Origin of the sequence: Exiguobacterium acetylicum, assembly GCF_019890935.1 — a bacterium.
Taxonomy (GTDB): Bacteria; Bacillota; Bacilli; order Exiguobacteriales; family Exiguobacteriaceae; genus Exiguobacterium_A; species Exiguobacterium_A abrahamii.
The window spans coordinates 2,330,275-2,445,617 of the sequence record NZ_CP082333.1; the positions used below are offsets into that span (position 1 = coordinate 2,330,275).

110 protein-coding genes, 1 riboswitch and 2 other annotated features (3 of these 113 cut by a window edge) are annotated in these 115,343 nt (G+C 46.8%); of the genes, 32 read left to right on the plus strand and 78 right to left on the minus strand.

Annotated elements, in window-relative coordinates; all coding sequences use genetic code 11:
• The 13 genes from K7G97_RS12165 to K7G97_RS12225 all read right to left on the minus strand — a co-directional run.
• Positions 1–904, minus strand: partial view of a glycoside hydrolase family protein gene (locus K7G97_RS12165; protein WP_223040677.1) — the 5' portion only. 302 nt of this gene lie to the left of the window's left edge; the window shows 904 of its 1,206 coding nt (coding positions 1–904); it begins with the start codon at positions 902–904; its stop codon lies off the left edge, out of view.
• A gap of 220 nt (positions 905–1,124) precedes the next feature.
• Entirely contained in the window at positions 1,125–3,065 is a 1,941-nt protein-coding gene (thrS, locus tag K7G97_RS12170) for a threonine--tRNA ligase (RefSeq protein WP_223040678.1), read from the minus strand.
• Between the two features lie 310 nt (positions 3,066–3,375).
• Positions 3,376–4,293, minus strand: coding sequence for a primosomal protein DnaI (gene dnaI / locus K7G97_RS12175; protein WP_023469020.1), 918 nt, complete (start codon positions 4,291–4,293; stop codon positions 3,376–3,378).
• 12 nt (positions 4,294–4,305) lie between these two features.
• On the minus strand, positions 4,306–5,667 hold the full coding sequence (locus K7G97_RS12180) for a replication initiation and membrane attachment family protein (RefSeq protein ID WP_223040679.1): 1,362 nt from the start codon (positions 5,665–5,667) through the stop codon (positions 4,306–4,308).
• A gap of 72 nt (positions 5,668–5,739) precedes the next feature.
• The gene (gene nrdR, locus K7G97_RS12185) at positions 5,740–6,216 is read right to left on the minus strand and encodes a transcriptional regulator NrdR (protein ID WP_023469022.1); all 477 of its coding nucleotides are present in this window, start codon (positions 6,214–6,216) and stop codon (positions 5,740–5,742) included.
• A gap of 13 nt (positions 6,217–6,229) precedes the next feature.
• Positions 6,230–6,598, minus strand: coding sequence for a hypothetical protein (locus K7G97_RS12190; RefSeq protein ID WP_023469023.1), 369 nt, complete (start codon positions 6,596–6,598; stop codon positions 6,230–6,232).
• A 107-nt stretch (positions 6,599–6,705) separates the two neighbouring features.
• Positions 6,706–7,092 carry an adenosylmethionine decarboxylase gene (speD, locus tag K7G97_RS12195; RefSeq protein ID WP_023469024.1) on the minus strand — a complete coding sequence of 129 codons (387 nt, stop codon included), beginning with the start codon at positions 7,090–7,092 and terminating at the stop codon, positions 6,706–6,708.
• Between the two features lie 258 nt (positions 7,093–7,350).
• The gene (locus K7G97_RS12200) at positions 7,351–8,394 is read right to left on the minus strand and encodes a glyceraldehyde-3-phosphate dehydrogenase (RefSeq protein ID WP_223040680.1); all 1,044 of its coding nucleotides are present in this window, start codon (positions 8,392–8,394) and stop codon (positions 7,351–7,353) included.
• A gap of 132 nt (positions 8,395–8,526) precedes the next feature.
• Positions 8,527–9,150 (minus strand): dephospho-CoA kinase, encoded by a 624-nt coding sequence (gene coaE, locus K7G97_RS12205; protein ID WP_262415751.1) that lies wholly within the window; start codon positions 9,148–9,150, stop codon positions 8,527–8,529.
• Positions 9,129–9,959, minus strand: a complete 831-nt coding sequence (gene mutM / locus K7G97_RS12210) for a DNA-formamidopyrimidine glycosylase (RefSeq protein ID WP_223040681.1) — start codon at positions 9,957–9,959, stop codon at positions 9,129–9,131. The genes coaE and mutM overlap by 22 nt, the downstream gene beginning before the upstream one ends.
• Positions 9,960–9,975: 16 nt before the next feature.
• Positions 9,976–12,573 carry a DNA polymerase I gene (polA, locus tag K7G97_RS12215; protein ID WP_223040682.1) on the minus strand — a complete coding sequence of 866 codons (2,598 nt, stop codon included), beginning with the start codon at positions 12,571–12,573 and terminating at the stop codon, positions 9,976–9,978.
• A gap of 212 nt (positions 12,574–12,785) precedes the next feature.
• Positions 12,786–14,519 (minus strand): two-component system histidine kinase PnpS, encoded by a 1,734-nt coding sequence (pnpS, locus tag K7G97_RS12220; RefSeq protein ID WP_223040683.1) that lies wholly within the window; start codon positions 14,517–14,519, stop codon positions 12,786–12,788.
• Positions 14,516–15,226 (minus strand): response regulator transcription factor, encoded by a 711-nt coding sequence (locus K7G97_RS12225; RefSeq protein ID WP_058265017.1) that lies wholly within the window; start codon positions 15,224–15,226, stop codon positions 14,516–14,518. The genes pnpS and K7G97_RS12225 overlap by 4 nt, the downstream gene beginning before the upstream one ends.
• Positions 15,227–15,446: 220 nt before the next feature.
• Here K7G97_RS12225 and K7G97_RS12230 point away from each other — a divergent pair, with 220 nt between their 5' ends.
• On the plus strand, positions 15,447–15,872 hold the full coding sequence (locus tag K7G97_RS12230) for a divergent PAP2 family protein (RefSeq protein ID WP_223040684.1): 426 nt from the start codon (positions 15,447–15,449) through the stop codon (positions 15,870–15,872).
• A 59-nt stretch (positions 15,873–15,931) separates the two neighbouring features.
• Here the strand turns inward: K7G97_RS12230 and K7G97_RS12235 are convergent, their stop codons facing one another.
• The 11 genes from K7G97_RS12235 to dnaE all read right to left on the minus strand — a co-directional run bounded on the left by K7G97_RS12235 (position 15,932) and on the right by dnaE (position 30,208).
• Positions 15,932–17,071: a zinc-dependent alcohol dehydrogenase gene (locus K7G97_RS12235; RefSeq protein ID WP_223040685.1), complete on the minus strand. Its 1,140-nt coding sequence runs from the start codon at positions 17,069–17,071 to the stop codon at positions 15,932–15,934.
• Between the two features lie 456 nt (positions 17,072–17,527).
• Positions 17,528–18,466 carry a malate dehydrogenase gene (mdh, locus tag K7G97_RS12240; protein ID WP_050677650.1) on the minus strand — a complete coding sequence of 313 codons (939 nt, stop codon included), beginning with the start codon at positions 18,464–18,466 and terminating at the stop codon, positions 17,528–17,530.
• Between the two features lie 22 nt (positions 18,467–18,488).
• On the minus strand, positions 18,489–19,763 hold the full coding sequence (gene icd / locus K7G97_RS12245) for an NADP-dependent isocitrate dehydrogenase (RefSeq protein ID WP_058703891.1): 1,275 nt from the start codon (positions 19,761–19,763) through the stop codon (positions 18,489–18,491).
• 71 nt (positions 19,764–19,834) lie between these two features.
• Complete coding sequence (gene citZ / locus K7G97_RS12250; protein WP_023469035.1) at positions 19,835–20,947, minus strand: citrate synthase; 1,113 nt, start codon at positions 20,945–20,947, stop codon at positions 19,835–19,837.
• 218 nt (positions 20,948–21,165) lie between these two features.
• Complete coding sequence (locus K7G97_RS12255; RefSeq protein WP_023469036.1) at positions 21,166–21,636, minus strand: DUF441 domain-containing protein; 471 nt, start codon at positions 21,634–21,636, stop codon at positions 21,166–21,168.
• Positions 21,637–21,694: 58 nt separating this feature from the next.
• Positions 21,695–23,443 (minus strand): pyruvate kinase, encoded by a 1,749-nt coding sequence (gene pyk, locus K7G97_RS12260; RefSeq protein WP_058264723.1) that lies wholly within the window; start codon positions 23,441–23,443, stop codon positions 21,695–21,697.
• Between the two features lie 65 nt (positions 23,444–23,508).
• Positions 23,509–24,477: a 6-phosphofructokinase gene (pfkA, locus tag K7G97_RS12265; protein ID WP_029342336.1), complete on the minus strand. Its 969-nt coding sequence runs from the start codon at positions 24,475–24,477 to the stop codon at positions 23,509–23,511.
• Positions 24,478–24,624: 147 nt separating this feature from the next.
• On the minus strand, positions 24,625–25,560 hold the full coding sequence (gene accA, locus K7G97_RS12270) for an acetyl-CoA carboxylase carboxyl transferase subunit alpha (protein WP_023469039.1): 936 nt from the start codon (positions 25,558–25,560) through the stop codon (positions 24,625–24,627).
• The gene (accD, locus tag K7G97_RS12275; RefSeq protein WP_023469040.1) at positions 25,547–26,407 is read right to left on the minus strand and encodes an acetyl-CoA carboxylase, carboxyltransferase subunit beta; all 861 of its coding nucleotides are present in this window, start codon (positions 26,405–26,407) and stop codon (positions 25,547–25,549) included. Before accD ends, accA begins: the two co-directional genes overlap by 14 nt.
• 21 nt (positions 26,408–26,428) lie before the next feature.
• The gene (locus K7G97_RS12280) at positions 26,429–26,947 is read right to left on the minus strand and encodes a FadR/GntR family transcriptional regulator (RefSeq protein ID WP_050677654.1); all 519 of its coding nucleotides are present in this window, start codon (positions 26,945–26,947) and stop codon (positions 26,429–26,431) included.
• Positions 26,948–27,049: 102 nt separating this feature from the next.
• Positions 27,050–30,208 (minus strand): DNA polymerase III subunit alpha, encoded by a 3,159-nt coding sequence (dnaE, locus tag K7G97_RS12285; protein WP_223040686.1) that lies wholly within the window; start codon positions 30,206–30,208, stop codon positions 27,050–27,052.
• Between the two features lie 146 nt (positions 30,209–30,354).
• On the opposite strand from dnaE, the gene K7G97_RS12290 reads away from it, so the two are divergent.
• Positions 30,355–30,549, plus strand: coding sequence for a YtzJ family protein (locus tag K7G97_RS12290; RefSeq protein WP_023469043.1), 195 nt, complete (start codon positions 30,355–30,357; stop codon positions 30,547–30,549).
• A 65-nt stretch (positions 30,550–30,614) separates the two neighbouring features.
• Here the strand turns inward: K7G97_RS12290 and K7G97_RS12295 are convergent, their stop codons facing one another.
• Positions 30,615–31,550 carry a DHH family phosphoesterase gene (locus K7G97_RS12295; RefSeq protein WP_223040687.1) on the minus strand — a complete coding sequence of 312 codons (936 nt, stop codon included), beginning with the start codon at positions 31,548–31,550 and terminating at the stop codon, positions 30,615–30,617.
• 63 nt (positions 31,551–31,613) lie between these two features.
• On the opposite strand from K7G97_RS12295, the gene K7G97_RS12300 reads away from it, so the two are divergent.
• Entirely contained in the window at positions 31,614–31,922 is a 309-nt protein-coding gene (locus tag K7G97_RS12300) for a YtpI family protein (protein ID WP_023469045.1), read from the plus strand.
• Between the two features lie 51 nt (positions 31,923–31,973).
• Here the strand turns inward: K7G97_RS12300 and K7G97_RS12305 are convergent, their stop codons facing one another.
• Complete coding sequence (locus tag K7G97_RS12305) at positions 31,974–33,284, minus strand: DRTGG domain-containing protein (RefSeq protein ID WP_023469046.1); 1,311 nt, start codon at positions 33,282–33,284, stop codon at positions 31,974–31,976.
• Positions 33,285–33,439: 155 nt separating this feature from the next.
• Between K7G97_RS12305 and K7G97_RS12310 the strand changes: the two genes are divergently transcribed.
• Complete coding sequence (locus tag K7G97_RS12310) at positions 33,440–34,543, plus strand: M24 family metallopeptidase (RefSeq protein WP_223040688.1); 1,104 nt, start codon at positions 33,440–33,442, stop codon at positions 34,541–34,543.
• Between the two features lie 254 nt (positions 34,544–34,797).
• On the opposite strand, the gene K7G97_RS12315 is transcribed toward K7G97_RS12310, so the two are convergent.
• On the minus strand, positions 34,798–35,523 hold the full coding sequence (locus tag K7G97_RS12315) for an SDR family oxidoreductase (RefSeq protein WP_223040689.1): 726 nt from the start codon (positions 35,521–35,523) through the stop codon (positions 34,798–34,800).
• 154 nt (positions 35,524–35,677) lie between these two features.
• Between K7G97_RS12315 and K7G97_RS12320 the strand changes: the two genes are divergently transcribed.
• Positions 35,678–36,115 (plus strand): universal stress protein, encoded by a 438-nt coding sequence (locus K7G97_RS12320; RefSeq protein WP_029342342.1) that lies wholly within the window; start codon positions 35,678–35,680, stop codon positions 36,113–36,115.
• Positions 36,116–36,223: 108 nt separating this feature from the next.
• Here the strand turns inward: K7G97_RS12320 and K7G97_RS12325 are convergent, their stop codons facing one another.
• The 4 genes from K7G97_RS12325 to tpx form a co-directional block, all read right to left on the minus strand.
• Positions 36,224–36,829 (minus strand): 3D domain-containing protein, encoded by a 606-nt coding sequence (locus K7G97_RS12325; RefSeq protein WP_050678579.1) that lies wholly within the window; start codon positions 36,827–36,829, stop codon positions 36,224–36,226.
• A gap of 305 nt (positions 36,830–37,134) precedes the next feature.
• Positions 37,135–38,346, minus strand: coding sequence for an acetate kinase (locus K7G97_RS12330; protein ID WP_023469051.1), 1,212 nt, complete (start codon positions 38,344–38,346; stop codon positions 37,135–37,137).
• 120 nt (positions 38,347–38,466) lie between these two features.
• Positions 38,467–39,375 (minus strand): class I SAM-dependent methyltransferase, encoded by a 909-nt coding sequence (locus K7G97_RS12335; protein ID WP_023469052.1) that lies wholly within the window; start codon positions 39,373–39,375, stop codon positions 38,467–38,469.
• Positions 39,376–39,475: 100 nt separating this feature from the next.
• Complete coding sequence (tpx, locus tag K7G97_RS12340; protein WP_035396538.1) at positions 39,476–39,967, minus strand: thiol peroxidase; 492 nt, start codon at positions 39,965–39,967, stop codon at positions 39,476–39,478.
• Between the two features lie 172 nt (positions 39,968–40,139).
• Here tpx and K7G97_RS12345 point away from each other — a divergent pair, with 172 nt between their 5' ends.
• Complete coding sequence (locus tag K7G97_RS12345; protein ID WP_223040690.1) at positions 40,140–40,955, plus strand: NAD kinase; 816 nt, start codon at positions 40,140–40,142, stop codon at positions 40,953–40,955.
• A 90-nt stretch (positions 40,956–41,045) separates the two neighbouring features.
• Positions 41,046–41,813, plus strand: coding sequence for a MerR family transcriptional regulator (locus tag K7G97_RS12350; RefSeq protein ID WP_223040691.1), 768 nt, complete (start codon positions 41,046–41,048; stop codon positions 41,811–41,813).
• Here K7G97_RS12350 and K7G97_RS12355 read toward each other — a convergent pair.
• A complete protein-coding gene (locus K7G97_RS12355; RefSeq protein WP_223040692.1) occupies positions 41,805–43,364 on the minus strand; it encodes an amidohydrolase in 1,560 nt (519 codons plus the stop codon). The two genes, K7G97_RS12350 and K7G97_RS12355, sit on opposite strands and share 9 nt — an antisense overlap.
• 67 nt (positions 43,365–43,431) lie before the next feature.
• On the minus strand, positions 43,432–45,138 hold the full coding sequence (gene ezrA / locus K7G97_RS12360; protein WP_223040693.1) for a septation ring formation regulator EzrA: 1,707 nt from the start codon (positions 45,136–45,138) through the stop codon (positions 43,432–43,434).
• A gap of 223 nt (positions 45,139–45,361) precedes the next feature.
• Between ezrA and K7G97_RS12365 the strand changes: the two genes are divergently transcribed.
• The 3 genes from K7G97_RS12365 (at position 45,362) to K7G97_RS12375 (ending at position 47,361) form a co-directional block, all read left to right on the plus strand.
• Complete coding sequence (locus tag K7G97_RS12365) at positions 45,362–45,847, plus strand: GAF domain-containing protein (protein WP_023469058.1); 486 nt, start codon at positions 45,362–45,364, stop codon at positions 45,845–45,847.
• Between the two features lie 233 nt (positions 45,848–46,080).
• The gene (gene rpsD, locus K7G97_RS12370) at positions 46,081–46,680 is read left to right on the plus strand and encodes a 30S ribosomal protein S4 (RefSeq protein WP_023469059.1); all 600 of its coding nucleotides are present in this window, start codon (positions 46,081–46,083) and stop codon (positions 46,678–46,680) included.
• A 153-nt stretch (positions 46,681–46,833) separates the two neighbouring features.
• Positions 46,834–47,361, plus strand: coding sequence for a biotin transporter BioY (locus K7G97_RS12375; RefSeq protein ID WP_058703902.1), 528 nt, complete (start codon positions 46,834–46,836; stop codon positions 47,359–47,361).
• 44 nt (positions 47,362–47,405) lie between these two features.
• On the opposite strand, the gene tyrS is transcribed toward K7G97_RS12375, so the two are convergent.
• Positions 47,406–48,653, minus strand: a complete 1,248-nt coding sequence (gene tyrS, locus K7G97_RS12380) for a tyrosine--tRNA ligase (protein ID WP_029342350.1) — start codon at positions 48,651–48,653, stop codon at positions 47,406–47,408.
• 56 nt (positions 48,654–48,709) lie between these two features.
• Positions 48,710–48,916 (minus strand) — a binding site (T-box leader).
• 148 nt (positions 48,917–49,064) lie between these two features.
• Here tyrS and K7G97_RS12385 point away from each other — a divergent pair.
• Positions 49,065–51,563, plus strand: coding sequence for a transglycosylase domain-containing protein (locus tag K7G97_RS12385; RefSeq protein ID WP_223040694.1), 2,499 nt, complete (start codon positions 49,065–49,067; stop codon positions 51,561–51,563).
• A 45-nt stretch (positions 51,564–51,608) separates the two neighbouring features.
• Here K7G97_RS12385 and acsA read toward each other — a convergent pair whose 3' ends face one another.
• The gene (gene acsA / locus K7G97_RS12390) at positions 51,609–53,312 is read right to left on the minus strand and encodes an acetate--CoA ligase (protein WP_047393518.1); all 1,704 of its coding nucleotides are present in this window, start codon (positions 53,310–53,312) and stop codon (positions 51,609–51,611) included.
• 146 nt (positions 53,313–53,458) lie between these two features.
• Here acsA and K7G97_RS12395 point away from each other — a divergent pair, with 146 nt between their 5' ends.
• From K7G97_RS12395 to K7G97_RS12410, 4 genes are all read left to right on the plus strand, one after another.
• A complete protein-coding gene (locus K7G97_RS12395) occupies positions 53,459–54,091 on the plus strand; it encodes a GNAT family N-acetyltransferase (protein ID WP_023469064.1) in 633 nt (210 codons plus the stop codon).
• Positions 54,092–54,109: 18 nt separating this feature from the next.
• A complete protein-coding gene (locus tag K7G97_RS12400; RefSeq protein WP_023469065.1) occupies positions 54,110–54,742 on the plus strand; it encodes an acetoin utilization AcuB family protein in 633 nt (210 codons plus the stop codon).
• A complete protein-coding gene (locus tag K7G97_RS12405; protein WP_223040695.1) occupies positions 54,739–55,932 on the plus strand; it encodes an acetoin utilization protein AcuC in 1,194 nt (397 codons plus the stop codon). The genes K7G97_RS12400 and K7G97_RS12405 overlap by 4 nt, the downstream gene beginning before the upstream one ends.
• Before the next feature lie 105 nt (positions 55,933–56,037).
• Positions 56,038–56,793: a maltotransferase domain-containing protein gene (locus tag K7G97_RS12410; protein ID WP_149427725.1), complete on the plus strand. Its 756-nt coding sequence runs from the start codon at positions 56,038–56,040 to the stop codon at positions 56,791–56,793.
• Between the two features lie 53 nt (positions 56,794–56,846).
• Here K7G97_RS12410 and ccpA read toward each other — a convergent pair whose 3' ends face one another.
• The 4 genes from ccpA to K7G97_RS12430 form a co-directional block, all read right to left on the minus strand.
• The gene (gene ccpA, locus K7G97_RS12415; RefSeq protein ID WP_023469068.1) at positions 56,847–57,857 is read right to left on the minus strand and encodes a catabolite control protein A; all 1,011 of its coding nucleotides are present in this window, start codon (positions 57,855–57,857) and stop codon (positions 56,847–56,849) included.
• 158 nt (positions 57,858–58,015) lie between these two features.
• On the minus strand, positions 58,016–59,101 hold the full coding sequence (locus K7G97_RS12420; protein ID WP_023469069.1) for a bifunctional 3-deoxy-7-phosphoheptulonate synthase/chorismate mutase: 1,086 nt from the start codon (positions 59,099–59,101) through the stop codon (positions 58,016–58,018).
• 199 nt (positions 59,102–59,300) lie between these two features.
• Positions 59,301–59,837 (minus strand): YtxH domain-containing protein, encoded by a 537-nt coding sequence (locus tag K7G97_RS12425; protein WP_087681250.1) that lies wholly within the window; start codon positions 59,835–59,837, stop codon positions 59,301–59,303.
• Positions 59,834–60,403: a DUF948 domain-containing protein gene (locus K7G97_RS12430; protein ID WP_029342359.1), complete on the minus strand. Its 570-nt coding sequence runs from the start codon at positions 60,401–60,403 to the stop codon at positions 59,834–59,836. Before K7G97_RS12430 ends, K7G97_RS12425 begins: the two co-directional genes overlap by 4 nt.
• Before the next feature lie 139 nt (positions 60,404–60,542).
• Between K7G97_RS12430 and K7G97_RS12435 the strand changes: the two genes are divergently transcribed.
• Positions 60,543–61,655, plus strand: a complete 1,113-nt coding sequence (locus tag K7G97_RS12435) for an aminopeptidase (protein ID WP_029342360.1) — start codon at positions 60,543–60,545, stop codon at positions 61,653–61,655.
• A 53-nt stretch (positions 61,656–61,708) separates the two neighbouring features.
• Here K7G97_RS12435 and K7G97_RS12440 read toward each other — a convergent pair whose 3' ends face one another.
• The 7 genes from K7G97_RS12440 to K7G97_RS12470 all read right to left on the minus strand — a co-directional run bounded on the left by K7G97_RS12440 (position 61,709) and on the right by K7G97_RS12470 (position 66,900).
• Positions 61,709–62,149: a Dps family protein gene (locus K7G97_RS12440; protein WP_023469073.1), complete on the minus strand. Its 441-nt coding sequence runs from the start codon at positions 62,147–62,149 to the stop codon at positions 61,709–61,711.
• A 92-nt stretch (positions 62,150–62,241) separates the two neighbouring features.
• Positions 62,242–62,757, minus strand: coding sequence for a DUF2179 domain-containing protein (locus tag K7G97_RS12445; RefSeq protein ID WP_023469074.1), 516 nt, complete (start codon positions 62,755–62,757; stop codon positions 62,242–62,244).
• Positions 62,758–62,929: 172 nt separating this feature from the next.
• On the minus strand, positions 62,930–64,225 hold the full coding sequence (murC, locus tag K7G97_RS12450) for a UDP-N-acetylmuramate--L-alanine ligase (RefSeq protein WP_023469075.1): 1,296 nt from the start codon (positions 64,223–64,225) through the stop codon (positions 62,930–62,932).
• A 78-nt stretch (positions 64,226–64,303) separates the two neighbouring features.
• Positions 64,304–65,041 (minus strand): hypothetical protein, encoded by a 738-nt coding sequence (locus K7G97_RS12455; RefSeq protein WP_223040696.1) that lies wholly within the window; start codon positions 65,039–65,041, stop codon positions 64,304–64,306.
• A gap of 37 nt (positions 65,042–65,078) precedes the next feature.
• Positions 65,079–65,687 (minus strand): YtpR family tRNA-binding protein, encoded by a 609-nt coding sequence (gene ytpR / locus K7G97_RS12460; protein WP_223040697.1) that lies wholly within the window; start codon positions 65,685–65,687, stop codon positions 65,079–65,081.
• 53 nt (positions 65,688–65,740) lie between these two features.
• Positions 65,741–66,538 carry a DUF1444 domain-containing protein gene (locus tag K7G97_RS12465; RefSeq protein ID WP_029342364.1) on the minus strand — a complete coding sequence of 266 codons (798 nt, stop codon included), beginning with the start codon at positions 66,536–66,538 and terminating at the stop codon, positions 65,741–65,743.
• Positions 66,539–66,591: 53 nt separating this feature from the next.
• Positions 66,592–66,900: a thioredoxin family protein gene (locus tag K7G97_RS12470; RefSeq protein ID WP_223040698.1), complete on the minus strand. Its 309-nt coding sequence runs from the start codon at positions 66,898–66,900 to the stop codon at positions 66,592–66,594.
• A gap of 126 nt (positions 66,901–67,026) precedes the next feature.
• On the opposite strand from K7G97_RS12470, the gene K7G97_RS12475 reads away from it, so the two are divergent.
• Complete coding sequence (locus K7G97_RS12475; protein ID WP_023469080.1) at positions 67,027–67,317, plus strand: hypothetical protein; 291 nt, start codon at positions 67,027–67,029, stop codon at positions 67,315–67,317.
• A gap of 83 nt (positions 67,318–67,400) precedes the next feature.
• Here K7G97_RS12475 and K7G97_RS12480 read toward each other — a convergent pair whose 3' ends face one another.
• Complete coding sequence (locus tag K7G97_RS12480) at positions 67,401–68,414, minus strand: PTS sugar transporter subunit IIC (RefSeq protein WP_223040699.1); 1,014 nt, start codon at positions 68,412–68,414, stop codon at positions 67,401–67,403.
• A gap of 157 nt (positions 68,415–68,571) precedes the next feature.
• Positions 68,572–69,642: a M42 family metallopeptidase gene (locus tag K7G97_RS12485; RefSeq protein WP_035396484.1), complete on the minus strand. Its 1,071-nt coding sequence runs from the start codon at positions 69,640–69,642 to the stop codon at positions 68,572–68,574.
• 119 nt (positions 69,643–69,761) lie between these two features.
• Between K7G97_RS12485 and K7G97_RS12490 the strand changes: the two genes are divergently transcribed.
• Both K7G97_RS12490 and K7G97_RS12495 read left to right on the plus strand, forming a co-directional pair.
• A complete protein-coding gene (locus tag K7G97_RS12490; RefSeq protein WP_012371126.1) occupies positions 69,762–70,064 on the plus strand; it encodes a PepSY domain-containing protein in 303 nt (100 codons plus the stop codon).
• A gap of 69 nt (positions 70,065–70,133) precedes the next feature.
• Positions 70,134–70,490 carry a DUF1304 domain-containing protein gene (locus tag K7G97_RS12495; RefSeq protein ID WP_195864603.1) on the plus strand — a complete coding sequence of 119 codons (357 nt, stop codon included), beginning with the start codon at positions 70,134–70,136 and terminating at the stop codon, positions 70,488–70,490.
• A gap of 40 nt (positions 70,491–70,530) precedes the next feature.
• Here the strand turns inward: K7G97_RS12495 and K7G97_RS12500 are convergent, their stop codons facing one another.
• Both K7G97_RS12500 and trmB read right to left on the minus strand, forming a co-directional pair.
• Entirely contained in the window at positions 70,531–71,046 is a 516-nt protein-coding gene (locus K7G97_RS12500; RefSeq protein WP_223040700.1) for a hypothetical protein, read from the minus strand.
• A gap of 116 nt (positions 71,047–71,162) precedes the next feature.
• Complete coding sequence (gene trmB, locus K7G97_RS12505; RefSeq protein ID WP_223040701.1) at positions 71,163–71,804, minus strand: tRNA (guanosine(46)-N7)-methyltransferase TrmB; 642 nt, start codon at positions 71,802–71,804, stop codon at positions 71,163–71,165.
• Positions 71,805–71,980: 176 nt separating this feature from the next.
• Here trmB and cydS point away from each other — a divergent pair, with 176 nt between their 5' ends.
• The 3 genes from cydS (at position 71,981) to budA (ending at position 74,661) form a co-directional block, all read left to right on the plus strand.
• The gene (gene cydS / locus K7G97_RS17625) at positions 71,981–72,082 is read left to right on the plus strand and encodes a cytochrome bd oxidase small subunit CydS family protein (RefSeq protein WP_023469087.1); all 102 of its coding nucleotides are present in this window, start codon (positions 71,981–71,983) and stop codon (positions 72,080–72,082) included.
• Between the two features lie 162 nt (positions 72,083–72,244).
• Positions 72,245–73,936: an acetolactate synthase AlsS gene (gene alsS, locus K7G97_RS12510; RefSeq protein ID WP_149427732.1), complete on the plus strand. Its 1,692-nt coding sequence runs from the start codon at positions 72,245–72,247 to the stop codon at positions 73,934–73,936.
• Positions 73,937–73,947: 11 nt separating this feature from the next.
• Entirely contained in the window at positions 73,948–74,661 is a 714-nt protein-coding gene (budA, locus tag K7G97_RS12515) for an acetolactate decarboxylase (RefSeq protein ID WP_195864600.1), read from the plus strand.
• Positions 74,662–74,700: 39 nt separating this feature from the next.
• Here budA and K7G97_RS12520 read toward each other — a convergent pair whose 3' ends face one another.
• From K7G97_RS12520 to pepV, 6 genes are read right to left on the minus strand one after another with little or no spacing between them, the layout of a single operon-like run.
• Positions 74,701–75,501 (minus strand): phosphotransferase family protein, encoded by an 801-nt coding sequence (locus tag K7G97_RS12520; protein ID WP_087681261.1) that lies wholly within the window; start codon positions 75,499–75,501, stop codon positions 74,701–74,703.
• A 51-nt stretch (positions 75,502–75,552) separates the two neighbouring features.
• Complete coding sequence (gene pulA, locus K7G97_RS12525; RefSeq protein ID WP_223040702.1) at positions 75,553–77,694, minus strand: type I pullulanase; 2,142 nt, start codon at positions 77,692–77,694, stop codon at positions 75,553–75,555.
• Positions 77,695–77,728: 34 nt separating this feature from the next.
• The gene (locus tag K7G97_RS12530) at positions 77,729–78,604 is read right to left on the minus strand and encodes a hypothetical protein (RefSeq protein ID WP_231925647.1); all 876 of its coding nucleotides are present in this window, start codon (positions 78,602–78,604) and stop codon (positions 77,729–77,731) included.
• 1 nt (position 78,605) lies between these two features.
• Positions 78,606–79,124, minus strand: coding sequence for an RNA 2',3'-cyclic phosphodiesterase (gene thpR / locus K7G97_RS12535; RefSeq protein WP_223040703.1), 519 nt, complete (start codon positions 79,122–79,124; stop codon positions 78,606–78,608).
• A gap of 8 nt (positions 79,125–79,132) precedes the next feature.
• The gene (locus K7G97_RS12540; protein WP_223040704.1) at positions 79,133–80,281 is read right to left on the minus strand and encodes an MFS transporter; all 1,149 of its coding nucleotides are present in this window, start codon (positions 80,279–80,281) and stop codon (positions 79,133–79,135) included.
• A 59-nt stretch (positions 80,282–80,340) separates the two neighbouring features.
• Positions 80,341–81,738, minus strand: a complete 1,398-nt coding sequence (gene pepV, locus K7G97_RS12545; protein ID WP_223040705.1) for a dipeptidase PepV — start codon at positions 81,736–81,738, stop codon at positions 80,341–80,343.
• A 321-nt stretch (positions 81,739–82,059) separates the two neighbouring features.
• On the opposite strand from pepV, the gene K7G97_RS12550 reads away from it, so the two are divergent.
• Positions 82,060–82,278 carry a DeoR family transcriptional regulator gene (locus tag K7G97_RS12550; RefSeq protein ID WP_023469095.1) on the plus strand — a complete coding sequence of 73 codons (219 nt, stop codon included), beginning with the start codon at positions 82,060–82,062 and terminating at the stop codon, positions 82,276–82,278.
• A gap of 108 nt (positions 82,279–82,386) precedes the next feature.
• A complete protein-coding gene (locus K7G97_RS12555) occupies positions 82,387–83,019 on the plus strand; it encodes an SDR family oxidoreductase (RefSeq protein ID WP_223040706.1) in 633 nt (210 codons plus the stop codon).
• 274 nt (positions 83,020–83,293) lie between these two features.
• Here K7G97_RS12555 and K7G97_RS12560 read toward each other — a convergent pair whose 3' ends face one another.
• Complete coding sequence (locus K7G97_RS12560) at positions 83,294–84,013, minus strand: pseudouridine synthase (RefSeq protein ID WP_064299482.1); 720 nt, start codon at positions 84,011–84,013, stop codon at positions 83,294–83,296.
• Positions 84,000–85,664 (minus strand): putative polysaccharide biosynthesis protein, encoded by a 1,665-nt coding sequence (locus K7G97_RS12565; RefSeq protein WP_223040707.1) that lies wholly within the window; start codon positions 85,662–85,664, stop codon positions 84,000–84,002. The genes K7G97_RS12560 and K7G97_RS12565 overlap by 14 nt, the downstream gene beginning before the upstream one ends.
• A 192-nt stretch (positions 85,665–85,856) precedes the next feature.
• Between K7G97_RS12565 and K7G97_RS12570 the strand changes: the two genes are divergently transcribed.
• Positions 85,857–87,128, plus strand: a complete 1,272-nt coding sequence (locus tag K7G97_RS12570; RefSeq protein ID WP_050678607.1) for a BaiN/RdsA family NAD(P)/FAD-dependent oxidoreductase — start codon at positions 85,857–85,859, stop codon at positions 87,126–87,128.
• Between the two features lie 59 nt (positions 87,129–87,187).
• Here K7G97_RS12570 and K7G97_RS12575 read toward each other — a convergent pair whose 3' ends face one another.
• From K7G97_RS12575 to K7G97_RS12595, 5 genes are all read right to left on the minus strand, one after another.
• Complete coding sequence (locus K7G97_RS12575; protein ID WP_149427738.1) at positions 87,188–88,165, minus strand: hypothetical protein; 978 nt, start codon at positions 88,163–88,165, stop codon at positions 87,188–87,190.
• Positions 88,166–88,296: 131 nt separating this feature from the next.
• Positions 88,297–90,702, minus strand: coding sequence for a leucine--tRNA ligase (gene leuS, locus K7G97_RS12580; RefSeq protein WP_029342384.1), 2,406 nt, complete (start codon positions 90,700–90,702; stop codon positions 88,297–88,299).
• 46 nt (positions 90,703–90,748) lie between these two features.
• Positions 90,749–90,971, minus strand: a binding site (T-box leader).
• 38 nt (positions 90,972–91,009) lie between these two features.
• Positions 91,010–91,654 carry an HAD family hydrolase gene (locus tag K7G97_RS12585; protein WP_223040708.1) on the minus strand — a complete coding sequence of 215 codons (645 nt, stop codon included), beginning with the start codon at positions 91,652–91,654 and terminating at the stop codon, positions 91,010–91,012.
• Positions 91,655–91,748: 94 nt separating this feature from the next.
• On the minus strand, positions 91,749–92,783 hold the full coding sequence (locus K7G97_RS12590) for a peptidoglycan bridge formation glycyltransferase FemA/FemB family protein (protein WP_223040709.1): 1,035 nt from the start codon (positions 92,781–92,783) through the stop codon (positions 91,749–91,751).
• 183 nt (positions 92,784–92,966) lie between these two features.
• A complete protein-coding gene (locus K7G97_RS12595) occupies positions 92,967–94,145 on the minus strand; it encodes an MDR family MFS transporter (RefSeq protein ID WP_023469104.1) in 1,179 nt (392 codons plus the stop codon).
• A 153-nt stretch (positions 94,146–94,298) separates the two neighbouring features.
• Here K7G97_RS12595 and K7G97_RS12600 point away from each other — a divergent pair, with 153 nt between their 5' ends.
• Positions 94,299–94,898, plus strand: a complete 600-nt coding sequence (locus K7G97_RS12600; RefSeq protein WP_255343803.1) for a tRNA 5-(aminomethyl)-2-thiouridylate-methyltransferase MnmM — start codon at positions 94,299–94,301, stop codon at positions 94,896–94,898.
• 51 nt (positions 94,899–94,949) lie between these two features.
• Here the strand turns inward: K7G97_RS12600 and K7G97_RS12605 are convergent, their stop codons facing one another.
• The 3 genes from K7G97_RS12605 to metK form a co-directional block, all read right to left on the minus strand.
• Positions 94,950–95,654: a serine aminopeptidase domain-containing protein gene (locus K7G97_RS12605; RefSeq protein ID WP_035396459.1), complete on the minus strand. Its 705-nt coding sequence runs from the start codon at positions 95,652–95,654 to the stop codon at positions 94,950–94,952.
• A 78-nt stretch (positions 95,655–95,732) separates the two neighbouring features.
• Complete coding sequence (locus K7G97_RS12610) at positions 95,733–96,221, minus strand: GNAT family N-acetyltransferase (RefSeq protein WP_069940898.1); 489 nt, start codon at positions 96,219–96,221, stop codon at positions 95,733–95,735.
• Positions 96,222–96,358: 137 nt separating this feature from the next.
• On the minus strand, positions 96,359–97,567 hold the full coding sequence (gene metK / locus K7G97_RS12615) for a methionine adenosyltransferase (protein WP_023469108.1): 1,209 nt from the start codon (positions 97,565–97,567) through the stop codon (positions 96,359–96,361).
• A 128-nt stretch (positions 97,568–97,695) separates the two neighbouring features.
• A riboswitch (SAM riboswitch) is annotated at positions 97,696–97,822 on the minus strand.
• A gap of 234 nt (positions 97,823–98,056) precedes the next feature.
• Here metK and pckA point away from each other — a divergent pair.
• Positions 98,057–99,625 (plus strand): phosphoenolpyruvate carboxykinase (ATP), encoded by a 1,569-nt coding sequence (pckA, locus tag K7G97_RS12620; protein WP_223040710.1) that lies wholly within the window; start codon positions 98,057–98,059, stop codon positions 99,623–99,625.
• A gap of 26 nt (positions 99,626–99,651) precedes the next feature.
• Here the strand turns inward: pckA and K7G97_RS12625 are convergent, their stop codons facing one another.
• The 9 genes from K7G97_RS12625 to K7G97_RS12665 form a co-directional block, all read right to left on the minus strand.
• The gene (locus tag K7G97_RS12625; protein ID WP_223040711.1) at positions 99,652–100,905 is read right to left on the minus strand and encodes an EAL and HDOD domain-containing protein; all 1,254 of its coding nucleotides are present in this window, start codon (positions 100,903–100,905) and stop codon (positions 99,652–99,654) included.
• Positions 100,906–101,079: 174 nt separating this feature from the next.
• Positions 101,080–101,835 carry an alpha/beta hydrolase family protein gene (locus K7G97_RS12630; RefSeq protein ID WP_223040712.1) on the minus strand — a complete coding sequence of 252 codons (756 nt, stop codon included), beginning with the start codon at positions 101,833–101,835 and terminating at the stop codon, positions 101,080–101,082.
• Complete coding sequence (ytkD, locus tag K7G97_RS12635) at positions 101,807–102,280, minus strand: RNA deprotection pyrophosphohydrolase (RefSeq protein WP_023469112.1); 474 nt, start codon at positions 102,278–102,280, stop codon at positions 101,807–101,809. Before ytkD ends, K7G97_RS12630 begins: the two co-directional genes overlap by 29 nt.
• Positions 102,281–102,452: 172 nt before the next feature.
• The gene (locus K7G97_RS12640) at positions 102,453–103,802 is read right to left on the minus strand and encodes a glucose-6-phosphate isomerase (protein WP_050678632.1); all 1,350 of its coding nucleotides are present in this window, start codon (positions 103,800–103,802) and stop codon (positions 102,453–102,455) included.
• Positions 103,803–103,915: 113 nt separating this feature from the next.
• Complete coding sequence (locus K7G97_RS12645; RefSeq protein ID WP_023469114.1) at positions 103,916–105,082, minus strand: iron-containing alcohol dehydrogenase; 1,167 nt, start codon at positions 105,080–105,082, stop codon at positions 103,916–103,918.
• A 137-nt stretch (positions 105,083–105,219) separates the two neighbouring features.
• Positions 105,220–105,612 carry a S1 domain-containing post-transcriptional regulator GSP13 gene (gene yugI, locus K7G97_RS12650; protein WP_012371159.1) on the minus strand — a complete coding sequence of 131 codons (393 nt, stop codon included), beginning with the start codon at positions 105,610–105,612 and terminating at the stop codon, positions 105,220–105,222.
• Between the two features lie 427 nt (positions 105,613–106,039).
• Positions 106,040–107,083 (minus strand): ribonucleotide-diphosphate reductase subunit beta, encoded by a 1,044-nt coding sequence (locus tag K7G97_RS12655; RefSeq protein WP_023469115.1) that lies wholly within the window; start codon positions 107,081–107,083, stop codon positions 106,040–106,042.
• Entirely contained in the window at positions 107,052–107,540 is a 489-nt protein-coding gene (locus K7G97_RS12660; RefSeq protein ID WP_023469116.1) for a flavodoxin domain-containing protein, read from the minus strand. The genes K7G97_RS12655 and K7G97_RS12660 overlap by 32 nt, the downstream gene beginning before the upstream one ends.
• An 18-nt stretch (positions 107,541–107,558) precedes the next feature.
• Positions 107,559–109,826 (minus strand): ribonucleoside-diphosphate reductase subunit alpha, encoded by a 2,268-nt coding sequence (locus K7G97_RS12665; RefSeq protein ID WP_023469117.1) that lies wholly within the window; start codon positions 109,824–109,826, stop codon positions 107,559–107,561.
• 456 nt (positions 109,827–110,282) lie between these two features.
• Here K7G97_RS12665 and K7G97_RS12670 point away from each other — a divergent pair, with 456 nt between their 5' ends.
• From K7G97_RS12670 to K7G97_RS12685, 4 genes are read left to right on the plus strand one after another with little or no spacing between them, the layout of a single operon-like run.
• Positions 110,283–110,522 (plus strand): NifU N-terminal domain-containing protein, encoded by a 240-nt coding sequence (locus K7G97_RS12670; RefSeq protein WP_023469118.1) that lies wholly within the window; start codon positions 110,283–110,285, stop codon positions 110,520–110,522.
• 56 nt (positions 110,523–110,578) lie between these two features.
• Positions 110,579–111,373 (plus strand): glycosyltransferase family 2 protein, encoded by a 795-nt coding sequence (locus K7G97_RS12675; protein WP_223040713.1) that lies wholly within the window; start codon positions 110,579–110,581, stop codon positions 111,371–111,373.
• Between the two features lie 4 nt (positions 111,374–111,377).
• Positions 111,378–111,875 carry an Lrp/AsnC family transcriptional regulator gene (locus K7G97_RS12680; protein ID WP_050678638.1) on the plus strand — a complete coding sequence of 166 codons (498 nt, stop codon included), beginning with the start codon at positions 111,378–111,380 and terminating at the stop codon, positions 111,873–111,875.
• Entirely contained in the window at positions 111,872–113,062 is a 1,191-nt protein-coding gene (locus tag K7G97_RS12685; protein WP_214858190.1) for an aminotransferase, read from the plus strand. Before K7G97_RS12680 ends, K7G97_RS12685 begins: the two co-directional genes overlap by 4 nt.
• A 42-nt stretch (positions 113,063–113,104) precedes the next feature.
• Here the strand turns inward: K7G97_RS12685 and K7G97_RS12690 are convergent, their stop codons facing one another.
• Both K7G97_RS12690 and K7G97_RS12695 read right to left on the minus strand, forming a co-directional pair.
• Positions 113,105–113,992, minus strand: coding sequence for a MazG nucleotide pyrophosphohydrolase domain-containing protein (locus tag K7G97_RS12690; protein ID WP_262415752.1), 888 nt, complete (start codon positions 113,990–113,992; stop codon positions 113,105–113,107).
• Positions 113,958–114,143 carry a hypothetical protein gene (locus tag K7G97_RS12695; protein WP_223040714.1) on the minus strand — a complete coding sequence of 62 codons (186 nt, stop codon included), beginning with the start codon at positions 114,141–114,143 and terminating at the stop codon, positions 113,958–113,960. The genes K7G97_RS12690 and K7G97_RS12695 overlap by 35 nt, the downstream gene beginning before the upstream one ends.
• A 93-nt stretch (positions 114,144–114,236) precedes the next feature.
• Between K7G97_RS12695 and ytvI the strand changes: the two genes are divergently transcribed.
• On the plus strand, positions 114,237–115,343 hold the 5' portion of the coding sequence (ytvI, locus tag K7G97_RS12700) for a sporulation integral membrane protein YtvI (RefSeq protein ID WP_087681281.1). Its footprint extends 18 nt past the window's final position; the window shows 1,107 of its 1,125 coding nt (coding positions 1–1,107); its start codon is at positions 114,237–114,239; its stop codon lies beyond the right edge, outside the window.
• A protein-coding gene (locus K7G97_RS12705) for a DUF429 domain-containing protein (RefSeq protein WP_223040715.1) crosses the window boundary here: on the minus strand, positions 115,341–115,343 show its 3' portion. 666 nt of this gene lie beyond the right edge of the window; 3 of the gene's 669 nt are visible here — the last part of the coding sequence; the start codon falls outside the window, past its right edge — the gene reads right to left on this strand; it ends in the stop codon at positions 115,341–115,343. The genes ytvI and K7G97_RS12705 overlap by 21 nt on opposite strands.

Consider the following 115,343-nt stretch of genomic DNA (forward strand, 5'->3'; position numbering starts at 1 on the left):
GGACCGTTGGATTCTTCCAGTTCATCATCGAAATCGCATAATCCTTTGTTCCATCAATCGTATTTTTTTCGATCCGCACATTCGTGTGTAATCGATTTTCTGTATATTGATGTGTGCCGATTGCCACGTTGATGTTACGGAACAAGTTATTGCGAATCGTGATATCTGCATTCGGAGTTCCATCTTGTTTCGACCACTTCCAATTGAATCCCTTTGTGATTGGGTCTGGTGTATCGAGATTAATCGATTCATTCGGACCTGTATTCGGTATCATGACGGCGTCGACGAATTTCATGTTTTCGATGACTGCCTTTTTCGTCGCATCAAGTTCCATTGCATGTGAACCCTTTTGATTCCGTACTGTGATGCCACCAATATACAAGTTTTGATTATGAGCAATAGCGAACGCTGAACCACGCGTATATCGATTCAAGTCGATTTGTGCATTCCCTTTTCCGATGATTTTAACGTTTTGTGAGCCATCATACTTTCCGACCTTTTTGTTCAAACGCAATACGGATGGAGCAACAAGATCAAATACACTGGTCGTTGAACTAATCTTCGTTGTTCCTGTCTCCGTCGTCTTCTTGATGATGACGCCATCTTCCAAGATCACCGTCGTATTGGACGGAATACCGACACGTAGTGGAGACAGATATGTTCCTTTCGTCAAGACGAGTGTCCCGCCACCCTCTTTTTCAAGGCGCTCCAAATAAGAGCGCATCGTATAATGGTTGCGCGTCTTTGCATTATAGGTCGTATATTTACGAATCGTCGGGTCAATCGCTTCTGTTTTTGGTGTGATGCGGTATGTCTTTTTAGTCGTCGCCGCATCCGCTTCACCCGGATGAATACCGATTACAAGTGCAGAGGCGATGAGAACAGCAAGAGTCGTCTGTTTCATTTTTTGTAACTTCCTTCCCATCCTTCAAAACATTCCATCCAATGAAGGTTTATTATAGCATTTATCCAATTAAAGGAAAAATAATTTTCGGTTATGTTGAATAGATTCAGCTGAATGATCTACCTTTGTCATCGGCATGCCGCTCCCTTCTTTTAAGTATCACATCACAAAAAAAAGTCCGCCCTACAGTAGCAGGACGAACTCTTTCATGAGGCTAGAATTATTTTGAACGGTTCGCGATTTCTTGTTCTAAATCAGCGACGAATTGTTCAAGTGATGCATTGCTTGAGTCTTTTGAACCGTAGCGACGAATGTTGACTTCGCGCGAGTCGACTTCTTTGTCACCTAAAACAAGCATGACTGGTACTTTGTTGACTTGTGCTTCACGAATCCGGTATCCGAGTTTCTCGTCACGGAAATCTGTTTCGACACGAATTCCTTTTTTCAGCAAGATCGCTTTGATTTCACGGGCATAGTCTTCATGCACTTTAGAAACCGGAATCAATTTCACCTGAACAGGTGCGAGCCATGTTGGGAAAGCGCCTTTGTATTCTTCGATCAAGTATGCAACGAATCGTTCCATCGTCGAAACGACACCTCGGTGTAAGACGACCGGACGGTGATCTTGTCCGTCATTTCCTTTGTACGTCAATTCGAATCGCTCTGGTAAGAGGAAGTCGAGTTGGACTGTCGAAAGCGTCTCATCTTTACCAAGTGCTGTCCGAACTTGAACGTCAAGCTTCGGTCCGTAGAAGGCAGCTTCGCCTTCTGCTTCGAAATATTCGAGTTCAAGCTCATCCATTGTTTCTTTCAACTCACGTTGCGCCATTTCCCAAATCGCATCGTTATCGAAGTACTTCTCTTTATCCGCTGGGTCACGGTACGAAAGACGGAATTTGTAATCCGTGATTCCGAAGTCAGCATAGACTTCTTGAATGAGGTGAACGATGGCTTTGAACTCATCTTTCATTTGGTCAGGACGGACGAACGTATGGCCATCGTTAAGGACCATGTAACGAACACGCTGAAGACCAGTCAAGGCACCAGACATCTCATAACGGTGCATACCACCAAGCTCCGCGACACGAAGCGGTAAATCACGGTACGAACGCGGTTCGTTCTTGTAGACCATCATGTGGTGTGGACAGTTCATCGGACGAAGAACGAGTTCTTCATTGTCCATCTCCATTTTCGGGAACATGTCATCTTGATAGTGATCCCAGTGACCCGATGTCTTGTATAGATCGACTGAACCGAGAACCGGTGTATAGACGTGCTCATATCCAAGTTCGAGTTCTTTATCGACGATATAACGTTCGACCGTCCGACGGATCGCTGCTCCTTTTGGTAGCCACATCGGGAGTCCTTGACCGACTTCTTGAGAAGTGAAGAACAAGCCAAGTTCCTTCCCGAGTTTACGGTGATCCCGCTCTTTCGCTTCAGCAAGGAAGTGGAGATGTTGTTTCAACTGATCTTTTGTCGCCCATGCTGTACCGTAAATCCGTTGTAACATCTTGTTTTTTGAATCCCCGCGCCAGTAAGCACCAGCAATGCTCATCAATTTGAAGACTTGTAGCTTCGCTGTTGCTGGAACGTGTGGTCCACGGCAGAGATCGAAGAATTCGCCTTGACGGTAAATCGTCAAATCCTGATCAGCAGGAATCGATTCGATCAATTCGACTTTCAACGGATCATTGAGTTCTTTATAGATTGCAAGTGCTTCGTCACGCGAAACGACTTCGCGTTCGATCGGCAAGTTCTCACCCGCAATTTTATTCATCATTTTCTCGATTTCTGGTAAGTCTTCTTCTGTCAGACGACGTTCCATATCGATGTCATAGTAGAAACCATTCTCGATTGTCGGTCCGATCCCAAGATGAATCGTTTCATCTGGATACAGACGTTTGATGGCTTGTGCCATCAAGTGAGCTGAAGAGTGACGAATCAAGTCGAGCCCTTCTTCTGAATCCGGCATGATCAATTCGATTGTGCCGTCCTCTTCGATTGGACGACGGTAATCGATTGCGTGCCCGTTTAGTTTGGCAGCAAATGCTTTTTTACGAAGTCCTGGGCTGATTGAAGCAGCAACTTCTTCTGCTGTCGTACCGACTGCGAATTCCTTTACGGCGCCATCTGGAAATGTAAGTGCGATGTTTGACATGACTGTTTCCCCCTTTAACAAAATAAAAAAGACTCATCCCTAAAAAGGGACGAGTCTTAATCTCGTGGTACCACCCTCGTTCCCGGACCAATGTTGGTTCGGCTCGAACACGCGTTAACGGGCGTGAGGCGCAAACGGATTAGCCCCGTTCGTGCTATGAGGGAGTAAAGATATGAATGATGCCATGAGAAGCTTCCACCATTCTTCTCTCGCTAGTTTGGTTCATTTCATACTTCATATCCTCAATCGTTGCATCGTCTATTGACGTGTCATTAGTATAACGAATCGGTCGCTTCCTTGACAAGGAAAATTAGTAGCGACGTCGATTTTCACCGAGGAACTCGATCGGTTGCGTCGTCGTCCGGATCCGCTCCATCAGTCGTGCGGCCTTTAACTTATCACCTTGATCGTTCGTAATCCCGAAATGGAGCTCAAGTTCATCATAAGATAAGTTCGAGCTGAACAATGTCGGCAGACGATGCATCATGCGGTATTGCAAAATGATTCCGAACAATTCATCCCTTACCCACGGACTGATCGATTCTGCACCGATATCGTCAATCAACAAGACTGGAATCGTTTGGAATCCTTCAAGGAACGTATCGAACGAGTCCGACCGGATCCGTCGTTTCGCTTCAGCAACGAATCCCGGGGCATGGACGAGAATCGTTGCAATCCGTTCTTTCTTCAGTGCATTCCCGATTGCAGCCAAGAGATACGTTTTCCCGACACCAAAGCTACCGTGCAGGTACAATCCCTTTACATGCTCTTTTGAGCGCAAATGATTGAGGAACTGCGACGCCGCACGTAAAGCGAGCTTCCGGTCCGTCGTCGACAAGTCGAAATCGCTGAAGTTCGCATCGCGCACTTCGTCCGGCAGGAACAGACTCTTGAATTTTTTCTCAAGTGCACGTTCATCTTCTCGGTCTTTGAGCGCTTGTGACTTCTCATACGAAACGACGATTTGTCCTTTTTCGACGTGCAGGATCGGCTGGTAGCCTTCGATGACGGCTTTACTTTCGATCAGTCGATTCCCATCCATCTGTTCCGCGTATTCGTTCAGTTTGAGCATGCCCCGCTCGATCATCCGTTGATCGATCTCTGGATGGGTCCGTAAGAACATGACGACCCCCGGATGAGACAACACCCGTTGTTGAATCGCTCGAACCGATTCTGCAACGTCCGGTCGACTTAATATTTTTTCGATAGATGATTGGATATGTTCCATGTCTCGACTCCTTTAGTTCCCCTTCAGTTCTCGTAAGATTCGTTCCATCTCTTCATCGTCTGGAACATCCGCTTCGAAACTCGCTTTTTTAGAGGCTTCATACTGTTGCTGTTTCGCCTTCTCTTCTTGCAACCACTTCGGGTTCGGACCGCCGTTCGTATTGCTGGTCCGTCCCCGACGTCCACCAACGGTCTGACGCGCTCGTTCTTGTTTTTGCTCCTGCTTCTTCGCAATCAAATCATCTTGCTCCTGCGTCTTCGCCAGTGCCTCGGATGCTGTCACGTACCCTTTCTGTTTCCAATCATCGACGATCGATAAGAGGAAGTTCTTACTGAAGCGATTGTCTTTTTTGACGACGAGCGCATAGTAGTAGGCGGCATTGACGATCCCAGACGACATCTCATAATCGATGATCAATTGTTGGATCAACTCTTCATCTCGCTCTGATAACGCTTTGACCTTCCGCAACTTCGCGACATAATGCTTCGGATGGCTGCTTTCCATCGTTTCCGTCGCTTCGACGTCTCCGACCTCGATCGTATCGAGTGAGGCGACCTTCGCTTTTTTCTCGCGGCTGAGTTTTTGTTTCGCTGACAACATCATCTGTTTGCAACGTTCTTGTTTCTCAGCATCGGTCATCGGCAAGTATGCTTCGTGACGGAAACGGGCGTTCAACAGTTCCGCCATCAATGCTTCATTCGACTGCGTGACGTACGCAAGCTTTACGAGCAGATGATCGATTGCCTTTGAATAAAACGAGCGTGGCAAAAAGCGATCGGTTTGACGTTTCATCTCTTCTAAATCAAACGAATAATCGAATTCATATACTGCTCGTTCCTGTTTCGCATAGGCCTTCGGCTGATGCGCGGAAGCAAGACCAGCTTTCACATCGAACACTTGATCAAACCGGACCGTCCGATCAACGATGTTCTTTGGAAGCGGTTCTGTCCGGAAACGATGCTGGAGGGAGCGGAACCGGATTTCACCGACACGGTAGAACAGCAGACTCGATAACACGCCGTCATTCAAGAAAGTGTTTGGCGCAAGCGGCACCCGGATTTGATAGATGTAGCGATACGCGGCTTGGCGCGCTTCGAACGTCCGAATCAAACCGATCCCTTCTAGCTTGAATAATTCTTCCTTGAACTCATCGACGGAAAAACCGAGTAGCGTTCCGAGTTCTGCATGGGAGATATATTGGGATTTTGTTTTTCCCGGAATCATCTCGCTCCAAAACGTTTGATAGAGTCCAAGTGCTTTGACACCAATGATCGGCTGGTACAAATAATATAAAGATTGATAGGCTTCACGGTCGACGACACCATTGCTCATCACTAAGCAAAGATCGGTACCGGAAAGTTCACGTTCTACCATCTGACTCGTCCTTTCTTTAGGGAGAAAAAGAGAGGTGCGCTGACCGGACAGACGACCTCTCTTATATCACGTTCAATTTTCACGGTCATTTTCTTGATGTCGCTCCATCAGCTCAGAGAGCTCTTGGAAGAAGACATTGATGTCCTTGAATTGTTTATAGACACTTGCAAAGCGGACGTATGCTACTTCATCGACGGAAGCTAATTCATTTAACACGAGACGTCCGACCTGCTCACTTGGAATCTCATGCTGAGCTGTCGCCCGCAATGCCTTTTCGACCCGACTGACGACTGTTTCTAGCTGTTCAATCGAAATCGGTCGTTTTTCACAGGCACGCACTAGTCCCCGCAAAATTTTATCACGATTGAACTCGTCGCGCGTTCCGTCTTTCTTTACGATGATTAAAGGGGTCTGTTCGACCATTTCGAAAGTCGTAAAGCGATAGCCGCAAGACTCACATTCACGTCTCCTCCGAATCGAACCGAAATCCTGGACCGGTCTTGAGTCCAGTACTTTTGTTCCGTTAAAATTACAGGCTGGACAGCGCATGCCGTACCTCCGTTCACGTGATTTCTTTTGTTCCAATCATTTTTAATCGGTATCCCGCATCAAGTGACGCATAGATGCGCTCGATGTGTTTTTCGAGATCAGGTCCGAGAAGACTTTCACGATGTAAGAATAGATCGACGGCCGTACGTCCGCCCGCCACCATGATGACGGTCGCGAGTCCGTCGACTTCTTTTAATGTAAAAGCGAGTTCTCCACGTTCCGCGTCAACACGACGTACCGTTCCGCCCTCTTGCTTTAAGATATTTTCTAAACCAGCAAACAACATCTCGACTGTTGCCGCATAGTAGTGTGTGCGTAAATTTTCGTTTTTATGTGTATCGGATGTCTCTAGCTGTTTTTGCAAGCGTTCCTTCAGTCCCATGGTCATCCTCTTTTCTTTGTTTCTTCTACTATTAAGAATAACAGACGTCAGACATATTAAAAAGCCCTCGTCTGAACGACGAGGGCTTGACGAATTCGTGTGTGTTGTCAGTTGACGTGCTGGACAGTAGCCGCTGGAACTTGAACAGGTCCCATACCACGTGGAATTTCGACATTTTCACGGATTTTCGCATCGAGCTTTTCAGCAATGTAGTTCGCTGCGATGGCTGGATCGATCCGATCCCCACAAGTAAAGACATCAACCGATGCATACCCGTGCTCTGGGAAACTGTGAATCGTCAAGTGCGATTCAGAGATAATGACGACGCCACTGACGCCGTGTGGTGCAAACTTGTGGAATGCTACTTCTCGTACTTCTGCACCTGCTTGAAGTGCTGCATCAACGAAAAGTCGTTCAACGAATTCCATGTCGTTCAATTTTTCAGGATTACAATCCCAAAGTTCTGCAATAATGTGTCTTCCCATAGTATCCATTTGTGGATCCCCCCTACATTCAATGGTCTTCAAAGTAGTTGATCACTTACTTTGCGCCTGAGTCGTTCGCACCCACGGGGGAAAGTTAGTCCAGAGAGGTCCTAACCCTTTAAGCTGCGATTGCCAGACCGATTGAAGTTCACGATTTGAATTATAGCGAGTATCAAAAAGATACACAAGGATAAATTTCAAAAATTAATACATTTCTAGAAAAAAAACGGGACAGATCCCATCGTTACTGGAATCTGCCCATTGTCATTAATTCAATTCAAGTTCTTTTTCAACCGTTCCCATCGCCTCTAAGTGCGCCGAGACGAGGTGAACAAGATCAACGACGCGGCAAGAGTAACCCCACTCATTATCGTACCAAGCGAGAACCTTCACTTGACGACCGCCCATGACCATCGTCGAGAGTCCATCGACGACCGTCGAACGCTCTTCTCCGTTGAAGTCGATTGAAACGAGCGGTTCCATCGTCATTCCGAGAATCCCTTCAAGCGCACCGTCCGCTGCTTTCGTGAACGCTTCGTTCACTTCAGCAACTGTCGTATCGCGACTGACTTCAACGACGAGATCGACGAGTGAGACGTTTGGTGTCGGAACACGAAGCGCGAGTCCATTCAATTTTCCTTCCAAGTGAGGCAAGACGAGAGAAATCGCTTTTGCCGCACCTGTCGATGTTGGAATGATGGATGATCCACATGCGCGGGCGCGTCGTAAATCCTTATGCGGATTGTCAATATTATTTTGATCGTTCGTAAACGCATGAACCGTCGTTACGAGACCCGATTCGATTCCGAATGCCCGGTCGATGACTTGCACGACAGGTGCGAGACAGTTCGTCGTACACGATGCGTTCGAGACGATAGCATCCGTTTCATGATCATACATGTCGTCATTGACACCCATGACGATCGTCCGGACATCCCCTTTAGCAGGTGCCGTGATGACGACCTTTTTTGCGCCTGCCACCAAATGCTTCGCAGCACCCGTATCTGAGTTGAACTTTCCTGTCGCTTCGACGACGATATCGATGCCGAGTTCCCCCCACGGCAATAGTTCAGGATTGCGTTCACTGACGATTTGAATTTGTCTTCCGTCAACCATCAACGCCCCATCGATGATGTCGACCGGATAATTGAATTTCCCATGTACCGTGTCGTACTTGATTAAATGTGCGAGTGTTTCGACTGGATAACTTGCATTGATTGCTACGACATCGCTTTTCCCCTCAGCGATCAGACGTCGAAAGACCATTCGACCAATTCGACCAAAACCATTGACTGCCACCTTGACTCCCATGTGCGGATCCCCCTTCAATGTGACGGATGTAGCTCCGTTTACAGATAGAACTATATCATGAAATGTAAGCGATTTCATTATGTTCTCTAAAAAAAGTGAGAGAAGATGGAAACTTCTCTCACTTCACACTTTTCATGTGTCACTCTCATGCTTATCGGTGTCATATAATACTAACCATTTATCGATTTGTTGATATAACGAATCAAGACTCCCATCATTAAAGAACACATCATCCGCAAGCTCTTTTTTCTGTTCAATGCTAAGTTGCGCATGAATACGTGCATATGCTTCTTCTTCCGATAGGTCATTACGTTGCATCAATCGTCTTAACTGCATGTTTTCCGGACAATACACGACTACGACACGGTCGAACAGCGTCCGCCAATCGCCTTCAAGTAACAACGGAATATCAAATACGACGAGCGCATGTCCTGAACGTTCATAGGCATCTGCTTCATCAAGCATCTGTCGTCGAATACTTGGGTGCATCAACTGATTCAGCTGTTGTCGTTTTTCACTATCCTGAAAAATGATTTGTCCAAGTTTTGGACGAATGAGACGTCCTTCCTCGAATGCTTCCGGGAAAGCCGTCTTGACCGCCTCATAGGCTCGCCCTCCTGGCTCAACGACTTCTCGCGCAACGAGATCCGCATCGATGACCGCTATTCCTTTTTGCTTCAGATAGCTAGAGACCGTACTTTTACCGGTGGCGATACTGCCCGTCAGACCAACCCTCATAAGGCGACCTGTTGGCACGTCGGACAGAAGTGTGTTCCCCGTCCGCCGACTTTGATTTTTTCAATGGCAGTGCCACAACGGGGACACGGTTCGCCCTTTTGACCGTATACCGCGAGTTGAAGCTGGAACTCACCTTTTCCAGAAGGTGAGACATAACTTCGGATCGTACTTCCTCCCGCTTCCACTGCTTGTCGTAAGACGTCGACACCCGCTTGATGGATGCGTGAGATATCATCAAGCGTCAAGGCACCAGCCTTCGTCAACGGATGGACGCGTGCCACATGCAGGGTCTCATCGACATAGATGTTACCGAGACCAAGGAAGATCGATTGGTCAAGCAGTGCCGTTTTGATTGGACTTCTTTTTTTACGAATTAAATTCTCCGCTAACACATCTGCTGTGAACTCCGGATCAAACGGTTCACGCTCCAGCTGTGCCAGTGGAGCAGTCTGCATCGCTGTTTCCTTATCACGTAATTCCATCGTTCCGAACTTCCGGACATCATTGTAATGCAGCTCCGAACCATCCGTGAATCGGAAGACGACATGAGTATGTTTATCCCGCTCGACCGGTTGCGGATACGGGAAGTACTTCCCTTCCATCCGCAAATGGCTGACGAGATAAAAACGATCAAAATCAAAGAGTAGGAACTTACCGCGACGTTCGACGCGTTCGATCCGTTCTTGATGTAAGGCATCTGCAAATGGTGCCACTTCCATCCCCCGAATCATTTTCGGGTGGTAGACTTTGACGGAAGAGACTGTTTTTCCAGAGACCGAACGTTCTAAACTGCGGCGAACGGTCTCGACTTCAGGTAATTCAGGCACGTCTATTCCTCCTTGCTTACTTCGTTTCGTACCACGTATGTCCTGCGCCCCCATCGACGCGTAGCGGTACGGATAGTTCGACGGTCTGCTCCATCGCTTGTTTGACAAGCGCTTGTAGCGCATCGAGTTCTTCGTCTGGTGCTTCAAAAATCAATTCATCGTGTACTTGTAGTAACAAACGTGCTTTCAGATCAGATGCCTGTAAGGCAGCATGCACATCAAGCATCGCTTTTTTAATGATATCCGCAGCCGAACCTTGAATCGGCGTATTGATTGCCGTACGTTCGGCAAAACCGCGTAAGTTGAAGTTTTTCGAATTGATATCCGGGATGTTACGACGCCGGTTCATCAACGTTTCGACGAATCCATTCGCTCGTGCCGTCTCGATCGCCGTATCCATGAACTGTTTGATTTGCGGGAACAGCTCGAAATAACGATCGATGAACGATTGTGCTTCCTTCCGCGTGATGTTCAAGTTTTGTGACAGTCCATAATCGCTGATGCCGTAAATGATGCCGAAGTTGACAGCTTTCGCCTGACGCCGCATGTTTCCTGTGACATCCTCCGGTTCGACACCAAAGACACTACTTGCCGTTTGAGTATGGATATCCTCATCATGTAAGAATGCATCGACAAGCGTCTGATCCTGCGACATATCGGCCATGACACGTAATTCGATTTGTGAATAATCGGCAGCATACAGTGACCAACCTGCTTCACTCGGAACGAAGGCTTTTCGAATCTTCCGGCCTTCTTCGATCCGAATCGGGATATTCTGAAGGTTCGGATTGACCGAACTTAAACGACCTGTCTGGGCAATCGTCTGAGCAAAACGGGTGTGAATCTTTCCGTCTTCCTTGATGACTTTTTGTAAGCCTTCGACATACGTCGACTGTAATTTTTGGAGCTCCCGGTATAACATGATGTGATCGATGACCGGATGCAGCGGACGCAGTTTTTCAAGGACGTCTGCGGCAGTCGAGTAGCCGGTCTTTGTTTTCTTGAAGGCGGGCAGTTCGAGTTTTTCAAACAGAATCACACCAAGTTGTTTCGGTGAATTGATATTGAATGACTCACCTGCCGCTTCAAAGACCAACGTCTCAAGTTCCGTTAAACGTCCGGCAAGATCTGCTTGCATCGACTGGAGCGTCGCGACGTCGACACGAATCCCGGTCCACTCCATCTCAGCGAGGACACCTGACAATGGACGCTCTAGTGTTTCATACAGCTCATATTGCTGATTCGCCTTCAACTCTTCCCGGACTTTCGGGAACAATAACTCGATCATCCGTGCCTTTTCTGCAAGATAAGGATGTAATACGTCATCCGCTGGGGCTAGACGTTTGGCTCCCTTACCGAGGACTGCTTCTTCGTTCGGTGCCATCAATGCATAATGACCAGCAATTGAAGCGAGCGTCGTGCCGCCACTTAAGTTCAATAAGTAACCCGCTAATAACAGATCCTCATAACCGTTTAAGGTTAAGCCGTGCTTACGCAACGCGAATGCGACTTGTTTGGCATCGAGACAAATCTTCCGATGTTCCGACTCGATCCATTGGCGGAATGCCGGATCCTCGACGAGCGTCGGGGCAGCAACATAGATCGTGTCAGGCGTTGCGATTGCAAACCCGATGATGTCCTCTTCCATGTAATCCTCTCGCAACTGTTCAGCAAGCAACACCGCATCGGTGACGTCTTCAGGAAGTGAAGTGATCGTCACGACGTTCAACTGCTCTTTATCCTCTTCTTTGACGACAGGGGCGAATCGATTCGTCAACGACTTGAAACCGAGCGACTGGAACAACGAATACGGCACTTGGGTATCAACGTCGCGAATTTGCAAATCATCTAGCGTCGTCTCGAGCGGGACATCGACTTTAATTGTCGCAAGTTCTTTCGACAGTCGTGCTAACTCTTCGTTCGCGATGACTTTTTCCTTCTGCTTACCTTTTAAGTCTTCAACATGTTCATACAGTCCTTCGACAGAACCATATGCCGAAATCAATTTAACTGCCGTCTTTTCACCAATCCCAGGAATCCCTGGAATATTATCCGACTTATCTCCCATTAATCCTTTCAGGTCAATCATTTGAATCGGTTTGAGACCACCATATGTCTCAGCGAACAGTTCCTCCGTCATGCACTGGACGTCCGTGATCCCACGCTTCGTGATCAAGACTTCGACCTTATCCGTGACAAGTTGAAGTAAATCTTTATCACCTGTGACGATCCGCGTCCGATCCGTCGGCATCGTTCGTGCGAGCGTACCAATCAAATCATCTGCCTCATAACGATGGAGTTCCATCATTTGAATACCGAGCGCTTCACAGATATCCCGGACGATCGGGAATTGCTCACGTAGTTCGGACGGTGTCTTTTCCCGACTCCCTTTATACTCCTGATAGACATCATGACGGAACGTTTCACTCGAAGCATCGAAGGCAACGAGCATATGTGTCGGTTGTTCTTCCTCGAGCAACTTCAATAACATCATCGTAAAGCCATAAGCTGCGTTCGTATTTCGTCCTTGCGCATCCGTCATTGGTGGTAAGGCGAAAAACGCCCGATAGGTCAACGAGTTCCCATCAATCAATAGCAATTTATTTTCCATCATCTACGCCCCTTTAATCGATTTTCTGTTCCTATTGTATCACTCTACACACATTTGTTCGCTAAAAATGACCAAAAAAAGACGATTGACTCACGGGGAGTCAATCGCCAAGGGCATGACGACATGGGAGCTGATCCAGTCGCCATACAGATGATGAAGAAGGTAATTTCATCATAAGATATGTCTATTAAGGAAATGTGAATCCACTGTGAAATTCAGCCATGTTTTGGTAAACGAATCGTAAATGTCGTCCCTTTCTGCTCCTCTGAAGCGACTTCGATTTCACCATGGTGAAGGTCGACGATGTGTTTGACGATGGCTAGTCCAAGACCCGTCCCCCCAGAATTGCGGCTTCGTGCCTTATCGACGCGATAGAAACGTTCAAATATCCGTTGGGTTTCTTTCGGATGAATACCAATTCCGTCATCTTTGATGATGAGCTGGACAGACTCTTCCCCATCCTCAAGCTGAATCCAGACGTTGCCACCATTTGGCGTATAATTCAACGCATTCGCGACCAAGTTGACGACGACCTGTTTCAATCGATTCAAATCTGCCCGAATGAAGACTTCCTCTTCCGTTTCGATATGAATCGTCATCTCTTTTTCTGTTGCTCGTCGGTCCAGGAGTGCTGCCGTTTCCCGAACGAGACTTGTCACATCAACGATTGCGGTCTCGAGCTGATAGTTATCCTGTTCTAAACGAGAGAGTTCAAGCAAGTCTTCCACCAATGTTTGCATCCGTTCCGACTCGTCATGAATGATCCGTAAAAATTGTTCACGGATTTCCGGAACCTCTTGCGCGCCATCGAGTAACGTCTCCGCAAACCCTTTGATGGACGTCAACGGTGTCTTTAATTCATGGCTGACATTCGCGACGAAGTCTTTACGCATCTGTTCCAGCTTTTTGATTTCCGTGATGTCGTTAAAGACGACGGTCGTTCCCTGCACGCGACCGTTCTTATCGAAAATCGGAGCGGCACTGACCATGAACGTCCGACTATTAATACCGAATCGAACACTCGACTGCTTTCGATTTGGTTTTTCCGTCAGATAAACATCTTCAATCACCTGGCTCATCTTTTCGTTTGGCAATACACGATAGTACAGCTTCCCGCTAGACGGTTCATGAATGTTGAACATTTCCCGATACGTCCGGTTGACGAGCAGGACATAGCCTTTTTCATCAATCAACATGAGACCGGCTCCCATGTACTCGATCAAGGATTCAAGACGCGCCCGTTGCATCGCCTCACCAGACGATGCGTTCTCGAGATTGCGCGCTAGTAGATTGATGGAGCGTCCTAAATCGCGTGATTCATCAGGTGCCGACAACTCATAGACGCGTGACTTGTAATTTCCATGCGACAGCTCGTGCAACACATCGGTTGCCTCCGCGATCGGTCGAAGGAATCGTTTCGTCGAACGATAGATCGTCAAGAATATAATCAATAACGACGCAACGAGAGAAAGGATGATGACCGTCCAAATCCGTGAATAAATAACGTTTAAGTCTTTTGCGTAACGAATGAAACTGACGTACACCTCGCCACCGTCCGCTGTCGGAACAGGCTTCGTGAATTGGACGACACTGTCATCTGTTTTCGATTCAAACGTCCCCTCATCAGGAATCGCTGAAAAATTAAGAGTCGCGACTTTTAGTTTCGTCACATCAACCGGTGTACCAGCAATGATCTCACCCCGACCATTGAATAAAATCATGTCGAAGTTCGATTCCGCGTACAATTGATTCACATACTGGGCCATCTCCGAAACATCGCGCCCTTGTAAGATCGTCTCGACAAGAGAAGTCTCATCCATCAATTTTTCTTTTTCATTTTGGACATAGAACTCTTTGAAGGATTGTCCAAGTAAGAAACCGAGTGCAATCAGCACGAGACTGATGAACGAAAACATTTTAAAGATGAACCGCTTGCGATACTTACTCATTCCGGTTTCGGCTCCTCCATCTTATACCCGAGACCACGAATCGTTTTGATATAAATCGGTTTTTTCGTATTCGGCTCGATTTTTTCACGGACATGACTAATGTGCACATCCACGATTCGTGTATCGCCGACGAAATCATAGTTCCAGATTGCGGATAACAGTTGGTCTCGTGTCAGGACACGTCCCTTATTTTTAGCAAGATATACGAGCAATTCGAATTCTTTAGGTGTCAGTTCAAGACGTTCTTCTGCTTTGAAAGCTTCGTAGTTATCTGGAACGATCTTGACATCACCAATCAGAATCGTCCCATCCGTCACTTCTTCCGATGGTGTTGTCTGATGACTCATTCGTCGTAAAATTGCTTTCACACGGGCGACGACTTCACGTGGGCTAAATGGTTTTGTCAGATAATCGTCCGCACCGAGTTCCAGACCAAGAACTTTATCGAACTCATCATCCTTTGCCGTCAGCATCAAGATCGGCGTATTGATTTTCTGTTGGCGTAGCCGTTTACATACTTCCAGACCATCGAGTTCCGGCAACATGAGATCCAGTACAATCAATGCGGCATCTTGTTTTTCCGCTAATTTTAAACCTGACATCCCATCATGTGCCGTTTCGACAACGAAACCAGCCTGTTCTAGATTAAACTTCAATAGTGTTGCAATCGACAATTCATCATCTACCACGATAATTTTATCTTTCAAACCTTGCATCCCCCTCAAGTTTCGTTCTTTCGAATGAGGAATTCCGTGGAATCCGCTTCGTCTGTCTTCATCTTACCGACTTTCACAGGAAAATCACAAATCTTTCTGCTGTTTCTTTACATAATCTTTAAAGGAGATGCCGAATCCAACTAGATCGTTCGTGTAAAAGCTAATAAAACGGGGAAACAATACATATCGTTAATTGTAGGAGGTAGAATGTATGGAATGGAACCATCCCCTTTTTGCAGCCATCACGGCGTGGTTCATCGCTCAAGCAGCGAAGCTTGTCACGAGTTTGGTACGGACGCGAAAGTTCGACCTGGAAATCATGTTTGCTTCCGGTGGTATGCCTAGTTCACATAGCTCGACTGTCGTCGCCTTAGCCGTGGTCATCGGTTTTCAGGAAGGCTTCTCGTCCTCACTCTTCGCACTAGCTGCTATATTTGCCACGATCATCATGTATGACGCAACGGGTGTCAGACAAGCAGTCGGTGTTCAGGCAAAATTACTCAATGATTATTTTAAAGGAATTCGTCATGAGACCCCTCTTCTGAATGAGCTCGTCGGCCATACCGAATTTCAGGTGTTCGTTGGTCTGTTACTCGGACTAGCCGTCGGTCTTCTATGGCCCGTCTTCTTCTTTTAATCCAATGATGTACAACAGCCCATCCAAAAATCGGATGGGCTGTTTGAGTATGATATAGCTTATGGTTTCAAGACGACCTTGATGCATCCATCTGTCCGATCATTAAATGTCTGATAGGCAGAAGCAGCATCATCAAGTGCCACTCGGTGTGTCACGATATCCGTCGGATCAAATTCTTGATTGATGATTTTCTGGAATAGTTCCGGCATCAAATGGACGACTGGTGCTTGTCCCATTTTCAGCGTAATATTTCGGGTAAAGAAATCGCCAAGCGGAAACTGATTATATTTTTTAGCGTAGACGCCTGTCAACTGTACAGTACCAAATTTCCGGACAGCGTCTTTTGCAATATCAATGGCACTCAACGTTCCACCTTGCAGACCAATCTTTTGTTCAATTTTTTCTATAGGGGACATCTTCCCATCAAAACCGACGCAATCAATTACGACGTCTGCCCCACCTTGTGTCAGCTCTTTAATATACGCACCACTTTCTGCGTGATCTGAGAAATTTACTGTCTCGACTTTATTCGTGACTTTAGCATGATTTAATCGATACACTTGATCATCTACCGCAATGACTCGCTTTGCCCCTTGCATCCATGCAAATTTTTGTGTCATTAGTCCAACTGGTCCTGATCCGAGTACAACGACCGTATCTCCTTTTTTCACACCCGCATGCAGAACACTCCAATACGCCGTAGGTAAAACGTCAGATAAAAACAATAGTGCCTCATCTTCTAATTCACATGATTCAGGAATCACGAGTGGCATGAAATTCCCGAACGGAACTTTTAAATATTCCGCCTGACCACCGGGATGTCCACCAAACTCTTCTGTAAAGCCGAAGTACCCACCTGTATCAACATGGGGATTTCCGTTCGAGTTATCACATTGACTCTCCATATCATGTTCACAAAAGAAACAGTGACCACAAGCAACATTAAACGGTAACACGACGCGATCACCACGCTTGACCTTCGTCACACCTGGTCCAACTTCTTCAACGATGCCCATCGGTTCATGACCAATGACATAATCTTTGTGAGCCGGCATATTCCCTTGATAGATGTGTAAATCTGATCCACAAATGGCAGTCGAAGTGATTTTAACGATGATATCATCGTTTTTATCAATCGATGGATCCTGGACTTGTTTGACTTGAACATCTTTTGCTCCTTGGTACGTTACGGCGCGCATGTGGCATCCCCCTTAGTGGAATAGAATGACGTACCTTTGTCCTTACCCTAATACAATCTTTTTTTATACATGTTTATTGAAATTGGAACTTTTCTCCTATATATATCGTATGTTGTGAAAAACACACTTTACACAATTAACCTATGAATGAAAGGAGGCACTCGCGTGGCACGATGCACCGTTTGTCGTCAATCCTGGTCTGCTCGAACAATCTATCGTTTAATCTGGTCTGCTCACGGACTGCCCTGTCCACATTGTCAAAACCGACAACACCTACATATGGAACACCAAGGTTACTTCCTTCGAATCGGATACTTGATTCCTTGGCTGACGTTTCTTCTTATACTGGTCTGCCCTTGGTATGCCAAGTTATCGCACTATGCTTCTCCTCATCGGTTATGACAAGACAAAAAAGACGAACTTGTCACTTTCGACAAGTTCGTCTTTTTTTTAGAATCAAGATTTTAATAAGTCGAGTACAGAACGGACTGTAGAGGCAGAGCGATTCAAAGCCTCTTGCTCTTCAGTCGTCAGTTCGAGTTCATAGACATGCTCGACACCGTTTCCGCCAAGAATGACCGGTACACCGAAATACATATCGTCATATCCATATTCGCCTTCGAGATAAGCAATGGCCGGTAGAATACGTCGCTGGTCCTTCAAGATCGCCTCGACCATCTCAGCAATTGCTGCTGCCGGTGCGTAGTAAGCGGAACCGTTTCCGAGTAACTGAACGATTTCACCGCCGCCTTTACGTGTTCGGTCAACGATCGCATCTAACCGCTCCTTGGATATCAGTTTCTCGATTGGAATGCCTCCCGCCTGAGAATAGCGCAGTAGCGGCACCATGTCATCCCCGTGTCCTCCGAGTACGAATCCCGATACATCCTTTACAGAAACGTTCAGTTCCTCTGCTAAGAATGTCCGGAAGCGTGCCGTGTCGAGGACACCGGATTGACCGATGACACGCTCTTTCGGAAAACCAGATGCTTGATAGACTGTATACGTCATCGCATCGACCGGATTCGTCAAAACGATGATGATCGATTCCGGTGCATGCGCGACGATTTCCTTCGTCACAGCTGTCATGACGGCAGCATTCGTACTCACGAGGTCCTCGCGGCTCATCCCTGGCTTTCGAGCAATGCCGGCAGTGATGACGACGATATCCGCACCGTTGATGTCCGCATAGTTCGATGTCCCTTTTACTGAAGCATCAAACCCGAGGATCGGCGCTGCCTCTTGCATATCAAGCGCCTTTCCTTTCGTCGGATTCTCTTGCTCGGGTCGGTCGACGAGGACGACATCTCCTAGCTCTCGCTGAGCAAGATAGAGTGCCGTCGTTGCGCCCGTAAAGCCACTTCCTATGACTGCGATCTTCTTCCGTCTGTTCATCGACTCATTCCTCCTGATCGGATTACATGTTTTTGATGAGTTCGTCCGCGAATTCAGAACACTTCACTTCAGTCGCACCATCCATGAGACGTGCGAAGTCGTATGTGACGACTTTCGATTCAATCGATGTTTCCATCGATTTGATGATGAGATCTGCCGCTTCGTTCCAGCCGAGGTGACGGAACATCATTTCGCCTGACAAGATGACAGACGATGGGTTTACTTTATCAAGTCCAGCGTATTTCGGTGCCGTACCGTGAGTTGCTTCAAAGATCGCATGACCTGTCATGTAGTTGATGTTTGCTCCAGGTGCGATTCCGATACCACCGACTTGTGCAGCAAGTGCATCCGAGATGTAGTCACCGTTCAAGTTCATTGTCGCAACGACATCGAACTCTTTTGGACGAGTCAAGATTTGTTGTAAGAAGATATCAGCGATTGAGTCTTTCACGATCAACTTACCAGCAGCTTCTGCGTCTGCTTGTGCTTTGTTCGCAGCATCTGTTCCTTCTTCTTCCTTGATGCGATCGTACTGGTTCCAAGTGAAGACGTGCTCTGCGTATTCACGCTCAGCAAGCTCATAACCCCAGTTTTTGAAAGCTCCCTCAGTGAACTTCATGATGTTGCCTTTGTGAACGAGCGTCAATGAAGCGCGCTTGTGCTCAAGTGCATATTCGATTGCTGCACGAACGAGGCGTTCTGTTCCCTCTTTTGAAATCGGTTTGATTCCAAGACCAGATGTCTCAGGGAAGCGGATTTTATTGACACCCATTTCGTTTTGAAGGAACTCAAGCAGTTTTGCAGCGCCTTCGCTACCTTCTGCGTATTCGATTCCTGCGTAGATGTCTTCAGTATTTTCACGGAAGATGACCATGTCTGTATCTTCTGGGCGTTTAACCGGTGAAGGAACACCTGTGAAGTAACGAACTGGACGAAGACATGTGTACAAATCAAGCTCTTGACGTAGAGCAACGTTCAACGAACGGATTCCGCCACCGACTGGTGTCGTAAGTGGTCCTTTGATTGCGATGATGTGCTCACGGATGAGATCGAGTGTCTCTTCTGGTAACCAGTTGCCTGTTTTGTTGAATGCTTTTTCACCAGCGTAGACTTCTTTCCATTCGATTTTCTTCTCACCGTTGTATGCTTTTTCAACTGCTGCATCAAACACACGTACAGCTGCGTTCCAGATATCAGGTCCTGTTCCGTCACCAATGATGAACGGAATGATTGGAGCGTTTGGAACTTGAAGTGTACCGTTAGTTACTGTGATGTTTTCGCCTTGAAGTGTAGCCATGTCTAAAAATCCCCCTTAAGTAATTGTAATCTACATCAAAAATCAGGAGAGGATTGCTCCTCCCCGTCCTTTTAACGTTCTTGAATGGACACGTATGTCCGGTGCGTTTCACCCGTGTAGTCTGCACGCGGGCGAATCAGACGGTTATCGCTATACTGCTCTAAAATGTGCGCCAACCAACCTGACATCCGACTTACTGCAAAGATTGGAGTGAATAGCTCTGTATCAAGTCCAAGTGCATGGTACGTAGAAGCAGAATAGAAATCAACATTTGGTTTCAATCCTTTTTCCGATTGGACGATTTCGTCAATCTTAACTGACATCTCATACCATTTCGGCTCCCCGATTTGAGCAGTCAGCTGACGACTCATTTCTTGAAGATGCTTCGCACGTGGGTCGCCGTCCTTGTAGACACGGTGACCGAAGCCCATGATTTTTTGCTTGTTCTCAAGTTTATTATGAACATACTCGTCAACCTTTTCAACCGAATCAATTTCTAACAACATCTTCATGACGGCTTCGTTCGCGCCACCGTGAAGTGGTCCTTTTAATGCGCCCATCGCTGCCGTCACACCTGAGTAGACGTCAGAGAGTGTCGCGACACACACGCGTGCTGTGAACGTCGAAGCGTTCAACTCGTGGTCAGCGTGAAGAACGAGCGCTTGGTTGAAGGCTTTTTCTGCAACTTCCGTTGGCTCTTCACCCGTCAACATGAACAAGAAGTTTCCTGCGTATGAAAGACCTGTTTTAGGTGCAATCGGCTCTTGTCCTTTTTTGATACGGGCGTAAGCTGTGACGAGTGTTGCGATTTGTGCCTGTAATTTGATGGCTTTAGCGTAATTCGCCTCAGTCGACATATCTTCCGATGTCTCATCGTAAAGCGCGAGTTGAGAAAGCGCTGTTCGAATCGTTGCCATCGCATTCGCCGACTTCGGTGCTGCCTTCATTGTTTCAAGAACGGCAGTCGCAACCGTTGCTTCGGAAATGAGTGCTTCCGATAGTTGCTTCAATTCCTCTTCTTTTGGTAGACGGTCGTTCCACAATAAGAAGACGACTTCCTCAAATGAGGCGTGCTCCGCCAAATCATCAATCGTATAACCGCCATACGTCAATTGACCATCGATGATCGAACTGATTTTCGATGAAGTCGCGACGATTCCTTCTAAACCTTTAGTTTGCGTCATGACAATAATCCCCCTTTTTTTCCCCAGAAATTTAAAACGCTTTCATTTCCGTATTGAAAAAAAGACGTCCACTCAAGAGCCGTTCCCCATGCTTGTAGCGCTGTACTCTTGAATAGACCATCTTGTTTCTGTTCTTAGTATAAACAAAAATACCCAAAAAGTGAATGAACTTGCATACTATTATCAAAAAATTAATTCAGTTACTTTGCTGATTCGGCTCATCCTGTGAACGCTTTTGCGATGACATCCCACATTCCGATGACAAGCGCCGCGATTCCAGCACCAATCAATGGTCCGACCGGTACCCCTCGGAAAAGTCCGACTGCAAGAATCGTTCCAGCTAGTAAGGCCGTCGTGACGAGTGGATCTTCTTTCATCAGTCCAACACCGTGTGCCGCGACGATTGCAACAAAAATTCCTGATAAAAATGAGATGATGCCGATATGTCCCCGAATACTTTGGAGCAACTCCTTAAATCCGATATCCCCTGCTGCAATCGGTACGAGGATCGCTGCCGTGATCAATGTGACGCCCCACGTGATCCCTTTTGCCTGCAAGGAAGGAAACAGTCTACCATCCAGCCCGATTGCCTTGATGATCAGCAGGAAGGCTGCAGCGATGATTAATGATTTATTTTGTGCGATGACCCCGATGAAGACGAGGGCAATCAAAAAAAGATAAGCTTCCATACGTCCTCCTCATACAAAAAAGACGGACATGACCTAAGTCACGTCCGTCATGAATGGATTATGCGTTATATAGTTTACCTGTCAATGGATCGATTGAGATCATTTGACCGTCTTTGAAGACTGTCAATGCATCTTCGACACCAACGATGACTGGTTTACCGAGTGATGGTCCAACGATTCCAGCATGGCTTGTCAATCCGCCATCAACTGTGATCATCGCTGCAGCCATCTCGATTGCAGGCATCATGTCACGATCAGTTGAGTTCGTAACGAGGATCATGCCTGGCTTCGCTTTCGCGTTTGCTTCTTCTGCGTTGTTTGCGATGACGACTTCGCCAACGACTCCACGCTCACCGATTCCACGACCGTTTGCGATCTCTTTACCGACGATGTGGATTTTCAACATGTTTGTTGTACCAGCAGTCAAAGCAGGGATACCTGCTGAGATGACGACGAGATCACCATCTGTGACGAAACCAGCGTCTTTTGCTGTGTCCGCAGCAAGTGTCAACATGTCATCCGTGTTGTCTGAAAGATGATCAACGACGATTGGGTACACGCCCCATACGATGTTCAACTGACGTGCGACACGTGCGCTTGGTGTAACCGCGACGATGTTTGGCTCTGGACGGTATTTCGAGATACGTGCAGCCGTGTAACCCGATTGTGTCGGAGTCAAGATTGCTTTTGCGTCCAAGTTGATCGCAGTGTGCGTAACCGCTTGAGCGATTGCATCCGTTACTGTGTGCTCACTACGTGTCTGACGATCTTTCAACAAGAGCTTGTAGTCGAGCATTTTTTCTGTACGTTTTGCGATCGAGTGCATCATTTGGACAGATTCGATTGGGTAGTCCCCTGCTGCTGTCTCACCTGAAAGCATGATTGCATCCGTACCATCAAGAATCGCGTTCGCGACGTCTGATGCTTCAGCACGTGTAGGACGTGGGAAACGTTGCATCGAATCAAGCATTTGTGTTGCTGTAATGACTGGTTTACCGAAGTCGTTACAAAGCTTGATCAAGTCTTTTTGAGTTGGCGTGACTTCTTCCGTTGGGATCTCGATACCGAGGTCACCACGCGCTACCATCAAACCGTCCGAAATCGCAAGGATTTCTTCGATGTTATCGACACCTTCTTGGTTCTCGATTTTCGGGAAGATTTTGATGTGGCTCGCGTTGTTTTTCTCAAGCAATTGACGAATCGCAACGACGTCTGACGCACGGCGTACGAAAGAGGCCGCGATTAAATCGATATCGCTCTTGATACCGAACTCGATATCCGCAATATCTTTTTCTGTCAAAGCAGGAAGGTTAACCTTTACGTTTGGCAAGTTAACACCTTTTTTCGTCTTGATGACGCCTTCGTTTTCGATTGAACAACGAAGCTCACGGTTCGGAAGTTTTTCAGTGACACGAAGACCGATGAGACCGTCATCAAGCATGATCATCGAACCAACTTCGACATCATCATAGAGTCCTTCATATGTGACAGAGAATTTATCTTTCGTTCCGACGATTTCGTTTGCGTCTCCGCTGACGATGATGACTTCTTGACCACGTGCGAGAAGCGCTTTTCCTTCTTCAAACGAATGTGTCCGGATTTCTGGTCCTTTCGTATCAAGAAGAATCGTAACGATTTTGTTTGCTTCTTTCGCTGCACGACGGATATCCGTGATACGTGCACCGTGTTCTTCATAATCGCCGTGTGAGAAGTTCAAACGAGCGACGTTCATACCTGCTTCAATCATTTCTGGAAGACGTTTTTCTGACGCCGGTCCAATCGTACATACAATTTTAGTTCTACGCATATTCCATAAACCTCCTACGGTGTTTGGCCAAGTTCTCTTGCCCATTCCAATCCTATCGACGTTCGTTAAATCGAAAGCTGTTTTGAAAGCTCGAGAATATCAAGATCCAGCTCATGTTTATTTTCGTCGAGTGCCTCATCGATGTCGAGATCGATCATCTTACCACCACGTACACCTACGACACGTCCTTGCTTTCCTTGAAGTAGGATTTCGATGGCATGCGCCCCCATCCGACTTGCAAGTACACGGTCCGCTGCCGTTGGTGCTCCACCACGTTGAACGTGACCAAGTACCGTGACGCGTGTATCGAGACCTGTTTCTTTTGCGATCGCGTCTCCCACGTCCTGAGCACGACCTGCACCTTCAGCGACGATGACGATTGAGTGTTTCTTACCGCGATTGACACCACTTTGAATGCGATCGAGGACTTCTTTTAAATCTTCAGGACGCTCAGGAACAAGAATCGATTCTGCTCCACCGGCAAGTCCTGCATATAATGCGATATCACCCGCATCGCGTCCCATGACTTCAATGACATACGTCCGCTCATGCGACGATGCCGTATCACGGATTTTATCGATCGCTTCAAGCGCCGTGTTGAGCGCTGTATCAAAACCGATCGTATAGTCCGTTCCAGGGATATCGTTATCGATCGTACCTGGAAGTCCAATTGTCGGGAAACCAAGTCCCGTCAATTTTTGGGCACCACGATACGACCCGTCTCCGCCTACGACGACGAGTGCATCAATTTCAAATTTCTTAAGATTGACGACCGCTTTTGCTCGTCCTTCTTCTGTACGGAACTCAGGGCAACGTGCTGAACGTAGGAACGTTCCGCCTCGTTGAATGATGTCACCAACTGATCCAAGGTTCAACTGGACGATGTCCCCGTTGATTAGTCCTTGATAGCCGTTATAGACACCAAATACTTCTAAGCCATGAAAAATCGCTTTACGCGTGACAGCACGCACCGCGGCATTCATACCTGGTGCATCGCCGCCACTCGTTAAGACAGCAATCCGTTTTAAACTCACGTTAATCACCTCTCCATTAATCTGAATCTAAAATAGCACGTTGTTTTCTTGTTTTACAACAGGGCAGATTGCATAAACTTTCACTAGCTTTTTCATCATCGATTCCGGAAATGAGGAATATCAATCATGATAGCGATTACATGGTGCTTATGTGCCAATTTGGTGATATTTTTCGGTCCGCTGATCGATGAGCTCTTCCTTGGTCAGATGAACCAATGATTCAAGTTTCTGTACCAGTACAGTTTTTAATTTATCCGCCTGTAATGACACATCGAGATGCGCCCCTCCGACGACTTCTGGAATGATGGCATCCGCGATCCCGAGTCTTAATAAATCAGGTGCTGTGATTTTCATCGATTCCGCCGCTTTCTCCGCAAGACTTGCATCTTTCCATAACAATGCTGCAGCACCTTCAGGAGAGATGACCGAATACGTTGAATTCTCGAGCATCAAGAGTTGATCACATACTCCGATTCCTAAAGCACCACCTGATCCACCTTCACCGATGACGATCGAGATGATTGGAACCGTCATACCAGCCATCTCAAATAAGTTTTTCGCGATGGCCTCACTCTGACCACGTTCTTCTGCTGCACGTCCTGGGTAAGCCCCTTTCGTGTCGATGAACGTAATGATCGGTCGATTGAATTTCTCCGCTTGTTGCATGAGACGTAGTGCTTTTCGATACCCTTCCGGATGTGGCATCCCAAAATTACGACGAATGTTTTCTTTTGTATCTTTCCCGCGTTGATGACCGATGATCGTCACCGGACGACCATTCAATGTTCCGATTCCACCGACGATTGCCGCATCATCATATCCATGACGATCGCCGTGCAACTCGATGAAGTCTTCACAAATGGATTCAATGTAATCGAGTGTCGTTGGACGTTCTGGATGACGTGCCAATTGAACGCGATTCCACGCTTTCATATTCCCGTAAATATCGAGTTCTAACCGATGAAGGCGTTCTTCAAGAAGTTGGAGTTCTTCCTTGAAGTCTAGTCCTTGTGTTTCCGCCATATCATGGAGCTCAAGAATTTTTTCGCGTAACGCGATGACTGGTTGGTCAAATGGTTGCATGGTTCGTTCCCTCCGCATGTAGCTTTAAGATTCGCGTATAGTACGTTTTCAGATCATGTCGTGATACGACATCGTCCAGTTGACCTGCTTGTAATAAGAATTCTGCTGTTTGGAAATCTTCCGGCAGTTTTTCACGTATCGTCTGTTCGATGATTCGTCGACCTGCAAACCCGATCAACGCCCCCGGTTCAGCGATGTTAAAGTCACCGAGCATCGCAAAACTTGCTGATACCCCGCCGGTCGTCGGATGCGTCATACAAGAAATATAAAGTAATCCAGCATCTGAATGTTGTTTTAAGAAGAGACTCGATTTCGCCATCTGCATGAGACTAACCATGCCCTCTTGCATCCGTGCTCCACCTGAAGCGGAGAAAATCGTGACCGGTAGACGATGTTTCGTTGCGTAACGAACCGCTTCAGAAATCGCAGCACCGACTGCTGCCCCCATCGAGCCCATCCGGAATCGTGCATCCATGACACAAGCGACGAGTGGGTGACCATTCACATTCCCGACGCCACAGACGATCGCTTCTTCAAGACCCGTTCTGACTTGGTCGCCCTTTAATTTTTCCGGGTAATCCTGGAATCCAAGCGGATCCGCTTGAACTGCCGGTAAGTCGAAATACGTCACCGAACCTTCATCGAATAATTGTGTAAAACGTTCTTGCGCGGTCAATGGGTGATGATACCCACATGAACAGACACGTAAGTTCGCCTCCAGTTGTTTCGTATATTGGATTAATTTACATTTCGGACATTTCGTCATTAGGCCTACTGGCACATCGACACGCTGCTCCTTCGAAGTCAGCGTGACGAACTTTTTAGGTTTTCGAAAAAATGCTTGCACGTTCAGTTCCCCCTTGTCATCCTATGGGCGGTTCAAGAGTTGTTCCCGTTCCGCCTGCGTATAGAGTTCCCCTTGACCGAAGCTTTTGTGGAAGGCATTGACTTGTCGCCAGATTCGTTCAAACAAATCGTTATCGACCGTCTGAATCAACGTCTCACGAAACGCTGCATCGGATGATACGACTGGTGCAAGCACCGAAAGGTCATCCAGCTGCGCGAGCGCTGCTTGCTCAAGCAAGCGGAGCGTTCCTGCCAAGTCTTCGAACTTCGAATCGCCAGTCACTAAGAATTGAGCGATGATTTGAATATAGGTATGATCGTCACGGTTCAATAGAAAGCTTCCGCCTCCATGTCGTGTCTCGACGATCCCTAAATAAGCGAGCGTCCGTAATGCTTCTCGTACGGACGGTCGACTGATGGATAGTCGTTCTGCCAGTTCCCGTTCTGATGGAATACGGTCTCCTGGAACTAATCCATCTTGTTCGATCATCAATTTAATCGCCGCGATATTGGCTTCAAACGCATTTCGTTTCTTCTCCATATCGATACGGCACCACCTTTCTGACCCTTCAGTCGGTTGCTTCAATCGGTGGCATTGGTCAGACCAATTACCCCTTATTATAACAAATCTTATTACCTAGTACTAGTTTGAACGGGGGACATTTTTCAGGACGACATGATCCTCACCAAACCGAATACGTAGCCGAGCTAGTAATTCCTCATCATGTTGCACTGCATAAAGCGGCGGTAACGATTTTGTCTCGCGTGAATCCGCGTAGCGGACGACGACTGGAATATCGCCCGGTGCTGCTTCAAGCAACTGTTCGAGTGCGGCCAGCTCATTTTTTGATGTTAACTTGACGAATAGCACATCTTGTCCAAGCGGACGAAGACGTTCCAAAATGAACTGACGCTCCCCTTCTCGATCCTGTACCTTTAGTTCAATCAGCAAGACGTTCCCTAAATAAAGTGATCGACGGAATCGTTCATATTGATTCGGGAAGACGACGACCTCTTCATTCGAATACCCATCGACTGCCTGAATGACCGCCATCGTTTGACCGCGTTTCGTCTTGAACTCTCGAATCTGATCAATATAACAGACTAAATAATGTGTTTCCGAACCGACGCCAAGATCATGGAAATAAGCAGATTCAACCGGAGCTTTCATTGCTGTCGTCAACGGCGAATACGTCAACCAGAATCCAAGCGCTTCCCGTTCTAATCGCGCCCAATCGGAGTCACTTCGTTTCGATGACTTCTGTGTCCGCCGTTTCCCGAGAATTGCCAACTCGTCTGGAAGTAATGTATTCGACGACTCGGTGAAATACTCGAGCACTTCTTGTTCAGCGAGTCCGCGATCGCCGTGCGTCGCTCGGTCTAGCGCACCACTGTAGAGTAACAATTCGATTTTTGCGCGCTCCTTCTTGCCCCATCCGACGTGGGTCAATAGATCAGCAATCGTCGCCGTGTGCTTCGATGCTTCCTTTACACGCTCGAACTCTCGCTCGGAAATACCTTTAATCACATGTATTCCGAGTCGAATCCCTTTGCCTTCTAGTGAAGAACGGTAATCCGAAATCCAGACATCCGGCGATAGGACCGGGAGACGTCGTTCGCGCATCAATCGGACGAGACGCTCCGGTTGTTCGACCGAGACGAGTAAGAAAATGTGCGGGAAATGCGCTTTGATATATCCGAGGGCATAACTAATCTTTGAATAGGCGACCGCATGACTTCGGTTGAATCCATACCCAGCGAATCGCTCAATTTGTTCATAAAGTGATTGTGCGATCGCATCATCGAATCCGTTCGACTTCGCTCCTTCGAGAAAACGAACCCGTTCCTGTTCGAGCGAATCCGTACTTTTTTTAGAAATCGCACGTCGTAATAAATCTGCTTGCGCGAGTGTAAATCCAGCCACTCGACGGGTGATTTCCATGACTTGCTCCTGATAGACGATGATGCCATACGTTGGTGCAAGTACGTCTTCTAATACGGGATGCAGCATTTGATAAGGTTGACCAGCTTTTCGTTTCGCGTACAGATCAATGAATTTCATTGGCCCCGGACGATAGAGTGACATCGTTGCCACCAAATCTTCGAACCGATTCGGTTTGACTTCGCGCAACGTCTGTTTCATACCCGTCGACTCGAATTGGAAAATATCATCCGTCTCAGCGCGGGCAAAGACTTGGAATGTCGCGCGGTCTTCTTCCGGAATTTGCGTGAGCGTAAAGGATGGCTGTTCTCGACGAATCAATTCTTCCATCCGACGCAAACGACTGAGATTTCGTAATCCTAACAAGTCAATTTTCAACAATCCTTGACGTTCCAATGCCTGCATCAAGAACTGCGTCACATACCGTTCATTTGGTCCCGTTTCAACGGGTGTCGTCTCGACGAGCTGTTCAGATCCAATGACGACACCGGCCGCGTGAACCGAACGTTGTCGCGGGAGACCCTCGACCGCTTGCGCTAGTTGCAACAGTTGCCGGCGCTTTTCACTTCCAGAGAACCAACGATATGTCTGTTTATTTTGTTCGATCCCTTGTAACGTCGTTGATTTTCCAAGCTGTTTGACCGCAGCATCTAACTCATCCTTCGAAAACTCTAGCGTCCGTCCGACGTCTCGCAGAGCGGCTTTGGCACCGAGCGTCGACAATGTACCGATTTGAGCAACATGATCTTTTCCGTAACGCATCACGAGATCCTCTAATACTTCTTCGCGTCGTTCATCTTCGATATCGATATCGATATCCGGCATCGAAATCCGCTCGGGATTTAAGAATCGTTCGAATAGTAATCCATATTTCAATGGATCCACCGTCGTGATCCCAAGCGCATAGCTGACAAGTGATCCAGCTGCTGAACCTCGACCGGGTCCAACGAAAATGCCTTTCGCTTTTGCACTACGTACGAGTTCTTCAACGATTAAGAAATAATCAGCAAATCCTGTCTTATCGATGACTGATAGTTCATAAGCGAGACGTTCCCGCGCTTCGTTACTTTCATGACCATGTGCCAGTAACCCTTCCTCAGCACGTTTCCGTAATAACGCATTCGAGTCTTCCGCGACACGCGGCAGTGGACGTTGTTGAAACGGTAATTCCAAGCGTTCAGATGTCGTAGCAAACTGCTCCGCCATCGTAATTTCTCGCTCGGTAAAGTCTTCGAGTAACTCTTCCCGGGTCTTTAAATGCATCAGACGATCTGTCTTTTGGTCTTGGAACGTCGTCGCTTCACCAATCGCACGTATCGCTTGATACGCTGGCGCTTCATCTCGACGAATGTAACGAACAGGATCGACTGGAACGGTCTCAACACCAAGCGCTGCTGCTACTTCGCGGTAACGCGCACGACTCTCTCGTTCGACCGTTGAGCGGCTAGAGGTCACACCCATATATGTACGCGCTCCTTGAACGTGTCCCATCCATTGAACGAAGGAACGACGTAGACGCGTCGCATCTTCAGAGGCTTGACGCAGTGGTACGAGCACCGCGATCAGTGATGAAACTTCAGTCTCCCCTTGTTGACTGGCTAGTCGATACAGTTGACGCAGTCCATCAGAAGAAAAAGCAAACCATAAGATACAAAATTCTTCTTCGATTCGCTGCTCCCATCCGACGATCGGTTGCATATTTCGACGCTGACATGCATCGATGAATGCGGGAACTCCTGTCAATGTCGTCTCACAGATGACCGCTCGTCCGATGTGTCGACGGACTAGTTCATCAAGATAGGACTCGATTCGAACTAAACTCTGCAATGGACTAAACTGCGTTCGAACATTTATATGCATCTTCCATTCTCCTTTCTCTTCTGATGGATGTTTTTAAAAGTTTTCAGAACATTCATATCTAACTGACTCAAGTACTCGCCATCTGATTTATTATTCGATACAATAAGTATAGAAATATCATGACGGGTACGGAAGGAGCGTTTCTCATGATTTTGAATCGCAGTCAAATCGCACGTGAAAAAGTCGAACAATTAAAGCTCGGTGTTACCGCTTTTACTGAAACGGAAGAAATCGCTGAGAAGATTCGCAAATCTGTCGCTGAACTTCAACTGAATGTCATTGAAGATCACACAGATCGTGGCGTTTGGTTCATTCCGCAAGACGAAACAAAAACGCAATAAGCGTAAAAAGGCTGTTCGCTTCGCTTCCTCAATGAGAGGAGTGAGACCGAGCAGCCTTTTTCCATTTAAAACTGGAAGTTAGCAGCGACCTCGTCCAGACGACGGATGACACGTTCGACCTCACTCAACTGTCCAATCGTTGCACCAGAAGCCATCGGATGTCCACCACCATTAAATTCTTTTGCTACTTCATTGATGACGGGACCCTTCGAACGAATCCGGACGCGAACCTCCGTGTCCGTCTCAAGGAACAATGCCCAACACTTCATGCCTTTTAAACCGGCAAAACTATTGACGAGCAACGATGCTTGCTCAACCGTCGCGCCAAACTGCTTCAACGTATCTTGTGTCAATACGACATAACCGACACCTTGATCCGTCAATTGAATATGTTGAAGGACATATCCTTGTAAGTGAAGCGCCGCAAGTTCTGTTTCGTACATATTGCGATACAACCAGTCCGTATCGATTCCTGCATCAATCAATTGTGCTGCGACTTCAAATGTTCGTTTCGTCGTACCACGGAATTGGAAGCGTCCCGTGTCACCGACGATCCCAGCGTAGAATTGAATGGCAGCTGATGCTGGAATCTCGTATCCCCATTCGTTCAATAAATGAACGAGCAATTCCGATGTCGAACTCATCGTCGTATCGACGAGTTGCACTGGTGCGTATGGATCTTCATCCGGGTGATGGTCGATTTTAATGACGTCTTTTCCTGTCATTGCGACCTTCCCGTCAATCCGCGCTTGATTCGCTGTATCCAGAATCACGACTAACGCCTCTTTGTATAATTCATCGTCTACTTGATCAAGCTCTCCCATGAATGACAATGATGTCGCCATCTCTCCGGCCGTTAATACCGTTTTGCTAGGGAATTGATGTTGTAACGTCAATTGCAAACCGAATTGACTACCGAGTGCATCGGGATCTGGACGTTCATGACGATGAATGATGATTGTATCTGCCACTTCAATCATTTGTTTGATTTGCTCTTTCACTGTGCACAGCTCCTCTAATCTTGATATGATATGAGATGAAGACAAAAAGGAGGTCCTTTTAACATGCAATTCATCCTCATCGCCCTCATCGTTTTCTCGCTTGGTGGGTATTTGTTAGCAAAACGCCGCGCGTTCCATACGAAAAGCACGAACCGAAAATACTTGTTCAATACGCAAGCGAGCATTTGGTTGAGCTTGTTCGTCATCCTATTTGCCGTCAACCAGTTCGTTTCCGGAAACGGATTAACGACACTCGTCGGGAAAATCGTTTGTTCCATTTTAATCATCGTCGGTGTTGCTTCATTCATCGCCGGATTCATCCGTTACAAAAAGATTTATCCGTATGTCGTCCGCGAGATGGAGCAATCCTGAGCTAGATTCAGAGGAACCGAAGTCCATTGACTTCGGTTCTTTTTGATTCATTTAACGATCGATGAGTTGGGATGTCACGAGTGCCTTCGCAACGATTTGTGTCCCTTGATACATCTCGACATCGACTTTCCCGAATTTTCGACCGACGTCAAAGACATTCGCCCGGATCGTTACCGTGCTCTCGATTTGAACAGGTTTAATGAAATAGATGCTGACGTTCTCGATGACAAGGTCACCTTTTTTCATATGGCGCAACATTCGCGTCGCTCCTTCGACTAGAAGCGTCGTCAACACCCCACTCGAGGCAGTCCCCATGAAGTTCGTCATTTGCGGCGAGACCTCAAGCGATAAGTACGGTCCCCGTTCGTCCTCTGCCGCCTTGATCTGTCCTGTAATTAGATCGTCGAACGTCTCTCCGACTTGTGGCTGACGATTCGCGAGTTGCAGTGCCTTGAGGACGTCTTGCCGACTAATGATCCCGAGCAATCGACCGTACTGGTCGATGACCGGTAGCATCTCGATTCCTTCCCAGACCATCTGATGCGCAGAATTCGTGACACTCGTTCGAATACCGACCGTGATCGGATGACGGGTCATGACTTTTTCAACAGCCCAGTCATGTGGACGGTCAATGATGTCCTTCGCTGTCACGACACCGACGACCTTCATTTGTTCATCAATGACGGGATAACGGTTGTGTTTCGTCTGCTCATTCAACTCGTGCCAGCGTGAAATCGGATCCGTCGTCTGTAAATAGAACGTATCATGCAACGGAATTAAAATATCCGAAACGAGTAAAATCTCCTTTTTGATCAATCGATCATAAATCGCTCGGTTGATCATCGTCGCAACCGTGAACGTATCGTAGGATGTCGAAATGATCGGTAACTCCATTTCATCCGCTAATCGTTTCGCATCTTCTGTCGTATCAAAGCCACCGGTAATCAATACAGCAGCTCCTGCTTCAAGCACGAGTTCATGTGCTTTTTCGCGGTTTCCGATGATGACGAGACTATCGACATCGATATAGCGCATCATGGCTTCGAGCTTCATTGCGCCAATGACGAATTTCGTCAGCGTCTTGTGTAACCCATTTCGACCACCGAGCACCTGACCGTCGACGATGTTCACGACTTCCGCGAATGTCAGTTTCTCGATATTTTCTTTTTGTTTCTTTTTAATCCGAATCGTTCCGACTCGCTCAATCGTCGAAACGAACCCTAAATTTTCTGCTTCCTTGATGGCGCGATAAGCCGTCCCCTCGGATACGGTCAAATCCTTCGCGATTTGTCGGACGGAAATCTTTGTTCCGACATCAAGATCTTCGATATGTCGAATGATCTGTTCGTGTTTCGTAGGCATACTGTATCCCTTCTTTTCCTTTTTTCTACTCTCCTGTCATTATACTGTACTACTCTAAAGATGAAAACGTGTACTAGTCTGATTTACGATAAATGTTTTTCGAACCGGACGATGATATACTTATGTAGAAAATGAGTAGAGAGGTGGAATCATATATGAGCGAACGTACGAACCAAATCAGTGAATTCTTGAAAGAACAAGGAATCGACTTAGCCGTCGTCACTTCGAAGGCAAATGTCTTTTATTTCTCAGGAGTCTACGCTGAACCCCACGAACGTGTCATGGCGGTCCTCGTCGATGTAACCGGCAAACATGTATTATTCTGTCCGGCACTCGAAGCAAGTATCGTTGCAGCGAGTCCTTGGGAAGGAGACGTCGTGACGTATGAGGATCACGAAAACCCGTTTGATCGATTAGCAGAATTATTCGCGACATTCGAGCACTCGAATAACCGAATCGGTATCGAAGGGGAACACATGACGTTTAGTCGCTATCAGGAACTAAGCTCACGTCTCGAGAACGCAGCCATTCTTGATATCGGTGAGTCTTTACAAGCGCTTCGTCTGAAGAAAACAGCGGAAGAAATCGCTATTCTTCAAGAAGCAGCAGCACTTGCGGACGAAGCAATCGAAATCGGTAAACAAGCGATCCGCCCAGGGATCACGGAAATCGAAGTCATCGCGGAAATCGAATATGAAATGAAGAAAAAAGGTGTCCGTGAGATGTCATTTGATACGCTTGTCCTATTTGGTGCAAACAGCGCTGATCCGCACGGTGTACCCGGCGACCGTGTCATCCAAGAAGGCGACTTCGTCTTATTTGACCTCGGCGTCGTTTGGAAAGGCTACTGTTCCGATATTACACGGACCTTCATTTATGGCGAAGCGAACGAAGAACAGAAAAAGATCTATGAAACGGTTCGCCAAGCACTTGAAGCCGCGACAGAAGCGAGTCAGATCGGCACGACACTCGGTTCGTTAGATAAAGCAGCCCGTGACGTTATTACAAACGCTGGCTACGGGCAGTACTTCACGCACCGTGTCGGTCACGGACTCGGAATCGAGGTTCATGAATTCCCGTCTCTCGCGTCAAACAACCTACTGACGGCTGAAGCTGGTATCGTCTACACACTCGAACCAGGCATTTATGTTCCAGGTGTCGGTGGCGTCCGCATCGAGGATGATATTCATCTCACTGCGGAAGGTCCAGTTGCGTTAACTCGCACACCAAAACATCTTCAATCCATTCCGTCATCTTAACTCAAGAAAAATGGAGCTGACTCAACAGTCAGTCTCTACAAAGATAAGGGTGGCAGAATGATAATCTGCCACCCTTATCTCGTAGATGACGCGTCACACGCCACTCCTACAGGAAAAGCGCATTGATGCGCTGTCAGAGACGAACAAGACCCGCTTTCCTGCTTAAATGAAGCAGGAAAACTGGCTTGTGTCTCGCCTGAGGAAAGGGCGTGAAAAGACGCGTCATCCTTTTTTTGAGTCAACCTCATTTGCTCTTACTTACGGGATTGATGGACGACATTGACGCCACCAGTCACATCAAGGATTGCTCCCGTGATCATACTTGATTCTTCTGCCAGCAAGAAGGAAATCGCGCGAGCGATATCTTCTCCGACTCCCGTTCTTCCGACCGGCGTCGCTTCATCTTGCTCCGCTTCAGAAATTTGCTTCGTCTTATTGTCACCGACGATGTTCCCCGGGTTGACCATGTTGACCGTGATGCCGTGTTCCGCTTCTTCAAGCGCTACACTCTTCGTCAAACTCACCATCCCGCTTTTAGCAGCAGCGAACGCTGCCCGGCATACCCATCCTGGCGCTGTTGCACTTTCCGGGAAACCGTACGTAATGATTCGACCGTAGGCTTGCTTACGCATGACAGGCAATACTTGACGCAACAGCCAAAAACTAGCTGTCAGATTTCCAGTGATCACTTCATTCCATTCCTGATCCGAGTAATCCACCAATGCTTTTCGTTCGAATATATAAGGTCCTGCATTAAGTATCAACGCATCAATCCGACCTTGCTCATTGATTGCTTGTTGGGTTGCGCGTTCCAATTCATCTTGATTCGTCACATCCGCTTGAATCGTCATGAGATTCGGATGTGTAAATTCGGGTTCGGAACGATGAAACGCTGTCACTTTCCAACCTTCTTCCAGTAACTGGCGCGTCACTCGTTCTCCCAGTCCTTTTGTACCTGCTGTAATTAACGCGTGCCTCATCTTGGCATCGCCCCCTTTCACTGACTCCATCTTACGACGGAACGGAAAGGAAGGACAATTTTTAGAACTCACTGAATGTTTCATCCGCTCCCAGTAAGAGAATGGTATAATTAGGGTGTACTCATCATATCGATTACGAAGGGATGGATTCATCATGGCAATCGTCTATCATAATGTACTCGTAGCAGTAGATGGCTCAAAAGAGGCAGAACGTGCCTTCGAGACGGCAATCGATGTTTCATTGCGAAATGATGCAAAATTGATCATCGCACACGTCATTGATACACGGACATTCGCAACAGTAGAAGCCTATGACCGCACCATCACGGAACGTGCCGAATCTTACGCGAAGGAATTGCTAGACGAATACGTCAAGACTGCTCAAGATCGTGGTGTACAGGAAGTCGAAGTAGCGATTGAATACGGCTCACCGAAAGTAACGATCGCCAAAAAGCTTGCTCCTAATCACGATGCCGACTTAATCATCTGTGGCGCAACTGGTTTAAACGCTGTCGAGCGTTTCTTCATCGGTAGTGTCTCTGAAAGCATTACGCGTTACGCAAAATGCGACGTCTTGATCGTCCGTTTATGAATCACTCTTCTACAAAAAGCCTTTCTTCCTTCATTTCAAAGGAAGAAAGGCTTTTTGACGACCTATTTAAATAAAAAAACCATCGAACCAATGTCCGATGGTTTAAAATCATTTGTATTTTACTGTAACCGTACGACGACCCCAGTTGAAAGCTTCTGAACGAGAGTAGTAAAGGATATCCATCTTCTTCCCTTTGATGGCACCGCCAGTATCAGCAGCTGTATACGTCCCTTTTAATTTCCCTTTGTAATACACTTTCACTGTCGAACGAAGTGGAATGACACGTGGATCAACCGCTACGACTTTCTTTTTCGAGCTTTTAATGTTCCAACCGATTGCTGTCAGATTACCACTACCTGGATCATACGGTGTGTAAGCTGTTGCGCTTACGTTCGTGATTGTTTTCCAACCACCTGTCGATTGTTTTTTCGAACTGCTTGATGTCACGACTTTCGAGTAGCTTGCGCTAAGGTAAGCTGTTTTACCTTTGTAGCTTACTTTGTACCAGTTACCTGTTTTTGCTTTGTACGATAACGTTTGGTTCTTATATAGAAGACCGAGCTTTTTCGAAGAAGTAGTAGCTTTCTGACGAATGACTAGGCTATCGACTGTTGACTTGACGCTTTTCTTAGTTGCAGCCTCTGCTTGAAGACCTGCGAACGAACTGAGTGCTAACACGACCGTTAAAACACTTGCGAGCATCCGTTTCATCATGTATTTTCTCCTCCATCATTGTTTCGTGTTTGTTAACTGAGATTAATATACATGACAAAACGAGGGAGTGCCGTTACATATAGACCACAAAAATATGTCTGTACTATTACTTTTGTGTTACAAACGACTCATTTTTTTTAAGAAATCGACCTTTTTTGGGTTTATTTTTACAAAGATGACGATTCATTTTTCGTTATATGACAAACACCGTAACAATAGATCGTACGTTCGTATATTTTCATTCATAGATTTCATTAAAAAAAGGACTGAATCGTTGGAATAACGACTCAGTCCTTTTGAAACGATTATGCGTTTTGAGCAACTAATCCACCAACACGAACCGTGTCGCGTGCAATCATTAATTCCTCATTCGTTGGAATGATGATGACTTTAACTGGTGAGTGTGGGTAGTTAATGAAGAGTTCTTCTCCCCGAGCTCCGTTGTTGAGTGATGGATCCCAGTAAACGCCCATGAATTCAAGACCACGTAAGACACGCTCACGGATTGAATCTGAGTTTTCTCCGACGCCGGCTGTGAAGATGATCGCATCGACACCATTCATCTCAGCAGCATATTGCCCGATGTAACCGTGGATACGGTTCGCAAAGATACGGAGTGCCATCTCTGAACGATGGTTTCCTTCTTTAGCAGCTGTCTGGACATCACGCAAGTCACTTGAAAGACCTGAAAGGCCATAGATTCCAGACTCTTTGTTCATGACGTTCAAGACGTCTTCTGCTGTTTTCCCTGTTTTCTCCATCAAGAATGGAATCAACGCTGGGTCAAGTGAACCAGAACGTGTTCCCATTGTGATCCCTTCAAGCGGTGTGAAGCCCATTGTCGTATCGATTGATTCGCCACCCGAAACTGCTGCGATCGATGCTCCGCTACCTAAGTGACACGAGATCAAACGGAGGTCTTTTAACGGACGACCGAGTAATTCAGATGCACGTTCCGTAACGTATTTGTGGCTCGTACCGTGGAAACCATATTTACGGATACCGTATTCTGTATAGTAATCATACGGCAAGCTGTAAAGGAAGTTTTCTTCTGGCATCGTTTGGTGGAACGCTGTATCGAAGACTGCCACTTGTGGTACTTCCGGAAGCAATGCTTGGAATGCCCGGATTCCGATCAAGTTTGGTGGAATGTGAAGTGGTCCGAGCTCTGTGTAAGACTCGATATCGTGCATGACTTCATCTGTAATCAATACAGAGTCTGCATATTTTTCTTTACCATGAAGCACACGGTGTCCAACACCTTTAATCTCATCGTAAGACGAGATGATTCCGAACTCCATTAATTTTTCGAGTGACAACTCGACTGCTTCTTTATGTGTTGCAAGTGGGAGGACATCTGTATACTTTTGTCCTTCACCATATTTAATCGTAAAGATTGCATCGTCTTTACCGACGCGTTCAACGAGTCCGACTGCGATCATCGTTTCGTTCGGCATTTCGAGCAATTGGAACTTCAAAGACGAACTACCTGCGTTTACCGCCATAATTTTTGCCATGATTTTTCCCCTTTTCCATTTGAATCCAATGAACATTCACATCTGTTTAGGTTTTCTTCTATTTCTGTTCTACAACTAGAATAGTCAAATTAACGACAGATTTCAATCACTTTGCGTAATTCATTTTAATTCTGTGTTAATCCATTCATCAATCTGTTTCACCATACCACCAAACGCGCGGGCATCTGTGAACGATGGCAACTCAGCAAGCAATGCTTGTTTTGGCATCTTCATACCGGCCAAATGATTACGGACGATCAAATAACTTTTTGCTGCCTGTTCTTGTTTGAACATCGTGAGCGGCAACTGCAAAATACCGATGACATGCGCTTTTGATTCGAAGTACTGTTTCAACTTCCCTTCCGTATCATGCTGGAACAGACCGTTCGGAATGACGAAGACACCGAATCCACCTGGTTTGACGTATTGCATCGCTTGTTCAATCAACAAGAAATGACTGTAGCTCATGCCTTCATCTCGTTTCAAGATGTAAGAAGCGGCAGCCTCTTCATCCGGATAATAACCGACAGGAAGATCAGCCATCGCAAGATCAACTGGATCTAACAATAATGGTCGTAACGCATCTTGATGGGTATACGTGACTGGATAGTCGAGTAATTCCGTTACCGCTGCCGATAAACGAATCAATGTCTCATCCACCTCGACCGCCTCAGCAGATGTACCTGTCGAAAGCTGACTTAAGACAGCATGTAACATGCCACCTGTCCCACTCCCCAACTCAAGTAGTCGGATGTCCTCCTTACCTACCAATTTCCCGATTAGATAACCAGCAAACAAAGCGACGCTATCTGGCGTCGGCAAATGGTTCGGTTGCGCTTGTTTCATCCCTTCTAGAATAGCAAGCGATACTGCCTTCCGAATGACCTCTTTGTCTACATTTTCAGTATGACGATCGTTCAATCGATCAATCACCGTCGTCAACGCTTCTAAATAGGGCATATCAAGATCACGTTCGATTTGTTTTGTTTGACGTGTTAATTCCTTATATAACTTTTCTAACGGCTCCATGTACGTCATCCTCTCCAAAACGAAACGGCCCCCCGTAGAGCGGGAGCCGTTTCTATCATTAGTTCCATTGTAACGCTTCAGCGGCGTTTGTAAACCATTCTTACTTCGCTTCACGTGCTGCAGCGAGTGCTGCTTCGAAATTGACTTCGTCTGTTGATTCTTCAAGATATTCAACGTACGTAATCTCGTTGTTTGAATCAAGAACGAAAACAGAACGGGCAAGCAGGCGTAATTCTTCGATGGCTACGCCATACTGTGTACCGAATGAAAGATCACGGTGATCAGACAACGTCACGACTTGATCGAGACCGCTTGATGCGCACCAGCGACGTTGTGCGAATGGAAGGTCGTTTGAGACCGTCATGACCGTCACACCTTCGATTGTTGCTGCTTCTTCATTGAATTTACGTGTCTGTGCATCACAAACGCCTGTATCGATTGATGGGACGACGCTGATGATCCGAACACCTTGATATGTATCACGTGTTACCGGTGATAAGTCGTTAGCTAACACTTGAAAGTCAGGTGCTGTTTGTCCGACTTGAACCGCCGTACCTTGAAGTGTGATTGGATTTCCTTTAAACGTTGCCATTATGAATTCCCCTTTTCCCCTGAATGGATATACTGTATTTTCTATTTAACTATAGGAATGATCCGCGAAGATGGCAAGCATTCTGCCATAATTGATGGACTTCAGTACCCGTCTTTCCAAAAAACAGGTATAATGAAAGAGTTCATGAAACGCTTTCAAGGGGGAATTGACCATGGCTCGAAATAATGTCTACCTGTACTACCGAAATACACAAAGACACGAGACGCAGGTGCGAAAGTTGATTGATGTCGGTACACGATACGGTCTGAACGTCGTCCAAGATCACCGACAAGCAAACATCATCGTCTCGATTGGTGGAGATGGGGCTTTCTTGCAAGCGGCACGCTTCACAGGTTTCCGTGATGATGCGATCTATGTTGGATTCGCTGAAGGACCAAACTCGTTCTACTGTGATTTTGATATCAATGATCTTTCTGCGGTCGAAGCGATCTTTAAAGAGACAGGCAACCGTGTCTCGGATGGTGAAATCGAAGTACGTCGTTATCCACTGCTCGAAGCATCCATCAACGGTGGACCACCGATGCTCTGTCTGAACGAATGTTCCGTGAAGTCGAGCATCATCAAATCACTCGCAATCGAAGTCTATATCGACGACTTCCTGTTTGAGACATTCCGCGGGGATGGAATGGTCATCTCAACACCAACGGGCTCTACGGCTTATAATAAGTCACTCTCTGGTGCGATCGTCGATCCATTGATTCACTGTCTTCAAGTCAGCGAAATTGCTTCCGTCAACAACAACCGATACCGGACACTCGGTTCTGCTTTCGTACTGAACCGTGGACGGAAACTTTCGTTACGCATCATCGAGGACGGAAACGACTATCCGATCATCGGGATGGATAACGAAGCACTCAGTCTCACACGAACAGATTCAGTCGATATCCAGCTTTCTGAAAAAGAACTGAAAACCGTCAAATTGACGAACAATACATTTTGGCATAAGATTCAACGCTCGTTCTTATGACCATAAAAAAATCTGCCTCCTTGGGGCAGATTTTTTTATTGCATCTCCCGTTACGTCACCCTTTATACTCCAATCAAAGGAGGTACACAAATGATGTATTCCACTCAGGAAATCGCAAAACTGACCGGCGTCACCAAACGAACACTCTATCATTATGAGACGATCGGTCTCCTCGTGCCAAAGCGTACCAATGCTGGTCACCGAAGTTACAGCAGAGAGGATCTTTTACGTTTACAACAAATCCTGCTCTACCGCTCTCTTGATTTCCCACTGTCAGAAATCCAAAGATTACTCACGCAATCTGATTCCAATCATCATACGACACTGAAAAAGCAGATTGCACTCCTTCAAGAAAAAGCTTCGCATTATCAAATGCTTGCCCGACTCGCTGAACAGACATTACTCACCTTAAAAGGAGGACTCCCGATGAAAGACGAACAATTATTCCGCGGTTTGCGCCACGAAGAAATCGTTACGCATGAAAAGCAACATGCAGATGAAGTCCAGCAACACTACGGTGACACTGACGCCTATCGAATCAGTGCAAAAAGACAACAACAACGAACACCGAAAGAGAAAGAACAACTGAGCAGCATGCATAAGCAACTCGATCAGCGCTTGACGACCCTTTACCGCGACGGGCACGCGACGACGGATCCGGACGTTCAACAAGTCGTCAAAGAACAACATGATTTCATCGATACGTACTATTACCCGTGCGCATTACCTCTCTTTGCCTCACTCGGTCAGATGTATGTGTCTGACGAACGATTCCGTGCCTATTACGATGCGTATGCCCCCGGACTATCCACGTTCTATTCGGAAGCTATTTCACACTATGCGCAAACATCACACTAACGCGGCTTCCGCCTGATAAACGGTTTTTCCAGCTTGGACTGTCTCGACCAAACGGTTATTCAAGATGGCTTCCCCACGCAAGCGATAGAAGTCTTCATCAAAGATGACGAAGTCGGCATCATAGCCTGGTAAGAGCAATCCTTTTCGACCGTGTGTTTCCGTCGCGAGATGTGGATTCTTCGTAAAGAGCAACAAGGCTTCAAACATCGATAACGTCTCGTTCGTCTTATTGACACGCCCTGCCGTTCCTTCCGTCGCTGCATAAAGCGACCGTCGGACATCGGGGTCAGAGATCGGCGCATCTGCTCCACCGCACAATAGTGCGCCGGTCTCAGCTAACGAACGTAAACGATAACTCCAGTCTAAGCGGTTCAAGCCGAGTCGATCGACGATGAAGTCGGCGTCATCCAATAAAAAGACTGGTTGAACGTCAATCAAGACCGGTAACTTCCGAATTCGCGCAAGCGTTTCTGGTCGGACGACCGTCGCATGAATGATGCGATCTCGTTTCCCTTTTGGTGCCGGATACTTCTCGAGCACCTGTACGAACCGCTCGATTGCTAAATCACCGATGACATGTGCCGCGACTGTGAATCCGTAACTACGTGCGCGTTTGACGAGTTGTTCGAGTTGTTCCGGCGTATGCACTTCGATGCCGCGTGTCGTCGGATCATCGGAATAACCACGACCGAGAAGAGCTGTTCGTCCTCCGAGCGCGCCGTCGACGAACAGTTTCATCGCACCGATGGACATCGTTGACGGTAAAGTAGGTTGTTGTTGCACGAACTCATCGATGACAAGATGATGCACGAGCAGATGCGTATGGAAGCCCGTTTCTTGCGTCACTTCCTTATAAGCTTGCAAGATGTCCGCGACATCCCCGTGATACGACAAGTCTTCTGTGTGTGCCGCAATGATGCCATATTGGTGTAAGTTCTTAATCGCTGATCGAAGGGACGCTTTATTCCGTTCCAAGTTTCCAGCTTGTAACGCATATAAAGGTTCAAGCGCCGCATCGTACAAGAATCCGTCAGCTTCTCCATTATCCGATAAACCGACCTTTCCACCTTCGATGACGGTTGACGCTTTATATCCGAGCTGTTGGAATAAGACATCGTTGACGAGTGCTGTATGACGGTCCGTTCGTTTCAACAAGGCAGGTGCGTCAGGGAACAACTGATTGAGCCATGCTTTCGTTGGTACACGATCAAGCTTCGTTTCGTCATAGCCTTCTGCCACATGGATCCCATTGACTGGTTCCGCCTTGAGAAAAGCTTGTCCTAACGCTTCAAGCGTCGTATAACGCGAGGCATCAACACGATTGATCGCTTCCCCGTAACCGATCAGATGAATATGTGCATCCGTAAAGGCTGGATATACAGCTTTTCCGTTCAAATCGTGAATCTGATCAATACGTCTACCGAAACGGCGGCGTAGCTTTCCTTCATCCCCCATCGCGATGATCCGCGTTTTCTCGACGAACATCGCTGAATGGACATCCTCTTCGTGTGCCATCGTTCGAATCAATCCGTTTACGTATAGTGTTCCCATTCCACTCACTCCTCTTTTTACAAAAATAGGGTGACCATGACGGTCACCCTGAATTGTCGATCCTGATTTAAACGTGCAATGTTTCTTCTGGTGCACACGACCGTTTAATACGTTCGATCGCGGCCGGATCGTATTCATTTAGGACACGTTCCGCTAAGACAATCGTTCGTTCATAGTCTCCCGCTAAGAACTTCGTTTCCGCGATCGTCAGCGACATATGTATCTCGTTGTCGTGGCGACGGTATCGGTTCGCATACTGGACGAGCCGTTCGGCATACGTGACTTCGAACACTAATGTATCTAACCGTTCTTGCACATGTTTAAACGTTTCTTGGACGTCTTGACTTTGTGCGACGATCGATCGAACGTTAAACGGTAACTCCTCTAACCGTGTTTCAAGCGTCTGCAGTGAACGATTCGCATTTCGAAGCGCTTCTTCCACCTCAGCTGGTAAGTTTGGTAATCCGAGTCGTTTCAGACGGAGACGTGTCTGCGACAGCTGATGACGCCATTCGACGATTCGTTCGCGAACTTCCGTCTCTTCTTTTCGAAGTGCTTGGAGTTCGACCGTAAAGCGTTCGTACTGAATCATCAACTGTTCTTCGAGGCGAATCGCATCGCGCATCTGATCTTCGAGCATACTGAACGGGATGATTTTTCCGGCAATCGACTCATCAAGATCTTTCGCTGCTTCAAACAGTAGCTCTTCGTCACGCTGGATCGTCTCATAGTGAATCCCTAGATCTGCTGAGATTTCATATTTTTCACGTAAGATACTAAATTCTTGTGCCAACTGATGAATCCGTTCACGCATCCGTAGCGCTTTTTGTTTCAAAAATTGGTTTTCTTTTTTCACTTGATGACGCGCATCGACCTCACGACGGAACGTATCATACATTTGATCCACATCGGCCGATAACTGTTGAATCGCCTCTTCCAAACCGTCGATTTCTAGCATTTCGATTTTTTCAGAAAGGCTCAGACGTTGTTCCTCGAACCGTTTAATCTCGGATTGAAGACCGAGTGGTTCAAGTGGATACCCATCTAACGACATTTCCTTATAACCTGCTCCGAGCTGATCAATCCGTTGACGCAATTCATGAGCGAGAATCTTCCATTGTTTCGGTACAAGTTCGACGAGTTGACGCGTCGTTGCTACTTCTTGCTCGAGTAACAAGCTTGTTTCATACGCCTTCGTCACTTCACCTGAAGCTTCGTACTGACACATCTCATTCCAGTGCGCGTCGATTTGTTCACTTCGTTCTTCTAGACGCGCAAGCGCCGGACCAAATGAGTTCGCTTGAATCAATAATGATTTCCGAACTTGCCCTGAATCGGCTTCCCCTTGCGCTTTCAGTTCGGCTAGAACCGATTGATTCGTCTTGAACGTCGACATCTCGACGAGCATCTCATCGATCAACCCTTCGAGTTCTGCAATCAATTGTTCCGTTACTTCGAGGTCATTCTTGACGGCGATGAACCGATATTTATCGAGCGCTTCCTCCGCCCGGTAAAGGGTCTCATCGATTTGGGCGACGTGGACCGTTAATAACTCTTCCCACGCTTGATGCCAGGAGCTGAACTTCGTCTCCGTCTCACCCGCCATCGGTAGTTGCTTTAAGTCCTGCAACTCCTTTGGAATCGATGCACTGACGATGCCTTGTTTGCGCATATCAAGTTCATCGATTTTCGTGTAGTATTTTTTTCGACTGATCATGCTAAACAGCATGACGAGTAATACGATGACGATGACTCCGATCACCCATGCCCACATTTGTCACGACCTCCACTCTGTCCTACGACTTTAGATTTTCTCTAAATCGCAATAATCTTATCCTTATAATAGTATAGCGCAACCGTTTTGCATAGATTTACAAGGGCTTTTCCTGATTTCTTCCGCTGTTTTGAATCCTTTTTCCAAAAATCAATTGTTTGTCAGCTACGCGAAAACTAGTTAAACTAAAAAAAATACGCTTTTCACGGGAGGAATTTTTATTATGTTCGAAACAAAGACATATGAAGGTGACCGGACAAAACAATACGACATGCTCTCAAAACAACTCGATGCGCTATTAATGGGAGAAGACAATCAAGTTGCAAACTTATCGAATGCGAGCGCGTTGCTCAACCAGTTCCTCGACCGTATCAACTGGGTCGGCTTCTATTTGACGGATACGGAGCAAAACCAACTCGTCCTCGGACCGTTCCAAGGACTTCCAGCTTGCGTCCGTATTCCATTCGGTCGTGGCGTCTGCGGAACGTCCGCAGCAGAACAGACGACACAACGAATCGAAGATGTGCATCAGTTCCCAGGTCACATCGCATGTGACGCGGCTTCGAATTCAGAAATCGTCATTCCACTCGTCAAAGACGGACAAACAATCGGTGTCCTTGATATCGACAGCCCAGAATTCAACCGTTTCGACGAAGTCGATCAAGCTGGTCTAGAAGCATTCTGTACGACACTGCTTCGCCATCTGTAATTCTGATTGACAGTCGATTGTCCACACCGTATACTTGTAAAAGTGCAGAAATGATAACGATAGCGGTCAAATCGCTTACGTATCACATTTCATGACTCGGTGAATAACCGGAGGGGCATCGTGTAACTTTGCTATCAAGCGAGGGTGCCACATCATGAAATGGGCGTAATGTGGGTTTGATGGCGTTATTATTTTTATGCAAATAATAACGAACAATAAGGAGGAGTCTTATTATGGCTCGCTATACAGGTCCAGCTTGGAAACTCTCACGTCGTCTCGGTATCTCACTTACTGAAACAGGAAAAGAAATCGCAAAACGCCCTTACGCACCAGGTCAACACGGTAACAGCCGTCGTAAAGTATCTGAGTACGGTCTTCAACTTCAAGCGAAGCAAACACTTCGTCACATGTACGGAGTAAACGAACGCCAATTCAACCGTATCTTCAACGATGCTGGCAAAATGCCTGGTATCCACGGTGAGAACTTCATGTTCTTACTCGAAGCACGTCTTGATAACGTCGTTTACCGTATGGGTATGGCTCGTACACGTCGTGCTGCTCGTCAGCTCGTCAACCACGGTCACATCCAAGTTGATGGACAACGCGTTGATATCCCATCATTCCGCGTGAAACCAGGTCAAACGATCTCAGTTCGCGAAAAATCGAAGAACTTTGTCGTTATCAAAGAAGCACTCGAAGTTGCTCCAGCAACTAAAGACTTCGTTACTTTCGATGCTGAGAAGCTCGAAGGAACATTCGTCCGTCTTCCTGAGCGTTCTGAATTGAACGATCAAATCCAAGAACAACTCGTCGTCGAGTACTACTCACGTTAATCGATTGTTCCAGCACTCACTTCGGTGGGTGCTTTTTTTATGCCTATGACTAAAATGTATACCTGGTCTTAAAAAAAGAGTGACGTCATTCATTCGTTTGTGTTAACCTTTAAATATACATAGTTAACACAAAAAGAAAAGAGGACTTCATTCATGAAAACTAGAGATTTAACTTTCATCGCCCTTGGTGCTGCCATCATCGCAGCCGTCAGCTCTTTGCCACAAATTCAACTCGTCGGCGCTGTTCCAATCACGCTCCAGATGCTCGCGATCATGACGGTCAGCGCGATTCTCGGTGGAAAACGTGGTGGACTCGCTGTCTTAATCTTCTTATTACTCGCAGCAGCTGGTCTACCGGTGCTTGGCGGAAAAGGCGGACTAGCCCCATTCGTCGGACCAACCGTTGGTTATTTGATTGCCTTTCCGATCGCTGGATTCTTCATCGGACTTGTTGCTGAAAAAACGCGTCGCTTCGTTCCCCTCTTCATCGGGATGATCGTCTTTGGTCTTGGTTTAGTCTACCTGCTTGGAACATTTGGTCTAATGGCTGTACTCGATCTATCGTTCAAAGATGCTTTTGCGATTAACTATCCTTTCATCTTATGGGATACGATCAAAGCTGTCATCGCCACGACGATTGCCGTTCGCTTGTTGCCACTCCGCTTATTCCGGACAGCTTAAAAAACGCTCTCTGCATCTATGTGCAGGGAGCGTTTCGTATATCATCAAGCATGCTCGACGACGAAGTATTTTTTCTTTCCGCGACGTACGATCGTAAAGCGACCGATTGCATCAGCTTCTGTGATTTCTTTCGTTAAGTCTTGCTCGCGTTCTCCGTTCAGGTAGATCGCACCGTTCGTTACGTCTTCACGTGCTTGACGTTTTGACGGACTGATTTTCGCCTCAACGAGAACGTCGACGAGGTTTGTCGCTTCACCGAGTGTAAAGCGCGGCATGCCTTTGAACGCATCTTCGATATCTTCGACTTGCAACGATTTAATATCTCCACTAAAGAGTGCCGTCGTAATACGTTGCGCTTGTGTCAGCCCTTCTTCACCATGGACGAGAACTGTCATCTCTTCTGCGAGACGACGTTGCGCGACACGCTTCTCTGGTGCTGCCTTGACTTCTTCTGCGAGCGCGTCGAGTTCTTCGTGCGTTAAGAACGTGAAGTATTTCAAGAACTTGATGACGTCAAGATCGTCAACGTTGAACCAGAATTGGTAGAACTCGTACGGTGACGTTTTGTCAGCGTCTAACCAAACCGCACCACCTGCTGTCTTACCGAATTTTTGACCGTCTGCTTTTGTAACAAGCGGTACCGTCAATCCGAATGCTTTTTCTTCATGACCCGCACGACGAATCAATTCCATCCCTGCTGTGATGTTCCCCCACTGGTCACTACCTCCGACTTGAAGACGGCATCCTTTGTCTTCGTAGAGTTTCAAGAAGTCAAACGATTGAAGTAGCATGTATGAGAACTCAGTGAATGAGATCCCGTTTTGAAGTCGTGAGTCAACAGAGTCTTTCGCAAGCATGTAGCTGACCGGGAAGTGTTTTCCGATATCGCGTAAGAAATCGATGATCGTCAAATCTTTCGTCCAGTCCAGGTTATTGGCGATCGTGACCGGATTTTCTCCTTCAAGTGGTAAGAAACGTGACAACTGGTCCTTAATCCGATTCGCGAACTCTTCGACGATATCCGATGTATTCAACGAACGTTCTGTTGCGCGACCACTCGGGTCTCCGATCATTCCCGTTGCTCCACCAACGAGACCTACGACATGGTGTCCTGCTTGTTGGAATCGTTTTAAGACTAAAATCGGCAACAAGTGCCCGATGTGCAATGAATCAGCTGTTGGATCGAAACCCGTGTATAGCGTTGTTGGTGTCTCGAGTAATGTCTTCAATCCTTCTTCATCCGTCATTTGGTTAATTAAACCGCGAAATTCTAAATCCTCTAATAACGTCATTGTGTCTCCTCCTAAAGTTCACTTTTAACAATAAAAAACCGCCCCTTCGTCTAAGACGAAGGGACGGAAGATTCCGTGGTACCACCCTGATTGCCCTTTACATAAAAGGACCACTTGGTTCGTCGATAACGGGACGGACCGCTTGATTTCTCAAGAAACTCCCGGAAGCGTAATTCGTAAGTTCACTGTGTCCTAGTTCGCAGCACCACTAGGTCTCTGTCACAGGGAGTGACTTACTACTGTATTCCGATCACTGTTTAACGTAATATATGAAAATAAGATGGTTTCATGATACGTCGAAGGCGAATCCGCTGTCAAGTCCGATTTCACTGGTGGATTTATGGTATAATACGTCTATCTGTGATTTAATATTAATTTACACCTAAGTTTAAGATGCAAAGGAGATCATTTATGCGCGAGAACTGGTTCAAGTTTTGGAATCACCCCCGGACGAAAGCCGTTCGGCACTGGTCGAATATCACATACGATGTTTCGTGGAACATCATTTTATTCCTCATCATAGCAGTCCTTCTCATCGGCAGCTTCTCTGTCGGAGCGGCTGGAGGATATTTCGCTTCCCTCGTCAAAGATACGAAAGCTCCACCTTTGACTGAGATGAAACAAGAAGTGAACAGTTATGCGGTGACAAGTCAAATTTATTGGGGAAGTGGCGAAAAGCTGACGAACATCTCAACGGATGAAGAACGTCAGCCGGTCGATATCAAAAACATCTCCCCTTATTTAATTGATGCGCTTCTATCAACGGAAGACGTAGATTTTTATCAACATGATGGAGTCGTTCCAAAAGCGACTTTACGAGCAGTCTTACAAGAATTGACGAATTCAGCGTCACGCACCGGCGGAAGTACGCTGACACAACAATTAATTAAAAACCAAATCCTGACGAACGAAGTTTCATTCGAACGGAAAGCAAAAGAAATCATCTTAGCGCTCCGCCTTGAAAATGCGATGTCAAAAGATGAAATTTTACAGGCATACTTGAATGTCGTCTCATTCGGACGAAATTCACTCGGGCGTAACATCGCTGGTATCGAAGCTGCTTCCCAAGGGGTCTTCAACAAATCAGCGAAAAAACTGACGTTACCACAAGCAGCTTTCCTCGCTGGTATTCCGAAAAACCCTTACTACTACACACCTTATCTACAAGGCGGTGTCGTCAAAAAAGACTTGACGCCAAGTGTCAATCGGATGAAGACCGTGTTGAAGCGGATGTACGTTGCAAAAAACATTACAAAAGAACAATATGAAAAAGCAATCAAACACGACATCACGAAAGACTTCGCGAAACAGTCGAAACGTTCGCGTGACACGTATCCGTATGTCTATGATTTAGCAGAACGTGAAGCGACGAAGATCATGACGAAGTACTTGATGAAACAAGATGGTGTGAAAGAAGACGAAGTCAAACCGTCTGAACTGGCAGAAGTCCGGGCAAACTATCAAGATCAAGCACTGGTTGCACTCCGTCAAGGTGGATACAAGGTTCATATGACGCTAGATAAAAAAATTCATGAATCGATGCAACAACCTGCGAAGAACAACGGGAACTTCCCTGGTGGCATGCAGTACAAACAAGTCGTCGATCCGAAAACGAAAAAAACCATTTCGAAACAAGATCCAGAAGAAACAGCAGCGGTCATGGTTCAGAATGAGACGGGGCGTATCCTCGGATTCGTTGGTGGACGTTACCTTGATGGAAAAGCCGATGATTTTAACCGAGCATTCCAAGCGAAACGTCAAATCGGGTCAACGGCAAAACCAATTCTCGTCTACTCGAACGGGATTGAAAATCGTTTGATCACTCCGGCATCTACCGTCAATGATGAAGAGTACTACTATCAGACCGTACCACGTCAACCAGGTGATCGTCCGATCAAGAACGAAGGTGGACGTTATCGTGGAAACGTGACGGTTCGTACAGCACTTGAACTCTCATTGAACGTACCTGCTGTTAAGATTTACGAGAAGATGAACATGTCGAACTCGATTCAAAAACTCGTCGATATGGGTGTTGAAGTGCCGGATGCGATTCGTTATGCTCCTTCGGCGGCACTCGGAACGATGGAGATCACACCGGTCGAACTTGCTGGTGCTTACGCGACACTCGCCAACTATGGTGAATTCGTGCAACCATACGTCATTTCGAAAATCACGAAAGACGGAAAAGATATCTATAAAGCAAAACCGAAGAAAAAACGAATTTATGAACCACGAACAGCTTACCTGACGCTTGATATGATGCGTGGCGTCTTCTCAAAAGGTACAGCAACGTTTGCTAAAGATCGGTTGAACGTTCCTGGAGATTGGGCTGGTAAGACAGGTACGACGAACGATGTCAAAGACTCTTACCTTGTCGGTTCCACTCCTGGTGTGACGCTTGCCGTTTGGACAGGACACGATCAGAACAACTCACTCATCGGTCCAACAACGTATTACCAACGAACACAAACGCTGTGGTCACAAATGGCGAATGCGACGTATGCTGCGAACAGTAGTTACTTCAAATCCGGTGCCCGCTTCACGCAACCATCTTCTGTAACAGCAAACGACTTTAAGAACAGTGGTCGCTTCAAAGAAGAAGATAAGAAGAAAAAAGCGGAAGAGGCAAAGAAAAAAGCCGAAGCGAAGAAAAAGAAAGAAGCAGAAGAAAAGAAAAAAGAAGCAGACGCACAGAAGAAAGAAGAGCAACAAAAAGAACAAGATCAAGCTAAAGAAAAAGCGGAAGCTGATGCTAAGAAAAAAGCAGCCGATGACGCCAAGCGTGCTGCCGATGCAAAAGCAAAAGCCGAAGCAGAGGCAAAAAAGAAAGCCGAAGCGGACGCTAAGAAACAGCAAGAACAACAGAAGAAACAAGATGAAAAGAAAAACGATGCTGCTTCTGAAAACTAACAAAAAGGATGAATCACCTGTCACGGTGATTCATCCTTTTTACGTTTAATCTTCCATCGTCGACAGATCACCTGTTTCAAGATTCAACTCCCATGCTTTCAGAACACGGCGCATGATTTTACCACTTCGTGTCTTCGGCAATTTATCCCGGAAATCGATTTCTCTCGGTGCCGCGTGAGCAGCCAGCCCCTCTTTGACGAATGCTTGGATTTCTTGTTTTAGCTCATCCGTTGGCTCGTAACCATCACGTAAGGCAATGAACGCCTTGATGATTTCACCGCGGACTGGATCTGGTTTCCCGATGACACCGGCTTCTGCGACAGCTGGGTGCTCGACGAGACGACTTTCGACCTCGAACGGACCAACCCGTTCTCCAGCAGTCATGATGACATCATCGACACGTCCTTGGAACCAGAAGTAACCTTCGTCATCCATATAGGCAGAATCCCCTGAGACATACCATCCTTTAAAGAAATACGATTCATATTTCTGCGGATTGTTCCAAATTTGACGCATCATCGATGGCCATGGTGTTTTTAAAGCAAGGTTCCCCATTCGGAATGGCGGTAACTCATTTCCTTGATCATCAATGATCGCAGCCTGAGTTCCTGGAATCGGTTTCCCCATCGATCCCGGTTTGATGTCCATCGACTTGTAGTTACAAATCATCATCGCGCCTGTCTCTGTCATCCACCATGTATCATGAATCCGTTGATCAAAGGCTTCTTTCCCCCAACGAATGACTTCTGGGTTCAACGGTTCGCCGACAGACAATACATGACGAAGACTTGAGAGATCATGATGATTCGCAACATCCGCTCCTGCTCCCATCAACATCCGGAAAGCCGTTGGTGCGCTATACCAGACCGTTACCTTGTACTTCTCGATGACACTGTACCAGAAATCCGGATTGAAGCGTCCACCGACGACGATGTTCGTCGCGCCATTCAAGAATGGTGCGAAGATACCGTAACTTGTTCCTGTGACCCACCCCGGGTCAGCCGTACACCAGTAGACATCATCTTCTTGGAGATCAAGTACCCAGCGACCTGTCATTAAGTGCTGAATCATCGCATTTTGAACGTGGAGCACACCTTTCGGCTTCCCTGTCGATCCTGAAGTGTAGTGCAGGATCAATCCGTCTTCACGATCTAACCAGACCGGTTCGAATACATCGGATGCTTGCTCGAACGCTTTGCGGAAATCGAGTAATGTGTCCGATTCTTCGACATCTTCGTCGACAAGTACTACCTTTTCAAGTGATTCCAGTTCCCCAACTGGAACACGTGGAAGCAGTGCCTTCGTCGTCACGAGTAACTTCGCTTCAGAATCAAGCAGGCGATCACGGACCGCTTGTTCCATGAATGCTTCAAATAACGGACCGACGATTGCGCCTACCTTCAGTGCGCCAAGCAAGGCAAAATACAATTCCGGTGAACGTGGCATGAAGATGAAAATACGGTCACCCGTTTTGACCCCTGCATCGACTAATACGTTTGCCGCTTTATTCGTCAATCGTTTCATATCTGCATATGTGAATCGTTGTTCCGTCGTTCCATCGAAATAGATCAGCGCATCCTTGTTCGCTCGCTCGCCTTCTGCGTGGCGGTCGATTGCTTCATGAGCCATGTTGACTTTCCCCGTTGTCGCCCATGAAAAGTACTGCTCAGCATCTTTCCAGTCGTACGTGTTTGCTTCATCATACTCTGCTAACCAATGCTTCCCCGGAAGCGCTTTCAAAACTTTCATGTCTCGTTCCTCCCCTTCTATGTTTTCCTCTTTATTATAAGCTAGTTATCCGTCAGTTCAATCCATTTGCCGTCAATTTGTTAAAAAATCCCTCTCTTTGCTCAAGCGCTTTCGTCTATAATGAATAGGAAGGTGGTGACGCTTACATGTTTGAAAAACAATTCAATCATCGGACGCATGAAACATCACTCGGTCCTGTTGACATCGAAGGTCCCGTACCGAGTCAAACACTAGCAACGTATACACTCGATTCAGGGTTGACGGCTTTTCGTCCACCCGCTGAACAACATCAAGCACTCGTTGAGATTGCAGACCTTGAGGAAGGACGGATCATCGTCGCTCGTCAAGGAACGGAAATCATCGGTTATGTGACTTACTTATACCCTGACCCTTACGAAACGTGGAGCGAAGGAAACAATCCGTACATCTTGGAACTCGGAGCGATCGAAGTTTCCTCTCGGTTCCGCGGACAACAGATCGGTAAAAAATTGCTTGAAATCTCTATGCTCGATCCCGCTATGGAACACTATTTGATTTTAACGACTGAATATTATTGGCATTGGGACCTAAAAGGGAGCGGACTATCGGTCTGGGATTACCGAAAGATCATGGAGAAGATGATGAATCATGGTGGTCTCGTCTTCTTCCCGACCGACGATCCGGAAATCGCCTCCCATCCTGCCAACTGTCTGATGGCACGTATCGGAAAACACGTCTCACCTGAAGTCGTCGCTCATTTTGATGCGCTACGCTTGAGAAGGCGCTTCATGTATGACTGAGCTCGAGGAGGAATCGTCATGTTAATCGAACAAATCATGAATACGACGTGCATCACGATGCAACCGACGAATTCCATCGCGCATGCGGTCGAACTCATGCAACGTCATCAGATTCGTCATGTTCTTGTCGTCAATGCCCGCCATGAACTCGTCGGTCTTGTCGGATTAAAGGAAATTCAAAGCGCAAGTAGTATCTTTCATCCGGATACAGCAAAACAAGACCTACAGTATCCGGTCTCAAGCATCATGATTGAAAGTCCTGTCACGGCTCATCCGCTCGATTTTCTCGAAGATGCGGCTGTGCTGTTTTATGAATACCGATTGACGTGTCTGCCAATCGTCCGCGGTCGACGCCTTGTCGGTGTCGTCACGGAAACGGATTTGTTGCGGACATTCGTTCAATTGACGGGTGCACTCGAACCAAGTTCTCAAATCGAAATCCGTGTTGAGAACACTGCTGGAACATTAGCAAAGATTGCCGCACTGCTTGCCAAAACGAATATCAATATCTTAAACGTACTCGTGTATCCAACAGACGATCCGTATGTCCGGATCGTTGCGTTTCGTGTCCAGACGATGAATCCGATTCGGATCATCGAAAAGTTGCGCAAAGAAGGATTCGATGTACTTGGACCGGATGTGAGCAGATGAAGGATTTTGCTTATCTGTACAGTCCTGAAGAAGCGACTTATCGATTTTCGGAGACACATCCATTCAATCCGATTCGTCTCGAATTAACGGTTTCCTTACTTGAAGCGATGCATCAATTAGATGACATTCCTTGTATCGCGCCACGTCATGCGACTGATGAAGAATTAGCACTCGTTCATGATCAGGATTATATTGCTGCCGTCAAAGCAGCCGGGACCGGAACATTAACACCTCTCAAGGCACAGATGTATGGTCTTGGGACAGAAGATACCCCTTTATTCCAAGGGATGCATTCGGGCGCTTCTCTCCTTGTCGGCGGCACGATCGAAGCATGTGACCTCGTCTTATCTGGTCAATATAAACGGACCTTTCATATCGGTGGCGGATTGCATCACGGATTCCGTGGACGTGCCTCTGGTTTTTGTGTCTATAACGATACCGCTGTCGCCATGGCAGCCATGATTGAAAAATATCACTGTAAAATTCTTTATGTCGATACGGACGCTCATCATGGCGATGGAGTACAATGGGCCTTTTATAATCGAAAGGACGTCATGACATTGTCTCTCCATGAGACGGGTCGCTACTTGTTTCCAGGAACGGGAATGGTGACGGAACGGGGGTCTGAAGAAGGGTATGGATTTAGCTGGAACGTGCCACTGGACGCCTTTACGGAAGATGATTCGTTTTTACTCGCGTATGAGACAGCACTCTTTGAAGCCTGTGAATTGTTTCAACCGGATCTTATCATTACGCAAAATGGTGCCGATGCACACGCGCTTGATCCATTGACTCATCTATCCTTAACGATGAAAAGTTATGAACAGATCCCTCAAATCGCTGTCGCTGCAGCAAATAAATATACGAATGGAAAAATCGTTGCTTTAGGAGGCGGTGGCTATGACTGGTATCGTGTCGTCCCCCGCGCGTGGAGTCAAGTTTTTGCTGCCATGACCGGACAAGCTCCGTTTCGTGGAGAGATTCCTACTTCATGGCAAAAACGTTGGAGTGGACAAGAAACAACCCCACCAACACACTGGCATGATCCAACACCACTCTACCCCGCCATTCCGCGACGACCTGAAATCGAAGAAAAAAATTGGGAGACCGTCAAACGACTAATTTGGCCGTTTGTGAGCGATGAGCGTAAGAAACAATTGACTGCGACTTCCCCTTACTCCATTGATTAATTGACTTTGTATCTTCACATTTATTTCGTTCGGAGTTCACAACTTGTTGCTATACTAAATATGGAATTTTTACTTAGTAAATGAATAATAGTTGGGGGAATCATCATGAAAAAGGCATGGCTATATTCCGGTCTTATTCTGTCGACGGGGATCGTACTCGCAGGGTGTGGCAATGAAAAACAGGCAATGGATCACGATAACATGCAAGGGTCAGGAAAACCGACGGTCGAAGTCAACGTCAATGTTCCAGCCAAGACAATGGAAGAAGATAAAGTTGTTTTTAAAGCGTCAGCTGTCGAACAAAAGAAACCAGTCAATCTTGAGGACGTGACATTTGAAGTTTGGGAAGCCGGAAAACAAGACGGTGCCCATCAAAAGTTCAAGGCAACCTTGAAAAAGACGGGTTCTTATCAAGCAGAAGCTAAACTTGCTGAAGGTGAGTATGAAGGACTGTATCATATCAATGATAAAAAAGGACTCCATCATATGGATAAGATCTCATTTGTTGTCATGGATCATTCACATGAAAAAGAGGAAGCATCTCACGAACATGGACATGATCACGAAGCTGTCGACGGTCTGTCTGTTCATTACATGGGCGCAACAAAAGCGAAAGCTGGTGCTGAACTTCCCGTCTCTTTTCATGTTTTCCTTGATGGGAAACCACTAAAGGCGAACGTACAAGTGGAAGTCATTGAAACGGGCATTGAAAAGCATAACTACGTTCCTTTAGAAAAAAAGGGCGATGCCTATAGCGGGAAAGTGACATTGACTGCACCTGGTCAGACGACGGTTCGACTCCATGTCGAAAATGACCAACTCCATCATCATCAAGATGAACTTATCACCGTCGCGAAATAAAAAAACGTCTCTTTTTTCAAGCAGCTTGCTTGAGAGAAGAGACGTTTTTTCGATTAAGGACGTGTCGAATCCCGTTGTTCGATCCGGTGTGGTAACGTAACATCGTTCGTTTCAATTTCTTCTTTGTTCAAGATTTTCGTCAATAGACGCATCGAGACTGCTCCGATATCATACATCGGTTGAACGACAGTCGTCAGTTTCGGACGAATCATCGTTGCAAGACGTGTGTTATCGTGTCCGATGACTTCGAAGTCTTCCGGTACACGGTGTCCCGCATCCTGTAAGGCATGGATGACACCAAGAGCCATCTCATCCGTTCCAGCAAAAATCGCGCGTGGGCAATCTTCTCCAAGTTCAAGCAATTGATTCATCGCCTTCATTCCTGAATCATACGTATAGTTTCCAAGGACGACATTTTGCTCGTTAAACGGAAGATTTGCTTCTTCGAGTGCTCGGCGATAACCCGCAAATTTCTTTTCACCATTGATTTGCTGTTCGAGTGGTCCAGTGATGAATCCAATCCGTTCATGTCCACGGTCGATCAAAGACTTAACAGCATCGTGCGCAGCACTCTCATAATCGATGTTGACGGCAGGAAGATCATAATCTTGATTCAACGTCGCAGCAAGAACGATCGGAACCGGTGATGTTTTGAACTCACGAACGAGATCCTCGTGCAGACGTCCACCCATGAAGATGATTCCATCCACCTGTTTTCCGAGTAATGTATTGAGCAAATGAATTTCTTTTTCCCGGTTTTGGTCGGAGTTACATAAAATGATGTTATATTTATACATTGTCGCGACATCCTCAATCCCGCGTGCTAAATCCGCAAAGAAGATGTTCGAGATATCGGGCACGATGACACCGACCGTCGTAGTTTTTTTACTTGCCAGTCCACGGGCAACAGCGTTTGGACGATAACCAAGCTGTTCGATTGCGTCTTGGACCTTCTTTCGTGTAGATGGTTTGACATTCGGGTTTCCGTTGACGACACGCGATACGGTCGCCATCGAAACAGCAGCCTCTCGTGCGACATCGTAAATCGTAATATTACTATTCAAAACAAATTCCTCCTTTAGTATGATCCATCTCAAGTGTTTTCATTTCGTTTTCATTTTTAGGCAACACGAAAGGAAGACAGGAAAAGATAGTTTTCTTTTCCCATTCTTCCTTCATTGTAAAACGTTTTCATTCGCTTTAGGTTACCCTTTTTCGGAAATCATTGAACGTTTAGTGCCGGAAAGGTAGTCGTCAAGTTTTCGATGAACGTATCGAATTCTTGGAAATCGAGTTGTTGGTTCGCATCAGACAACGCAAGTGCTGGGAACGGATGGACTTCGACCATGACAGCGTCTGCCCCGATCGCGTATGCCGCTTTTGCTGTTGGCAAGAGTAAATCCTTACGTCCTGTCGAGTGTGTGACATCGACCATGACAGGGAGATGCGTCTCTTGCTTCAGAATCGGAACTGCTGAGATATCAAGCGTGTTCCGTGTTGCACGTTCATACGTCCGAATACCACGCTCACATAAGATGACTTGATCGTTACCACTCGCCATGATGTACTCAGCCGCGTACATGAATTCCTCGAGCGTTGCAGAAAGACCTCGTTTTAAAAGAACCGGCTTATTCGTCCGACCGACTTCTTTGAGTAAATCGAAGTTTTGCATGTTGCGTGCGCCGACCTGGATGATGTCGACATATGGTAAAGCAGATTCAACGGCGCTCGGTGTCATGATTTCAGTGATGACATGCAAACCGTGCGCGTCCGCTGCTTTTTTCAACATCTTTAGACCTTCGAGTCCTAGCCCTTGGAAGTCGTAAGGCGATGTACGTGGTTTGTACGCTCCGCCTCGCATGAACTTCACGCCATGTTTCGCGAGCTGTTCCGCGACCTCAAATACTTGTTCTTCGCTCTCGACCGCACACGGTCCAGCGATCAATTGTTGTGAACCGTCTCCGATGACGGCATCTCCGATCCGGATGATCGTATTCGTCGGTTTTTGTTTCCGTGATACGAGTAATTTCCGAGTCCGATCTTCTCCTTGTAATTCAAGAGAAGCTTTGAAAATTTCTTTAAATACATGCTGAAGGCGTCCTGTTTCAAAAGGTCCATGGTTATTAGCGGCAATTGATTCGAGCATTTGACGTTCTCGAACAGGGTCGTATCGATCAAGCCCTTGTGCTCGTTTAACTTTTCCGATTTCAACGGCAATTTGACCTCGTCTGTTCATCAATTCCAATAATTCTGCATTCACTAAATCGAGTTCATCACGTAATCTTTTTAATTCTGCATGTTGATCCATGTCCTACCACTCCCTAATCAGCATATAGCTCGTAATAGCAACTAATTATAGCGAACTCTTTCTCTGTTGTACATAAAGAAGCTGCATGATTTCTTAAAATATGAAAATAAATTACGTTTTTTCATATAATTTTTTGATGTTTTCTCTATAAGGAAACATAGAAAAAGAGCCCTCATGATGAGAGCTCCTCATGTATTGATTATTTCTTATGATTCACATCAGACTGTGGATCATTGTCTTCCTCTTGTTCGTCTGCTAACTGTTCACGTAACTCCGAAAGTTCAACGACCGTCTCCGTGTCGATCTCTTCTGCAACAGACGCCCCATCCACTTCGTCGCCGATTTCACGTTCGATGTCCCGTACGAGTTGCTCCGCTTCTGCGAGAGCAGCATCAATGCTTGCCTGATCCTTCTCAAAGCCCGCATATTGTGCCGCTTCTTGAACCGTTGGATTGTTCTTCGCTTTTTCAATGACAGGTGCTGCCTTATCTTTCGCTAGTTGAATCCACTCACCTACGAGTGGCTCCGCTTTTTCACGGACGACTTGTGTCTGTTCCGTCAAACGTTGACGCGCAGGAGCCGTACGCTCGTCAATCAGATTGCGTACTTCACGACCTGATTTTGGGCTAGAAAGGAGAGCTGCCGCAGCACCAATCAATCCACCAACGATGACTCCGGCAAGGAAGCCTCCTCCTTTAGAAGAATCTTGTGCTTGATATGGGTGTTGTTTTGTCATGATTTACGATCTCCCTTCAACTCATCTGGAATGCTTTCGACGTCCGGTACTGACACGACTTCCGGTGTGACCGGCGCCTCTGCTTTTTTCCGGAATCGACGACGTGGCTTTTTCTCAACCGTCGTCGTTGCCGTCGAATGATTTTGAACCGTAGTCTCTGCCGGTTTATTTTTCTTAAATAACTCTACAGCGACTGAGCCCCAACGGACTGCTTGCGCAATCTGTTCTTTATTCGTATCCGCTGCACCAGCAACCGTATCGGATACTGTCCGGACAGAATCTGTCACTTTGTTTAATGACGTACCGAGTTCTTCGATCGAGTTTGCGACAGGTGCAAGCAATTCTGTTTTTTCTTCAATCGTATCGACCAGACGATTCGTCTTATGTAACAACGCTGTCGTCTCCATCATGATACCGTCTAATTGACGTTCAAGTCCTGCTGTCGTGTTGGCTACATTGTTGAGCGTCTTACTCGCAGCACCTAATACACGGGCAAGGAAAATGACGAGCACTACGAATGCGATCGCAGCGACTAATCCGGCGATTCCGCCTAATGTGATTTCCATGGTTCTTGCCTCCAATTTTTTTGCATAGTCTTTTGTTGATAGTTCGACATGTAGCAAGTCGTTCCTGCTACTCCAAATGGTTTATTTCCGTTACAATGATAAATGAAACCTACATAATCCATTTCGAGGGGGAAATTTCATGCGTGACCCACGTCTTACTCAACTGGCAACGAATCTCATTAACTATTCGGTTGCCCTTGAACCTGGTGAAAAAGTATTGATTGAAAACTTCGGCATCGAACGCGAACTGGTCGAGGCACTCGTTGAAGCTGCCTACGCGGCTGGCGGTCATCCGTTCGTTTTACTTAAGGATAATCGTATCCTACGAAAATTATACCGAAATGCTTCAGAAGAGCAACTCCAATTGATGGCAGACATCGAACGCAAGCAAATGCAAGCGATGGATGCATACATCGGACTACGTGCTGGTGACAACATCAATGAATTATCAGATGTGCCGGCTGAACAGATGAAACTGTACGGTCAAACGATCGGTAAGATGCACACACAAGATCGTGTCAAAGGAACGAAATGGGTCGTCCTTCGTTTCCCAACCGCATCGATGGCGCAACTTGCGAACCAATCAACAGAAGCATTCGAAGACTTCTACTTCGATGTCTGTACGCTTGATTACGAAAAAATGGGTCAAGCGATGGAACCACTCGTTGACTTGATGAACCGGACGGATCGTGTTCGTCTCGTCGGGCCAGGAACGGATCTAACGTTTTCGATCAAAGACATCCCAGCCATCAAATGCGCTGGAAATGCCAACATTCCAGACGGTGAAGTCTTTACGGCACCGGTCAAGGATTCGGTCAACGGTGTCATCTCGTACAATACACCGTCTCCATATCAAGGGTTCACGTTTGAAAACGTCAAACTGACGTTCAAAGACGGTAAAATCGTCGAAGCAACAGCGAACGATACAGATCGGATCAATCAAGTCTTCGATACAGATGCTGGTTCCCGTTTCGTCGGCGAATTCGCGATCGGCGTCAATCCTTTCATTCAGCATCCGATGAAGGATATTCTATTCGATGAAAAAATCGATGGTAGCTTCCACTTCACACCAGGTCAAGCTTACGAAGAAGCCTACAATGGTAATGACTCATCCGTTCACTGGGATCTCGTCAACATCCAACGTCCCGATTACGGTGGTGGAGAAATCTGGTTCGACGACGTATTGATCCGTAAAGACGGTCGTTTCGTCCTTCCAGAACTCGAAGTCCTCAATCCTGAAAACCTGAAATAAGAAAAAGCGGATGGCTCGTCCTACATAGGACGGGGTCATCCGTTTTCTTTATCTTATTTTTTCAATGTCGCACGAAGCATCCAAATTTGTTTTTCGATTTCCTTCGCTTGACCAAGTAAATCATCTTCAACCGTCACGTCTTGTGCCTCAAGATGTTCAATCGCATCGAGCATCTCTTTTCGGACTTGTTGGAAGTCTTTGATGACGGAATCAATCATCTCATCTGCCGATAATCCTGATTTCGCTTCTTCAAGCGTCGTTTGCTCTAAATACTCTTTCAGTGTCGCAGAAGGTGTTCCGTTATTCATCAGTAGACGTTCTGCAACAACATCATATTGTTCAGACACCCATGTATAAAGTTCTTCAAGCTTCTCGTGAAGCGTTAAGAAGTCTGGTCCTTTAATGTACCAATGATAATTGTGGAGTTTGACGAACAGTACCCCATAGTTTGCTACCTGTTGATTCAAGGCTGATTTTGCATGATTACTAATCATCTGATATTCCCCTTTCCTGATTTCAAATGACGTTCTATTTCATCTTTATCCTTAAATAACAAAGAATAAACATCATTCTCAGGAAAAGTGCTCTATCGAGGACGCTTTAATCCTTTCAACATATACCCACCTTTGAAGTCGACGGAATCAAATGCGACGAGAAATGCTTTCGGTTCGTATTCTTCGACGAGATTACGAAGCACTTTCATACGTGTTCGAGCCGCGAGCACGTCTAACCGGTAACGGACACCGTCTCGTCCTTGACCTTGGTAATGTGTCACGCCAAAACCATTATCGCGAATGACTTGAATCAGTTCCGCTGGAAATTCTTGCGTATGCACTTGAATCATATTGTAACCGATGGCGAGTTTTCGCTCGACATATCCACCGACGAGTATTCCTAAACCAAATCCAAGCGCGTAAACGACCATGCCGAGTGTCGTTAAGTCTTGGAATACGATTCCTAGTGCAAAAATGTAAATCAATGTTTCGACTGTGCCAAATAATCCGGCAATGACAGTCCGCCCTTTGACGAGCATGATCGTCCGTAATGTCAAAACAGGAACGTAAATCAACTGGAGCAATAAGATGAGTAAAATCTGTCCCATGGTGTCTTTCCTTTCTGTTAATAACTTCAACACATACACACTATTTCAAACTTTATTTCAAGATGCAATCCTATTTTAGATTTTCATCATCGGTTTTTTGAAATTACTATCATAATTCAAAATTACGACAAAAAAAGCGCCACTCGGGTCGAGTGACACTTTTGATTCTCGCTTATTTCACACTTTGATACTGATGCTGATACGTTTGGATATCGCCCGCTCCCATGAACAGAAGCACAGCATTTTCATGCTGACGTAGAACAGAAACGTTGTCGCGCGTCAGAATAGAAGCTTGCGGGATTTTCTCCTGCAGATCTTCGACGCGAACTTGCCCTTCCTGCTCACGTGCTGATCCAAAGATTTCGCATAAATATGTCGCATCTGCTTCACGTAAAGAAGTCGCGAAATCATCCATGAATGATTTCAAGCGTGTGTACGTATGCGGTTGGAAAATCGCAATGACTTCACGGTCCGGATATTTTTTCCGTGCCGACTCAATCGTCGCGCTGATTTCCTTCGGATGGTGCGCGTAGTCATCTACTAGGATTTGTGTGCCGAATTCCGACTCACTGAAGCGACGTTTTACACCACCAAATGTGGCTAAACGTTCAGCAACGTCGTCTTTGCTCAATCCTTCGTACTGACAGATCGCAATGACAGAGAGTGCATTCAAGACATGATGACGACCGAATCCTGGAATGAGGAACGTGCCGTAGAAATCATCACGTAAATAGACATCAAATGATGTACCATCTGGCGTTGACGTCGCGTTTTCCGCGCGGAAATCATTGTTTTCTCCAAATCCATAATAGAGAACAGGTACATTCGCTTGAATGTTTTGAAGATGCTCATCATCTCCACAAGCAACGATCGCTTGCTTAACCTGCATCGCCATTTCTTGGAATGCCGAAACGACGTCATCGATTCCTGTGAAATAATCCGAATGATCGAAGTCGATATTCGTCATGATAGCGTAGTCCGGCTTGTAATATAAGAAGTGACGTTTGTATTCACATGCCTCGAAGACGAATGCTTTCGCATCCTCTACTCCTGCCCCTGTCCCGTCTCCGATCAAGAAAGCTGTCGGTGTGATACCGCTCAAGACGTGTGAAAGCAAACCTGTTGTCGACGTTTTTCCGTGTGAGCCTGTAATGGCGACCGAACGATATTCATTTGCTAGGTGTCCTAAGAAATCGTAATAATGATGGATGGTTAAACCAAGTTCATTTGCCCGTGCGATTTCTGGGTGATCATCTCCAAAAGCATTCCCTTGGATGATGACATAATCTTCTTTGATGTTATCCGCATTGAACGGGAAAAATGGAATTCCCTTAGCCCGTAACGCGTCTTCAGTAAAAATGTGCTTTTCGATGTCTGAACCTTGCACCTCATGATTCATCTCATGTAGTACTTGGGCGAGCGCACTCATCCCTGTTCCTTTGATTCCAACAAAATGATACTTTGTCATATAAAAGCCCTCCAATTCACGTTCCGGTCCGTACCATCGGGCTCGGGTACAAAACCTGTACCATTATAGCAAACCGATTTATTTTTTACCATGTAAATTATTTTGTTCTCGACGTGCACGATACATCGCCATCAAGTCTTTCGTCGTCATAACGACGTTAACAGGCGGTCCGACCGGTTTTTTCACTTCCGGCTGAACAGGCTTATCGACCTCGGTAACAGATGGATCTTGATCTACTTCAATAGCAGATGGATCAAAAGTCGGTGCGAAGCTCTCTACTTGTTGCTCAACTTCTTTTTCATCAGCAGACTCTTCACTTGATGTCTCTGTCGGAACAACTGATTGTTCCACCGTCTCACTGTTGGAAGATGTTTCAGTTTCGTCCGTTTCTTCTACTTCGGTTACGGTCGGCACTTCTTCTCTTACGAGCTCTTCACTTGTGTGAGGTTCCGGTACGAGTAATTCGACGTCCGTCACCGGTACAAGACCAGCATCTGCTTCCGCTTCGTCTAAAACGACTTCTGGCGCGATTAGTTCTTGATTCGTCAAAGCAACCTCATCAGTATTTCCCTCTTCGACTGTTTCCGAAACCTGCTCACTCGTTTCCGTTTCTTCCGTAGCTTTTACGGTTTCCGATGCAGATTGCTTCGGACGTTGGAATCCATAAATCGGTGAAGGCACATCCGTTAAAACGAAGCGATCTTCACGCTCCTCTTTTTTCGGACGTTCCACCGGCTTTGTCTCACGTTCCCCTGCAAGCTCTCGACGAATCCGGGCAGCCTGCTCTTTTAGTGACTGTTCATAACGATTACTCATACGTTCACCCCTCCATCTTGTTAAAAAATCGGTCGAATCATCGACCGATTGAGAATGCTTCCCCTACTGCTTTTGTATCATCGAGTACAAGAATCCCTTTTTCTTGTGGTGCATCGACAAGTCCGAGCTCACGCGCTGAGCAGAGCATACCGCTTGATGGTACGCCGCGTAACGCCGAAGGACGAATGATTAACCCAGACGGCATGACCGCTCCCGGTTTAGCAACAACTACTTTTTGACCCGCCGCTACATTCGGTGCTCCACAAACGATTTGTAAAGTTCCGTTATCTACTTCTACCTGACAGACCGATAATTTATCAGCATCCGGATGCTTCTCGCAAGAAGCAACGAACCCAACAACGAATTTCGGAGAATAATCCACTTGTTCGAGTGACAATTCGATATCTCGATTCGCCAGTTCCTTTTGGATGACTGTTGCCAATTCTTCTGTCAATTCAACCGGTCCTTGTGACTCGATCGTAAACGTAGTCGAAGCATCAAACAGGTTGTAACCGACAACACGATCACCATGCTTGATTGTTGCTACGTCTCCTTCACGAGTCGCTGTCACTTCCGCACGTGGTGCGTCTTCCAAAATGATCATTAAGACGTCACCGACGCCCTCTTTATTATAAAACACATTCATTCAATCCATGACTCCCTTCCGTCTTTCTCACAATGCCTATTGTATCAGATTCTTTACTCTTTCGGCTGCTTGTTTTTCGCAAGGACGAAGACCGGTTCCAGATTACCATCTTCATATAAGAATGGTAATGCTGTGACCGGTACACGCCCGTTCGAGAAGAAGTCAAACATCAGTTGCTGTAAGACATCATATCCGGCGTCATTACGAATATCTGCGAAAATCAGCACATCCTGATGCGGAATCCCGACAGCGAATTCTCCTTCGATTTGCGCCGCATAATCTGCTAATAACGTCTTGTTCAAAACACGACTCGCCTCATATCCGTCACCGAGACTCAAGAAATAAAAGATATTCCCCGCGACTTCATCTTGTTTAAATGGCGCATCAAGCGATTTCACATTAAAACGCGCTGCTTCTGATAACTGTTCAGCTGTCCATTCAGCAGACGCCAGTAACTCCTCATCAATCAAACGATACGTCGCTCCTAGATCAAGTGCGTACATGATTTTCGTCTCACCTGTATGTGGTGTACTGACAAGCGTCTTTCCTTCTTTTGTCGTATCGGCAAACGATTTAGCACGAATGACAGGAAAGATTTTTTGCTCTTGTCCAACGAGTGAGATTTGATCCGTTTGTCCGAGTACAGCACGGATATATTCGATCGTCTCTTCGACTGCGATGACACCTCTTCGTTTTGCTTTTGCGACAAGCGGATTCAATCCGACATCAACGCCTGATTTATCGTGCTTTCGCTCAATTCGTAATACAGACTTTTCACGATCGAAATATGTCGTGTACCCTTCTTCTTCAAATGTTTGTGTCATCATTCTTCGGATTTGTTGTAGTTCCATTCGATTTCATCCTTTCTATCATGAAAAAAAGCGAGTCAGCGCTCGCTTTTTTCTTAAACCGTCTCTAAAAATGCTGTCACCTGTTCTGGTGTCTTCCGCTCTTTCCCGACATAACGCCCTGTCTCTTCACCATCGCGGAACGCAACAAAACTTGGAATTCCGAAGATGTCCATTTCCCGGGCAATTTCAATATGATCGTCGCGATCGACGTAGTAAAACTCGAAGCCGTTAAATGTTTGCTCGATTTCCGGCATGAACGGATCTAAGAAGCGGCAATCCGGGCACCAGTTTGCTGAGAATAAAAAGACGGCATTTCCTTGTTTTGCTGTATCGAATTCTTGTTTGGATTGTAATGTTTTCATGATGATTTCCTCCTTTGATTTCCCTAGAAGTCATTGCCCTCATCATAGCATATTCAATTGTGGCTGTGCGTTTTCGTGCTTGGTTTGCTATACTGCAACTAGAAAACACCTGGAAAGGACTTCACTATGGCAGATCAACCAATCAAACATCCGTTCGAACGCTTCGTCGGCTTCGTTGGCATGACGAGTTGTTTACGTTACGGCTATTCCTTCATTGATTCTGAACGAAGCTTACCCGAAATCTTTTTGTATTTGGTCGTCGGTTTTGCGATCATCATTTTACTCGAAGCACTCGGAAAACGACTCGCTCGAAAATTGCCTGTCGTACGCATGCGGTATTTGACTCCGCTTTACCTCATTTACCTCTACGTTTTCTTTACGAGTTTTTATTCAAGTTCATTCGGATTCTCTTTATGAAAAAAGCTGATTCAAAAAGTCATATGCTTGTTCGTCCACCATCCGGCCAAACAGGCGTATCCTTTAGAATCAGCTTTTTGTATTTAATATTCGATTTTTAAATCGCCATCTTGAATCCGACCGAGACGTCGTAATAGGCGATAAATGAAATAACTGATGATGCCTGGCGCAAGGAAACAGAGGACAGCGACTGCTAGGTAATACTCCATTTCGAACCCCATCGTTTTTAATAACATCAACGGACCAACGAATCCACTCGTACCCATACCGGAACCTTCCGGATTACTCTCAAGCATTAACAGAACAGTCGCAAATGGCGCTAGTATAGCACCGGCTACAGTCGGCGGTAGAAGAATCCAAGGATTTCGAATGATATTTCCTACTTGTAACATCGATGTTCCAATCCCTTGAGCAACCACACCACCGATTCCGTTATCACGGTAACTGATGACGCCAAATCCAATCATCTGCGCCGCACAACCGATCGTCGCTGCCCCTGCAGCAAGTCCATCCAAACCAAGCATGATTCCAAGCGCAGCACTCGAAATCGGCGCCGTCAATGCAAGACCCATGACGGTAGCAACAAAAATTCCCATGAATAACGGTTCGCGTTCCGTTCCCCAACGAATCAACTCGCCGAGATCCGTCATGCCTTTCCCAATCCACTTTCCCGCATAACGTCCGGCAACGAATCCGGCTAGTAACGTAACAAACGGCGTCAATAAAATATCGAGTCGTGTCGTCTTTGAAACGAGTTTTCCGACCTCTGTCGCAAGAAGCGTTGCAATGTAACTCCCTGCTGGTCCTCCTGCTTCATATCCGAACGCACCAACGGCAACTGCTGCGAACAAGATAAGCGGTGGTGCCTCAAGTGCAAACGCTACAGCCACACCGATTGCTGGTCCAGTCAGCGCGATCGCCTGCTCTCCTAACTGAATGAGAAACTTCGCCTCTACACCACGATCCACCAGTCCTTCACCAATCGTCCGGATGATGAGCCCCATGATCAACGAACTAAATAAACCAAGTGCCATATAACTTAATACGGTGATGAAATATACTTTAGGGCTAAGTGAAATCCCTTTTTGTTTGAACATCTTGTCACGTCCTTTTCTTAACATCGCGTATCATTATATCAAATCTCCTTTCTATCCGACTACATTGTTTTTTCAACTGACAAGACAGTTCATACTTACATCGTTCTTATGAAACAAAAACAGACAGCGGATTCATATCCACTGTCTGTCATGTCATTTACTTAACTTGTAGCGTCGCGAGCGTCGTCGTATCGAGGTTCGTGACGAGTTTCCGAAGCAATTCCTTCGCCGCATCATAATCATCTGTATGCATGATCGATGCATGCGTATGGATGTAGCGTGCTGGTAAACCAACGACTGTCGTTGGAATCCCATTATTCGAACGATGGATGACACCACCATCGGTTCCACCTGCACCGACATAATATTGGTACGGAATCTTGTTCGATTCTGCCGTATCGAGGACATAATCCGTCATCTCTTTTGAGAGGATCATGACACTGTCTTTAATTCGAAGCAATGGTCCTTGTCCGAGTTGACCGAATTCCGTTTTGTCTCCTGACGCATCATTGGCAGGAGAAGCATCGACGACGAACGCGACGTCGGGATCGATGAGTGCTGTCGCTGTTTGTGCACCGCGCAATCCAACTTCTTCTTGAACCGTTGCACCAGAGAACAAAATGTTCGGGTGATCCGCCGCTGTCGTCTCTTCCAACAATTCAATCGCCATTCCGACACCATAGCGGTTATCCCATGCTTTCGCCATGATCTTCTTCGGATTCGCCATCGGTGTGAACGGGAAGAATGGTACGGCAGGAATACCTGGACGTACTCCAAACGATTCCGCCTCTTCTTTTGAGTCTGCACCGATATCGATGAACATGTCTTTGATCGCCATTGGCTTATTGCGCACTTCTTCTGTCAATAAATGTGGTGGAATCGATGCGATGACACCAGGGATGACACCGTTGTCCGTACAAATCGAGAAGCGTTGCGCAAGCAACACTTGGCTCCACCAGCCACCGAGCGGTTGAATCCGCAACATTCCGTTCTTCGTGATTTGCGTCACCATGAATGCCACTTCGTCCATGTGCCCGGCAACCATGACTTTCGGCCCTGTCGCATCGCCTGTTCGTTTTCCGAAAATCGAACCAAGCCCATCCGTAACGATCTCATCCGTGACAGGTGTGATGCGCTCGCGAACGAACTGACGAACGTCGTGTTCAAACCCTGGTGCCCCATTTAATTCCGTCAGTGTTCGAAATAACTCTCTCGTTTTTTCATTCATATGTATCGCCTCCTGCTTCTCATTATACAAAAAATTGCTTCTATCACTTAACCTTTTGTTTCTCTCTGAACGAATTATTTGGTACAGTAGGAATAGAACCTGTAAGGAGGGGAATTTTAATGAAAAAACGCTATTGGATTATCGGATTGGCAGCAGCTGTCGTCGCCGCTTTCGCAGTGAAGAAAGCCGTTGATAACAAACAACTTTCTGCCGAGGAAGCGCTCGAAATCACGAAACGCACATTTTCAGCAAAAGGACGTGTCCAAGGTGCATGGATCTCTGCAACACCAGAGGCTTACGCATATGAGTCACGTGACTACCAAAGCTACAAAGGTGGCATCTCGGTCCTTGAAGGTGATGACGAAAAAACGTATCAATTCACAGTTGATGCCGAAACTGGCGCTTTACTCGAATACGCTTAATCAAAAGACCGTACTTCGATCGACGAAGTACGGTCTTTTTTCCACGTTCATCTGAAGGAGGTATGATTCATGTCGATTCTTGCTACGCTGTTCGTTATCCTCGTTGCTTTGGAACACTTTTATATTTTAGCACTTGAAATGTTCTTTCTTTCTTCCAAAGCGGCTCGTCGAACGTTCGGTTTAACGGACGAAGCTGTTGCATCACAACAAATTCGGACACTTTTTGCGAATCAAGGCTTATATAACGGATTTTTAGCAGCCGGACTAGTATTTGGTCTGATTCGAGAGGATGTTGCCATCCAATTGTTCTTTTTAGCGTGCGTCATCATCGCTGCACTTTATGGCGCCGTGACGGCTAATCGCTCCATTTTACTCAAACAAGGCCTGCCTGCCATATTTGCATTCATCTTCGTATTGCTTGCATGAGAAAAGCCCCTATCCGATTGGATAGAGGCTTTTTTCTTAATTAACGCGGGTTGTCGTTGCGTTCGTAGATCGGGTTCATGTATTCCGTCGTCGAGTATAGACGTGGAACAACGATGTATAAGATGACCGCTGGTACAGCGATGATCAACAACATCAAGAGTACCGGTAACCAGTAAACAACTTTTTGATGAAGATTATCCGAGTTACCGTCGATGTATTCTTTTACGCCATCAACTTTTGCAGCATCGGCACTCGTCAACAATTTACCGCTATCGGCATTGAAGAAGTGGATTTCACGTTTGATTGTGATGAAGATGCCGTCACGGACTGTCTCGATGACAGCGATCCCGCCGATGACTTCTTCTCCTTTTTCATTCGTGAACGTCTTCGGATCCTCGATTTCGACCGAACCTTTTTTATAATCGTAATGCGTCGTTGGTAATTCCTCATTTAATGCTTTCGTCATTTCTGAGGTATCAACCGCAGCAAGTACCGATTGACCGATACTCAATGCGAGAAAGAGCGCCGTTACGAAGGCTAAGCTTTTCTGCCACATCCCCAAATTCCCCCTTTACCTATAAGTACAAGTTCTTCAGTCAACAACATTGTACCAATTAATAAGAAAAAAGTGTGAAAGAAATACCAGGAAAATAAGAAAACTTTTTGTCTAAATTAATTTTGGTACGTTGCTTCCATCCGATAAATCGGTTGACCCATTGATGAAAAACGCTCTTCGTACTCTGTCCGAACGTTATCTTCCGGTTCATTCGCATGTAAATCAAGTGACATCCAGTCGAAGCGCATGCCGTATGCTGACATCGTCATCAAACTCGATTCGAACAACTTCCGATTATCTGTCTTGAAGTGGATTTGACCTTTCGCCGGTAAAATATCTTCATATGTCGAGAGGAATGTTTTATACGTCAAGCGACGTTTTGCATGACGTGTCTTTGGCCATGGATCAGAGAAGTTCAAATATACGCGGGACACTTCGCCTTTTTCAAAGTAATCACGTAGATCTTTTGCATCGACCGTCAAGACGCGAACGTTCGATTGTGGTGTTTCGACCAATTTTTGAACGATCGTCACCGCAACGCTTTCGAATAATTCGATTGCGATGAAGTTGATATCCGGGTGTTGGTGCGCCATTCCGGTAATGAAGGCTCCTTTGCCTGATCCCACTTCGATGTAGATCGGGTTATCATTCTTGAACTCGCTAGCCCATGCTCCTCTAAGAGATGCTGGTTCTGCTATATAGATCGAGGATTGTTCCTTCATATAATCCTGCGCCCATGGTTTATGTCGTAAACGCACTATCGTTCATCCTTTCCAAACTTAAATTATCCGCAGATAAGTTTATCATGATTCGGGTAATTATATAAGAACTTCTTCGTTTCCCGTCGAAGAATGTTCAGCAGTTCGTCACTTGAGAAATAGTGAGCATTCTAATACACTTAAGGTACGTAAGAACCGAAAAGGAGGGCTATACTGTGGATGATTTCTTGATTAGTTGGGCATCTCCCATCGTTCTCGTCTTGGGAATCACTGCTTTGTTCGTCTGGGCGACTTTCGGAAAAGTCGACGTCGAATAAGGGCAATCTCTGTACCTTGTGTAATCGTACACAAGGTACTTTTTTTATTTTCTAAACAATTTTAGGTTGGTTTTACCATGAAACAGATGTATACTTTTTTTGAAACAGATAATTTATTACAGCTATCGAACACCAAAAACGTTGGTAAAAAGGAGAATTGTAATGAACGAAAATAAAAACAGTGATTCAAAAGAACTAGTACAGAAGAAAACAGGTGCGGATCTAGTTGTCGATTCACTCATCGAGCAGGGTGTCGATTACATCTTCGGTATTCCCGGCGCCAAAATCGATTCCGTCTTCAATGTGTTACAGGACCGGGGACCTGAACTGATTGTTGCACGGCACGAACAAAATGCTGCATTCATGGCTCAAGCCATCGGACGCTTAACGGACAAACCGGGTGTTGTCCTTGTGACATCTGGTCCTGGGGCATCAAATTTAGCGACTGGTCTTGTGACAGCGAACTCTGAAGGTGACCCTGTTGTCGCAATTGCCGGAGCTGTCACGCGAGCCGATCGTTTAAAACGAACACATCAGTCGATGGACAATCAGGCACTCTTTACACCGATTACGAATTTTAGTGCTGAAGTGCAAGATGCCGACAACATTCCAGAAGTATTATCGAATGCTTTCCGAACAGCTGAAACGACAGCTGGAGCTGCTTTCGTCAGTATCCCGCAAGACGTCGGGCTAAGCGAAGCGAACGTCACGGCGTTCCGTGCAGTTGAAGCACCAAAGCTTGGTGTTGCACCAGAAGCATGGGTCGATGAAACAGCCCGTCTGATTCAAGAGGCAAAACTCCCTGTCTTGTTACTCGGTATGCGTGCGAGTCAACCAGACGTCGTACACGCGATTCGTTCGTTACTCAAAAACGTCTCGATTCCTGTCGTTCAGACATTCCAAGCGGCCGGCACATTATCACGTGAGCTTGAATCGAATTTCTACGGACGTGTTGGATTGTTCCGTAATCAGCCAGGAGATGCGTTACTTGCAGAAGCGGATCTCGTCCTCTCAATCGGATATGACCCAATCGGTTATGACCCGAAATTCTGGAACCAACCAACGCACGACCGGACGCTTGTGCACATCGATCAAATGCGTGCTGAAATCGATCATTTCTATCGTCCAGATCATGAGCTTGTCGGTGATATGGCGAAAACCGTCGATGCGATCGCTGAACGCCTACGACCACTCACATTACCTGAAAGCTCTGTTCAGTTCCTTGAAGGATTGCATCAACGTCTTGTCGATCGTGATGTTCCTCCTGTCGCGGATTCTCCGTTGACGCATCCACTTTATTTCATGAAGACGTTGCGTGAAAAAATTGCGGACGATGTCACCGTCACGGTCGATGTCGGCTCACACTATATTTGGATGGCACGTCACTTCCGTTCGTACGAACCGCGCCACCTCCTCTTTAGTAACGGAATGCAAACGCTCGGCGTCGCACTTCCATGGGCAATCGCAGCTACACTCGTTCGTCCCGGAAAGAAAGCGGTCTCGATTTCAGGCGACGGCGGATTCCTCTTCTCTGCAATGGAACTTGAGACAGCTGTCCGTTTGAACTCACCACTTGTCCACTTCGTCTGGCGCGACAGCGGATTCGATATGGTCGCGTTCCAACAAGAGATGAAGTACAAACGGAAATCCGGTACGTCATTCGGTGACGTCGATCTCGTCAAATATGCGGAAAGCTTTGGAGCAAAAGGACTTCGCGTCAATCATCCTTCGGAACTCGCAGCAATCATGGATGAAGCACTCGCGACAGACGGTCCCGTCATCGTCGATGTACCGATCGATTACCGTGACAACATCGCGCTTGGAGAACAAGTTCATCTCGATCAATTGAACTAAGGAGGATTCACATGGCACACGATAAAACACTCGTCCAGATTTCAACGATGATGGCACTGCTTGACGGCGTATTTGAGAGTGAAGTCACGTATGCTTCCGTCCTTGATCAACGTGATTTCGGTATCGGAACGTTTGACCACTTAGACGGTGAGATGATTGGATTCGATGGTCAATTCTATCAACTCCGCTCAGATGGTAGTGCTCGACCGCTCCAACCTGAGACGACGACACCTTTCGCGACATTAACCCGTTTCGAGCCGGAACAAACCCTGACCGTGACGGAAGAGATGTCAAAAGCGACGTTTGAGCACTGGCTGAACGAACAACTCCCAACGATCAATAGCTTTTATGCTATCCGGATTGACGGAACATTCACGGAGGTTCAGACACGCACCGTCGCACGCCAGGAAAAACCGTTCGTTCCAATCACGGAAGCTGTCGCTTCTCAAAGCGCTCGTACGTTCGAGCACACGGAAGGAACGCTTGCCGGATACTATACACCACGATTCGGTCACGGTATCGCCGTCGCCGGATATCACCTTCATTTCATCGATGCTGCCCGCGCAGGTGGTGGTCACGTCTTTGACTACACAGTTAAGAACGTCACCGTCACATTCGAAGAAAAACCACAACTTGATTTACGTCTACCGACGACAGAGGCTTATCGATCGGCAGATCTCGAAAGTCACGATATTGAAAAAGAGATTAAAATCGCAGAAGGTTAAGCAAAAAGCGTGTCGTTCCTTTTCGGAATGACACGCTTTTTAGTCGTTTGAGTATTCAAGTAGCTGTTCAAGAAAATGATAACTGTCGTCGACATCCGGATGACGCGTATCTTCATACCAGTAGAGTGACAATACCGCTTGCGCTACGACATACCAGTGCATGCGTCGCTTCAAATCACTCGTTAAAGGATGTCCATAATGTTCAAACCATTCTGGCCAAGCCGCTTCGTCAACATAACTGTATAACATCATTCCAAGATCGTACGCACGGTCAGCAATGATCGCATCATCCCAATCGTTCAGATAGAGTTGACCATCTGCTCCCGTCAACCAGTTATTGTGGTTTAAATCTGAATGACAAACGACCTGTTCATCCGTTCTGACCTGCTCCAGATTTTGTTCGAGGTAAACCATCGCATGTTCCACGAGCTCCGGATCCTCTAAATCATCCGGTTGAAAGTACAAACGACATTGTCGCAATAACTCATCAGGTTCGATCGGGCGCTGGTCAAGCTGTTGTAGCATGAACAGTAATTCCTTCGAATCATGGATTTTCCCAAGCAAACGTGCTACTTCAGGACGTTCCATCATTTCAGGCTCTAACTCGTCGCCTTCAATGAACTGTTGGGCGCTGATGACGTCCCCACTATAAATCCGTTTCGTCCATAATAACTTCGGAACGATTCCGTCTGCGGATAAAATCGCCAAAAAAGGCGATGAATTTCGTTTTAAGAACAACTTCGATTGTCCGGTTGAAGCGATGTACGCTTCTCCTGTGATTCCACCTGCTGGCGTAAGGGTCCAGCCTTCGCCAAGCGCATCTAAAATATCTAATTCCATTATAATCCGCTCAACTTTTTTAGTAGATTTGCCTAAGGCACAATGCTTATCTTAACACGTTGCGATCGTCGTTGACAACGGAAGGACCTGAATCCTGTCGACACCTTTCAGAAGCGGGTCGACCGAAGCCTCATCCCCTTGTACATGCACATTCCAGCGCGAATGATCAAGTGAGACTTCAACGATTTCGCGCGTCGTATTGTAAACGATGAGCGTGCGTTGCCATGCATCATACGAGTGGACCGCTCCAAGTTCATAAGCAATGACACCCGGACGTAAGTCGATGAAATGAAGCAACTCGCGAATCTGATTTGCTCGGTGCAACCGGAATCCGCCATGCATCCTACGAATCTGCAAAATCGTCTTGATGTATGTGACAAGGGACAAATGATCATCCCGCCGCTCCCAGTCCATTCGATTGATCTCGTCTGGTGCGTTATAGCTGTTTTCAACACCTTGTTTCGTACGCAAGAACTCTTGACCTGCGTGAAGAAACGGAATCCCTTGCGCAAACAAGGCAATCGTCTGAGCTAGACGACTCATCCGCAATAATTGCTGTTCATCCGCCTCTGGACAAGATAATTTTAATTTATCGTATAACGTATGATTGTCATGCGCCTCGACATAATTGATGGAATAGGTAGGTTCCGGAAAACGTCCGTACGTTTGATTGTCGATGTGGATACTTCCCGCAATCCCGTTTCGGACCTCCCCTTCCTTCCATCCATCTCCGGCAACGAATCCTCGGTCGAACTCACTGAACGTCGATCCTTTTAACGCGTCACGGAACACATCATTAAAATGGGCGATCCGCGGCATTTGCGCAGCGGAGGCACTCATCGCCTTTAATCGTTCCGGTAACGCTGTCGCAAGATCCCATCCTTCTCCATACACCAGAATCGTTGGATCAATCGCATCGAGCGCCGCGCGAACATCATTCATCGTCTCAATGTCATGAATCCCCATCAAATCAAATCGAAAGGCATCAATCCGGTAGACTCGAGCAAAGTACGTCAAACAGTCAACGATCAGGCGGCGCATCATGAATCGCTCGGATGCGGTATCATTTCCGACACCTGTTCCGTTCGATAGTGTTCCGTCTACTTCGTAGCGGAAATAATAACCAGGGACAAGTTGTTCGAGAGAGGAGCGTTCTCGAATGAAGACGTGATTCATGACGACATCGAATGTGACACGAATGCCTGCTTCATGGAGTCGCTCTACCATTTCCGCGTATTCTCTGATGCGAACGAGTGGTTCAACCGAACTCGCATAACTCCCAGCTAGTCCGAACCAAAGCATTGGGTCGTATCCCCAGTTATATGGAGACCGCGTTCGTTCATCGGTCGTCTCAAAAAAGTGGACTGGTAGCAATTGCAGATGGGTGATCCCGAGATCCAGGAGATAATCAAGTCCCGTCGCATGACCTCGAGGAGAGCGCGTTCCTCGTTCCGTCATCCCTGCGTATTGACCCGGATGACTTGAACCAGCTGAGTGATCGATCGTGAAATCACGGATATTCGCTTCGTAGATGACAGCGTCTGACGGTTTGACGAACAGAGGACGCGCGACGCGCTTCGGGAACCACTTGGTCATCGTCCGTTCGACGTCAACGATGACGCCGTATCGACCATTCTCCGATATCGCACTAGCGTACGGATCGACGACCTCTTGTGTGCCAAGGTATGTCGTCACTTCATACCGATACCAGCACTCTGCGATATCTTGTTCCAGTTGAAGATGATAGGCGCCTTGCTCTTGTCGCTCCATTTCGTGCTTTTTGAGTAATCGTTCATCTTGATCGTACACGACACACATGATCCGTTCTGCGACCGGTGACCAAACAGCAAAATGAAATGCACCCTCTTCTTCCCAGACACCAAGCTTCCCTTCGTAACGGTACTTGCGCTCGAATGCTTCCGTCCGGACTAACCGGTCGGGAACAACGCGTATTGACCGACCTGCTCCAAATACCTCATATCGGCATTCTAGCTCGACCGGTTCCAAAACCGTCAATTCATAAATCACCAGTTGTTCCTCACGGTGTGTCTCGACTTGCTGGATCGCAAGTGATTGTCCATCACATTCAAGCGACCAGTGGATTGACGGATTGCCTTCGACCTCGACCCGGATGCTTTGGAACGATAAGAACTCCGCCCGGATCACTGGTATCGCTACTTCTTGATTTGTCATCTCTTTCGCAACGACAATGCCGTCGCTCCCTCCCTTACTCTTGGATTCGAGACTGTCCCTCACTTTGAATCGCCATGTGAAACGGAATCGATACCGTCTCTTTTAGGATTTTTTCACACACCCGCATCTGAAATGCCTTTGTATGTGTCGCATTCGCATTCATTCGTTGCACCCAGTTCGGGAAATCGACTTTATTGACATACGTCGTCGTCGTTTCTTTTGGAATTTGATCAAAATAACCTGAAGGGGCGAGGATGACTCGTTCGATCGGCAAGACGTAATCTCGGCCGAGTACGACCCGTAAAATATCTTCTGTCCGCTTTAAACCGATGTTCGGATTCAAAATTTGTTTCGCAGAAGCCTTAAACGGCTGCTCCCGCCATAACTTATCTCGCCGGATATGATAGATACTTTCGTCGCCATCGAGCCACTCCATGATATAAATCGCGGACGGACCGACGACAAATGGACTCAACTCGACTTCTCCGACTTGATATTGGATGACCGCTCGATAAAACATCGCATATTGTTCATTTAGTAGATGCAACATCTGATAGAAGTCTAAATGACGTTTTAATGGAATCCGCCAAATGTCCTCCTCTCCTGCTCCGCCAGTGACGTTCAAGAGCTTTTGTAACTCGAGACGTTTTTTGTACCATTTATCAAACGCTCTTCGAGATAATTGTTTACCCGGAAGTTGAATGACTTCACTTTTTTTCATCACTTGCCACCACTTCTTCGGACGGATGAGCGTTTCCCCTGGAAACAACTCTCCTGCCTCCCATCTGCGGTAGACATGGGCATAATCAAGTGCCTGGTGTTCACCGAATCGTTTCGTCATCTCTAGCGGATTTTTTTCAAATCGACTATCTAAGTCATATAGTTTCATCAAAATTGCGATGGGGATCACCTCATTCCTCTTCACCTAGATGAATCCGATAAACCGGCTCATATCGCGGTGAAACCTCTGGTCGTACTTCAAATAGAACGAGTTCACGAACAGTCCACTCTACTAATCGGATCGGACTCGTCTCCCATTCGGCTGCCTCAGCGCGCCACTTTTTCGCGATCGTGACATGCGGAACGAATGGTCTGGTCGAATTCGGATCAATCTGTTCCACTAATTGAAACAATTCTTCCGATTCCGTTCCAAATCCTACGACACGTGGTCGTTCATCCCGACCGAACGTGATCAAACGATCGAATCGTAGCACGAACGGTTCCATCGTACGCGCGATCTGCTGTAACTGCTGTTTCCACGACTGCTGTTCTTTTTCCTCCAATGGACCGAAAAAACGAAGTGTTAGATGATACTCTTCTAATGTATAGACGTTACGAAAGTACTCAGGTAGCGATAACCGTTCAGCAAGATTCGCTAAATCTTTAGAAGGGATCGGCAAAGCAATGAAAAAGTGTCGTTCTTGTCTCATCGTCGCGTTCACTCCTTCATACGACCACTGATACCATACAGAATCGCGCCTAGGATACTACTACTTGTATATACCCAAAAGACGATATAGATTGTACTCTTCTCGAGTACAAAACCACTCATCAGATTAAACAACGCTGTCGCGAGTCCCGTCGTCGTTGCCATATATGTACTGACGGCTGTTGCGACCATCGTCTCTGGAACGAGCGATCGGACATAATCTAAGGCGACAGGGATCAACAGACCTACGATCATTCCTTGCATCGCAGATAATACCCACAGCATGACGATTGGAAGTTCTAAAGCAATCATTGCCGTCCGCGCAGCCGACAACAAGGAGACGAATACAAGAACCGGAATCGCTCCGAATCGTAATAACAGACGCGTCGCGATGCGCATGAACGGAATTTCGCACAGAACGGCGACAAAGAATAATGTTCCGACGAGTGCCGTCGTCTCGCCACGAATCGTGACATAGCTGCCAAAGTAATAATTATTGGCGAAGATGGGTCCGAAAATCAAACTTCCCCCTGCTAGGAATAACAGGAAGCGTCGATTCGAAAAGAGCTGTTTTAACGGTACGGGTTGCTGATGTGAAACATGGACGCTGCCCGTCTCTTCAATACCAATCAGCACAAGGAAACCGAGAACCCATGCTGCGCCAGTTGCGTAAAAAATCAGATTTAGTCCGCCACCCTCAGTGATTTGCCCAAGAACAAAAACAGCTAAAGCGAACCCTGCTGAGCCGAAAAGACGTAAAGCTCCGTAATCCACTTTACGCTTTCGTGTGTACTCGATCGCTAATGTATCCACGAGCGGAATATGCGCACACTGGAACAACGCCCAGACACAAGAAATCAACAATAAAAGTAGATAAGCAGACGTCAGTAAGTAGCTGAGTGTAAAAATACCGGCAGCAAGCATCGCGACGAGCAAGAGTCGTTTCGGTTTCCCGAGTCGATCCGCTGCGATTCCCCAGACGGGTTGTAGGAAAATGGAGAGAATCGGTCCAATCGCAACGATCGTTCCAATCTCTGAAGCCGACAGTCCGAACGCGTCGTTTGAGAAATAGAGTGCGAGATACGGAATGAGTGCTCCTTGTCCAAAGAAAATAAAGAAATATAAAGCTTGGAAATGATAGGTTTGACGATTTTTCACACGGAACTTCCTTTCAAGAAGCAATCCCCCCATCTTTACGATGCGGGGATCATCAATCATTATTTTGCGAGCTCATAAATCGCTTCTGCATAGATTGCGACAGCAAGCAATAGTTCATCAAAATCAACATATTCATCGACTTGGTGAGCAACTTCAGGACCACCCGGGAAGACTGGACCAAACGCAACTCCCGCCGTCAACGAACGCGCATATGTGCCGCCACCAATTGCTATCAGATCAGCTGATTGGTTCGTGTGGCGCTCATAAACGGCGCTTAGCGTCTTGATCAATTCATGGTTTGGATCGACATGGTGCGGTGTCATATGCGTCCGCGTCTGCAATTCAAAACCATATCCTGCCGCGGCTTCCTTGATGATTTGCAGACGTTCCGTAAAGTCTGCTGTATACGGGTAACGGATATTGATCGATGCCGTTCCTTGCTCTTCAGCGTAACGGAATACACCGCCATTGATCGTTAAGTCACCTGTCTCGTCTGAAGCAGCGACACCGATCGCTACACCGCGAGAATCCCGGAACATATGCGTTACGAGTTGAATGTAACGACGACCGTTATAATCCAAATGAAGCGTATTGAGGAAACGCGCCAAATGTAAAGCGGCATTTTTACCATTGTCCGGCTCCATCGCATGGGCTGCGACACCATTGACATCAAGTACGAGACCTTCCGTTTCTTGCTTGACTGTTCCCGTCAAACCTTGTTCTTCAAGATAACCATGGAAATCCGTCTCAAGCGTTCCTACTTCGACGACACGAAGAAGCGCTTGGGCATGACCTGGAACCATGTTCGGACGTTCGCCACCTTCAAAACGAACGAGATGGTAGCCTGTATCAGATGCTTGCGCTGGTTTACCTTGAATCAATAACCCATCATAGAGTCCTTTTTCCGCATTGATGATCGGGAAGTCGGCATCTGGTGCAAAACCGAGTGTTGGCATCTCTTCATGTTTGAAGTAATGATTGACACAACGCCATTCACTCTCCTCATCCCCTCCTGCAATCAGACGGATGCGCTTCGAGAGTGGTAAGCCAAGTTCTTTGACGATTTTCAAAGCGTAATAAGCTGCCATCGTCGGTCCTTTATCATCAATTGCTCCACGCGCATACAGTTTTCCATCTACAAGCGTCGGGTTGAATGGACCGTATGTCCAGTGATCGCCACCAGCTGGTACGACGTCTAAGTGACAAAGAATACCGAGTAACTCTTCCCCTTGACCATACTCCAAATGTCCTGCATACCCATCGACATTTTTTGACGTGAACCCATCGCGTTCCCCTGTCGCGAGCATCCAATCGAGGGCACGTTTGACTTCATGACCAAACGGCGCGCCCTCTTCGATCGTGGATTCGTCGAGTACACTCGGAATCCGTAATAGTTCTTTTAAATCTTCTAATAAGTCCTCGCGACGTGCGAGTACTTCCTCTTTCCAATTCACCATCTGATTTCGCTCCTTCATTACGGGTTTTGGATTCGTTTCCTATACACCTTCCTAGTATAGCGAATATTCGTTCAGATACGAACATCCAAATTCTGTTTTCTTTTTTATTTATTGAAATGACGAACATTAATCTGAAATAAAACCCTAATCATCGACTTTACAAACTATTTGAATATGTTTTTTATGAAAACGTTCGGTTAAATTACTTGCATTTTAATATCAAAACGTTATACTAAAGGCGAAACAACTGGATATTGCATTGTCTTTTGTCACCCGAAGCTTTAGAACACTATTCTATCCATTGGGGGAGTGGTTATACCAATGAAAGATTCTACAGACCGTATGTTGACCCGGATTAAATCGATCTATCTCTACATCCAAGAGAACGGAGCTACTACGACAGCAGAGTTGGTTGAAGAGTTTGGCATCACTTCAAGGACCGTCCAGCGGGATTTGAACGTGCTCGAATACAACAATCTCATTGTGAGCCCTCGACGCGGTACATGGACGTCGAGTAAGAAACAAAAGCAAGCGGGTTGATCCACTGTTTCACTATGTATATCTTTCGATGACGCGATTCTTCGCGTCTTTTTTTGTTATCTTTTTTAAAACGTGGGGTATAGCTATTGGGAGAAGGAGATGATAAGAATGAATATTTTAATCATTGGAGCAAACGGAACAACGGGACGCAAAATGGTCGAATTGATCGCTAAACAAGGAGATCATCAAGCGATCGCTGTCGTACGGGAAGAAAATCAAATCAACGATTTGATTGCACTCGGTGCATCTGAAGTCAGACTTGGGGATTTGACGAAGGATGTCAGTGGCGTCGTCAGTAACGCGGACGTCGTCATCTTTGCAGCGGGTGCAGGTGGCGCATCGGACGAATTGACACGTGCCGTCGATCAGGAAGGTGCGATCAAAGTCATCGATGCAGCAAAAGCCAACGGAATCGATCGTTTTCTGATGCTCAGTTCAGTCGGTACGGAAGAACCGAAAGGCGAACTAAAAGTATATCTCGAATCGAAAGCAGCAGCAGACGCTCACCTAAAAGAAAGCGGAATCGACTATACGATCGTCCGTCCTGGTCCACTCAGCTACGATGACCCAGCAGGTACTGTTGAAACGAAAGAGCATTTTGATTCGTACGAAGATCGTAAGGTGTCTCGTGACGATGTGGCAGCACTGTTCGTTCACTTGATTGATCACCCGACACAGTCTCGTGTATTCGAAGTACTCAGCGGTCCTTATCCGATCGCAGAAGCACTACGTAACCAATAATTGAATTCCACAATAAAAAAGGGGCTGACTCAAAAGTCAGTTTCCACAAGGATAAGGGTGGCAGAATAATGATCTGCCACCCTTATCTCATAACAAAAAGAATGACGCGTTTCACGCCACTCCTACAGGAAAAAGCGCATTTATGCGCTGTCAGAGACAAACAAGACCCGCTTTCCTGCCTGAATAAGGCAGGAAAAACTGGCTTGTGTCTCGCCTGAGGAAAGGGTATGAAAAAACGCGTCATTCTTTTTTGAGTCAACCTCTTTCGTCTTGCTTATTCAGGTTGCCAATCAAACAAGGATAATTCATCCGGTGTCAGTTCCCGGTAGTCTCCGAGTGCAAGTGCCGGATCAAGCTCCAAGCGACCAATCGAACGCCGTTTCAAGAATGTGACCTCTTTACCGAGGGCAAGCATCATCCGTTTGACTTGATGGAACTTCCCTTCCGTGATCGTCAATTCAAGCGTTGAATCTGTTTCTGTCGTCGATAAGATAACGAGTTTTCCTGGCTTTGCCTGATAACCGTCTTCTAAGGTGACGCCTGCCGCAATTGCCTCGACGTCTTCTTGCGTCAATACACCTGTCACTTCCGCGTAATACGTTTTTTCGACGTGTTTCTTCGGAGACATCAAGGCATGATTGAACGCTCCATCGTTTGTCAGTAACAATAAGCCTTCAGTATCCTTATCAAGTCGTCCGACCGGAAACGGTTTGAAATACGTCACGTCTTCAAACAACAGATCAATGACGGTCTCATCTCGTTTATCCTCCGTCGCACTAATAACACCAGGTGGTTTATTCATCATCAAGTAGATGTATTTTTGATATGTGACCGGTTCGCCGTACATCAGAACCTGTTGCGTCTCGACATCGACATGTTGTTTCGGATCACGTACGATCTCACCATCGACTTGAATTGCCCCTGCCTTGAGCAAAAGTTTTACTTCTTTTCGGGAGCCTGCCCCCATGTTGGATAATAGTTTATCTAGACGCATGACCTCGTCCTCGTTTCAATGAAATTTTACGTCCTAATACGACTTCTGCTAATCCACTCCAAATCGAGAGTCCAGCGAAAATCACGATTCCAACTGCCGCACCAATGATCAGGATCAACAGAGATGCCCATGTCGTCTCTGGTAAGAAGGACACCATTCCCCACTTCACGAGTGCAACACCTGCTCCCATCAATGCACTGATGATTAGAATCAATGATGTCCGGCGCAAGACGGTACTGAATGGGAACTTCACCGTTTGTGTGATCCGGAAGAACATCAATCCCGTCGCAACGAGATAACCGATGATCGTCGCATAACCAGCACCCGTTCCATCACCCGTCAAATGAATCAACGGCGCGTTCAAGAGATACTTAGCAAGTAGTCCAGCAAGTGTTGCGATGATCGTGAAGTACTGACGGTTAATCCCTTGAAGGACGGCTGCCGTAACAGAATACAAGGCAAGGAACAACGCACTCGGCGCATAACTTAACAGATAGACCCAGGCCGCTTGATCTTTCGGGAAGAGCACATGGAACGTTTCTTCACTGAGGAGAATCATCCCGACGACTGCCGGAATCGTCACGAAGAAGACGAGTTGATAAATCTGTGAGATTTGAGCCCGTACTTTCCGCATATCCCCTTGTGTAAAGGATGCGGTCAACAGTGGAGTCGCAGATAACGACAATCCTGTTGCGACCGACACCGGAATCAAGACGATCTTATGACTATCCGCAATCAGATAGGCAGTCGCGTTTCCGGCCGCTTCGAGCGTGTAACCGATACTTTGTAATGCGGCGTTCATCGTATTCTGGTCGATGACTTGGTAAAGCGGTGTCGAAAGACCGACCATGACGATTGGAATCGCATACGTCAATAATTCCTTATACAAATCCGTTAACGGGCGATCCGGCGAACGGACGGTTTGAGTAGCACGTAGTTCCTGCAAGCCGCTGGCACGTTTGCGGAAATAATAGATCAGAACCGCGACACTACCGATTGCACCAATGAATGCACTGAACGTTGCAATCGTTGCGGCAAATGCTGCACCTGAATCAAAGATATAGATCGCGATGCTGACTCCTGCAAGCAGGAAGATGATCCGGACGATTTGTTCCAAGATTTGCGAAATCGCTGTTGGTCCCATCGATTGATACCCTTGGAAGTAACCTCGGGTCATACTCATCGGTGGAATTAAGAGTAAAGCGAAACTCACGCCACGAATCGTCATCGTGACGGCATCAACGTAGGCTGCTGAATCAACGTCACCACCCGGAATGGCACGGTGTGCTAAATACGGTGCGAGAAAGAATAAAGCGAGGAAGGAAACAATCCCGGTCAAGGACATGATTTTCAGACCAGACCGATATAATCGTTCACTCGTATCATACTCTCCTAATGCATTGTATTTGGCGACGAATTTCGAGACAGCGACAGGAATCCCCGCTGTCGCGAGTCCGATCATGATCGCATAATAGTTGTAGGCATAGGTATAGAACATGATGCCTGTCGCGCCGACCATGAACTGAAATGGAAAGAGATAAATCAAACCCAGTGCGCGGGAAATCAGTGACGCACCGGACAGGAGCATCGTTCCACGAACGAATCCTGAATTGCCGGAAGAAGTAGACTGCTTATTACTGACTGTGGACATGGTAACATCCCTCACGCTTTCTAATTTTTAAACTCGACACTCTGATCGTGACTGTCTCATTATACAAGTTCTCTCGTACACAATTGCAAATCATTATACCGCTGTCTATCTTGAATTGAAAGAGACGGTTTGTTTACAGTCGCAACTTCTGCTAAAGTGAAACAAGCAGAATTCTATGAATGAGGTGACCTTATGTACGATGTAATCGTAATCGGAGGCGGACCGAGCGGCTTGATGGCAACGCTCGCCTCTTTACAGGCTGGAGCTCGAACACTCCTGCTCGATAAAGGAAATAAATTAGGTCGGAAGCTTGCGATCTCTGGCGGCGGACGTTGTAACGTCACGAACCGAAAACCACTCGACGAACTCGTCCAGTCGATTCCAGGAAACGGACGTTTCCTTTATAGTGCCTTTTCTCAATTCAATAATGAATCAATCATCGAACTCTTCGAAGGGTTTGGTGTCGCCCTCAAAGAAGAGGACAATGGACGGATGTTTCCTGTCTCGGATAAAGCAGCAGATGTCGTCCGTGTATTGATTGATCAAATCCGCGCGCATGGTGCCGAGATTCAAACAGACGCACAGGTCGCTACGCTCGACTTCCATCCAGACGGTTCTTTTGCTGCAGTCATCTTAGAGAACGGCATGCGTCTTGAAGCAAAAAGTTGCATCGTTGCAGTCGGCGGACAATCCGTTCCACATACCGGTTCGACAGGTGACGGCTATCCATGGGCTGAAAAAGCGGGTCATACGATCACGGAGCTCTTCCCAACTGAAGTTCCGATTTTGTTAGGTGATACGTTCATTCATGAAAAAACATTACAAGGGCTGTCGCTACGTGACGTCGCCTTAACGGTCCACGGCAAAAAAGATAAAGCAATCAAAACACACACGGGTGACTTACTCTTTACCCACTTCGGTTTAAGCGGTCCGATTGCTTTACGCTGTAGCCAGTACACGATCAAGGAGCGTAAACGTTCAAAGGAGACGATCGTCCATTTATCAATCGATCTCTTCCCGGACGAATCACTCGGTGCGTTAACAGAACGCTTCCAAGCCGCGCTTGCAGCCAATCCCAAGAAAACGGTACGCAATGCCCTCCGCGGCTTCGTGCCGGAACGTCTGCTTGAACTTCTATTTGCTCAAATCGGCTTTGGCGATGAAGTCTGCACACAAGTCAAGAAACAGGACTGGACGGACTTCTTGCAAAAATTAAAGCGATTCCCACTTAAAGCAACGGGAACGCTCGACTTTGATAAAGCTTTCGTCACGGGTGGTGGCGTCTCAATCAAAGAGATTGATCCAAAGACGATGATGTCGAAAAAAGCGGAGCGGTTATTCTTTGCCGGGGAGATTCTTGATATCCATGGCTATACAGGTGGTTACAACATCACAGCTGCATTCGTGACGGGTCATTGCGCCGGTAGTCACGCCGCAGAGATGGCACGTGATACTGTCTTTTAATATGAACAAGACCCGATTCTTCTGCTCAACAGAGGAATCGGGTCTTATTATGTCAGGATTTAATCAATCGGTGTAAACGATCGGCTTGAGAATTTATCCGTGACGACTAACGCGAACAACTCATTATCTTGCACGAAAATCCCTTTCGAACCATATACTTTCGGACTGGCTGTCTCGCCCGTGATCGTTTTGTCCTTTCGATCGATCGAATAGAGATAGAGCGCTTCTGAATCGAGTGTGTAGATCCGACCTTGTCGTTCAGCAAGACCAATCGGACGGAACTCGGACTCGAACGATTTCTTCGCATCACTTCGCATCCCACTCGCCGCTTCAATCTTCTCACGTTTGATGACTGACAGATAAGGCGGTTTCTGTTTTTTCTTCAATGCACGTTTTTTCTTTTCCGAGGCGTCAGGATCAATCTTGATCTTATCCTCTTTCATCGCGAAATAAGTCACCTCGACTCGTCCCAGTGCTCGAATATGATTAATCGTATAGAATTCTTTTTTCTTCGCATCATATCCAAGACCATGGAAACTATCCCGTATCGTCGTTCCTTGTACTTTTTCACGTTTTTCTTCGCTCCAGACACCGTCTTTTCGCGTAATCGTGACCAGAATCTGATTCGACGTCAATAACGCGACGGTCTCCCCGTCAACCAGCGTCATACCGTCAAGACCAGCGAGCAACAACTTTCCTTCTTCTAACTGGAAAGATGCGTTGATGCGTTCCCCGGTTCCACTGATTTCAAAGAAACGATAATCGTCTGTGACGACGAGGTACGAACCAATGGAATCATCATATAACATGTGTTGGACATTTTTGATTAACGGCTCTTCCGGGTTCGGAATAGCTGAAGGCGTTTTCGGTGGCACCTGTTTAACGGCTGCCTGATGCTTTGATTGCGTCTCGATTTTCGCGAACGTTTCCTGAATACGTGACAACGTCTCCGGCTTCGAGAAGACGAGCAGTACGCAAAGGATCAACCCCGAAACGACAGCAAAAATCGTTGTATAGACTATATAAGATCGTTTCATTGATGGTACTCGCCTTTCTTTCTCGGTTTCTGATTCAGTGTAGCAGAAGGTCGTTGAAAAAAAAAGCGGACTTGCGACCGAAATGAAGAAACCCCTTCCATGCGCGACAAGCGAATGAAAGGGGCTATGGCTTAGTTTGCCACGATGTTGATTAATTTTTTCGGTACGACGATGACTTTACGAACTGTTTTGTCGCCGATCCATTCTTGTGTCTTTTCATCAGCAAAGGCAAGTGCTTCGATTTCTTCTTTTGTCGCATCGATGTTGATTTCGATTTTCGAGCGAACCTTTCCGTTCACTTGAATGACGAATTCCATCGTATCGCTGACGAGTTTCGATTCATCGAATGTTGGCCATGCCGCATACGTCAATGTTTCTTCAAATCCAAGTTGTTCCCAGAGTTCTTCACCAAGGTGTGGTGCGACTGGCGTTAACAATTGGATGAATCCACGAAGGAAGTGACGCGGAAGAACCGGCTGTTTGTTTGCTTCGTTGACGAAGACCATGAGTTGCGAAATTCCGGTGTTGAACTGGATGTTCGCGAAGTCTTCCGTGACCTTCTTGACCGTCTGGTGGTATGTCCGCTCGAAGTCAGCATCGACTTCTGTGACGTCCTGAATGTCTGCTGTCCGTTCGAACAAGCGCCAGACACGATCGAGGAAACGACGCGCCCCGTCAAGACCGTTCTCAGACCAGGCAACTGATGCATCGAGTGGTCCCATGAACATTTCGTACAAGCGTAATGTATCCGCACCATGCGATTTAACGATTTCATCCGGGTTGATGACGTTACCGCGTGATTTCGACATCTTCTCGTTGTTCTCTCCAAGAATCATCCCTTGATTGTACAACTTCTGGAATGGTTCTTTTGTTGGTACGACACCTGCATCATACAAGACTTTATGCCAGAAGCGCGCATACAACAAGTGGAGAACGGCGTGTTCCGCACCACCAATATAAATATCGACTGGAAGCCAGTATTTTAATTTTTCTGGATCCGCGATCGCCTCTTCATTGTGCGGATCGATGAAACGAAGATAATACCAGCAGCTTCCGCCCCATTGTGGCATCGTATTCGTCTCACGACGCCCTTTCATTCCTGTTTCAGGATCCGTATAATCCAACCAGTCTTCCGCAAGCGCAAGTGGTGATTCGCCTGTACCAGACGGTTTGATTTCCGGAATGATTGGAAGTTCGAGCGGTAATTCCTCTTGGCTGAGTGTCTTCATCGAACCATCTTCCATATGAACGACTGGAATCGGCTCGCCCCAATACCGTTGACGACTGAACAACCAGTCGCGGAGACGATACGTGATTTTCTTACGTCCGACTTGATTCGTTTCGAGTTCAGCAATCATCGTCTCGATTGCTTCTTGTTTTCCAAGACCATCAAGCATATGCGAGTTGACGTGTTCGCCCTCTCCTGTATAGGCTGCTTCATCAACGTTTCCACCCGCGACGACTTCAACGATTGGCAAGTCGAATTGTTTCGCGAATTCATGGTCGCGCTCATCGTGTCCTGGAACCGCCATGATTGCACCCGTTCCGTACGAAGCAAGGACATAATCAGCGATCCAGATTGGAAGACGATCACCTGAGATTGGATTGACGGCGAAAGCACCCGTGAAGACGCCTGTTTTTTCCTTCGCTAAATCCGTCCGCTCGAGGTCTGACTTCGTTTGGACTTGCGAAATGTACGTATCGACGGCTTCCTTGTGATCTGCTGTCGTGATGTCAGCTACGAATGGATGCTCCGGCGCAAGCACGAGGTACGTCGCACCAAAGATCGTGTCCGGACGTGTCGTAAAGACCGTGACTTGTTTTTTGTGTCCATCAATCGTGAAATCGATCTCAGCACCTTCTGATTTCCCGATCCAGTTCCGTTGCATCTCTTTGACAGAATCCGGCCAATCAAGGTCATCGAGATCTTCAAGAAGACGATCCGCATATTCCGTGATTTTCAAGACCCATTGACGCATCGGGACACGCACGACCGGATGATTTCCGCGTTCCGATAATCCGTCGATGACTTCTTCATTCGCAAGAACGGTTCCAAGTGCTGGGCACCAGTTGACCGCTACTTCGTCCACGAACGCAAGTCCTTTCTCATACAACTTCGTAAAGATCCACTGTGTCCATTTGTAGTACTTCGGATCCGTCGTGTTGATTTCACGATCCCAGTCATAGGAGAATCCAAGTTCTTTCAACTGACGCTTGAACGTCTCGATGTTTTTCGCTGTGAATTCACGTGGGTCATTCCCTGTATCGAGGGCGTATTGCTCTGCTGGTAACCCGAACGCATCCCATCCCATCGGGTGCAAGACGTTGTATCCTTGCATCCGTTTCATACGTGCGAGGATATCGGTTGCTGTGTAGCCTTCCGGGTGACCGACGTGGAGTCCGGCACCTGACGGATACGGGAACATATCAAGGGCATAAAACCCTTCTTTTTCTGGATCTTCTGTCGTGACGAAGGCGTTGTCTTGATCCCAACGCGCCTGCCATTTTGGTTCGATTTCGCGATGATTGTACGGCATGTCTTTTCCTCCTCTAATCTAAAAAAACCGGTCCTCCGCCCCTAGGAATAGGGACGAAAGACCGGTTTGGCTTCCGCGGTACCACCCACGTTGTCTGTCTATGACAGACCGCTTGATTCACGGATAACGGTGTGAAAGACCGGATTCGCTACTACGACTTCACGAATCGTGCTCCCTGACGAGTTCACGGTTGTTACCGACTGGTTCGCACCTTCCACCAGCTCTCTTGACGGCACCTTTCCCCTACTACTTCAGTTCCATGCAATTGACTATCTTTTCCTAGTGTAATCTGTTTCTTCCTCAAGCGTCAACGCTTCCGTAAAATTTCCTCGATTTCTGCATGCGATCGCGCTACATGATCCGCTTGTTCTAGACGTTGCATCGGCATCCGATCATCGAGAAGCGCAATCACTTCCATGCCTGCTGCTTTAGCGCCGATCATCCCGTTCGCAGCGTCTTCAATGACGAGACAATCTTCAGGTGCGTGCCCGATTCGTGATGCTGCAAGATGAAAAATCGCAGGATCAGGCTTTGAACGCACGACTTCTTCCCCACTGACGTAATGTGTGATGGGAAGCTCATAATGACGGATGACGCGTTCGATTTTTTGAAGCGAACTCGAAGAGGCGATCCCGATATCGTAACCAAGAGACGCCGCTTGCTCGATGACTTGTTTGACTCCCTCTTTTAACCCACATTCCTCCGGTTTTGCATGAATTTGAAACAACCGATGTTCTTCTTCTAGTAACGCACTAGCTGTTTCTTTTAGCTGATGCTGGGTGACAAGCTCTTCCCACATCTCATCACCTGTTTTTCCCATGAACGTCGCATACTGAACCGGATCGAGCGGAATCGATAACGTTTTGAACATCTGCTGATGGACTTCAAAGTAGCGGATTTCACTATCTAAGATGACCCCATCCATATCAAAAATTAGACCTCGTTTTTTCAAGACACATCCCCCTCAATTGATCTATCATGATTTCAGCATATCAAAAAAACGACTACACGATGTAGTCGTTTCGCCTTCTTCATTTAGTTACTGTTTAACTTGTCGCCATTCGGACACTAGTTTGTCGGTAAGCCGGAAAATAATCCGAATCAGCATCTGATCCGTATCGTACACATAACTGATCGTATATAGCTGGCTGAAGAATCGATTTTCCTTGATGATACTCAAATAAACGATACCCGGTGTAACGGCATTTACTCTCAAAGAGACTATCCCGTTCTTGATATCCACCCCCGAGATGTTGTTCGACAAGACCGCGTGCTTTCGCCTGAAGAATTGCTTCGTACTCGAGTCGTTGATTCGGAAACATCTTCGCTTCGTCCCGCTTACACCCAATCAAATGACCGTGGGCATATTCTTTCCCAAGCAATACGAAGTATCCACCAACAGGTTCTCCGTCGATTTCCGCAATCAGTAACAATGGCTCACAGAGTGGATTTTCTTCAAATAATTGCTCAAAATAACTCGCCGTAAAATAGTAATGAGCCGAAGCATTCTTCCGGTCCATCGTTTCATGATACAACGCTACAAAGACAGGTAGGTCGTCTCGCGTTCCTGTTCTAACGGTTAAAGGAGAGGCAAGCGATTTGCGAATCATACTTCTCGTCTTCTTATGAAATGTCTGCATGATGTCCTCTAGTGAAGGGCGTAAATCGATACTCGTCGTATGACGGATGAAGGAGACTTTCGTCCAATCCCGCATGAAGCGTTCATTCCCCGTCAATGGATTAAAGCGAATCATTTCTGAGACAATCGCTTCTCGCTTTGCCCACCTTTCAAACAATAAGCGTGCATGCTGCATTTCAGTCGCAGTCAGTTGACCGATGATTTCCGGTCCACCATAGCCATACGGCGTGATGAGATCTGAATAAGGCGTATCAAAAATCCGGCGCTTCAAAAAGGGATAGAACAGTGTTCCTGCATCAGCTTCATAACGGAATAGCACCGCTTGCTCAGACGGTCTAGCGTTGAGCGTGACATATTGGTGACTGTAGAAGATATCAAGAGGCTGTTGCTGTACGTGTGTCGTCCAAGTTGCGGCATCTGTGATGAATTGACACCTTTCCATTCGTGCACCTCCAGTCAAAAAGAAGCAACGTTCATATGACCTTTCTTTTTCAAGTTCTTGATTAGAAAGTACCCGTTTCTTTGCCGAAATATTCCATATTATTAAATGTTTATTTTATGATTTTCAAACGAATGACGTAACAAAAGACAGCGGTCATAATGTCCGCTGTCTTACAGATGATGCTCATGATGTGATTTTAGGAATGGCACGAAGGAAGACGACGCCCGCTAACAGGATCAATCCAATCAATGTCAAGAAGACCGCTGACATACCGGATAAATCGTAGATCAACCCTCCAACGGTCGGACTGATCATCCGCCCCGCTGAAGCAGCAATATTGACGTACCCTTGGAATTCTCCTTCTTTTCCGATCGGCGCGAGTCTCGCTGCCATGGCAGGAACTGCTGGCCAGATGAACATCTCACCAATCGTCAAGATGATCATCGCGACGAGGAACATCTTGAAGCCGCCTGCGAACGGAACGATCAGATAAGACAAGAGGAAGATTCCTGTACCGGTCATCAATTGTCGCTTTAAGTCATCTCCAAACCAACGAAGAATTGGTGTTAGTAAAGGTTGTGCGAACACGATGAGTGCTCCGTTGATCGTCCAAAGAATCGAGTACTCGGAAATCGTGACACCGAGCGATTTCGTGTGTACGGCAAAGGTTCCTTGCCATTGCACATAAACGAACCAAAGTAAGGCATAACCAATCGAGACGAGCAACATCGTCCGTGCCGCACCGCGTGCAAGGGGTGTCCGTGTCGTTTCGATTTCATCATGCGCCGCATGCATCCGCGCCGGTGCCTGAATCCAGGACAAACCAACGAACAAAATGATGGCAAAGGCGATGTAGAGGACGAGATTGGCGATGAAGATGTACTGAATCGAAAAGGCAGCGATTTGACCACTGACTGCTGTCCCGAGCGCTACACCGACGTTTTGGGCGACATAGATCGCATTAAAGGCACGGCGCCCGCCTTCCGGCCAGATGACACCCGTCATCGCGTAGATCGTCGGAAAAACCATCCCACCGACGAATCCAATCAATCCAAGCATCGCGACGTATCCGAGGTACGTCTGATGAAACAGCAACAAGCCGACGGAAGACAGGACAAGTCCGATGACACTGATGACAAGCGTCTTCTTGCCACCGAGACGGTCAAACGCTTTTCCACCTAAGTAGTTTCCGACGATTGCTAAGGCCGAGTTGACGAACAATGCCATCCCTGCTTTTGTCATCGACTCTCCTAGATATTCATGAATATATAATGTATTAAACGGCCATAAAAAAGAGGATCCCGTCGTATTGATGGCCATCGCAAGGACGAGGATCCAGACCGCTTTTGGTAATTTTGGCATACCTGTGGTCCTCCTATTTCATTCTCAACCTTGCCACTTTACGCAATCCGTCCCCTAACTGTCAAGCCACTTCGCTTTTCGTCAACGAATCAAAAAATGATATAATGCAGAAAGAATCTTGCACATACTGAACCATTACTAGAAAAACAGACTATAGGAACAGGAGTCTATGCCATGTCACTTGCCCGTGTACTACCTTATACGAAACAATTACTCGAGTCCGTTATCGAGCCCGGAGACTGCGTCGTCGATATGACTGCCGGAAATGGACATGATACACAGTTTTTAGCAGAACGCGTTGGTCCAGAAGGAAGGGTCCTTGCGTTCGACGTCCAGGCACAAGCCATCGAGGAATCGACGCGACGTCTCGACGAAGCCGGAATGTTAGCACGTGTCGACCTTTATCATGAGAGCCACATCCATGTCGGTGCCCGTCTTTCGGACGAACAACGTCCTGTCCGCGCCGGTGTCTTCAATCTCGGATACCTGCCCGGAAGCGACAAATCAATCACGACGACAGGAGAAGAGACGCTCGAAGCACTCGATGCCCTCCTCCCGGTCCTCGCTCCCGGCGGTCTTGTCGTCCTCGTCGTCTATCACGGTCACCTGGAAGGAAAACGTGAACGCGATGCTGTCCTCGATTACGTCACAGCCCTTGATCAGCAAGATTATGCCGTTCTCCAGTATCGCTTCTTGAATCAACAAAATCATCCCCCGTTCATCATCGCGATCGAGAAAAAAGTACGCGGATGATGGGACACAAAAAAGTGATGCCCCTTTTTTAGAGGCATCACTTTTGTTATTTCATTCTTCAACAAGCTTAAAGAACAACATTAATTTTTCTGCAAACCGTGTGTTCAACCGTTCGAAACTAAAATGCGGAAAACCGTGTAGACGTTGTAAGTAAATCTGATCGCCACCCATTTTCCGGCATACTTCAAGTGTCAACTTGACGTCTGCGAACTGATCGTCCGGTGCATAAAAACAAGCCAAGTTCACACGCGGCAGTTTTTTTCGTTCCTCGTCATGTACGACGATCTCTTCTTCGATTTCCCGGTACTGTGCATAGGTCAGTTCACCGATGCGAACGGTATCTTCCGTACTTTGACCAAACGGCAACGTACCGAGTGGCGCATCGGGCCGGAAACGATCGAACGCACTTGCGAAGACTTGTTTGACGCCTCCGAGTTGTTTTGAAGGGTGCCAATCAAATAACGGTGAAATGAACGCAAGGCTTGCGACCGGTAATTCATATTCTTGCAACAGACGATTGACGACAAGTGCGCCCATGCTACAGGCGACGATATGAATCGGTAGCTTGCGTTTCCCTGCTTCACGTAATGCTTCTTTTAACAGTTGACCATGTTCTTCAAACGAGATGCGACGTGGTGCGTCGACGAGCAATACTTCATACTCTCGTTCGAGTACCCGAATCAAAGCTTCACTCGGACGGGCACGCAGTTGTAACGGGTAGACTAATACGATGATTCCTGTTGGTTGTTCAACCACAAACTCACCTCTTCACTTCATACTTCTTTTTTACGATACCTTATTTCAAACGCAAACGAAACCGTCCCAAGACGGATTTCACGAGGCGACATGGCGAAGACGAATGACAGATTCTACTTGCCCAAAGACTTCTTCCGTCATCTCACTGAGTTCTTCAAAACCGAATGAGGTCAAGAACTGACGTGCTTTATAGTTACGTGCTTCCACGTAGACTTCGAGTGGGACGGCTCCTTGTCGTTCGAGTTCACGGATCAGTCGTCGCCCGATGCCGTTTTGCTGATATTTCGGCAAGACGTACAGACGAACGATCTCCCACGTTCCCTCAACATCAACAGCATGAATGAAACCGACGATTTCCTCATCGATGATTCCGACATAAAAATACTCTCCCCGTGCTTCTTCTGCCGTCCGGATCGCACGAACGACCTCCTCTTGCGGATACGCTTCCTGCACGAAATGCGCTTTCGAGCGCTCGGAATAGATTTCTGCATACGTATCCAACCAGGATGTGACGGCAATATCATGAATACGTCCTGCATCGGCTGGAATAGCTTCGCGTATTTCCATAATCGGAACCCCCCTTTGTATTCATACGAATCGACTCATGTACTTTTACCCTCTTCTAGAAAAAACATTCGTTTCCTGCAAAGTTCCCCGTAAACAAAAAAGTCCGAAAACCCGCGTAGGGTTCTCGGACTTTTTGATTATGCGAAACGTTTTGCTTGTTCTTCAAGAACTGCTGCTTTATCTGTTTGCTCCCATGGAAGCTCAACATCTGTACGACCGAAGTGACCGTATGCAGCTGTTTGACGATAGATCGGACGACGGAGATCAAGCATGTTGATGATTCCAGCCGGACGAAGATCGAAGTTTTCAGCAACCAATTCGACGAGTTGCGCTTCAGGAAGTTTTCCTGTACCGAATGTGTCAACCGCGATTGATACTGGGTGCGCGACACCGATTGCGTACGCGAGTTGAACTTCTGCTTTGTCTGCAAGACCTGCAGCAACGAGGTTCTTCGCGACGTAACGTGCTGCGTATGCAGCTGAACGGTCGACTTTTGTTGGATCTTTACCTGAGAATGCTCCACCGCCGTGGCGTGCGTATCCACCGTACGTATCAACGATGATCTTACGACCCGTCAATCCAGCATCTCCTTGTGGTCCGCCGATGACGAAACGACCAGTTGGGTTGATGAAGAATTTCGTTGCTGCGTCGATGTATTCAGCCGGGATGACCGGTGTGATGACGTGTTCTTTCAAGTCAGCTTGGATTTGCTCAAGTGTGACTTCTTCTGCGTGTTGTGTCGAGATGACGATCGTATCGACACGAACCGGCTCGTTGTTCTCGTTGTATTCGACCGTGACTTGTGTTTTTCCGTCCGGACGAAGGTAGTCGAGTTGACCGTTTTTACGCACTTCTGCCAAACGGCGTGCGAGACGGTGTGAGAGCGAGATTGGAAGTGGCATGAGTTCTGGTGTTTCTTTCGTTGCGTAACCGAACATGAGACCTTGGTCTCCTGCACCGATTGCATCGATTTCTGCATCAGACATGCTACCTTCACGTGCTTCAAGCGCTTGGTCGACACCAAGAGCGATGTCTGCTGATTGCTCATCGATTGATGTCAATACAGCACACGTGTCCGCGTCGAAACCGTATTTCGCGCGTGTATAACCGATTTCACGAATCGTTTCACGGACGACTTTTGGAATGTCGACGTAAGTCGATGTCGTGATCTCACCTGCAACGAGAACGAGACCTGTCGTGACAGAAGTTTCTGCCGCAACACGCGCGTTTGGATCCGCTGCGAGGATTGCATCAAGAATTGAATCCGAAATTTGGTCACAGATTTTATCTGGATGACCTTCAGTGACTGACTCCGACGTGAATAGTCGGCGATTAAGGTTTGTCATGTATGACCCTCCCAAAAAAGAATTTGACGGTGTACTCATTTCCCCTAGTTGAGTGGGACGGTAAAATGAAAAAAACCTTTCCAAGTCCAAAAAATGGTCAGGGAAAGGTTGTGCGTTCTTCCTTTACCCTCTTATCGTTCGAAGTGTTTACTTCGCTTCAGGAGAGCACCTTTTCCCTCATTAATATGTGAATTAATGTAGGACGGTTGCCGGGTTTCTTCGGGCCTTGTTCCCTCCACCTGCTCAGAATAAGAGTATCCGTTACGAATTACATGATATAAAGTTGTACCTACTCTGTCAAGCAAGGTTTCAAATTCTAGTCGAAACTTTTTGAAAGAGATGTTAAACTGTTAATGCTGAAAGCGTTTCCAGATAAATAGAAATCAGCACCAGAAAATGATTGCTCTCTCTTTAGTATGTCATATATAATAAATGTGTCATACTAAATGCAGTGAGCCAAAACCAACGTAGGGGAAAGGTGGGGTCAGGATGCCGATGACGGTCCTGAATATCGAAGAACTACTCAAGAAAGAGCATGTGTTCAAACAACTATCTGTTGCTGAACTTGTCGAACATGCGATTCGAAACGAAGAAGGTGTCCTTGCTGAGAACGGCGCATTATCTGTAGAAACGGGGAAATTTACAGGTCGTTCACCAAAAGATAAGTTCATCGTCCGTGATTCTTCCTGCGAGTCTCACATTGATTGGGGTCATGTCAACCAACCAATGGATGGAGACAAATTTGAACAATTGTTGCAAAAGGTTCTTCGTTACATGAACGAAGCCGATCAGCTCTACTACACAGAAGCTGCTGCTGGAGCAGATACGCACTTCACCCTTCCGGTCCGTGTGCTCACACAATACGCTTGGCATAACCTGTTTGCCAAACAACTTTTTTTACGCGAGTATCCTGAAGTGGCTGCCTTCGAACCGTTCACGGTTGTCTACGCGCCACATTTCAAAGCAGATCCTGCCGTTGACGGAACGAACTCCGAGACGTTCATCGCGATGTCGTTCGAACACCGGATCGTCTTGATCGGTGGAACGGAATACGCTGGAGAAATCAAGAAGTCGATCTTTTCCGTCATGAACTACCTCTTGCCACAAGAAAACGTCCTTTCGATGCACTGCTCGGCAAACGTCGGACACGAAGGCGACGTCGCCTTGTTCTTCGGTCTATCTGGTACTGGTAAGACCACCCTGTCAGCAGACGATAGTCGTCAATTGATCGGTGACGATGAACATGGTTGGTCGCACGATGGTGTCTTTAACATCGAAGGTGGATGTTATGCGAAGACGGTCAATCTATCGCGTGAAAAAGAACCGCAAATCTTTGACGCGATCCGTTTCGGAACCGTCCTTGAAAACGTCGTGCTCGATGAAACGCGTCACCCTGATTACGATGACACATCGTTGACGGAAAACACACGTGCCGCTTATCCGATCACAGCAATCGATAACATCGCTGTTCCGTCACGCGCTGGTCATCCGAAGACGATCGTCTTCTTGACGGCTGATGCGTACGGTGTTTTGCCTCCGATCAGTAAATTGACGAAAGAACAAGCGATGTATCACTTCCTATCAGGATATACATCAAAACTCGCGGGAACAGAACGCGGTGTCACGGAACCGGAAGCAACGTTCTCGACATGCTTTGGTTCACCATTCCTTCCACTAATGCCAGAAAAATATGCGACGATGCTCGGCGAATTGATTGATCGTCACGGTGTCACTGTTTATCTCGTCAACACAGGTTGGACAGGTGGTGCTTACGGAACAGGTAGCCGCATGAAGCTATCCTATACACGGACGATGGTCAACGCTGCCGTCAACGGTACACTTGCAACGATTCCAACAGAAGAGCATCCGATTTTCGGACTTCACATGCCACTTGAAGTTCCAGGTGTTCCAAGCGAGTTACTCAATCCAGTACGTGTGTGGTCGAATCCAGACGAATACGATACACAAGCGCGTTCGCTTGCTGAGAAATTCCAACACAATTTCCTTCGCTTCGAAAGTGCGACGGATGCAATCAAGTCAGCTGGTCCACGCCTATAAAAAAAAGAGCCTCCGGGCTCTTTTTTTTATAGGATAGAATCCGTTCTTTCTTGAAGATGTGTTTCTTTTTGTTTAAGCCATTCCTGACTTTCTGCTAGTAGCGCATAGGCTCGTGGAAGTGAGACACCTAAACGTTGACTGAGCAGTTCGAACTGATCAAAATCACCGCGATCTGCACTGATCGCAAGCACTAAACAATCCCGGAATGGATGATCTTTTCCTTGTAGGACAACCTTCAAAGAATCTTCGATTGGTAATTGACCGATGATGTCGTCGATATCCACAGACAATAACGCATCAATATGTGACAGCAATCCGATCATGTAGGCACTCTCTGACTTCAACGTGCGTGTTTCTTTTGCAAATAGCTCACAAAGCTTAGCACAATGTAAAGAAGACCGGAGTAACTCATTTGACCATTCGTAAGGACTAGCAAGCTTCATCTCACGCAAGACGATTAACGAAATCCAGCTTTTGAGTTGTGAGAAGCCAAGTAGTGAAATGGCTTGACGAACAGAGCTGACTGTATTTCGTAATCCCATTCCTGGAGAATTGATCAGTTGCAATACTTGAATGCTGATATACGGATTTGCTTCAATCTCATCAATGACTTCATCGTATTTCTCATCCGTATCGAGCCATTTTAGCATCTTCAGCAATACCGGCAATTGAGGAGGGACCGCTTTTCCCTTCATCAACATCGGCTTAGCGTAAAAATAGCCTTGGAACCAGTCATATCCCATCTCAAGACAACGCGTGTGATCTTCATGTGTCTCGACTCGTTCGGCAAGCATCTTGATATGGGGATAATTACGCCGGACGATATGCAGGATTGCACTTTGCTCGCGAGGGGAAATCGCCTCGATGTCGATTTTAATTAAATCAATTAGCGCGAATAATTCTGTTCCATGTTGACGAAGTAAATCGGTCACAAAATCATCGAGTGCTAGTGTAAAACCTGCTTCTTTCCAACTGTGTAACACAGATAACATCTCTGTATCGATATCAACAGTTTCTAAAATTTCGATAACGAACCGTTTTGGATCTAAATAGTGAATCAGATCACTTTTCAAAAGATCCGCTGTAAAGTTGACGAAAAGTTTTTTACCTTCAGCGACGTGCTCCACACCCATATGAACGAGTGTATTCGTTAATACATCCATCGTCGCTAGATCACCGTCGAATACATTCATTTGTTTGACGGAACGATACAGCAACTCAAATGCATCAACTGCTCCGATTCGGTCAACGATGGGTTGACGTGCTAGTAAGATATCCATCGTCCTCCATCCCCCTCTACATTACTCATATGGTTCTAATTATATCAAAATTTATTTTTCAGGAAGTTTATTGTTTTTTACAACGAATCAATATTCTTTTTTTCCCATTATGTATGTAAGTTCAATTCTTCAGATGACAAAAAAACCGATACGACATTCATCGTACCGGTTGCATCATCGATTATAGATACCAGTCTCCAACCAATTCAACACATTCCGCGTCACACGCAACTTTTCGTGAATCGGAAATTGATGCGCGTAGGCGTAAGTCTGAAGCATCGTTTTTTCGGAATGACGCGCGGCATAAGCCGTCGCGTGTCGTAAACGAACGTTTTCATCATACGCACCGTGAATCAATAATACTTCACCTTGAGGTGCGACATGAAGTGGCGAGCGAACAGCGTATGCATCAGGCACCGTGTCGGGTGTACCTCCCGTATAGCGACGAAGCATCTTTTGCATCGTTTTCTGCTCCTCATACGTCCACGTCAACTCCGTCACCCCTGCCCAGGACACCGTTCGAGCGACTGGACGGTGATGCGCAAGGAGCAGTGCCATCTGTCCACCACGTGAAAATCCAAATGCGTGAACACGCGAGACACGTTGCTGCAACCAGTCAAAGGCACTGCAGGCGTCTTCGATATCGTGATGACCGAAGTCTTCCTTTCCCGTACCGCCTAGATTCCCTCGATAGAAAGGTGCCATGACAAAAAATCCTGCCTGTGCGAACGCGAGCAGTCGTGTCGGTCGGACCATTCCGATCGAACGCGTTCCACCACGCAAGTAGAGAATTCCCTGACCGTTCGCGACTTGCGGGAGTACGATATAGGCACCGACCCGTTCTCCGTCCGCTGTGGTATAAAACATCCGAAACGTCCGAAACGGACCTTGCCGCGGTAGTTCAAACCAATCGGCGTTCGCTAAGTACACGGAGCGTCTCCGGAAGGACACGGTCCTTCATCATGAAACTGTATTGTCGATTCGTATCGAGACGTTCAGGGAGTTCCTCGAATAGAAAAGCGCCGTCCGTTTCATCCACGGCAAGATGAGACGACAATGATCCGATTTGCGCGAAATAGATGTTTTTGATGATCGTATCACCTTTTCCAGCAACACGATACTGTCCGACATATGAGAGAGAATCGATTTCCCCACCCGTCTCTTCCATCACTTCACGACGCGCGGCTTCTTCTGCCGTTTCCCCTGGTTCAACCTTTCCACCAGGAAATTCATACCCCCGCTGCTTATGATGGGTCAGCAACCATTTTCCTTCGTACACGGCAATGACCCACACGTGCAAGGGACGATCCGAGAACGGATGGTCATCAAAACTTAACTCCACTTGATTTTGATAATAATCCAAGAATGTAATCACGTACGTGCACCTCATTTCTTCTTCTAACTTCACTTTACCTGTTTCACGGGTATTCTAAAAGTGAAAACGCTAGGATTACCTGTAAATCTGGAAAATGATAGCCTACTATCATCCGCTAAAGACAAAAAAACAGCCGATGTTCCACTAGGGAACGATCGACTGTCGTTTCACATTACTTCAAACGTGCTTCGAGTTCTGCTTTTTCTGCTTCGAATCCTGGTTTCCCAAGAAGAGCAAACATGTTTTTCTTGTACGCTTCGACGCCTGGCTGATCAAATGGGTTCACTCCGAGGAGGTAACCACTCATCGCACAAGCTTTCTCGAAGAAGTAGAACAGGAATCCGAGGTGATACGGTGTCATCTCCGGAAGTTCGACTGTCAAGTTCGGTACTTGTCCGTCCGTGTGCGCAAGCAACGTCCCTTCTGCTGCTTTATCGTTGACGAATTGAATCGACTTCCCTGCAAGGAAGTTCAATCCATCGAGATCCTGAGCGTCTTCTTCAACAGTCAACGCATGACGCGCTTGACCGACTTTGATGACTGTCTCGAACAGGTCACGACGACCTTCTTGGACGTATTGTCCCATCGAGTGAAGATCCGTCGAGAAGTCGACCGCTGCTGGGAAGATCCCTTTGAAGTCTTTTCCTTCTGACTCGCCGTATAATTGTTTCCACCACTCTGATACATAATGAAGTGCTGGTTCGTAGTTGACGAGAAGCTCGATCGTCTTCCCTTTCGCATAAAGCGCATTTCGAACGACCGCGTACTGATACGCTTCGTTGTCAGCTAGGTTTTCGCTCGCATAGCGCTCTTGCGCGTCACGGGCACCTTGCATCAACTCTTCGATTGAAATACCAGCTGCTGCGATTGGTAATAGACCAACCGGTGTCAACACAGAGAAACGGCCGCCGACATCATCCGGAATGACGAATGTTTCGTATCCTTCAGAGTCTGCGAGTGTTTTTAATGCACCACGCGCTTTATCCGTCGTTGCATAAATCCGGTGTTTTGCTTCTGCTTTACCGTATTTCTCTTCCATGAACGATTTCAAGAGACGGAACGAAATTGCTGGTTCTGTCGTCGTACCCGATTTCGAGATGATGTTGACCGATACATCTTTTCCTTCGAGGACTTCGAATAAATCGTGCAGATACGTCGATGAGATATTATGACCTGCATAGATGATTTGTGGTGCTTTGCGATCTTCTTTTGATAACAAGTTATGGAATGAGTGTCCGAGCATCTCGATCGCAGCGCGCGCTCCGAGATACGAACCGCCGATTCCGACGACTAACAACACATCAGAATCCGACTTGATTTTTTCTGCAGACGCTTGAATACGTGCAAATTCCGCTTGATCGTAATTCGTCGGAAGATCCACCCATCCTAAGAAATCACTTCCTGCGCCTGTTCCTGCATGAATCGCATGGTGAAGCGTCTTTACCGTTTCCGCCATATGATCTACTTCATGTTGACCTACGAATTGTAGGGCTTTCGAATAATCAAAACGTACTGTTGACATGCCATCGTCCTCCTTATTCATTCGCAACGAAATGCGACCTTCCTTTTCATTAAAACGCAAGAAGGAAGGTCGTTCAAGTCTTTTGTGAAATGAGTAGCAAATGTTACAGATTGTTATAGGGCAGCTGTCACGATTTGACGAACGTCTTCGTTTCCAAGTGATTTGAAGTTTCCGAAGTCGCCGCGTGTCATTGCTGACTTGACGATTGCGTCAACTGTATCTTCTTTGATGTCGTAATCAGCGAGACGATTCGGTGCACCAAGTGATGTCCAGAAAGCACTGATTGCGTCGATTGTCGCGTGTGCCGCTTCCATCTCTGATTTACCTTCCGTATCAACGTTAAAGACGTTCTCACCGAGTGTGACGAAACGATGTGCGTTTGATTCGTCAAGTACGTGGCGCATCCAGTTCGGGAAGAGGATCGCGAGTCCACCTGCGTGCGGGATATCGTGAACAGCTGAGACAGCGTGTTCGATGTTGTGTGATGCCCAGTCGCCACGCGCGCCCATTTGAAGGACACCGTTGAGCGCCATCGTACCAGCGAAGAGAATCGTGCCACGAAGTTCAACGTTCTCGAGATCGTTGACGAGTTTTGGTGCTGCTTCGACGACTGCTTTCATGACACCTTCTGTCATCCGTTCTTGGACCGGTGCATGCGCAGGGTGGAAGTATTGCTCGAGGCAGTGGCTCATCATATCGACGATACCGTAAATTGTTTGATCTTTTGGTACACTGACTGTGTACTTCGGATCAAGGATTGAGAATGTTGGGAACGTAAGCGGGCTACCCCAACCGTATTTCTCTTGTGTCTTCCAGTTCGTGATGACGGATCCCGAGTTCATCTCAGAACCTGTTGCTGCAAGCGTCAAGACTGTTCCGAATGGGATGACTGTCTCTGGTGTTGCTTTGCCGATGACGAGATCCCACGCTTCGCCTTCATAAGGAATACCAGCAGCGATCAATTTCGTGCAGTCGATGACAGAACCGCCACCGAGTGCAAGCAATGCGTCAACGCCTGCTTCACGTGCGATTTTGATACCGCGCTCTGCTGTCTCGATACGCGGGTTCGGTTCGACACCGTCGCATTCGACGTACTCGATACCTGCCGCGTTGAGTTCACGTGTGACATCATCATAGACGCCGTTCCGTTTAATACTGCCGCCACCGAAGACGAGCATGACTTTCTTTGCACCGAGTGCTTCGAGTTGTGGTTTCAGTTGGCTGACTTGACCGTCACCAAAAATAAGTCTTGTTGGATTGCGATATTCAAAGTTTTCCATCTGTGTTGCCTCCTCAATAAGTAATGAACACCTTACATTATCCACACATTCCCCTTTCGCATCTAATTTAATGCTTATTCTATGTAAAAATCGCATAAAAAAAAGAGAACCGACCGATGTCGATTCTCTCATGTGGCTTATTTTTGGAAGTTTGATTTTTCAATCCATTCTTCCAATTTACCTTTAAGAACGTTGAATCCAGGTGCTTCTTCTTGTTTGAAAGCAGGACCTGCATCGCGACGTCCAGCGTTTTTGCGTGGACCTTTCGCACGTGCTTCACGTTTTGGAGCTTCCTGAGTTGCTTTGATCGAAAGCTTCATTTTTTTGTTAGCTTCGTCGATGTCGAGAACTTTAACAGTTACTTCATCGCCAACTTTTACGTAATCGTTGATGTCTTTTACGTAATCGTGTGAGATTTCTGAGATGTGGACGAGACCTTGTGTTTGCTCGTCAAGTGCTACGAAAGCACCGAAGTTTTGAATACCAGTTACTTTACCAGTAACGACTTGGTCTTTTTCAAAGTTTGCCATAATGTATACACTCCCTAACTAAATTCATCAACTTATAATAACACACTTTTCTTGTATCGTAAAAAATATTTTTGGAATTTGTTTATTTTTTATTTCACAAGGGAACATTTTAGTAGCAAGACTTCAAGTATTCCCCCTGATTCTGCCGAACTTTCCGAGTTCGGCCCTTTTTTTGTTCTTTTACTCAATTGACCTAAGTGACAAAGAAAAGTAATGCTTGAAACGAGAAAGACAAAAGACAGATCAGACTATCAAAAAAACGGACAGTCTCGGTCTGCTCGCTTTCCGCGGACAAGCCCTCATGCCGCTTCAGATGCGTCGCATCTTCCATGGTCATGACGACTTGTTTTTCCGCAGGAGTCGAGCAGAACCTCGCCTGTCCTAGCGTAAAGGAAATATAGAGTAGAAGCAATCATCAATTGATTACTTACAGATCATCGAATCCATTTGCATCCGTTACTTTCGCATACGAACGTGATTTTTGTTCGAAGAAGTCTGATTTCGTCGCGTTCATCGAATCATCTGAATACGCACGGATCCATGGCATGACGTCTTCGTCGTGCCCTTCATAAAGATCCGACAAACCGATGACGCGAAGGCGTTTGTTTGCGAGATATTTAACGTAGTCACGCATTTCACTGACGTCAAGTCCGTCCAAATCACGCAAGACATACTCGCTCCACTCGATTTCAAGATCAACGGCACGCTTGAACGTGTCATAGACGAATTGTGTGAAGGAGCCATCGGCATCAATTTCCGGATGCTCCGACAAGACAGCACGTAACAATTGGCTGATGAAGTACGAGTGTTGCAATTCATCCCGTTGAATGTAGCTGATCATCGTCGATGTCCCGACCATCTTTTGGTGACGCGCCAAGTTATAGAAGAAAGCAAAGCCTGAATAGAAGTTGATTCCTTCAAGAACGATCGAAGCAACGAGCGATTTCGCGAAGTTCTCTGGAGTCCGGTCATTTTGGAAATCTTCGTATAAATCAAGAATGAATGCATTACGCTTCATGACCATGTCATCGTCTTTCGCGATATCAAAAATCCGGTTTTGTTCAGCCAATGGAACTAAGCTGGATAAGACGTAGCTGTACGATTGATTATGAACGACTTCCTGTTGCGCAACGATGGCAAGAATCGCATGAACCGATGAATCCGATGTGAACATTGCCGATTCCAAGATATAACGTGTCTGAACCGAGTCAAGGATCGAGAGTAGCCCGATGATTCGTTTGAAGGCATCCTGTTCCCGTTCGCTCAGTTGATTCCACTGTTGCATGTCCTTCGACATTGAGATCTCATCTGGAATCCAGAAGTTCGATAATAGTTGTTTGTAGATCGAATAAAACTGTGGATACGCAATGTCGTTCCAGTTGACGATGGCACTCGTTTCTCCACCGATGATCGCTGTCGCGCGATTCGGATGACGTGCATCAAGCAGTTTGATTTTTTGTAGCTGTTCCATGTGCTTCGACTCCTTCTTGCTGTAATTGAAGAATGGTCCGTTTCGTCCATTCCTTGACGAGATGTGGGCGATTGCGTGGTGACTGTTCGATTTTCAACAGTTCTCCGGCAAGCGGTACCCCGAATTTCGAGAGATGATACGCCATCTCATCCACGGCGCGACAATATTTGACGAACATCTTGTCCCCTGTTCCAAAAACAGCTGCCTGCGGAATCGCATGCGAACTCTCCTTCAGAACGGTTCTAAGACAGTCGCGCATATCGTCGGGTAGTTGCCCATCTCCCCACGTATACGAACCAAAATAGACGATATCATAAGGCATTAACTGATACGTCGTCACTTCGTCCGCAAACAACATCGTCGGTTCGATTCCCATTTCAGAACACGTCTTTGCGACGAGTTCTGCCACCTCCTCCGTGTTTCCACTCAATGACGCGTATACGATTGCTGCCTTCATGATATCGTCCTCCTTATCTTATGATGAACACGATTCACATTCGTCGATCTCAACCGTCGTCGAACGCGTGTAGTAGATCGTCTTCATCCCGAGTTGCCATGCTTCCATGTGCATCTCGAGTAATTCTTTCGCCTTGACATTATTTTTCACGTACAGATTGAAACTGATCGCTTGGTCGATGTGACGCTGACGCGACGCATTTTGACGAATGCTCCATAGCTGGTCAATCTCAAACGCTGATTTATAGAACCAGTTCGTTTCCGGTGTTAAATCTGGAACAGTGACTGGAATCTTATAGTTTTTCTTCTCTTCTGAGTAGACTTTTTTGTAGATTGGATCAATCGATGCCGTACTACCTGCAATGATTGCCGTCGATGAGTTCGGTGCGACTGCCATCAAGTAAGCATTACGCATTCCGTACGCCGTGATGTCGGCTTGGAGACGATCCCAATCGAGTTCATCCGTCGTTTTATAGTGGCGACGTTTGATGTACTCTCCTGTTTGCCATTCCGAACCTTCGAAGAGACGGTACGCGCCCTTCTCTTTCGCAAGTTGCATCGACGCATCGATCGTCAAATAAGCGATTTTTTCGTAGAGACGGTCTGCGTATTGTACCGCTTCGACCGATTCCCAACGGATGCCTTCGAGTGCAAGCAGATGGTGCCAACCGAACGTTCCAAGACCAACGGCACGGTATTTTTGATTCGTCAATTGTGCTTGCGGGACATCGATCGTGTTTAAGTCGATGACGTTATCAAGCATCCGCATCTGAATCGGAATCAATCGCTCGAGGACGTCAGAACGAACTGCACGTGCAAGTGCGATCGATGACAAGTTACAGACGACGAAGTCCCCTGGTGTCTTCGTGACGATGATTTTACCGTCTTCCGTGTACTCTTCCGTCACGGTCGTCGGGCTCATGTTCTGCATGATTTCCGAGCAAAGGTTTGACGAGTAGATCATCCCAGCATGTTTATTCGGATTCGCACGGTTAACGGCGTCACGGAAGAACATGTATGGCGTCCCTGTCTCGAGTTGCGAACGCATGTAGCGTTTGACGAGATCGATTGCCGGAACTGTTTTTTTACTGAGGCGTGGTTCGTTGACACACGCTTCGTATCGTTCCGTGAAGCTGCCACCTTGTTCCGTCTCATCAAAGTAATCCTCGAGGCTGAAGCCCATGACTGTCCGAATTTCATGTGGATCAAACAGATGCCAGTCTTCTCGTGCTTCGACGGCACGCATGAAGCGATCCGGTAAGTTGACACCTGTGAACAAGTCGTGTGTCCGAAGTCGCTCATCCCCATTGTTGAGCTTCGCGTCCAGGAATTCGAGGATATCTTTGTGCCAGATGTCGAGATACACCGCGATCGATCCTTGACGCATACCGAGCTGATCGACGCTGACTGCCGTGTTGTTCAACTGTTTCATCCACGGAATGACACCGCTTGAGACGCCTTTGAAGCCTTTGATGTCTGAGCCACGTGAGCGAATCTTACCCATGTAGACGCCGATTCCGCCGCCACCTTTAGAAAGTGTCGCCACGTCCGTGTTCGAGTCGTAGATACCGCGTAGCGAATCATCGACTGTATCGATGAAACATGAAGAAAGTTGACCGTAAGACTTACCAGCATTCGAAAGTGTCGGAGTCGCAACTGTCATGTAGAGATTCGACAATGCCCAGTAAGACTCTTTGACGAGTTCTAAGCGACGTTCTTTCGGTTCGTTTTGCATCAGTGTCATCGCGATGACCATGAATCGTTCTTGTGGTAGCTCGTACAAGTTTTTGACGTGATCACGTGCGAGGTACCGGTCTGCCAGTGTTCGAAGACCAATGTATGTGAACAAGTGGTCGCGGGATGGATCGATCGTTGCCGACAGTTCGTTGATGTCTTCCTTCGAATACGCATCTAGTAAATGTTTCGTGAAGATGCCGATTTCTGTCAGTTTTTCAATCAGCGTATACAGCGAACCATACCGTTCTTCTGCTGCATATCCGCGATTTTCACCTGCTTCCAGGTATAACCGATTTAAGTAAGTCGCTGTCGCTACGAATGTCCAGTTCGGCTCTTCTGCCTTTAACATATCGAGTGCGTGCATCGTTAACAGTTCATAGACTTGATCGGCTTGCAGGGATTTTCCTTCAAGCGCTCGGATGGCACGTTCAGTATAGCGGTCGATATCAAGTTCCGGATACGTTTCCGTTGCTTGTCTAATCACGACATATACGTCTTCTATTGTCATTGCACCCTTAAAGATGCGTGCTGTATTCAGTGGAGATGCCACTATGAACCACTCCCATTCTCTATCGTTAAACAGGTTCGCATTAGACGATGAAATACGCTAAACTAAAAAAAGACGTCCTACATATAGAAAGGACTCTACAAGTATCACTCTATATATAGACGTTTTAGCCGTTTTTAAACCTGTTAATGTACAAGATATAGGTTATCACTGAAATTCAAAAAAATAACCCCTTGCTTTGAAATTCAGGTCAAACAATTTAAAAAAGGCATCATGACGCCTTTTGAGATATATTGAGATAGCGAGTAAAATGTATTATAAGGTCAAGTGAACTGTTAAAATAAAGATGGTCCATTTCTCCTACTAGAAGAAAAATATTCTCTTCGAATTTTCTGATATACTGAACGTATCGATCTTCCGTCTATCAGGAAGAAGGATTCCATCCATCTATCACGAAAAGACGGCATATACGTATGTACGTTGAAAGGAGCTTACCTCATGCAAGTCGATTACACACCAAATCCGAATTCCGTCAAAATCACGCTCGAAGAACAACGCTTCGGTGCTAAAAGTACGAGTGTCAAAAAAGAAGATACACCTGAAGATGCGTTGCTCGCATCATTGATCGCCCTTGATGGCATCGACAATCTATTCGCTTACGGCGACTTCGTGACGGTTACGAAAGAACCAGAAGCAGAATGGAACGAACTGCTACCACGCATTGAAGCAAACATGTAAAAAACAAGAAGACACCTGTTCCTGGACAGGTGTCTTTGTTCAAGGAGCGATCACTGATGCCAACCGTATCCATCATCATTCCGACGTACAATCGTCCTCGTGAATTAGCAGAAGCGCTAGAAGCATTGACGCGTCAACATTATCAAGACTTCGAAGTCATCGTCTTAAACAATAATGGAGACGATGTCTCAACAGTGACGACTGCGTATCAGGACCGTCTTCAACTGACCTATGTCGAGTTACCCGAAAACCATCATGTTCGTGCTCGAAATCATGGCGTCACGCTCGCTTCCGGTCGGTATATCTTACTTCATGACGATGACGACCTCTTATTACCGAGTCACCTCGAAGAAGCAGTCGGCGATCTCGAAGCTGGTGCCGATCTCACCTATACGGACGCGGAACTCTTTACGTATCGCTGGGAAGACAATCACCGGATTGCAATCGATTCTGAGCCATTCGCGTATCCGTACGATCCGGAGACGATTCGAGAAGACTCGACGTATATTCCGTCCGGGTCGCTCTATCGTAAATCGCTCCACGATCAACTTGGTCCGTTTGACGAAGACGTCTTCAACTACTGGGACTGGGACTGGATCTTACGTGTCGGCAAGGATCATTTAATACTGCACCCAGCGCGCGCGACCGTCTTATATGCTTTTAATCCGTCGGGTAATCATGAATCCGCGCGTCAGGATGCAGCGCGACGCGTCTTTTTTGAACGCCTCGTTGAAAAACACCAACTTCCGACAAATGAAATGAAGAACTTCCATATCGTCCAGGCTGAGCGCCGCGCACGATTGCGCCAGACCCGCCGTACCTTCAATGGTCAATTGACAGAAAGTGAGTGATCCCATGTACACCGAAAAACAACTTGAATTATTAGCATTATTAACACAAAATGGCCCGATGGACGTGGACTTGCTTGCGCAGATGCTCGACTGGGAAGCGTCAGAAGTAGCAGCTTCGATCGAGACATTCAAACGCGATGGTGTCCTCCTCGGTTACACCGCTGTCATCGACTGGCAAAAGATTCATGCTCATCATGGCGTGACAGCTTTCATCGATGTCAAAGTCACACCGAAACGCGGACGCGGTTTTGACGAGGTAGCGGAGCGGATCCATCGTTTCCCGGAAGTGACGTCCCTTTATTTGATGTCGGGCGCATATGACTTACAAGTCGTCCTTGATGGCAAATCGCTACAAGAAGTCTCTCAATTCGTCTCGGAAAAATTATCGACGCTCGACTCCGTCATCTCGACGACGACCCATTTCCGCTTGAAGACCTACAAGCACGATGGTGTCCTCTTCAGTCAGGATGATGACGACAAACGATTGAAGGTGTCTCCATGAAGTCTCTATCTGAACGTGTCGAACAGCTAGCCCCATCTGGCATCCGTCGTTTCTTTGATTTAGCAGGATCGATGGAAGACGTCATCTCCCTTGGTGTCGGCGAACCAGATTTCGTCACGCCATGGAATGTTCGCGAAGCGAGCTTCGCAGCACTCGAGCAAGGTTATACAGCGTATAGTGCCAACGCCGGTTTACTCGAGTTACGCCAGGAAATCGCACTTTACATGCAAGAAAAGTTCGCCATCTCCTATTCGACGACGGAGGAGATCATCGTCACGACTGGAGCCTCAGAAGGACTCGACCTTGCCTTTCGTAGTTTGATCAATCCAGGAGATGAAGTCATCGTCGTTGAACCGGCGTTCGTTTCGTATGCTCCCTTGATCGAACTCGCTGGAGGCATTCCTGTCGCCGCTGCGTGTCATGCAGAAGACGGTTTTGCGATTCAACCGGAAACGATCGAACAATTGCTGACAGATAAGACGAAAGCGATCATTTTCTGTTTCCCATCGAATCCGACAGGCTCGACGATGTCGCGCGATCAATTAGCGGACCTAGCGTTACTCGTCCAAAAGCATGATCTATATGTCATCAGTGACGAGATCTATGCGGAACTTTCCTACGAAACGGAAGCGATCTGCTTCGCGACCCTTCCCGGAATGCGGGAGCGGACGATCATCATCAACGGTTTCTCGAAAGCCTTCGCTATGACAGGATGGCGGCTTGGCTTCACTTGCGCCCCACCTGCGATCACGCAATCGATGCTGAAGGTCCATCAATACGGGATGATGTGTGCCCCGACACTCGTTCAATTCGCGGGCATTGAAGCACTGCGTTCTCGTCATAAGACGGTTCCTGATATGGTGACGAGTTATCGTCAACGCCGGAACTACTTCGTTAAGGCGTTAAACGATGCGGGTCTCCCGACACACTTACCGGGTGGCGCCTTCTATGCCTTTCCGTACATCGGTCATACCGGGCTGACGAGTGAGCAGTTTGCTGAACAACTGTTACTCGCAGAACGTGTCGCCGTCGTTCCAGGATCTGTCTTCGGAGCAAGCGGTGAAGGTTATGTCCGGGCAAGTTATGCAAGTTCGATTGAACAACTCCAAGAAGCGATCGCTCGGATTCAGCGCTTCATGAAAAAATGGCAGACTCAAGATGAGGCAGCATCGTCTCGTTCACATTAAAAAAATGATCCGCCTTGCTCAAAAGAGCAGGCGGATCATTTTTTAGTCTACATAGAGAACGAGAAACATCCGATGGTCGTCTTCCGCATGATACGGCGAGATTGGACCGAGTTGTGGCGCAAAGACTTCCAACCGATATGGTGAATCCTTGAAGTCAAGTGGTGTCCGCTCTTTGATCAAGCGTCCCATTTCGTCCGCTAGTTCTTTCACTTCAACCAAACTACGCGAGCGTTCCATCGGTGCTTCGAAGACGAATGCCTCGATCCCCTCAATCGACGCACATCGGAGGAAACGCCGGAGTGACGGCAATGCTGCTTCCATGTTATCCTCGATCGTTTGGTTCTCCTCGTACACAGGGGCTCCCCAGAGGCGCGCCTCACTTCCTGTCGCACTCCGGAAATGATCAATCGTCTCTTCCGTGATGGGATCACGCGTCAACGCGAAGCGTGTTTTATCCCGCTTCAGATTCTTTTCATTCGTCCGGTCGATTTCTGTCAGCAAATCAAGTTGAAGTGGTCGTGCTAACCGAAACAATTCGCGTTGCAGACGTGCTAAGGAATGACCAATCGGAACAATCGTATCTTTCGCTTTCGGCGGTTTATCGCCTTCATACCCGTTCATGACACGTGCGATTTGTCCGGCCTCATGCACGAGTCGATAAAACGAACCGTCCTGAGCATCGTTTACTGTCCCAAGCGTCTCGTGCTGTGCTGCAAGATCCGCCACGTATTGATTCGCAAGGCAGGTCGAGATCATCAAGACGTCGACAAGCTCCAAGCGAAGGGCTTCTAAATCATTTTGTTCCAGTGCTTCTCCGACCTCACCGACTTCTTCCGTCAGGCGTGCGAGACCAGATAGCGGCCGAAAATAACCGCCGAGTGAGCGAATCGTCGCATCAACCTTTTGTTGCAGTGTCTTCATCTGTTCCATCTGTCTGACCCTCCACGATTGCTTGGCGTACGTGCATTTCTGTCTCTTGTTTGACGCGTTGCGTAAACGCCTGATTTTTCTTCCATTCCCGGATTCCGACAGATGTCGCAGCAATCAACGCAGCAATTACTCCGATTTCTCTTTTACGCATCGAGATCTCCTCCTTTTGAATGACTCGTTCCCTACCTAAACATGATATGATGATATCAATTAATTCTACATAATCCAGTAAGAGGTGTTGCTTGTGTCGACTGAACGTCTTTGGCAAATGGCCCGGTTCCTGACGGTGATCTTCGCCTTCTTAATTGGTGGATGGTTACTCATCCGCCTCTCGTCCATCTTGTATCCATTCGTCTTTGCGTTTCTGCTTGCCCTTTTCAGCCGACCGCTCGTCGATTTCTTCCAAAAGCGGTTACGGATCAATCGTGGATGGGGTGCGTTGTTATCAATCATTTTAATCAGTGGCCTATTAGTTGGTTCCCTCGCCTTGATCATCATGCAGTTGATTCGCGGTCTTGTGTTCGTCGCCAATCAATTACCGGCGCAAATTCAAGAGTTGAGCCTGTATTTTCAAAAGCTCTACAATGAAAAACTGGCACCAATTTGGAACGATGCTTCGGAAGCCTTACGCTCACTGGAACCATCGCAACAAAACACGGTCCAAAACAGTATCCAATCCCTCGGTAGTTCACTTGCGAGTGCGATTGGTGAAGGATCAAAAAGTATCGCCATGATGCTACAAACGGTCCTTGCAACGTTGCCATCGATTGCATTAATTTTCGTCATCGTCCTACTCGCTTGGTTCTTCATCGCAAAAGATTGGCACCAATACGAGATGCGATTGAAACGTTATGAGATGCTTCCTTGGTTCGCTCGTTTCGAGTCAGTCTTCTTGAGTTTACGGTCTGCCTTGTTTGGCTACATCAAAGCACAGTTCACCTTGATTACGATCACGTTCTTCATCGTCTTGATCGGTTTGTTCGTCATTGGTGTCGAGCATCCGTTTGCAGTCGCGTTTATCGCTGCCTTTTTCGATATCTTGCCGTATCTTGGTACTGGTTCCGTCTTCTTGCCTTGGATCGCTTACTCCTTGATTACCGGAGATACGACACTTGCGATTGGTCTCGGGATTCTGTATGCTCTCGTCATTCTCCAGCGCAACATCATGGAACCGAAAATCGTCGGCGACAACATCGGGATTCAACCGATCACGGCCTTGATCGCACTGTTCGTCGGGATCAAATTCTTTGGTGTCTTCGGACTGATTCTCGGACCATTGATCGCTGTTATCTTAAAAGCACTCTACAACGCCCAGATTTTCCATTATATTTGGGACTTCGTCAAAGGATCA

What these genes read in the sequence shown, in the direction of transcription:
- K7G97_RS12325 (WP_050678579.1), bottom strand. Translation starts at nt 36,829, where the DNA reads ATGATGAAACGGATGCTCGCAAGTGTTTTAACGGTCGTGTTAGCACTC.
- K7G97_RS12480 (WP_223040699.1), bottom strand. Translation starts at nt 68,414, where the DNA reads ATGTTCAAACAAAAAGGGATTTCACTTAGCCCTAAAGTATATTTCATC.
- citZ (WP_023469035.1), bottom strand. Translation starts at nt 20,947, where the DNA reads ATGACGCAAACTAAAGGTTTAGAAGGAATCGTCGCGACTTCATCGAAA.
- K7G97_RS12290 (WP_023469043.1), top strand. Translation starts at nt 30,355, where the DNA reads ATGATTTTGAATCGCAGTCAAATCGCACGTGAAAAAGTCGAACAATTA.
- leuS (WP_029342384.1), bottom strand. Translation starts at nt 90,702, where the DNA reads ATGCCGTACAATCATCGCGAAATCGAACCAAAATGGCAGGCGCGTTGG.
- mdh (WP_050677650.1), bottom strand. Translation starts at nt 18,466, where the DNA reads ATGAACAGACGGAAGAAGATCGCAGTCATAGGAAGTGGCTTTACGGGC.
- K7G97_RS12445 (WP_023469074.1), bottom strand. Translation starts at nt 62,757, where the DNA reads ATGGGACAGATTTTACTCATCTTATTGCTCCAGTTGATTTACGTTCCT.
- K7G97_RS12305 (WP_023469046.1), bottom strand. Translation starts at nt 33,284, where the DNA reads ATGCCTACGAAACACGAACAGATCATTCGACATATCGAAGATCTTGAT.
- tpx (WP_035396538.1), bottom strand. Translation starts at nt 39,967, where the DNA reads ATGGCAACGTTTAAAGGAAATCCAATCACACTTCAAGGTACGGCGGTT.
- K7G97_RS12520 (WP_087681261.1), bottom strand. Translation starts at nt 75,501, where the DNA reads ATGGAATTAGATATTTTAGATGCGCTTGGCGAAGGCTGGACCCTTACG.
- K7G97_RS12280 (WP_050677654.1), bottom strand. Translation starts at nt 26,947, where the DNA reads ATGGAGAAGAAACGAAATGCGTTTGAAGCCAATATCGCGGCGATTAAA.
- K7G97_RS12405 (WP_223040695.1), top strand. Translation starts at nt 54,739, where the DNA reads ATGAAGGATTTTGCTTATCTGTACAGTCCTGAAGAAGCGACTTATCGA.
- rpsD (WP_023469059.1), top strand. Translation starts at nt 46,081, where the DNA reads ATGGCTCGCTATACAGGTCCAGCTTGGAAACTCTCACGTCGTCTCGGT.
- speD (WP_023469024.1), bottom strand. Translation starts at nt 7,092, where the DNA reads ATGGATACTATGGGAAGACACATTATTGCAGAACTTTGGGATTGTAAT.
- K7G97_RS12640 (WP_050678632.1), bottom strand. Translation starts at nt 103,802, where the DNA reads ATGTCAACAGTACGTTTTGATTATTCGAAAGCCCTACAATTCGTAGGT.
- icd (WP_058703891.1), bottom strand. Translation starts at nt 19,763, where the DNA reads ATGGCTACACTTCAAGGCGAAAACATCACAGTAACTAACGGTACACTT.
- K7G97_RS12625 (WP_223040711.1), bottom strand. Translation starts at nt 100,905, where the DNA reads ATGGATATCTTACTAGCACGTCAACCCATCGTTGACCGAATCGGAGCA.
- K7G97_RS12420 (WP_023469069.1), bottom strand. Translation starts at nt 59,101, where the DNA reads ATGGATCAACATGCAGAATTAAAAAGATTACGTGATGAACTCGATTTA.
- alsS (WP_149427732.1), top strand. Translation starts at nt 72,245, where the DNA reads ATGAACGAAAATAAAAACAGTGATTCAAAAGAACTAGTACAGAAGAAA.
- K7G97_RS12200 (WP_223040680.1), bottom strand. Translation starts at nt 8,394, where the DNA reads ATGGGAGTCAAGGTGGCAGTCAATGGTTTTGGTCGAATTGGTCGAATG.
- K7G97_RS12695 (WP_223040714.1), bottom strand. Translation starts at nt 114,143, where the DNA reads ATGCGTAAAAGAGAAATCGGAGTAATTGCTGCGTTGATTGCTGCGACA.
- K7G97_RS12500 (WP_223040700.1), bottom strand. Translation starts at nt 71,046, where the DNA reads ATGTGGCAGAAAAGCTTAGCCTTCGTAACGGCGCTCTTTCTCGCATTG.
- K7G97_RS12455 (WP_223040696.1), bottom strand. Translation starts at nt 65,041, where the DNA reads ATGAGTAATCGTTATGAACAGTCACTAAAAGAGCAGGCTGCCCGGATT.
- K7G97_RS12570 (WP_050678607.1), top strand. Translation starts at nt 85,857, where the DNA reads ATGTACGATGTAATCGTAATCGGAGGCGGACCGAGCGGCTTGATGGCA.
- K7G97_RS12690 (WP_262415752.1), bottom strand. Translation starts at nt 113,992, where the DNA reads ATGGAACAGATGAAGACACTGCAACAAAAGGTTGATGCGACGATTCGC.
- K7G97_RS12555 (WP_223040706.1), top strand. Translation starts at nt 82,387, where the DNA reads ATGAATATTTTAATCATTGGAGCAAACGGAACAACGGGACGCAAAATG.
- K7G97_RS12230 (WP_223040684.1), top strand. Translation starts at nt 15,447, where the DNA reads ATGGAATGGAACCATCCCCTTTTTGCAGCCATCACGGCGTGGTTCATC.
- K7G97_RS12235 (WP_223040685.1), bottom strand. Translation starts at nt 17,071, where the DNA reads ATGCGCGCCGTAACGTACCAAGGAGCAAAAGATGTTCAAGTCAAACAA.
- dnaE (WP_223040686.1), bottom strand. Translation starts at nt 30,208, where the DNA reads ATGCATATAAATGTTCGAACGCAGTTTAGTCCATTGCAGAGTTTAGTT.
- K7G97_RS12320 (WP_029342342.1), top strand. Translation starts at nt 35,678, where the DNA reads ATGGCAATCGTCTATCATAATGTACTCGTAGCAGTAGATGGCTCAAAA.
- nrdR (WP_023469022.1), bottom strand. Translation starts at nt 6,216, where the DNA reads ATGCGCTGTCCAGCCTGTAATTTTAACGGAACAAAAGTACTGGACTCA.
- K7G97_RS12465 (WP_029342364.1), bottom strand. Translation starts at nt 66,538, where the DNA reads ATGGAACTACAACAAATCCGAAGAATGATGACACAAACATTTGAAGAA.
- K7G97_RS12190 (WP_023469023.1), bottom strand. Translation starts at nt 6,598, where the DNA reads ATGGGACTGAAGGAACGCTTGCAAAAACAGCTAGAGACATCCGATACA.
- pepV (WP_223040705.1), bottom strand. Translation starts at nt 81,738, where the DNA reads ATGGTGAATTGGAAAGAGGAAGTACTCGCACGTCGCGAGGACTTATTA.
- K7G97_RS12655 (WP_023469115.1), bottom strand. Translation starts at nt 107,083, where the DNA reads ATGGAACAGCTACAAAAAATCAAACTGCTTGATGCACGTCATCCGAAT.
- K7G97_RS12330 (WP_023469051.1), bottom strand. Translation starts at nt 38,346, where the DNA reads ATGGCAAAAATTATGGCGGTAAACGCAGGTAGTTCGTCTTTGAAGTTC.
- ytpR (WP_223040697.1), bottom strand. Translation starts at nt 65,687, where the DNA reads ATGAATGTGTTTTATAATAAAGAGGGCGTCGGTGACGTCTTAATGATC.
- murC (WP_023469075.1), bottom strand. Translation starts at nt 64,225, where the DNA reads ATGACAAAGTATCATTTTGTTGGAATCAAAGGAACAGGGATGAGTGCG.
- K7G97_RS12575 (WP_149427738.1), bottom strand. Translation starts at nt 88,165, where the DNA reads ATGAAACGATCTTATATAGTCTATACAACGATTTTTGCTGTCGTTTCG.
- K7G97_RS12385 (WP_223040694.1), top strand. Translation starts at nt 49,065, where the DNA reads ATGCGCGAGAACTGGTTCAAGTTTTGGAATCACCCCCGGACGAAAGCC.
- thrS (WP_223040678.1), bottom strand. Translation starts at nt 3,065, where the DNA reads ATGTCAAACATCGCACTTACATTTCCAGATGGCGCCGTAAAGGAATTC.
- K7G97_RS12365 (WP_023469058.1), top strand. Translation starts at nt 45,362, where the DNA reads ATGTTCGAAACAAAGACATATGAAGGTGACCGGACAAAACAATACGAC.
- K7G97_RS12670 (WP_023469118.1), top strand. Translation starts at nt 110,283, where the DNA reads ATGCAAGTCGATTACACACCAAATCCGAATTCCGTCAAAATCACGCTC.
- tyrS (WP_029342350.1), bottom strand. Translation starts at nt 48,653, where the DNA reads ATGACGTTATTAGAGGATTTAGAATTTCGCGGTTTAATTAACCAAATG.
- K7G97_RS12470 (WP_223040698.1), bottom strand. Translation starts at nt 66,900, where the DNA reads ATGAAAACATTACAATCCAAACAAGAATTCGATACAGCAAAACAAGGA.
- K7G97_RS12425 (WP_087681250.1), bottom strand. Translation starts at nt 59,837, where the DNA reads ATGACAAAACAACACCCATATCAAGCACAAGATTCTTCTAAAGGAGGA.
- thpR (WP_223040703.1), bottom strand. Translation starts at nt 79,124, where the DNA reads ATGAGACAAGAACGACACTTTTTCATTGCTTTGCCGATCCCTTCTAAA.
- K7G97_RS12595 (WP_023469104.1), bottom strand. Translation starts at nt 94,145, where the DNA reads ATGCCAAAATTACCAAAAGCGGTCTGGATCCTCGTCCTTGCGATGGCC.
- K7G97_RS12560 (WP_064299482.1), bottom strand. Translation starts at nt 84,013, where the DNA reads ATGCGTCTAGATAAACTATTATCCAACATGGGGGCAGGCTCCCGAAAA.
- K7G97_RS12645 (WP_023469114.1), bottom strand. Translation starts at nt 105,082, where the DNA reads ATGGAAAACTTTGAATATCGCAATCCAACAAGACTTATTTTTGGTGAC.
- K7G97_RS12565 (WP_223040707.1), bottom strand. Translation starts at nt 85,664, where the DNA reads ATGTCCACAGTCAGTAATAAGCAGTCTACTTCTTCCGGCAATTCAGGA.
- K7G97_RS12495 (WP_195864603.1), top strand. Translation starts at nt 70,134, where the DNA reads ATGTCGATTCTTGCTACGCTGTTCGTTATCCTCGTTGCTTTGGAACAC.
- K7G97_RS12660 (WP_023469116.1), bottom strand. Translation starts at nt 107,540, where the DNA reads ATGAAGGCAGCAATCGTATACGCGTCATTGAGTGGAAACACGGAGGAG.
- K7G97_RS12355 (WP_223040692.1), bottom strand. Translation starts at nt 43,364, where the DNA reads ATGGGAACACTATACGTAAACGGATTGATTCGAACGATGGCACACGAA.
- budA (WP_195864600.1), top strand. Translation starts at nt 73,948, where the DNA reads ATGGCACACGATAAAACACTCGTCCAGATTTCAACGATGATGGCACTG.
- pckA (WP_223040710.1), top strand. Translation starts at nt 98,057, where the DNA reads ATGCCGATGACGGTCCTGAATATCGAAGAACTACTCAAGAAAGAGCAT.
- K7G97_RS12310 (WP_223040688.1), top strand. Translation starts at nt 33,440, where the DNA reads ATGAGCGAACGTACGAACCAAATCAGTGAATTCTTGAAAGAACAAGGA.
- K7G97_RS12610 (WP_069940898.1), bottom strand. Translation starts at nt 96,221, where the DNA reads ATGGAAATACGCGAAGCTATTCCAGCCGATGCAGGACGTATTCATGAT.
- acsA (WP_047393518.1), bottom strand. Translation starts at nt 53,312, where the DNA reads ATGAAAGTTTTGAAAGCGCTTCCGGGGAAGCATTGGTTAGCAGAGTAT.
- dnaI (WP_023469020.1), bottom strand. Translation starts at nt 4,293, where the DNA reads ATGGAACATATCCAATCATCTATCGAAAAAATATTAAGTCGACCGGAC.
- K7G97_RS12315 (WP_223040689.1), bottom strand. Translation starts at nt 35,523, where the DNA reads ATGAGGCACGCGTTAATTACAGCAGGTACAAAAGGACTGGGAGAACGA.
- K7G97_RS12400 (WP_023469065.1), top strand. Translation starts at nt 54,110, where the DNA reads ATGTTAATCGAACAAATCATGAATACGACGTGCATCACGATGCAACCG.
- K7G97_RS12490 (WP_012371126.1), top strand. Translation starts at nt 69,762, where the DNA reads ATGAAAAAACGCTATTGGATTATCGGATTGGCAGCAGCTGTCGTCGCC.
- K7G97_RS12435 (WP_029342360.1), top strand. Translation starts at nt 60,543, where the DNA reads ATGCGTGACCCACGTCTTACTCAACTGGCAACGAATCTCATTAACTAT.
- K7G97_RS12430 (WP_029342359.1), bottom strand. Translation starts at nt 60,403, where the DNA reads ATGGAAATCACATTAGGCGGAATCGCCGGATTAGTCGCTGCGATCGCA.
- ezrA (WP_223040693.1), bottom strand. Translation starts at nt 45,138, where the DNA reads ATGTGGGCATGGGTGATCGGAGTCATCGTCATCGTATTACTCGTCATG.
- K7G97_RS12180 (WP_223040679.1), bottom strand. Translation starts at nt 5,667, where the DNA reads ATGGTAGAACGTGAACTTTCCGGTACCGATCTTTGCTTAGTGATGAGC.
- K7G97_RS12675 (WP_223040713.1), top strand. Translation starts at nt 110,579, where the DNA reads ATGCCAACCGTATCCATCATCATTCCGACGTACAATCGTCCTCGTGAA.
- K7G97_RS12255 (WP_023469036.1), bottom strand. Translation starts at nt 21,636, where the DNA reads ATGGAAGCTTATCTTTTTTTGATTGCCCTCGTCTTCATCGGGGTCATC.
- K7G97_RS12345 (WP_223040690.1), top strand. Translation starts at nt 40,140, where the DNA reads ATGGCTCGAAATAATGTCTACCTGTACTACCGAAATACACAAAGACAC.
- pyk (WP_058264723.1), bottom strand. Translation starts at nt 23,443, where the DNA reads ATGCGTAGAACTAAAATTGTATGTACGATTGGACCGGCGTCAGAAAAA.
- K7G97_RS12680 (WP_050678638.1), top strand. Translation starts at nt 111,378, where the DNA reads ATGTACACCGAAAAACAACTTGAATTATTAGCATTATTAACACAAAAT.
- K7G97_RS12550 (WP_023469095.1), top strand. Translation starts at nt 82,060, where the DNA reads ATGAAAGATTCTACAGACCGTATGTTGACCCGGATTAAATCGATCTAT.
- pnpS (WP_223040683.1), bottom strand. Translation starts at nt 14,519, where the DNA reads ATGAGTAAGTATCGCAAGCGGTTCATCTTTAAAATGTTTTCGTTCATC.
- pulA (WP_223040702.1), bottom strand. Translation starts at nt 77,694, where the DNA reads ATGACAAATCAAGAAGTAGCGATACCAGTGATCCGGGCGGAGTTCTTA.
- metK (WP_023469108.1), bottom strand. Translation starts at nt 97,567, where the DNA reads ATGACAAACCTTAATCGCCGACTATTCACGTCGGAGTCAGTCACTGAA.
- K7G97_RS12590 (WP_223040709.1), bottom strand. Translation starts at nt 92,783, where the DNA reads ATGGAAAGGTGTCAATTCATCACAGATGCCGCAACTTGGACGACACAC.
- K7G97_RS12485 (WP_035396484.1), bottom strand. Translation starts at nt 69,642, where the DNA reads ATGAATGAAAAAACGAGAGAGTTATTTCGAACACTGACGGAATTAAAT.
- accA (WP_023469039.1), bottom strand. Translation starts at nt 25,560, where the DNA reads ATGCAACCATTTGACCAACCAGTCATCGCGTTACGCGAAAAAATTCTT.
- K7G97_RS12335 (WP_023469052.1), bottom strand. Translation starts at nt 39,375, where the DNA reads ATGGAGCCGTTAGAAAAGTTATATAAGGAATTAACACGTCAAACAAAA.
- K7G97_RS12395 (WP_023469064.1), top strand. Translation starts at nt 53,459, where the DNA reads ATGTTTGAAAAACAATTCAATCATCGGACGCATGAAACATCACTCGGT.
- K7G97_RS12410 (WP_149427725.1), top strand. Translation starts at nt 56,038, where the DNA reads ATGAAAAAGGCATGGCTATATTCCGGTCTTATTCTGTCGACGGGGATC.
- K7G97_RS12475 (WP_023469080.1), top strand. Translation starts at nt 67,027, where the DNA reads ATGGCAGATCAACCAATCAAACATCCGTTCGAACGCTTCGTCGGCTTC.
- K7G97_RS12685 (WP_214858190.1), top strand. Translation starts at nt 111,872, where the DNA reads ATGAAGTCTCTATCTGAACGTGTCGAACAGCTAGCCCCATCTGGCATC.
- K7G97_RS12375 (WP_058703902.1), top strand. Translation starts at nt 46,834, where the DNA reads ATGAAAACTAGAGATTTAACTTTCATCGCCCTTGGTGCTGCCATCATC.
- yugI (WP_012371159.1), bottom strand. Translation starts at nt 105,612, where the DNA reads ATGGCAAACTTTGAAAAAGACCAAGTCGTTACTGGTAAAGTAACTGGT.
- K7G97_RS12300 (WP_023469045.1), top strand. Translation starts at nt 31,614, where the DNA reads ATGCAATTCATCCTCATCGCCCTCATCGTTTTCTCGCTTGGTGGGTAT.
- polA (WP_223040682.1), bottom strand. Translation starts at nt 12,573, where the DNA reads ATGATGGAAAATAAATTGCTATTGATTGATGGGAACTCGTTGACCTAT.
- K7G97_RS12440 (WP_023469073.1), bottom strand. Translation starts at nt 62,149, where the DNA reads ATGATTAGTAATCATGCAAAATCAGCCTTGAATCAACAGGTAGCAAAC.
- K7G97_RS12350 (WP_223040691.1), top strand. Translation starts at nt 41,046, where the DNA reads ATGATGTATTCCACTCAGGAAATCGCAAAACTGACCGGCGTCACCAAA.